Raw genomic sequence first — 99,695 nt, forward strand, 5'->3', positions numbered from 1 at the left:
CCTCACGTTCCTTGCTGACGAACCGCTGTGGACCGGCCGTGGCTCGGTGCAGCACGGTACTATCGCCAATCGCCGCGATGAAGCCAGTCGCGCACAGCACTCGGCGATCCGTTATTCACTGCGTAACCTGGTGCCCAACGTTGATGTCACTGTGCCGCTGCTGAAGCAAGGCATGATGGGGCAAGCGCTGGATGATGCGATTCGCGACCGCGCCTCGCGCATCATGAACATCAGTACCATGAGTGAAACGCTGCCCAGTCCCACCAACCGCGTGACGCCAAATTACGATCGCAAAGATTCAATTGGCCTGCCGATGCTCAACGTCAATTACCATCTTGATGATTACGTGCGCGGTATGCGCCCGCAGGCGTACAAGGATTTCGCTAACTTCCTGCAGGCCTTTAACGGTGAAGTGATTGAAGCCCCGACCGGCTGGCGTAATCAGTATCACATCATGGGCACCACCATCATGGGGGATAACCCGCGTGATTCGGTGGTCGATGCGCATTGTCGTAGCTGGGACCATCCCAATTTGTTCCTCGCCACCACCGGCGTGATGCCGACCTCTGCCACGGTGAACCCTACGTTGACGGGGATCGCGCTGGCGTTGCGTATGGCCGATACCATCGCGAGGGAGATCTGATCATGCGCAAACATATCAGACATCTGGCTGCGGCAAGCCTGTTGCTGGCCGGTGCCGTGCAGGCACAGGATGCTTCGCCGGATCTGGTCAAGCGAGGGGAATATCTGGCCACCGCCGGTGACTGCTCGGCCTGCCATCGCGATCCGCACAGTGGCAAACCTTTCTCGGGCGGTTACGCGATTCAGTCACCGATGGGGATGATTTACGGCTCCAACATTACGCCGTCGAAAACCGCTGGGATTGGCAACTATAGCCTGGCGGATTTCACTGCGGTGATGCGCAAAGGCAAAGCACCGGGCAATCATTACCTCTATCCGGCGATGCCTTATACCTCATTTGCCGGACTTTCAGATGAGGATATCCACGCACTTTATTCCTATCTGATGCTCGGTGTGCCAGCCGACGATCATCCGGCGCCTGAAACCGATCTGCCGTTCCCGTTCTCTTTCCGACCGGTGATGGCGATGTGGAATCTACTGTTCCTGGATAGCAAGGCCGTGCCGGGTAGCGATGCGGCCGCAGGCAGTGCAGAACGCGGCGAGTATTTGGTGCGCACGCTGGTGCACTGCTCCACCTGCCATACCCCACGTAACGGCATGATGGCGGAACAAGGCGATCGCTTCCTGTCGGGCGGTAAGGTTGGCAGCTGGACAGCACCGAATATCACGCCAGATGCACAGGCAGGTATCGGTGACTGGAGCGAAGCGGAGATTGTCACTTACCTGCGCACAGGTGCGCTGCATGGTAAAGCGATTGCCGCGGGTGAGATGGGCACAGCGGTGCAGAACTCGTTCTCGAAAATGCAGCAGAGCGATCTGGAGGCAATGGCGCACTACCTGAAACAGGTGCCTGCGATTGGCGGTGCGGATCGTAAAGTCCCGTCAGTAGCGCCGCAGCCTACACCGCTGTCGGCCATTGAAACCGGCATGAAAAATGAGATCACCGATTATGTCTCCGGCGATGCGATGAGCGGGGCGCAACTTTACAACGGCGCCTGTGCCACCTGCCACGCCAGTGACGGGCGCGGAACCCACGATGCTCAGCGTTTCTATCCCTCGCTGGTGGGATCTTCAGCGGTGCTGTCGGACGATCCCGCCAACCTGATCATGACGATTGCGGAAGGGGTCGATCGCCAGACTGGCAACGAACACGCCTTTATGCCGGAATTTCGCACCCAGTTTAGTCAGGCCGAACTGGCCAAAGTGGCGGATTACGTCTCCACCAACTTCGGCAATCCGCAGCATGCGATTACGCCAGCTGATGTTGAGCAAACGCTGAAAGGCGAAAGCGGCAGCTGGCTGGTGCGATACGCGCATGCGTTAAGCATCATCGGTGGCGTCGTTGCGCTGCTGGTGATCCTGGGGGCGTTGATCCTTCTTCTGCGCCGCCGGAAATAACTTTTACGGGCGGCGTTGACGTCGCCCGTATTCATAACGGTATGACCCTTTAAGGAGTAACTTCAATGAAAAAGGCTTTATCCCTTGCGCTATTGAGCGCCGCGCTGTTCGGTTCTGCTGCCGCGCATGCCACCCTGACGCAAACCATTCTTTCCCAGGGCGATGCGCAGAAGCTGATCGCGGCCGCGCAGGAAAAAGCGCACGCGCTGAACGCCAACGTCTGTATTGCCGTGTTGGATCAGTCAGGCCAGCTGCTGGCGTTTAACCGTATGGACAATGCCCCCGTTGGCTGCATCGATTCCTCCATTCTGAAAGGCCGTGCGGCTGCGTTGTATCGCACGCCAACAGATAAATATATGGATCGCGCCAACGGTAAAGAACCGGCGATTGCGACCTTACCGGGCGTCATTCCGCTCGGCGGCGGCTCACCGGTGGTGTGGCAGAACAACACCATTGGTGCGGTGGGCGTCAGCGGTTCTGCTAACCCGAATGAAATCGCCATCGCCAAAGCAGCAAGCGACAGCTTTAAATAACGACGCCGGTCGTTGCTCAAATATTCATGATGCAAAGGTGCACCTTGATGCACCAGCGGGCGGCCTGAGGGGCGCCCGTGCAACATCACACCTCATTCAATTCTCCTCCGACCTGCTTATCCATCAAGTTCCTGCGCCGCGCGCCGATAGTCTCTACAGAGGGATGTAGGTGCACAGGGAGTGGTTCATTTTTAAACCGAAAAAGTGTCAACTCCAGGAGCGCCATAATGGCCAAACACGCATCAAAGAAAACAATGAGCACCCGCACGCAGATGCTGCTGACGGGCGCCTTAACCATCACCCTCGGCTTTGCCGTCACCATCGGCGTGTTGAGCTGGCAGTCCAGCAACGAGCAAAAGTCACTGGCCGAGAACTATCTGCAGCAGATTGCACAAACCCAGGCACTGCAAATCCAGCAGGAGCTGAGCTATGCGCGAGACGTGGCGCATAACCTCGGCCACAGCCTGATAGCACTGCCAGCCGCAGGGATTCAGGATCGTAAAGTCGCCGATAAAGTCATGGAGTCGGCACTGCGCGATAACCCTGACTACCTGTCGATTTCAGTGGTCTTTGAAGAAAACGCCTTCGATGGCCGCGACGCCGAGTTCGCCACCCAGCCGGGTGCTGCACCGAAGGGGCGTTATGCCTTCTTCGTCGATCGCGATCAGTCGGGCAATTTCAAGATGCACCCGCTAACCTCGATCTTTACACCGGGCCAGGGTGACTACTACCTGCTACCGCAGAAAAGTCAAAAAGACACATTAATTGAACCCTACAGCTATGCCTACAACGGCGTTCCCACACTGCTGACGTCCGTGGCGGCGCCGATTCTCAGCCAGGGCAAATTGTGGGGGGTTGTGACTTCAGATATTTCGCTGGCCTCGCTGCAGGAGAAGGTGAATAAAATCAAACCCTGGGAAGGCGTGGGCTACGCCATGCTGCTGTCCAGCGCGGGGAATGTGGTGTCTTACCCGGATAAAAACCAAACCAGCAAAGCGTGGAAAGGCGATACCCATCACTACAGTTCAGACGTCATGGAACAGCATGACGCGTTACTGGGTGAAGATGCATTGGTCACCTGGCAGCCGGTGGTGATCGGCAACAGCGATCAGAAATGGTATCTCGGGGTGGTCGCGCCGGTGAGCAAAGTGATGGCGGCGGCGCATCGTCAACTGGTCAACGCCGTGATCCTGATGATCATTAGCATTCTGGTGGTCTGCGCCCTGCTGGGGCTGTTATTCAGCCGTAAAGTACTGAAGCCGATCGGTGGCGAGCCACTGGAAGCCGCGGCCATTGCGCTGGCGGTGGCTGATGGCAAACTGGATAACGTCATCACCCTGAAAGGGCGCGATAACAGCAGCCTGTTCTACGCACTGCATACCATGCAAAACCAGTTGCGTGAGATTGTCGGGCAAATTCAGGATGCCAGTTCCTCCGTTCGTCAGGGCGCAGGCGAAATTGCCAGCGGTAACCTCAATCTGGCCTCGCGCACGGAAGAACAGGCAGCAGCTCTGGAGCAAACCGCCGCCAGCATGGAGCAGATCACCGCCACGGTGAAACACAACGCCACCAACGCGCATCAGGCAACCGAGTTGACCGAAAACGCCACGCAGATCGCAAGTCGTGGCGAATCGCTGGTGGGTGAGGTGGTACAAACCATGGCGCAGATCGATGACAGTGCGAAGAAGATTGGCGATATCACTGCCATCATCAACAGCATCGCTTTCCAGACTAACATCCTTGCATTGAATGCGGCGGTGGAAGCGGCGCGTGCCGGTGAGCAGGGGCGTGGTTTCGCGGTGGTGGCTTCTGAAGTGCGTAATCTGGCGCAGCGTAGTGCTAACGCCGTGAAAGAGATTGCGGCGCTGATTGAGGAGTCGAGCCAGCGTGTCGGCAGCGGTGTTCAGCTGGTGCAGGACGCCGGTAAGACGATGCAGGAGATGACCCAGGCAGTGAATTCAGTGCGGACTATCATCGGTGAGATCGTGGTGGCATCCGATGAGCAGGCGCGCGGTATCAGCCAGGTCACCATCGCGGTGAATGAAATGGACGGCACCACCCAGCAGAACGCCGCGCTGGTGCAACAGATGTCGGCGGCGGCCAGTTCGCTGGAAGATCAGGCGGCACAACTGGCACAAACGGTGGGACGTTTTCAGTTGAGTTGAGCCAGCCGTCTGCGTTGCAGACCTTGTCACAACGGGCCGCGCCTTATAACGTAAGGCGCGGCCTTGTGCTATTTGCTCATGGCCGACAATGACTTCCACACATCGGGAACCCTCATGAATCGCCAGCAACTGTTCGAACACATCAGCCAAACCTACCAAATTGAACCCGACTATCCGTGGAAAAAACACAGTGAATACGCGGTACTGCGGCACCCTCGCCATCGTAAATGGTTTGCGCTGGTGTTCCCGCTGGAGAGCCACAAACTCGGATTGGACGCAGGCCCGGTGGTTCAGGTGATGAATATCAAAACCCGTCCCGAACTCACCGGCTCCCTGCGACAGCAGCACGGCGTTTATCCGGCTTATCACATGAACAAAGAGCACTGGATCAGCCTGACACTGGAAAACGGCTTGCCGGATAGCGAGATCATTGCGCTGCTGGATGAGAGCTTTAGCTTAACGTTTTAGGCTTTCGCGCCACGATGACATTGAGCGGCGACATTGGAAACGGTTGCATCCGCTGGACGCGCTCAATATCAAATCCTGCCTGCTGTAATTCCTCGCACAAAACACCCTCATTCGTGACGTTGTAACCTCGCATCATTAACGGGGTAAAGAATGGCAGCACCTGCCGTGCTTCCTCTGGCTGCTCAGGGACTTCTGCATGGGCGCTGAGCAGCAATCCGCCTGGCTTTAAGCGTGTGAACCACTCGCGCAGCATCGCCTGTCTGTCCGCCATAAAATAAAGAAACGATGAACTCCAGATAATGTCCACCTGACGCCCTTCAGGCAATTTCGCCAGCGCGCAACAGCGATCGCTCAGGCCGGCTTTTTCGATATTGCGCTGTGCGACGGTGGCGGTTTGAGGCAGGTCGAGCACGATCACCGAAAGCTGCGGAAAGCGTTGTGCTAACGCAATGCTGATCAACCCTGGACCGCCGCCCATATCCAGCAATAGCGCCGGACATTGAAAATCAGCCAGGGTATCAGCGATTGCGCAGGCGGTGTCCGCGCTCAGCGCACGCTGTTCCTGGGCGATTTGATGCAAGGCGGCATCCGCCCACGCGGTATCGATTTGCAAAGGATCCTGCCAGCCGGGTTCCGCCTGCGTCAGCAGTTGTGGCAACCGCTGAGCGAACTGCTGTAACACCTGATGACGATAGCGCCAGGCGTCACCGATATAGCGGCGACTGTCGTGACACAGATAAGTATGCACATTGGGTGCCAGCACAAAGCAGTCAGCTTCATGCGTGAGCAGTTCGGTGCTCCATAACAGGCGTAACAGATGATAGGTCTGATGCGGCTGCCAGTCATAATGTTGAGCGACTTGCGAAGCGGTGGCGGGTAGCGCCATGAAATCAAACAAGCGATGTTCAAATGCCAATGCCACAGCGCCGTTAAGGGCGTGCTGAGCCAGCAGGTGATCGAGGGTAGGAAGCGGTGAATGCATGGCAATCTCCTGAACAGGTAACGTGAACATCAGACTAGCCTTTGGCGTAAATGCAATTTATTCTCATTTGTCTGCGAGACGGTGATTTAACTCTGCGAAAGGAGAAAGGATGCAAAAGCCTGGTGAAATGCGTGTGCGCCAGCATCAACTGTCGCGAGAGATGCGCATGGTGCAATCGGATTACTGGCCCGTGCAGGCACTCTGTGAGTCTTCAAAACCGTCTAACGAGCAGCCACAACTGGTGCTGACTTTTGGTCTGCAGGGAGAATCCCGTTTTCGGGAAAGCAACGGACGTGAGATCGCTTTCAGTGCCGGGCATCTTACCGTGACCAGTTTTCAGGCCAGCCAGGGCGAGCGATTGTATCGCGCGGGTGAGCGGGTGCAGCAGGTGCGCCTGATTCTCAGTGCGGCGAATGTGCGCCATTATTTTGGTGAACAGGCTGCAGAAGGATTGTTACAGCCTCAGCTTAAACGCCATCTTTTTAGCCGTTTCGGCCACGCCACCGCGGCGCAACTCAGCCAGGTGCATGAGGATCCGTTGTTGCTGGAAATTCAGGCGCTCAGCCTGTTGGCGTTGCATCGCCATCAGCTTCAACCCACGAATATTCAGCACAAGCTACATCCTCAAATGGTTGAACGGCTGGAACAGGCACGCGACTGGATGCGCGATCATCTGGCTGAGTTTTTTTCACTGAACGCGCTGGCGCTGGCGGCAGGATTGAGTGACTACCAGTTGAAAAGGGGATTTCAGCAGCATTTTCGCTGCACGCCGGGCGCGATGCTGTTACAGATGCGCATGGAGCACGCGTATCGCTTGCTGGAGGAGGGATTTCAGGTGGCTCAGGCGGCATGGCAAGTGGGATATCAACATCCGCGCAATTTCAGCGTCGCGTTTCAACGCTATTTTGGACGCCCGGCCAGTGCGATTAACGGGCTCAAAAGCAATCTATGAAACGACAATATCTATTGATATACCATGCTCGGCTGGTTTTGGAAGGACTAAAATATAGTGTTTAATTTATGGATTGATATGATTAGAACGTAATAGAAAGAAACAAAGAGCATAATGCATCACATTGTTCTCAAACTTCTCAGAGAAGTTGACCGACTTATGATTGTAAGTGTTAGTTATAACATTAAGGTAGCAAAATGAACTTTTCTTTTGATTCAATATTTAGTTATATTTCTGATTTGTTTGAAAACAAACCATTGTTTATATTGATTGTGACTATTGGATTGATTCTGTCACTTTATTATTTCAAACAGAAGGCAGGTTCAGGTTTTTCATTAGCCTATAGGTTTCATAAATTTTTATTTGGCGCTGCAATTCAGAACAAAAAAGACCTCATACATGAAATAAATAGCATTGAGCAGTTTAATTTTCTTTTTAATACTCGAGCGAAATCCATTTCTCAAAAAAAATCATTTGAAAAGTGGATAAAAAAATATGAGCTTGATTTTAAAATTATTGGCAAGCTTAAAAATAACTTGAATATGGATAATTTGAAAATCACTAAGTATTCTTGGCGATATCTGACAATTTTGCTTGCCATTATATTGCTCGTTTTCACTTCTTCATTTGGAAGTGCAATTGTAGCAATAAAACCTGCGGGCCTGATCAACGTAAATAATACTGGGTGGTTTTGGTTCAATGAGCAAGGAGCTGAAGCATATGATTTTTTTGGTAAAGGGGATTGGGTTTTTACTCCAAAAGATTGTGAAAATCAAAAATCTATTCGAAGCACACTACCATCCAAAACAGTTGAGGTTATCTGTAATTCAATTAATAAAGAAAAGGATAAGATATACATAAATAAACTTATAAAACAACAAAGATGGTTCTTTGGTGGCCTGACATTTTTTCTCGGAGTTATTTTATGTTCTATGTTTAGGCATGCAGTTGTCATATTAGTGACTTATGATGTTAGAAGGATGGTTTTTGCCAAAATTCGTAGGTATAGAAATCAGAGATCATGGCGGAATTTGAGACGAGAAAATACTAAAAAAACGAATAATCCTAATGAATCATTAAAGCATTAATAATTCGAAGAACAACGTTTTTTGGACGCCCGGCCAGTGCCATAACCGGGCGCAAAAGAGAGGACTAACGTGAGCGGCGCGAGGGCATCATGCGCAGTAAGGTGTTGTCTTTGAATAAATAATGATGCGTCAGTGCCGCAACGGCATGAATACCAATCAGCCAGTAGCCGTAAGGGGCGAGTGTTTCATGCCAGTCTGCAATGCTGTCAGCAAAATCAGGATCGGGATCGCTGCTTACCGGCATCGGAATACCAAAAATCCACCAGGTGCGGCCCATATAGAAGCGCGACAAAATGCCGAGGATCGGCAACACAATAAAGAACAGGTAGATCGCCAGGTGCATGAGGTGCGCGAGGCCGGTTTGCCAGTGTGGCGGTTTAGGGACTATCGCCGGGCTGCGATGACGAAAGCGCAGAATGACGCGTGACAGCATCAGCACCAGCACACAACTCCCTGCGCTGAAATGACCAATGATCATGGCAAAGCCCTGCCAGGATCCGCGCGTCGCTAATCCGCGAAATTCCATGGTGCAATAGGCCGTGACGACCAGCAAGAAGGTCAGCCAGTGGAGAAAAATCTGCGAAGGGGCGTATTTGGTGCTCATCATTTATTCCATCAAAAGGCGTAGCAGAAGCGCTAACATAGCGGAAAGCGTACTGAATTAATTCATATTTTGACACATCCTCCGACGAAATGCTTACCGCTGGGCTTCCGATGCCTGCATCAGTTGGCTGAGTAAAGACTGCAGTTGCTGTTGCTGATCAGCACTTAACGTTGCCAGTTGATCACGCTGCGTCTCAGTATGAACCAGCAGGGCTTGCTCAATCTTTTCACGTCCGGCATCGGTTAAGGCGACCAGCATGCTGCGTTTATCCTCAGGGTCGGCCACGCGCTGTATGGATCCCACTTCCTCAAGACGATTGAGCCGATTGGTCATTGCGCCAGAAGTAATCAGCAGCGATTTGTACAACTGCGTGGGAGAAAGGCAATAGGGAGGGCCCGCACGACGCAACGTAGCGAGCACATCAAACTCCCCATCGCGAAAATGGAAAGGAGCCAGTGCCTCCGCGCGCCGGGTGGCGAGGTGCTTCATGATGCGCAACATGCGGCCAAATATCGCCATTGAGGAGGCATCCAACTCCGGCATGGCGGTGGCCCACTGCTCGATAACAAAATCAACGTGGTCGGTCATATTTCCCCTCGAATGTGTTGCTTTGTGCGCATCCCTCTATCGAAATGCCGCAAAGTATCTTAACGTTAAGATACTTTCGACGCACATGGAGATGCAAAGTGACTCGTACCTTACCTGCTTTAGGCATGTTTGCTTTACTGGTTTTCATCATCGCACTGAATTTACGACCGATCATGGCCGCCATCGGACCGTTGTTTCCGCTACTGCAACGCGAATCCCACCTCAACGCCACGCAACTCAGTTTACTTACCACCTTGCCGGTGGTGATGATGGGGTTGTCTGCCCTGGCGGGGCCGTGGTTGCTGCGTTGCGTTGGTGAGGTTCGCGGCATCGCCGCCGGTTTGATTCTTTTGGCGTTAGCTTGCCTTGTGCGCGGTGCTGTCCCAACAGCTGAGATGCTGATTGCCAGTGCGCTGGTGGCGGGCATTGGCATAGGCTTAATTCAGGCCTTGATGCCTGCGCTGATTAAACGGCACTTTGCTGCACAGGCCGGCACGCTAATGGCACTGTTTACTACCGGAATTATGGCGGGTGCAGTGCTGGCAGCCGCAACGGCCGCCCCGTTGGCGGATGCGCAGGGGTTGGGCATGGCGCTTGCCATACCCGTTGTGCCCGCGATTGTTGCGGTACTGCTGTGGTTAATCACGTTGCGCCACAGAGTTTCTGCTGCGAATACTCAGCGCGTTAAACCCGTACGAACACGCCGTAGTGGGTTGCTTATGGTGTTCTTCGGAATTGGTACAGGGGCTTACACGCTGGTGCTGGCCTGGTTGCCGCCGTTTTATATGCAGCATGGTTGGACGCCGCAGCACAGCGGCTATGTGCTCGGTGCACTGACGCTAACGGAAGTGGTGGCGGGCTTTATCGTGTCGGGCTTAATCCATCGCTTCCGTGACCGCCGTTTTCCGTTGCTGCTGGTGCTGACCTCCCTGCTGCTGGGATTAATCAGCCTGATGTGGCTGGGCGGTGCACTGGCCTGGTTGCCCACTGTGCTGCTCGGATTGGGGATTGGTGCGCTATTTCCGCTGTCACTGATTGTGACGCTTGATCATGCGCATTCCCCTGAAGAGGCGGCGGGATTGTTATCCTTTGTGCAAGGCGGCGGCTATTTGCTGGCAGCATTGATGCCACTGATTGCCGGACTCGTCCGCGATCGTGCAGACTCACTGGATAGCGCATGGGCCATCATGAGCGTCGGAGTGGTGGTTTTGATGGTGATGGCATTGCGTTTTAAACCTCACCTCAAGCAGGGATAATGACGGTATGAAACGGTTGAATCGATATATATCTTGTTTTATAACGCCTGCCTGACTCTTCTATGTCCATCAAAAGGAAATGACCACGTGAACCTGTTTATCTTTTACGTAGGCGGTAATGCCGGAAAATCTAACATTGAAGTGCATGATATCCAGTTCGTTGCTGCAGAAAAGCCCGAGGATGCCTGGCCTGCATTGCGTGAAGCCTGGTTTGGTGATGCGGATAAAATCCACGTCGATGGCTATGCGCGCGTGACCTGGGCTGATGGCTATCGCGTGTCTCTGTCTGATAAGCCCACCACCGGCAGTGAAAAGCTGTTTTTTGTTAACGCCGGTGCGTACCATCCTTCCACTTTGGCTGAGTTGCATGCCTTCGATCTTTTCGTTGCCAAAGACGTTAAGGAAGCGAAAGCCAAAGGACTTGCTAACCTGTTGCCTGGAACAGACCATCAGCACAAAGATAATCTGAAAGATGTGGATGATTGTTTGCTGCTGGAAAAGATCGGTGACCTCTATATTCATTTAACGCCGGATAGCGATGGCGAACCCTTCCGCCCGGAGTGGCAGGGTTATCAGCCGATCGGTATCGCGTGATTGTCGGGGCGCCGATGGCGGCGCCCGCAAAACCCCGGAGGTTTTATGTCACCACAAGTGGGTGTAGGCGTTTTGATTTTCCGTGAAGGAAAACTGCTGCTGGGCCGCCGCAAGGGCAGCCACGGTGCAGGGGATTGGTCAGCACCGGGCGGACATCTTGAATTTGGTGAATCTCCAGATGAGTGCGCACGACGTGAAGTGCTCGAAGAAACCGGATTAACTCTGACCGAATTGCAAAACGGCGCTTTCACCAGTGATGTGTTCCCTGAGGCCAATAAGCACTACATCACCTTGCTGCTGGTGGCACATCACCCGCAGGGGGAACCGCAGTTGATGGAGCCGGAAAAGTGCGAAGGCTGGCAGTGGTTTGCACCTGAAGCCTTGCCGCAGCCGCTGTTCGCGCCGCTGCGCACATGGATTGCTCGTGATGGCTTAGCCGCGCTGCAACAGCTTGCACAGGTTACAGCGCGATAATCGCCTCAATCTCGACTTTCAGATCCGGTGAGAACAGCTGGCTAATTTGCACCAGCGAACTGGCGGGTAGATGCTCGCCATAATGTTTAAAGAGTACGGCCCGCAGATCATTAATCTGGGCAAAGGAGGTGATGAAAATGGTCACTTTAATCAGATGGCTCAGCGAGGTATTTTCGGAAGCCGCAATCAGGTGCAGCTGCTGAAAGATAGCCTCAGCCTGTGAGGCAATATCGCCTTGCTGCGCGGGTGTGGCAAAGGCTGTTAAACCTGAAACATATAAGGTGTCGCCATGCTTCACCGCGTGCACATAGGGCGCTTTCACTTCGCCCAGTTCCGGGTAATTTTTTCGTATCAACATCGATTGCTCCTTAATCCAGTTTTAACACCATCACCGTGACGTCCTCATCGGCGATATTTCGCTGTTCCACGTCCTGCCAGCCAAAGCGGCGATACAAGGCCTGTTGGTCAGGTGTATACAGCCAAAGTGCAGGGATCGATTTTGCTCGCGCTTCGGCAATCAGGCGGGTCACTAATGCACTGGCCAACCCTTTACCGCGATGTTCGCGGGCGGTGATCACTTCACCCAGCCAAAATTCACGCTCGGGGATGTCACTCAATTCGTAATGGATGATGCTGGCGGTCGCCATTAACTCGCTTTCGTGCGTGGTGGCAAACAGCGTCATCGTTTGGGCACCAGCGGCATTGCGTGATTGCAGCCGCTGGCGGATCACATCGCGGTCATGCCAGTTAGGTAGCTCGGACCATTCGCGGTGTAGCATGTAAGCAATTTCATCATAGAAATGTGGCATCTGGGCCAGACAGTGTATCTGCATCCATCATTCTTCAAGGCTAACAAAGGAGTCAAACAACATAACCGTTAACCTCGAAAGGAACCAGGCTATTCGCCTGGTTCTTATGCTTAGGTTGTCTGGTTGGCCACCGCCACCGCATCTTCCCCGGCGGGAATGCGCATCGGTCCGTTGGGATCGGTTGCTGCTTGCCATATCGCGGCGGCGACATCTTCGGCTTTGGTGGTAGGCTGCGGTTGGTGCATGCTTGCCATAATACCATCCAGCATCGGTTGATAAGCCTCGAGGAAGGTCTCTTCCATGCGCGGCATGGCGTTCTTGCTGAAATCGGTGGTGGGCGCCAGGCCTGGCAACACCAGCCGCACATTAACATTAAACGGCTGCAACTCCAGCGCCAGTGATTCAGTGAACGCATTGACGGCGGCTTTGCTGCCGGTATACACCGCCAGCAACGGCAGAGATTTCAGCGTCACGGTGGACGTCACGTTGATCACCGTACCGCCGCGTTTGGCGCGGAACTGAGGCAGCACCGCCTGCGTCATGGCGATAGTGCCCAGCGTGTTAGTCTCAAACACTTCGCGTACCGTGGACATCGGCGTGCCTTCCAGTGAGGTCAGCACGCCTATTCCGGCGTTGTTCACCAGCACGTCGATCTCGCCTGCGTCAGCGATTGCCCGTTTGATGCTTTCTGCATTAGAGACGTCCAGCGGCAATAAACGTAAATTTTCCGAAGTCGGGAATAGCTCGGGGCGAGGATGACGCATAGTGGCAATCACCTTCCAGCCGCGTTCCAGGAAATAGATCGCGGTGGCGTGTCCGAAGCCAGAAGAACAGCCGGTGATAAGGATCGTTTTCATCTTTCACTCCTGCATTGCATTGGGTAGATGCTCACTATAGAGTCAGTGAGATGGACTCACTACAATGCAAAGTCCACATTTCATTCGCAAGAGTCCATAATGATCGATCCCCTTGCTGAGATAGTGTCGCTGCTGCAACCTCAGGCGGCCTTTTCCAAACGTGCACGCGCCAATGGTCGCTGGCGCGTCAATCGCAGTGAAACCGGACAGCCGTTTTACTGCCTGGTACTGGCTGGACGCAGTCAATTGAAGATGAAAGGGCATGAACCCATCTCACTTGAGCAGGGCGATTTTGTCCTGATCCCAGCGGCGTGGGAGTTCTGCATGAGCAGTGCCGAGCCACCCGATGACGATGCGCCTGAAACATTGCCGGAAATGCTCAGCCCCGGTGAATTCTGGATTGGCGATCAGCAGCAGCCTGCTGAAGTGCAAACGCTGATTGGCTATTGCCAGTTTGGTGCGCCTGACGCGGGATTGATCGTCTCGCTGTTACCCCAATTTATACATATTCGCGGGGAGTCACGGCTGACCACGCTGGTACAACTGGTGATGGATGAGTGTCGTGCGCAGCGTCCTGCTCGCCATGTGGTACTGGAACGCCTGCTGGAACTGCTGCTGATTGAGGCACTGCGTTCGATGCCAATCTGTGATGCTTACCCTGGCGTGATGAGTGGTTTAGCCGACGAACGTCTGGCGGCGGCCATCCGCGACATTCACGCCAACCCGGCGCATCCCTGGACCGTGGCGCAATTAGCCAAAGTTTCCGCGCTATCCCGTTCGGCATTCTTTGTGCGTTTCCGCGCAGCAGTGGGCGTAGCGCCGATGGTTTATCTGCTCACCTGGCGCATGGCGTTGGCCAAAAATTTACTGCGCGGCAAAAATATGGCGGTAGCGGATGTCGCAGAACGCGTCGGCTATCGTTCCGCCAGCGCGTTTAGTGTGGCCTTCACCCGATATGTGGGGCAACCACCCGCATGGTTTGCCGCTCAACAGGAAATTTAGCGGAACAGCTTAAGATTGCCCGTCAAACCCGTAATTTTCTTTTTAGGGCCAATCAGACCAATCGCAACCAGCTCTATATGGTCACTGTGGGCGCTGGCAATCCGCTCGCCGTACTCCTCGTAAGTTTTGCAGGACTGCGCCAGTGCACTAAACGGCATCGCGAAGATCTCTGGGTCCGCGTTGCTTGCCTTTTGCAGTTCACGGAGATAGCCACCTTCCGCCAGCAGCACAGGCAGGGGAGCATAAATCACACCGGGATAGTTGAACCCATCTTCACTCTGCAAATCCGGGCCGACGATATGATCAATCAGCTTGCCAAAGCTGATGCCGATGACGCTGGCTGCGTTCAGCGCCAGCCCGGTGGGTAACTGGTTGTCGATGATGAGTGTGCAGCGATGTTGGTGAGGATCGAATTGCATGGGTAACTCCGTAAGCAACTGAGATAAAGCGCCATGGTGGCTGAGGTGAAAATTATGCGGCAGGCAGTGAGAAAAGTGCTTGCGGAGTTCATTGAAAAAAGCATTCATTAAGGATGAATATTCCTGTTTAACGCTATCAATGGAAAGGATTAACCTGAAATGAGTTTGAGCAAGACAGATATCCAAATACTGGAACATTTGCAGCGGGACGCACGTGTGACGAATCAGGATCTCGCGGATGCCATCGGCCTCTCTGCATCACCGACATGGCGCAAAGTGCGCAAACTGGAAGAGGATGAGGTGATTCAGGGCTATCGCGCCGTGCTCAATCGTAGAAAGATTGGCCTGAATGTGATGGTGTTTGTGCGTGTCACCATCGACAGCCATAGCGAAACCGAAGCGCGTAAATTTGAAGCAGAAGTGACCGCGCTGGAAAATGTGGTCTCCTGCTACAGTATTGGCGGCGATGCAGACTTCCTATTGCAGGTGGTATCGGCAGATATGGATGCCTATGCGGACTTTGCGATGTCGGTGATTCGGCGATTGCCGGGTATTAAAGAGATGCAGAGTATGTTCGTGTTGAAGGAAGTGAAAGGGATGACGGGTCTGCCCATGACGGGGAACGTAAACCCATAAGGTTGAACTCGAGATTTCAACAACGTTGTCAAAACAACAAAAAAACACTGTATGTAATGCCAGTTACATTGCTTTCAAAACGAAAATAAATTAGCATAAATTCCGTTTAACGCAACTAAGGTGGCTAAATGGAAAGCGCGCAGATTTTCAGTAGTATCAATAAATTGCTTACAACGCACTTTAATCGAGAGTTTTGGTTAAGCTTAGAAGATGAACTCACCACAAGTTATGCGAATGCAAACGCATAGATTGAAGGCCCCCTTGCAAAATTAGAGCAGCCGCAAAAAAGGCGATTACTACCGCAAACGCGGCATTATTATTTAAATTCTGCGTTTTACCGAGCGGCTAAAAGTTGTGGATTATCCTGCGATGACGCGTTTACTGAACCTAGAGGTGAAAACTATTACATCGTTCAATCTGGTCAGATAAAAGTCAGCCGTATTGGCTTAAGGTATGATGAAAACCTCATAAGAAAAGCGAATCACAGATTGTTGATCGCCGAACTGAATAGCGAATACGAAGGATTTACTCCCGATTTCTTTCAGGAACAGACGCAACAATCGTTCCCAGATGGTACTCTCGGCGTGCTCATCGTTAATGTAAACCCTCCATTTTCTCGCTCTCAGGGAGAGATGCTCGATTTACGTGTCACCGTCCCTTTCACCAATCTGAAGAACTATCATTACAACCAGTCGTTACGCGATGTCTTAGCGTTATACAATGAAATCGAATTCGCGCCAGAGGTGCCGGATTTGGCTATTCCACTATTAAAGAAGCGCTTGAAACAGCAAGAAGGTTAGTGTGGTGAACCAATGAGAGTAGGTGTTGCGGGCTTTGAACCAAACCGGTTGACGCAGATGCGTGAAGCGAGAGGTTTGTCAAAAATCAATCTTGGGCGTTTGGTTGAGCGATCCCCCTCGACAATTACTAAGTGGGAGCAGGGCTTTCATTCGCCAGATGCAGAAGCCCTGTTGGCGCTTTCAAACGTGTTGGAATGCCCAATGACTTGGTTTACCAAGCCGATGCCGCGTCACGAAAACAATCCAGTGTTTTTCCGCACGCTGGCAACAACAGCCAAAGATTTGTGCGCCGCGTCTGACCGCTACATGGAGTGGTTACAGGAAATCACATTACATTTGCAGCACGATCTCGATTTTCCTTCGGTGAATATTCCCTTCCTGGAGGTCACCGATCATCGCCAGATTGACGATCAAATGATTGAAATTATGGCGAGTCGATGCCGCAAACTATGGGGGTTAGGCTTAGCCCCTCTGAGCGATTTGCTGCTGGTCATTGAGAACGCCGGGATTATTTGTTCGCGCTTTGAACAAGGCAGCGTTGTCATGGATGGCTATTCACAATGGAATGAGTGTGAACAGCGTCCTTATATCATCCTCGCAGCCGATAAGAATAATTTTTATCGCAGCCGTTTCGATGCCGCCCATGAGCTTGGGCATCTTGTATTGCACCGTTACATTCGGCGTTTGGATTCGGTGAATTTCAAGCCAATTGAAGCCCAGGCACATAAATTTGCAGCCAGCTTTATGCTGCCAGAAGAAGCCTTTGCCGTTGAATTACCACCCAATCCTACGTTAGAAAATTTTGTCGCGTTAAAGCAGCGATGGGGGATGTCAGCCCAGGCAATGATGGTTCGTGCAAAAGAATTGCAATTGATTACGGATGTTGAGTACCAACGACTCTATAAGCAGGTGTCGGCACGTGGTTGGCGCAAAGGGGAACCTCTTGACGATCAGCGTGAACCGGAATCGGTGAGATTGCTGCCGCGCAGCTTACACCTGCTGCTGGACGAGGGAATTTATACTAAGCAGAGTTTTGTCGCTTCACTGAACATGGCTCATAGGGATATCGAGAAGCTGTTATCTTTGCCAGGAAATGCATTGGCCGACACGGCCATATTGAAGCTAACACCTAAATTAAAAGTGAAAAGCGACAGCCTTAGCAGCGATCAACCGGTAGATAACGTGATCAGTATCTTTGGCCATAAATCCCCGACTTAAAGTTGAGTCCACGTTTATCTGAATCTCAATTCTTGAACAGCAGACCCAAATAATATGTCCATAACTAAAGGGCGCACCATAAAAGGGTGCGCCTTTTTAATGCCGGAGGAGGATTACGCCTCTAACCCCGCATTATGCATCCCACGGCGCAGCGTGAAGTTCACGCCCATGGTCAGGAGGGGATCTGGCGGATTCCACTCTGGCTTCGGCAGTGACAGCAGGTAATCAATGGTATCGTTGCGTTTAACCGCCAGCCAGTCGGCCAGCATGGTGCCCATGGCAGTACAGCGTACCGTGCCGAGACCATTACAGCCCAGCGCGCCATACACATTCTTGCGCAGTTCGCCAAACAGGCTGGAACCGTTGCGCGTCATCCCTAGTCCACCACCCCAGGTGTGTTCGAAAGGCACATCTTTCAACGTTGGATAGCGACGTTCAAATGACTGGCGATGGGTTTGGCGATACTTCTCGGTGTAGCCCGGCTTGTGGCGTCCATCTTCGTTGAAGCTGAAGCTGTTACGAATCAGGATGCGATTGTCATGGGTACGACGCGAAGTGGTGCCAAACGGATCTGCTGGAATAATGCCCCAGAAATCCTCACCGCCAATGCTGTCCTGTTCAGACTTGGTCAGCGGACGGGTCAGGCTGCCGTAGGTGAAAATCGGGAAAATGGTGCGTGGGCCAAAGCCAAAGTGGGTACCAAAGGCGTTATTGCCCAGAATCAGCTTATCGGCAATGATGCGGCCGGTCGCATGATGCAACACGATCTGCGGTTCATACTCAATCGCGGTGATGGCAGTATCTTCATACAGGGTGACGTTTTCCGGCAAACTGTCTGCCAGACCTTTCACCAAGCCTGAAGGCTGAACCAGAATCGTACCCGGCGTATACAGCGCTTTGCGATAGAAGCTGGTGCCGAAGATATCTTTCAGCGCACTGCCTTCAATGATTTTGCACTTCTCACCTAAAGCTTCAAGGCCACCGCGATAGGCATCCAGCACCGCCATGCCGCTGTCTTCAACGGCTGCCTGATATTTACCAGAGTGGCGCATGTGCGCGTCGGTAATATTATGCTCTTCCACCAGATCCTTCAGAATGCGCTGGCCGGTCTGGTTCAGATTGAGGATATTTCGGGCAACGGTTTTATCGCCAATGTAATCCGGTGCGCTGATGTCGTGCGGCACGTCGATCAGGAAGCCCGCGTTGCGTCCAGAAGTGCCAAAACCGACCTGTTGAGCTTCGACCAGAATCACCTGATCGTTAGGGAAGTTCAGCGCCAGACGACGCGCGGCTGCCAGGCCAGCAAAACCACCGCCGATCACCACCCATGGCGCTTTGGCATCACCGACCAGCGCGGGCTTAGGAATACGCTTCTGGCTGGTGTGGAACCAACCCGGCGTGGGATCATCGGAAGGCAGCGCATCAATACGCAGTAACGATTCAGGATCGTTTGGCAGATTGTCTGTCAACAGCGTTGCGCCACCGCCCGCGGCAATGACTCCGGCACCGATGCCTGTGCCCACCAACAATTTCCTTCTGGAAATACCCATGTAAAAAAAACTCCTCGATGCAGATAAGTTGTTCTGAAAATTGCCTGCGCTGCCTGAATTCGGGTCAGATAGCGACGTTACGCATTGCTAAAAATGTGTGACTTATGTTTCTAGGTATATTTCATGTATACATGATGTATTCAGATTATTTCGATTTGTAAAATCCGTGTCAACCCTGTTTTGTGTAAGCCGATGGCGAGTGGGCAGGTCAGTACCTGGAATAACTCTTGCATCTTCACCAGCGATCAATGCCGTGACTTGCTGGAGAAAGCTGTGAACCTCAATACTTATAAATATTTCAATGAAGTCGCTGCGACGGGATCGATACGCCGTGCCGCAGATCGCCTGCACGTTGCGCCATCCGCCATCAGTCGGCAGATTGCACTACTGGAGCACACGCTCGGTGTGATGTTGCTGGAACGCACCAATACAGGGATTCGATTAACTCCGGCGGGGACACTGCTGGAAGGTTTCACGCGTAAGATGTGTCGCGATCTCGACCGTATTCATGAGTCGATAAAGAATTTAAAAGGCTTGCGCGAAGGTGAAGTCAAAATATGGGTGATAGAAGCGGTGGTGCAGGCAATTTTACCGCGCATCATGACGGACTTTAATGAAAATTACCCGGCGATACAGTTTTCAATAAATAGTGAATCGTCCGACCGCACGATAGAAGCGATTATTCGCGATGAAATCGATATTGGTATTGTGTTTAACATGGGTGACCGCCCTGGAATAGAAGTAATTAAACGCTGCGCTGCACCCATTCAGTGCTTAGTTTCCCCCAATCATCCGCTGGCACAACATCAATCCCTGAGTCTGGAAGATATTTGTTTTTATCCGATTGCGCTACCGGTCTCCAGTTTTGGCATGCGACAAACCTTCGATAAAGTCACGCGCAGCCTGCATCTTCATCCGCACTCGATCGTGAATACCAACAACCTGGAACTCACCAAAGCTATGGCGATCGCCGGGCGTACTCTGACCATCGGTCCGAAGCAGATTGCTGCCCGCGAAATTGAACAGAATATGCTGCGTGCGATCCCCATTGATAATGAAGCGATGGAGTCCGCCAACATTGAAATATGTGTTCATCGCGACCGTACACTCTCATTTGCTGCTCACCAATTCCTTAAACATGTGTGCCGGGAATTCAATTAATCATGAATTCATCCGTTATCGTCATAATTTTCCCTTATCCATAAATTAAAAATCGAGGAAATTGACCGGGTTAATGCGTTGGTTTTTGGTGTTCTAAAAGCGGCAACACAGCGTGCTGCAATCGATATTACGGATAGCCCGAAATTGCGTGGTATTTATTTCCCATCGCAGAGTTTACACACCAGAAGTGAATGCTTGTCGCCAACCAGGGGAAAAACATGCCGGACATCATGACTAACGGAATTCGAACGCATTACGACATCGAGGGAACAGGTCCGGCGCTTATTTTTGTGTCAGGACTCGGCGGTACGGCGGCCTACTGGCAGCCGCAACTGGCGGCCTTTGCGCAGCACTACACCGTGGTGACTTACGATCAACGCGGTGCCGGCAGCTCAGATCATCCCGCTGGGCCATACAGTATCGACACGTTGGTCGAGGATTTGCTGGCGCTGATTACTGCACTGAAACTGGAGCGACCGGCATTGATTGGTCATTCCACCGGTGGCGCGATAGGTCAGCTGCTGGCCGCGCGCCATCCTGAGTTGCTTTCCGGCATGGTGCAATATGCCAGCTGGGCAAAATCGGACAGTCATTTTAACTGGTGTTTCCGCATGCGCCGTGCGCTGCTGCTCGGCAGCACCATGGAAGAGTATGTGCACGGCAGTGCGCTGTTCCTGTATCCGCCTGAGCATATCAAAACCCATGCGGAAACCCTGTCGCCGGGACTGCTGGCCTCAGCAACCCGCTTTCCCGCTCGTGATGTGGTGCTCAGCCGTATCGACGCCATCATGGCGCATGACGCCACCGCGCAACTGGCAGCCATTCAAACGCCAACGCTGGTGTTGTGTGCACAGGATGACATCCTGACGCCGCCTTATCAGTCGCGTTTTCTGGCGCAACACATCCCCGGCGCAGAACTGAAAATTGTGCCACAGGGGGGCCACAGTTTTTCCGAAAGCGAAACGTCATTGTTCAACCAAATTACGCTCGAGTTTCTCGCGGGCATTCACGCGTCAGCGTAATGAATGAAGGAGTGTCACATGAGCCAATCTGATCAACGCAACGTGGAATTCGGCGTGTTTCTGCCGGTGGGCAACGGCGGTTGGATCACCTCGACCACCAGCCCGCAGCTGCCTGCCACTTACGACTACAACAAACAAGTGACGATTCTGGCGGAACAGCTGGGGTTTGATTTCGCGCTGTCGATGGCCAAATGGCGCGGCTACGGCGGTCCATCCCAACACTGGGACGTCACGCTGGAAAGTTTAACCACCATGGCGGGCCTGGCCGAAGCCACCAGCCGAATTGGTGTCTGGGGCACGGTGCACACCATGGTGTTTCATCCTGCGGTGGTGGCAAAAATGACCGCCGTATTGGATCAAATCTCCAAAGGACGTTTTGGCCTCAACATCGTATCGGGTTCGAACCCAACCGATCAGGGACAGATGGGCTTATGGATGGATCTCGACCACGCCGAGCGTTATGAACTGGCGGCTGAGTGGCTGACGGTGCTGAAGCGCTTGTGGACTGAGGATCGTGTCGATCATCAGGGCAAGCATTATCAGCTGACCGACTGCATGTCGAATCCTAAACCGGTTTCGCCGCCGCCGATTATCTGCGCAGGCGCGTCGGATCGCGGTTTTCTGTTCACCATGGAGCACTGCACCGGCAGTTTTATGCTGGGTTCCGATCATGATGATTTCATCAAAACCGGATTGCGTGCCAAAGAGCTGGCGATGCAGCAGGGCAAGCCGGATTTCAAAACCTACGGCTTGTTTACCATCGTACCGGGCGCCACCGATGCAGAAGCACGTGAACGTGTGGCGCTGTATGACGCCGGTGTCGACACCATCGCGCTTGATAACCAGACGCGCGAGTACTCCGGTGATAAGAGCTTTAAACAGAACACCATGGCGCAGCGCTTTGTTTCGCAGGGGGAACAGCGTAACTCCATGACGCGTGCCGCGCTGGTGGGGTCAGCAGAAACCATCGGCAACAAGCTGGCTGCGATTGTGAAGGGCGCACAGCTGGATGGCGTGACGGTGATCGTGCCCGACTTTATCGATGACCTGCGCGTTGTCGGCACCGACGTGCTGGAAGTGCTGGAGCACCACGGCGTGAGTACGCATGCCCGCGCTTATCAGAAATCCATGACCGCTTCGTAGAGGAATTCCCTCTGCCAAAAACTTAAATCACTTTACCGGGAGTCAAACGATGAGAATAAAGATGATGGTGGCTGTTGCTGTGGCTGCGGTATTGGCGAGCAGTACGATTCAGGCGGATGAGAGCAAACCACGCGTGGCAGGTCTGTTCACGCAAACGGTGACACAGGGTTCCTGGGATATGGCGGGCTATGCCGCGTTTAAATCCATGGCGGATAAACAGGGCTTTGCGCCCAGCTATCTTGAGCACACCACTTATGAAGCGGCACCGTCGGTATTACGTCAACTGGCTTCCGATGGCGTGAAGTTAATTATCGCGCACTCTTCGGGCTATTCGGCGGCCATCAAAGAAGTCGCGCCATCGTTCCCGAACACCCAGTTCGTGTTGTATTCCTACGAGGGGTCTACCGCCAACTTGCCAAACTACTCGGCGTGGTCCGTGGATTGGGATGAATACGGCTTTGTGCTCGGCGCATTAGCCGCCAGCGCCAGCAAAAACGGGCACATTGCGGTGATCAGCGGTGAACCTATTCCGTCTGCGGAACGCACGGTGCAGTTCATCAAGAAAGGTGCCGCTTATGTGAACCCGAAAGTGCAGGTGGATTCTGCTTATGTCGGCTCGTTTACCGACGTGGCGCGCGCCAAAGAGATCGCCACTGGCGCCATCGCACGCGGTGCAGACTTTGTGATTCCCTCTGCCGATACCGCCGACGCGGGTATCCAGCAGGCGGCGGATGAAGAGGGCGTGCTGACCATTGGTTCCTACACCGATCAATCGAAATCCTTCCCGAACTCAATCATGACCTCAACGGTGATGAACTTTGAAAAATCCTATGCGGATATTGGCAAACACTATGCCGATCACCAATTAGGTAACCGCATCATCACCGAGAACCTCTCCACCAATGGCTGGACGCTTTCGACGCCGTTTGCGCACGTCGACAAATCGGTGCAGGACAAGGTGTTTCAGGTTATCGCTGACCTGAAGTCCGGCAAAGTGAAGATTGAGGAGTAGTGCATGAGCAGCCCGCTTATCGAACTCGATCATGTTTCGAAGCGCTATCCCAACGGCTTCGTCGCACTGGAGAACGTGTCACTGTCGCTGTTTCCCGGTGAGATTCACGCGCTGCTGGGTGAGAACGGAGCGGGCAAATCCACGCTGATGAACATTCTGTATGGCGTGCACGAACCTAGCGCCGGCGGGGTACTGATGGGCGGACGGCAGGTGATTCATCGGCGGCCTGCTGACGCCATCGCCAACGGTATTGGCATGGTGCATCAGCATTTCAAGCTGGTGGCGCCGTTTAGCGTGGCCGAGAATCTGGCGCTGGTGGCGCGAGGCGCGCAGCGAAAAACGTTACGGCGTCACGCAGAGATTCGCGCCTTTATGCAGCGTTATGGCGTGGATCTCGACCCTAACGCGATTGTGGGGCATTTACCGCTGGCATTACAGCAGCGTGTGGAAATCCTCAAGGCGCTGGTGAATGACACGCGCGTGCTTTTGCTGGATGAACCCTCCACCATTCTTACGCCGGTTGAAATCCGCGCACTTTACGCCACGTTGCGCCGCATCACCGATAGAGGCACGGCGGTGGCGGTGGTGACGCACAACGTCGATGAAGTGCTGGCCCACGCCGATCGCTATACCGTGCTGCGTCGCGGTAAAACCAACGGCAGCGGGCTGACGGCGGCGTGCAGTGCAGAACAGCTGGTCGAGAAAATTGTAGGACGCACTGTCAGCAGCGGCACACGGTTGGGCGCGCAGCGTCTTGCGGGCGGAGAACAGCTGAACATTCAAGGGGTGAATGTACGCCCGGGCAGCGGCTCGCCGGGTTTGCATGACATTAACCTCAGCTTAGCGGCGCGCGAGGTGGTGGGCGTAGCGGGTGTGGAAGGTAATGGTCAAAGCGAACTGTTTGCGCTACTGGCCGGGGAGTCTGTTCCGGACAGCGGTGAAATTCAACGCAGTGATACACAGGTAACGCTGGCGCTGGTGCCACAAGATCGTCATCACGAAGGGTTATCCCTCGATCTGCCGGTGTCTCACAATCTGCTCTATCCCGACATTATGCAGGGACACTATCGCCGCTTCGGGCTGCTCGACCACTCAGCGATTGCTCAGCGCGCCTGCGAGATGATCACCCAGTCCGACATTCGTACGCATTCACACGCCAGCCCGGCCCGTTCGTTATCGGGCGGTAATCAGCAAAAAATCGTCGTGGCGCGCGCCATGGCACAAGATGCCTCGATCATCGTGGTGTATCAGCCGACGCGCGGTCTGGATTTGGCCGCCGCTGAAGCAGTGTTGATGCGTCTGGCCGATGCTGCGGATGCGGGCACCACGGTGCTGATTATCTCCTCCAACATCGAAGAACTGATTCGCGTGTCGGATCGCATTGTGGTGATGAATGGCGGGCGGATAACAGGCGAAGTCACGGGCGAAGCGATGAATATTGAACGCATCGGCACGCTGATGACATCGGGCCGTAGTCTCTCTTTACAAGGTGCAGGAGAAGTTCATGTCTGAATCATTAAGCGCCTTAACCGAGACCCGCGCGGGATTGCGTCGGGCATTAGCGCAGCTGAGCGCTTCGCGATCGCTGTGGGTCACGCTGAGTGCTTTTGTCGGATCGCTAATTATCGGGCTGGCGCTCATCACCGCGCTCGGCGTGCCGATGCAACGTGCGATGAGCACCGCCTTTGACGGCGCGTTTGGTTCAGTACGCGCGCTCTCCGACACGCTGGTGTTTATGACGCCGCGCCTGCTGGTCGCGCTGGGCGCATTAATCGCCATTCGGGGAGGCATGTTCAACCTCGGCGGTGAAGGGCAACTGCAGATGGGGGCGATTGGCGCCATGCTGCCATTCCTCGCCTTCGGTGACCTGGGGCCCGCGCTGCTTCCCTTCGCCATCCTGAGCGGTGCACTGTGTGGAGCCCTTTGGGGCGCAATTCCGGCGCTGCTGAAAGTGTGGCGCGGCGTGGATGAAATCATCGTCACTCTGATGATGAATTTCATCGCCATCTACACGCTGAAATATCTGGTGCAGGGGCCGATGCGTCCGCTGGGCTCCAACTTCAATATGTCCGCGCAAATTCCCGCCGATGGGGTGTTTCAGCCGCTGATTGAGGGGGCGCGATTGCACGCCGGCGTCTTCCTCGCACTGCTGATCGCGCTGGCGGTGTGGGTAATGCTCAATCACACCGCGTTTGGTCTCAAGCTGCGGGCCAGTGGACAGAGCCCGCGCTTTGTGAAATTGCAGGGGCAGTCAGCCGCCAAAACCGTGCTCTCCAGCATGGCGATTTCGGGTGCGGTGAGTGGGCTGGCGGGCACTTTTGAAGTCCTTGGCGTGCAGTATCGCCTGATTGATGGCTTCTCTTCCGGGCTGGGCTTCGAAGGACTGGCGGTGTCATTTCTTGCCGGATTACAGCCGATTGGGGCGGTGATCGTCTCCCTCTATTTCGGGGCGATTAACAGTGCGGCGCTGGCGCTGCAAAGCACCTTCTCGATTCCGGCCGCGCTGGCGGATGTGCTCGGCGGCATGCCGATTCTGATTCTGGCGGTGTTAAGTGGCGTGATGTTAGTTAAAGGGAGGCCGGTATGGAATTCAACACTGTAACGCTGGCGCTGTTTCTGGCTGGCGGCTTGCGACTGTGTGTCCCGGTGCTGCTGGCGGCATTAGGGGAAACGATCTCTGAGCGCGCCGGTGTGTTCACCATCGGGCTAGAAGGATTGATGCTGTTTGGCGCGGCGAGTTCCGCGCTAGGGCTGATGTGGAGCGGTTCGCCCGTGCTTGCGCTAGTCGTGGGCATGCTCGGCGGATGCGTGGCGGCGCTGCTGCTGGCATTGGGCACGGTGATCGCGCGGGCTAATCAAATCGTGATGGGTATTGGCTTTAACCTGTTTGCCATTGGGGCGACTTCGCTGATGCGTCAGCTGTGGCTCAGCGGTGCACCGCCAGCAGGTTCAATGCGTGCGGTATCCATGCTGAAACTGCCGGGGTTGTCCGATCTTCCGGTGGTGGGACGCGCGCTGTTTTCCCAAAGCCCGGTGTTTTATCTGGCGGTGCTGGTGGCGCTGGTGCTATGGGGCGTGTTGCGCTTCAGCCGTGCTGGCTTGCTGCTGCGTGCCGTCGGGGAAAATGCGCTGGCCGCCGATGCGGCCGGGCACTCGGTGTTGCGTATTCGTTTTAGCGCCACCCTGTTTACCGGTCTGATGGCCGGGCTGGGCGGCGCGTATCTGTGTATCGTCGCCTCTGGGGGCACCTTCGTTGACAACATGACCGCCGGTCGCGGCTATCTGGCCATCGCCATTACCCTCTTTGCGCGCTGGATGCCACTGCGCGTGCTGCTGGTCGCGATGGTGCTGGGCCTGCTCGAAGCCCTGCAGTTCCAGGGGCAATATTTGGGCGTCAACATTGCGCCCTCGCTACTGATGGCGATGCCCTTTGCTGTTGCACTGATCGCCTGGATCATGATGGGCAAGGCAGGTGCGGCACCGGGTGATTTAGGGCGTCCGTTCCTGCGCGGCAACGGGCGCTAGTGCATTTTCAACTAACAGGAGTGACAGATGAATCAGGCAATCAATCCAGAAGGCTGGATTATCGGCAAAACCGCAACGGGTCTTAATCACCTGAACTGGGGTATTAAAGCAGGCAATCACGTGTATGTGGCCGGCATGTTGTCCACCGACCCCATTGATGGTGGCCTGGTGGGGGTGGGCGATATTGAGGTGCAAACACGCCGCGTGCTTGACAGTATCAAAGTGGTGCTGGAATCGGCAGGCAGCAGTATGGATCACGTGGTGATGAACCAGATCTTTCTGCGCAATCTGGAGGATTACCACAAGTTCAATGAGATCTACGTCAGCTATTTCCCGGCGATTTTACCCGCACGGTTCTGCGTCAAGTTGGAGATGGTACGACCGGAGTTTCTGGTTGAGATCGCCACCACGGCAGTGATCCCCGCATAAATGGGCGGCTCCAGGGCCGCACTTCACTGAACACCACTCACTATTGAGGATGTTTGCATGCAATACCGTTATCTCGGGCGCAGCGGGCTAAAAGTGTCCGAAATTTGCCTCGGTTCCATGATGTTTGGTGGAGCCACCGATGAAGCCACAGCCCAGCGCATCATCGCCGATGCCAGCGCCAGCGGGGTCAACTTCATCGATACCGCTGATATGTACAACAAAGGCGAATCAGAACGCGTGGTGGGACGTGCCATCGCTGCCGATCGCCATCGTTGGGTGCTGGCGACGAAAGTGGGCAACCCGATGGGGGATGGCCCGAATCAACGCGGTATGTCACGTAAATGGATTCGCGAGGCGGTGCACGGTTCTCTGACGCGTCTGGGCACCGATTACATTGACGTGCTCTACATGCACAAAGCAGATTTCGCTGCGCCGCTGGAAGAGATGGTACTGGCCTTTGCCGACCTGATCCGTGAAGGGAAGATCGGCTACTTTGCCGTGTCGAATTTCAAAGCCTGGCGTCTGGTGGAAACCGTGCGTCTGGCACGTGAAGCGGGGATTGCCGGGCCAGTTGCCACTCAGCCGCTGTATAACCTCGCGAACCGTGAAGCCGAAGTGGAGATTCTGCCTTCAGCCGCCTATTTTGGCGTTGGAATTGTGTGTTACAGCCCGCTGGCACGCGGCATTCTCACCGGCAAATACCGCGTTGGTGAAGCCCCGGACAGCACAAGTCGCGCCGGGCGCGCCGATCCGCGCATGCTGGAAGCCGAATGGCGTCCGGAGTCGTTGCAGATGGCCACTGAGTTAGCGACTTATGCCGAACGCACCGGACGCCAACCCGCGCACTTCGCGCAACAGTGGGTAATGCGCAATCAGTTGGTGACCAGCACGCTGGTGGGACCGCGCACTTTTGAACAGTGGCGTGAGGGCATTGCCGCGCTGGATTGTCCGTGGTCCGAAGAAGATGAAATGTTCTGCGACCGTCTGGTATCACCGGGTAAAGGCACCAGCCTCGGACCGGTCGATCCCCATCATCCGATTGAAGGCCGCATCGTCGGTCGATTTGCAGCAGGTGTAGAATGACAGATTCACTTCTGATGCCGGACATCGCCGAAGCCTATCGCGGCGGTATGCGCCAACTGGCGGCGGGCGTCTGCCTGATTACCAGCGCTGATCAACAACAGCCGGGCGGGATGATCGCCACGGCGGTGACGTCGGTCAGCGCTGCCCCCCCCACGCTGTTGGTGTGTGTCAATCGCAATGCTTCGATGTTTGAACTGATTCAGCGTAGCGGCCATTTTTGCGTCAACGTATTGGCGGCTGATGCGCTGGGATTAGTGGATATTTTCAGTACCGCAGCGCGTCGTGCGGAACGCTTTGCAACAGGTGAATGGCATCAGGATGCTGAAGGTTCGCCAGTGGCGGCGGATGCGCTGGTGGCGTTTAGCTGCAAATTAGTTAATACCGTTGACTTGCATACGCACGCGATATTTCTTGGCGAGGTGACCCACGTGGCGCACCCCAATAGTGATGGGCAACCGCTGTTGTATCACGACCGGGGGTTCCATCAACTCTCAGCGCTGTAACTTAAAGAACGGGAGGGCAAGTGCCTCCCGTTATGTTCAGGGCAACATAATTACCACATCAATTTCCAACAGCAATTCCGGTTCGGCGAGCGCAGAGATCTGAAACAGCGTGCTGGCAGGTAACTCAAGTCCTTCAAAGAAGCGCTGGCGCACCGGATGAATATGCGGCACCAGCGCCAGGTCGGTGACATAAGTGGTGGTGCGCACAATCCAGTCACGCTGTGCACCCAGCCCCTCCAGCAAACGATCGATATTGGCATACACCTGTTCGACCTGCTGCTGCATATCTCCAATGCCGACCACGTTTCCTTCTTCATCCCACGCGACTTGCCCGGTAGGGAACACCGGCGTTCCGGGACGAATTTTTACGTGATTGTAATAGCTGCGCGCCTTCAAACCGGCGGGATTGATAATGCTCATAACGCTCCTTAACCCTGTTTCGTTCGCGAATGTTCTCGCTTCAAGGCTATCACCCGTGCGCGTTGCCGGGTAAAGGTATCCTGGCAACGCCGCATTGCCGCTAAAGCAACACGGCGGCGGTTACAAACGCTTTTGTGACGCGGCATCGAACAGCATCGCACGCGCATAATCCACTTCAACGGCAATCATATCGCCTGCTGCGGCACCGGAACGTTGGGTGGTAAACAGCATCACCTCATGCCCGAATAAGTTGCCGTGGATGAGCTCGGATAAACCGGTGGGTTCGACGAGAGAAACCTCCAGTGGCAGCGCGTGTGGAGAACCTGATGAAGCCAGTGCGATGTTTTCAGGTCTGATGCCATAAATGACTTCACGACCTTCAGGCTGATTGACCCATGCCGGGTTTGCCGGCAGTAGCGCGCTGTCGCCGATGCGCACGCCATTCGGGGTGACAACGCCGTTGATAAAGTTCATCGACGGTGATCCGATAAAGCTGGCGACAAACTTGTTGGCTGGCGTGTCATACAGTTCCAGTGGTGTGCCGACTTGTTGGATAACTCCGTGGTTCAGCACCACAATCCGGTCGGCCAGCGTCATCGCCTCAACCTGATCATGCGTGACATACACGATAGTGTTGTTCATCTGCTGATGCAGGCGTTTAATCTCGACGCGCATCTTGCCGCGCAGTTGTGCATCCAGATTGGAGAGCGGTTCATCAAACAGAAAGACCTGCGGCTGGCGCACGATCGCGCGTCCCATCGCCACACGCTGGCGCTGGCCGCCGGACAGTTCTTTGGGACGACGATCCAGAAGATGTGAAAGATTAAGGATATCCGCCGCTCGCTTCACTTTCTCCTCAATCTCCGCACGCGGGCGTTTCTGGATTTCGAGGCTAAAGCCCATGTTGCGTGCCACCGTCAGGTGCGGGTAGAGCGCATAACTCTGAAACACCATTGAGATATCACGATCTTTCGGGGCGACATCATTCATCAGTCGTTTTCCGATGCGGAGATCGCCGCTACTCGCCAGTTCCAGACCCGCAATGGTGCGCAGTAAGGTGGATTTGCCACAGCCGGACGGCCCGACCAACACCACGAACTCACCATCGTTAATCGTGAGGTTGATATCGCGCAGGACTTCAACATTGCCGTAGCGTTTGTCGATCTGCGCCAGTGTAATTTCTGCCATGTTTACCCCTTAACCGCGCCAGCGGTCAGACCCTGAACCAGATATCGTTGAATAAAGGCGAAGAACAGACAGGCAGGAATCAGCGCCATTACGGCGGCTGCCATCATTTCACCCCATGAAACGGCAAATTTGGAGACGAAGCTGAGTAAACCCACCGGGAAGGTCATCACTTCGTTTTTGTTGATCAGCATCAGCGAGAACAGCAGTTCGCTCCATGCCGCGGTAAACACGAAGCCGAGCGTTGCCGCCATGCCCGGTAACGTCAGCGGAACCAGTACCCGATACAGCGCCTGAAAACGTGTGCAGCCCTCGAGCATCGCAGACTCTTCCAGATCTTTGGGGATGGCATCAAAGAATGACTGCATCAAAAAGGTGGCAAACGGGACGTTAAAGGCGGTGTAAATCAGCACCAGACCCAGCAGACTGTTGGTCAGGCCGAGCGGGGCCATCACGCGATAAATTGGGGCGATGATCATCACCAACGGGAACATCTGCGTGAACAACAGCAGCGCCGCCATCACCATCTTGCCGCGAAAGTGAAAACGCGAAAATGCATAGCCGGCACCAGCAGCAATCAGCGTGGTCAGGAATGCGGTGCTGAAAGAGACGATCAGACTATTGCTGAAGAAGGTGGGGAAATCACTGTCGGTGAGCACTTTTTGAAAGTGGCCTAAAGTGAAGCCGCCCGGCAACAGTGTCACGCCCTGGCTGAACAGCAGCTGATCCGGTGTGACTGAAATCTTAATGATCCAGTAGAGCGGAAACAGGGCAAACAGCAGGTAGAGGCCAATACTCAGGCGATGGCCAATCATGGGTAACAGTTTCATTTCGCCTCCTTATTTCAACAGTTGATGACGAATGCGCAGCAAAACCAGCGCGTAGCAGGTCATCAGCAGTAACAGAAACACCGCCATTGCCGAGGCATAGCCAAAATCGAGTTTGCGATAGGCGGTGGTGAAGATGTAGCTGGAGAGAATCGAGGTGGATCCGGCGGGGCCACCGTCGGTCATCACCACGATCAGATCGGCGAAGTTGGCGATCCAGATGGTACGTAGCATCACGGTGATGGCGATCATCGGTGCCAGGAAGGGCAGCGTGACGCGACAGAATTGTTGCCAGCCGCTGGCACCGTCAATCGAAGCCGCTTCATACAGATCTTTCGGGATGGATTGCAAAGCGGCCAGCAGGGTAATGGCAAAAAACGGAATACCAAACCAGACGTTAGCAATGATCGGTCCCCACATGGCCAACTGAGGATCGGACAAGATATTGTATGGCTCGCTCAGTAACCCGAGATCGCTCAGCCACTGTGGTAACGGGCCAACCACCGGGTTAAGCAGCCAGGACCAGGTCAGGCCGGAGAGAAAGGCGGGCACCGCCCAGGGCAGAAACACCAGCGCCTGCACCCAGCGACGAAAACGAAATTCGCGGTTAAGCAGCAGCGCTAACGCCATACCGAAGATAAACTGCAACAGCAGTGAGCTGAGCGTCCAGTTCAGCGTGTGACCGAGTGCTTTAAAAAAGCGCCGATCGTCAAACATTTCGGCAAAGTTTTCCCAGCCCACCCACCCGCTATCCATCGGATTGAGCAGATTCATGCTCTGAAACGCGTAGGAAATGCCGATCGCCATCGGCACAAAAATAAACAAGGCGATCAGCAACAGTCCCGGCGAAAGATAAAACCACGGCTCAGCCAGCCGCATCCAGCGCGTGTAGCGCGGGCGCGGTGAGCGGGCATCAAGTGAGGTTTCTAACATCATCATTGTTCTCCGCGCGATCGGTGATTACTGCGTGGCGAGCCAGCTTTTCTGCTCTTTGGTCAAATATTTAGCCCAGTCTTTCACCATGTCTTCGGTGTCGTTTTCACCCAGCAGGGTTTCCTGGCTGCTCTCTTTCACAATCACCGAGTTAAAGTAACCCCAGCCTTTCAGGTGTGTCGGCATGGTCAACGGCACATAGTTCGGATCGTTTAACTCTTTAAACCAGCCGGCAAACTGCGGTGTTTGATAGAAAGGATCCTGCTCTGCGCCTTTATAAATCGGCAGGGTGCCAACAAATTTTGCCCACGCGAGGTTGTTGGTCTTATTACTCAGGAAGGTGATGAGTGGCCAGGCGAGATCTTTTTGTTTGCCCTGTTTAAACATCGCCCAGCCGGTATAACCAATAGTAGGGAAAGCTTTACCCGACGGCCCGACAGGCATCGGTGCAACGGCAAAATCATCGGCGGCCATGCTGTTTTTAATCGCAATCAGCGCATCGGGGTCCTGATCGAGCATGGCGCACTTGCCGGAATAGAAACCGGAGACGATTTCGTTAAAGCCCCAGTTCACACTGTCTTTTGGCGCGCCGCCTTGTTTGTACATGTCGACCAGCAACTGCGCCCCTTTGATCGCCCCTGGCTGAGTCAGAGTACTGTTGCCGGATTTATCGAAGAAATCCGGTGAGCCGTTCATTGCCGCCATAAACATCATCCAGGCGTTGGTGCCGCCGACGCCGCCGCGCATACAATAGCCGCTGATGCCGTTACCCAACTGGCTGATGCGTTTAGCATCGCTGGCAAACTCATCCATGGTTTTTGGCGGCTCGCTCAATCCGGCCTGCTGGAAGAGTTTCTTATTCCAGAACAGGGCGCGCAGGTAGAAGCCGTAAGGGATCATGGTGGCTTTGCCATTGGCGGCACGCGCCATCGCCAGCGTTTTATCGGTTAACTGGGCGGTGCCATCCCAATTTTTCAGGCGCGGTTCTAAATCTTCCAGCATATTGTTGCTGGCATACAGCCCTTGCCAGGTGTCGGGCATTTCCACCACATCGGGTACTTGCCCGCTTTGCAGCATGGTGCCTAATTTCTCAAACGCCTGACCCCACGGCAGCGAGATCAGCTCAATTTCCGTGCCGGGATGCTGGGTTTTGTATTCGGTCAGCATCTTCTGCAGCAGTTCAGTGCGGGGCGGGCTGGTAATCACTTCCACCACCGTTAATTTTGCCGCCATACTGCTGAGTGCTGAACCCAATCCAATGGCTAAAACCAGTGCGTTAATCGCAAAACGAGTCGTCATTGCAGCTTCTCCTGGGAGTGAGTGATTATGCGCGGGTTGCGGTAGCCAGCGCCTGTTGCAGGTCGTTCCAGAGGTCTTCGGTCTCTTCCAGACCAATCGAGATGCGGATCAAACGTGGCGAGACGCCGAAATCAACGGCTGAGTTAAATTCGCTGGCTTGATTGATGACTGAGATGGCGGGCATCACCAGACTTTCGAATCCACCCCAACTCACCCCCATATGGAAATAGTGCAAGGCGTTGCAGAAGGCGGGGATATCGATTTGTTCGGTCACTTCAAACGCAAACAGGCCACTGTAGCCGCGCAGCGATGACCAGGATTTGGGGGACAAACCGGGATGGCACACTGCCGTAACCTGTGGATGGGCACTCAACTTTTGCGCCAGTTCCATACCGCTTTGGTGATGCTGCTTCATGCGCAGGGGGAGCGTGCGCAGACCACGTATCAGCAATGAGGCTTCATGCGCCGATAGCTTGCCGCCGAGGAAGGGGCTGATGTGGCGTGCGATATTGCCGATGTGCTGTTGACTGGCAATGACCAGGCCGGCCACCACATCACTGTGCCCGCTGATGTATTTCGATGCCGAGTGCACCACGATGTCGATCCCACACAGTAACGGCTGCTGGAAAATCGGCGACGCCCAGCTGTTATCGATAATGGTGACCGCACCAGCATCACGCGCCAGCGTGGCCAGTTTATTCAGGTCCAACTCGCTCATCACCCAACTCACCGGACTTTCCAGGTAGAGCAGGCTGGCACCCGGCAGCGCGGCACGAATTGCCTCTTCATCATCACCATCGACGAACTCGGTGGTGATACCAAAACGCTGGCAGAAGCCACGCAGGAAGCGATACGTATCGGGATAGACGTGATTGACACACACCACTTTTGCGCCGGGTTGTAGCACGCTGAGAATGGCATTGCTGATGGCGGCCATGCCGCTGCCGAACGCCAGGCAAGCCTCGCCCCCTTCCAGTGCGGCAACTTTCTCCTGCAGCGCTCGGACCGTGGGATTATCGACGCGCGAATAGAGCGGTTGATCGCTTTCGCCACGGAAGCGGGCAATCATGCTGTCGTAATCGCTGAAGGTGAACAGTGACGATTGGTAGATCGGCGGGGTGACCGCGCCTTTTTCATGGCGTAAATCATGGGACAAAAGTGTTTGTTGCGAGACCGGTTTATCGTTTGGCATTGATGACATCCTTCATGTCGCGTTCAGTGATATCGAGAATTTGATGGCAAATGGCGCGCGCGGCTTCACCATCCCGCTGGCAAATGGCATTGAAGAGATCGCGGTGTAACGGGAAGGAGTCGGCAAACAGTGCCTGCTCCGGTGGCGATTCAAAAAAGGCGTGCATGCTGTCGTAAATGCCGTTGAGCATTTGCAGCAGTAAAGGATTGCCGGAAGCGCGATAAATGCTGGTATGAAAGGCCCAGTCTTCGGCACCGGCTGAGCCTACCGCCAGATGCACGCGCTCCATTTCTATCAATCGCTGTTCGATTTCCAGCAGGTCTTCGGCGCTTGCACGCTGTGCAGCGAGCACACAGGATTCTGATTCGATAATGCGACGGACCTCCAGCGCGTGCAGCATATTGGCGGAGTCATTTTTGAATCGCAGCGAGAGGAAGCTGTCGTTGATGCCGACATCTGCCTGCAAAAACGTGCCGCTGCCTTTCTTACGCAGAATGATGCCCAGTGCTTCCCAGCGTTTTAACGCCTCACGCACGGTGTTGCGGCTCACCCCGAGTTTCTCCGCCAGTTCGCGTTCAGGCGGTAAGCGACTCCCCGGCTGCGCGCCGGATTGCGCCATAAAACGCGTGAGTGCATCAAGAATCAGCGTGTCACTGCGCGGTGTGGTTATCGGTTGAAGCTCAAAAGGGGATTGCATAGCGCTGCCTTAATTGGTCCAACATCTCTACCAATTTCATAGCAAGGCGCGTGCCATTATTTTTATGCCTGATTTAATTGACGTTTCTGGGCAGTAATAAGCAGGAGATCTGAGTTTTACTGGTGCAAGGCGAAAAAATATGCACCGGGATGTCACAGCAAGGATATAAAAAAGGCGCGAATTAACGCGCCATTTATAAATGCGGAAATAAACTAGCTGGCATCAAAAATCACATACAGTTTACGCATCGTGTTTTCAATTACCCAGGTCCCTTCAGTATTGGCTTCGAAGAAAAACGAATCGCCCGGTTTAAAATTTAGGGTTGCTTCGCCATCAGGAGTAAATGAACCTGTGCCGTTAAGAAAATGCATAATTTCAGCCTGTTTCACTGAGCGACGATAAGAACCTGCTGCGCATTCAAATATACCCGTATCGATATCTTCTTTGCCGGGAATCACTTTCTGGATACCGGAAAGGGCAATAGTGCCGCTGCCCGGTAAGCCTTCCACGCTGCCCCAGGGTTCCATTGTTTCAATTAACGCCGGCTGTTCAATTTTTTGCACTTTCATCAGTTCTTTTTCCTGTAAGCAGTGACAAATAGCACTCACCACAATGGCAAAGTGCATTGGAGAATAAACTCAATACAGATTAAGCGATTGCAGTAAAACCTGAGGGGACTTATTGCCGTGCGAATAACATATTTGAATGATTATTCGCACGGCTTTGGCAGAAACTTTTGTTTCCTCACCATGCTTCACGCTGCAAGTGGGAGGCGGCGTCCATTCACCCCCGATCAGCCATCTGAGCCGGTTCCAGGCGACGCCTGCCTGCACTTTGAAAGGGGGGAGAGCGCCGCCTAACTCAGCGTTTGGCAGCATGAGCAGGGTTGCGCAACGGTGTTACCCAGAACACGGCGCAGGAAATCTTGCGTGCGCGCTTCTTGTGGCCGCAGTAACAGGTTGTCAGCGGGACCTTGTTCTACAATCTGTCCACTGTGCAGGAAGCAGACGCGATCGGCCACTTCTCGGGCGAACTGCATCTCATGGGTGACCACGATCATGGTCATCCCTTCACGGGCGAGATTGCGCATGACCTGCAGCACTTCACCCACTAATTCGGGATCAAGCGCGGAGGTGGGCTCATCAAATAAGATCGCTTTGGGCTGAAGGGCCAGCGTGCGGGCAATCGCCACGCGCTGTTGCTGTCCGCCAGATAACTGGGCTGGCCATGCGTTGATTTTCTCAGCCAGACCTACCATTGCCAGTAAGTCTTTGGCGCGCTTTTCCGCCACGTTGCGAGATTCACCGTTGACGTGAATCGGACCCTCCATCACGTTTTCCAGCACGCTGCGATGCGGGAAAAGGTTGAAACGCTGAAACACCATGCCAATCTGACGCCGCAGGTCGTTAATGCTCTTGTGCTTGTTGTTGACGCGCTGGCCCAGTACGGTGATATCGCCGCCTTCATAGGTTTCAAGGCCGTTGATGCAGCGCAGTATGGTTGATTTACCTGAACCCGAAGGGCCAATCAGGCAAACCACTTCGCCTTCGCTGACCTTGAAACTCACGCCTTTCAGCACCTCAATGGGGCCGAATTTTTTGTGTACCTCATGAATTTCAATCATCTTAAGCCCCTTTCATCTGACGTTTTTCCAGCTTCTTGGTGAGTGCCAGCAGCGGCAAGCAAAGCACCAGATACAGCAGTGCCACCAGCGTGTACACCGTGGTGTTATCGAAGGTTGAGGCAGCAATCAGCTGGCCCTGACGTGTCATTTCCGTCACCGCAATGGTCGAGGCAAGCGCAGAGTCCTTGAGCATCATCACGAGCGTATTGCTGAACGGGGGTAAGGCAACATGGAAAGCCTGAGGCAGCACCACGCGGCGCATGGCTTTGCCATAACTCATGCCCATTGATCGCGCGGCTTCAAGCTGCCCGCGATCAACCGATTCAATGCCGGAACGAAATATTTCTGCGATGTAAGTGGAAAAGCAAAAGGCGATACCAATGACACTGGCCTGAAACGAGGTGAGGGTGATGCCAATATCCGGGAAGACAAAGTAGATATAAAACAGCACCACAATCATCGGCAGACCGCGCGTGATATTAATGATGGTGGCGATCGGCCATGAAATGATTTTCCACGGACACATTTTGGCTGCGGCAAAAATCAACCCCAATGGCGTACTGATTATCAGAGACAAAAGGGTGATATAGATCGTCATTTCAGCCCCTTTCAATAAAAAGGGTAGATACTGGTGGATGCTGCTCCAGTCCATTTTGTTCTCCTGGCTTGTAGTGTCACCCTAAAATCAGGTGATAAATTCATTATAATGAATATCGTTGATAGCAAATCGCTGTCAATCTTTACTCTCATGACAGAGATAGCATTTACTTATTACGCTCATACGAACAAGCTATAGGTGTGATATTTAGTGAAATCAAAGGCTTTATTGTTAATTTGTGAGTTGGCGCATTTTCATTAAATAAATCGTTGACAGCAGGTGTGCAATTTTCATTATAGTGAAAAAGAGCATTATCCCTTTCATTGCACCCAGGAGTGAGCCATGTCTGCCATTCGTTCCCCGTTGATGATCCTCGGCCTTACGGCTGCGTTGAGTTTCAATGCCAGTGCAGCGGTGTTAACCGCGGGTTCACCGCCATCGAGTGCACCCACTACCTTTCTCAATACCCAAACGGGCAAGATTGAGGGTTTTATGCCGGATGTGGCCGCAGAAGTGGCTAAACGTGAGCATTTGGACATCCAATACAGCGCAATCCCTTTTTCCACGCTGATACAATCTGTTATTGCCGGAAAGATTGACATGATAGTGGCGGGAATGACACCGACTGAAGAGCGCGCGAAACGTATTACGTTCTCTCAGCCGGTGACGGCTTTTGGCGCGGGATTGATCGTGCGGGATGACAATAAAAAAGCGTATAACTCGTGGCAGGACCTTAAGGGTGAAGTGGTAGGCACCATGGCCGGTACCGATTATACCCAAAGCCTGATGGCCAGTGGTATTGCGAAAGAAGTGAAGGTCTACGACAGCCCTGCGGATATGACGCGAGATTTGTCACTGGGTCGCGTGGCGGCCGGATTAAATGACTATCCGATATTAAAAGCGCAGGAAAAAGCCGGTGGACTAAAAGGCATGCACGTGGTGGACGGCTATAAACCGGAGCATGTTTCCCCCATGGCGTTTGGCGTGAAGAAAGGCAACGATGCCTTAATGGCGCAGATTAATAGCGCGTTAACCAGCATGAAAGAGGATGGCACGTTGCAGACGATTAAAACCAAATGGGGCATGCCCTGATTGATGACACCCTTAAGCTCAGCTGACAGGGATGCGAATGGAATTCAGCCGATGAAAAAAGAACCGATCATCAAAGGGGAGTCAGGCGCGCAGGAAGCGGATATCGGCTCCCGCGTAAAACGTGTGCGCAAGGCGCGGAATATGACCATTACTGAACTGGCGCTGCTGGCGAATGTCTCCGCTGGCGCGATCAGTCAGATCGAACGCAATCTGACGAATCCGACAGTGCGTGTGCTGGAACAACTGCGTCTGGTCTTAAAAGTCCCCCTTTCGGCCTTTCTGGAAGAGGCCGAAGCTCACACTCGTGGTGCTGAGCATTATGTCCGGCGCGCAGCGGAACGCCCGCACTTTAACGTGGGTAAACAGGGCATTTCTAAACAGATGCTTTCCCCCTCGGGCGACCATGATTTGCAGTTCATGTTCATCAATATCCCGGCAGGCGTGCAGTCCGCTGAGATGTTAATGGGGAAGGGGGAAAAAGCAGGCTTAGTGATGGCGGGTGAACTGACGCTGGAGATTGACGGTGACACCGTGCTTTTGACACCCGGTGACAGTTTTCAATTTCAGAGCCATCTACCGCACAACATTTTTAACCCGACGTCCAGTGACGCCACTGTGTTGTGGATCATGCATATTTCCTCTGAGCAACATTTATAAAGATCAGGATTGAACATCATGCGCATCAACGTGAATACCGTAGCAGACAGTGAAACTTTCCCCAGCGCGGTGGATGTCATCGTCATTGGCGGCGGGATTATTGGTACTTCCGTCAGTTATGAACTGGCAAAGCAGGGCGTTTCCGTGGCGCTGTTTGAAAAAGGCGTGATTGGCGGTGAGCAGTCGGGACGCAACTGGGGCTGGGTCCGCCAGCAGAATCGCGATCTGTATGAGCTGCCGATGGCGATACGCAGTTTGCAGCGTTGGGAGGCGTTGAGCGGTGAAATCGGACTCGACCTTGGCTTTAGCCGCCAGGGAATCACCTACGGCACGCTGAGTGAAGCGGATGTGGCGCGCTGGGAAGCCTGGGGCAAGCAGGCGAAACAAATCGGCTTTGTTAGCCACTTATTGACGGGCAAAGAGACGCGCGAGCGCATTGGTGAACAGGCCCAATGGGTGGGCGGCGTGTGGTCACCGAGCGATGCGCGTGCCGAACCCTCCATGGCCGCACCGGCCATCGCCACGGGTGCTAAAAATTTGGGTGCTTCAGTACATCAAAACTGCGCGGTGCGTGGATTGGATATCAGTGGCGGGCGCGTCACCGGTGTGTGGACCGAGCGCGGCTTAGTGAAAGCGAACCGGGTAATCTGCTGTGGCGGTGCCTGGAGTTCACGTTTCTGCAAACAGTATGGTGTTGAACTGCCGAGCGCCAATATTTTGGGTACAGCGTTTAAAACCACGGTGGCGCCGGAAGTGATTAAAGGGTGTCTGAGCATCGGCGGATTATGCATTCGCCGTCGTCAGGATGGCAGTTACACCGTGGCACTCTCCGGTCGTGGGCAGATCGACCTGGCTCCGCAAAATATCCGCTATGCCACCAAATTTTATCCGATGTATCGCAGCAAAATTGCCAAAAAACTCAAAGTGCGCATCAACGGCTCTTTCTTCAATGGCCCGGAGGCCGCAGGTTCCTGGTCAAATCAGGGCGTATCGCCGTTTGAAAAGATTCGTGTACTCGATCCCGCCGGCGATCCGTCGATTGTGCAGGAAGCGATGCAACTGCTGGTACAGTTTTACCCTGAGCTTAGCGGGATCAAAGTCGATCATGCATGGGGGGGTTGGATCGATACCACACCTGACCTGGTGCCGGTGATTGATGAGATGGATACGGTGCCGGGCCTGTTTATCGCCTCTGGCTTCAGCGGGCACGGTTTCGGCATCGGTCCTGGAGCCGGCTTATTGTGTGCGCAGATGGTGAATAACCAGCCGTTGTTCACCGATGCTGAACCTTACAGTCTGGCGCGTTTCGCCAAAGGTAATGCGATTCGCGAACCGCAGATGATGTAAAAGCCTGCCAGGTACTGACCGATCGTGGCATCGTTAAAAGTGAAAGGCGGCCTTCAGGCCGCCTGAGCATCGCTGATGGGTGATCACTTAAACATCCAGTCGATGAATCACATTCACAAACTCATGTACGCCACTGTTTATTTCTCGCAGGCTGCGTGACAGCACGCTGATTTTATCCTGCTCGGTCACCACGAACTGTTTCACTTCACCTAACTGCTGCTCCATCTGATGAATCAGCATGGCGTTGTGCTCCACGACTTGAGTGATCTTTTTGGTTGCGCTGGAGGTGGAAGCCGCCAGACGCCGCACTTCATCCGCTACCACACTAAATCCACGCCCCGCTTCACCTGCGCGCGCGGCTTCAATCGCGGCATTTAACGCCAGGATATTGGTTTGTGAAGCTATCAGGTTGATGGTTTCCACCACTTCGTTGATGCTTTTCGCCGAGGCATTTAACTGGGTGCCAATATCGGTGGCGGCATTGACCTGCACTGCCACCAGACCGGAGTTGCGGATGGTTTCATCCAGCACTTCGTTGGCGTTATCCGTTATTTGCGAAGTTTGTTCTGAGGTGGTGAGGGCAATATCAGCGACCCGTTTTGCCGCTTCAACCCGCGTGGTGATATCGGAAGCAATTTTGATCACCTTGTACACTTTGCCGTCGGCATCAAACACCGGATTGTAGCTCGCCTCCAGCCAGATACGTTCGCCTGCGGCGGTCTTACGCTCAAAGCGCCCGACAAAGTGTTGCCCCTTAGCGATTTTGCGCCAGAACTCGGGATTTTCCCGATAAAAGTTATCGAAACAGAACAAGCGATGATGTTGACCGACAATCGTTTTGAGCTCGTAACCCATGTGTGTCAGGAAATTCGCGTTGGCTGTCAGAATATGACCATCGGGCGTGAATTCAATGACGGCCATGGAGCGGTCGAGGGCGGTGATCACTGCCTCTTTATGCTCGAGTTCTTCATGTCGGGCAGTGATATCACTGGCGACTTTAATCACCTTATAGACTTTGCCCTTATCATCGCTCACCGGGAAGTACGTTGCGCTCAGGTAGAAACGTTGGCGTTGTTTATTAAAGCGCTCAAAAATTCCGGTGACGGATTCACCTGAGGCCAGCGTCTGCCAGAAAGCAAAGTACTCCGATGACTGGCTGTAGGCCGGGCTGCAGAAAATGCGATGATGCTGTCCCTGAATCTCATGCAGGCTGTAGCCGGTCACCTCAAGGAATTGCGGATTGGCGCTGAGGATTTCACCGCTGGGCGAAAACTCAATCCATGCCACATGTTGTTTGATTGCATTGATATCTTTGAGTACATCGCCACTTTTATAAAATGGCAGAGAAAGGCTGGATTTCTTCACCCCAAACATGTGTGACCTCAGGCGATATTATGTCATTGAACATAATGCGTGCAGCTTTTGCCGCTCCGCTGAATTTCCTCAGCTGAACACTTTTCTTGCAATGTGCTTCTCTGCGCGTACGCAGGCTGGGTATATTGAGTTTTGGTTGCCTGATGTTGTAGTAAACGGACCGGTTACGGTCCGCTTTGATAAAGGTAGCTTAATTATCGGCGCGGTTTCCAGAACATTTAACTAAAATGCATGAAAAAGCGTTTCACTTGCCAGACTGCGGATAAGCAAGGGTTTTCAACCGATCATTTGGTGGTCGCGAGACGATAATGCCAATCACGCCACCCGCGATCAGTGCCACCGCCACCACCAGTAAACCTGAATGATAACTGTGGGTCATATCCTTGAGTTTTCCCAGTACGGGTGGCAATCCCAAACCGACAAATGAGAGGAAAAGTAAACTAATACCCACAAGCAATTTTTCGCGCCACACCCCTGTATGGCGCGAATAAATGCGGCTTAATGCAACTGTTGTGCAATCGCGCTGTACATCAGAGCCGCTTCGAGTGGCTGCGCGCTGAAGGAGGGTTCAGCCTGAGGCCAGGTTGACCATTGTACGATGACCAGGTTTTCTGCACGGTTAACCATAATGATTTGCCCATAAATGCCCAGAGCCCAGAGTGAGTGCTTCAGCCCCTCTGCTGCAGTGGGCACGACATGTTGTGCATTGGCGGGGATAGCATTATTCCACCATTGATAACCGTAAATACCCTCCGGATGGGCCGCACTGACAGAGTCTTTTGCCTGTGTCCATGTTGCTGCGTCATTCACCCAATTGTCAGGCAAGATTTGCTTACCATCGTGCAGGCGACCTTCGTTGAGGATAAATTCACCAAAGCGACCCCAATCTTCCAGCGTGGCGTTGAAACCATGAGCACCCACGTCATGCTTTCCTGATTGGTAAGCATGCCAGACGCCATCACTGGCCATGCCATTGGGTTGCCATACGGTTTGCTGCAGGTAAGCCGCCAATGACATGCCTGTTGCCCGTTCCAGCACATCCCCCAACAACCATGCGCCACCGGAAGAGTAAGACCACTGTTCACCCGCAGGATGCGCGCGTTTCAGATGAGAGACGATATTACGCACACAGGCATAGGCGCCAGCTTGCGCTTCGCACTGGGTCAACTGCGCAAAGTCAGAGTTCGGATTGGTGTAATCCTCATTCCATGCCACGCCGGAAGTGTGCTGGATGAGCTGTTTAAGGGTTACGCCATCCCATGCGGTTCCCTTCAGTTCGGGTTCATATGCAGTGATGTTGTCATCCAGTGAATGAATTTTTCCCTGCTTGATGGCGATGCCCACCAGTGTAGACACCACCGATTTACCCACTGAGCGCGAGGTCCACAGGGTGGTGTCGGTATTACCTTCGGCAAAATATTTGTAGGCGACTTTGCCGTTTTTCAGCACCAGCATGCCCGCGACATTTTCACGTTTTAAGTAATCAGCGAGGCGATAGGTGTGGCCATTAACCTGATACTGCGCATCGACTAACAGGTTATTGGCACGCGCCAGTGGCTTCGCTTGCCCATGATGAAACACATCTCCCGCATAATTTCGGTAATCATTACGGAAACCGACTACTCGATCTTTTTGACTCCAGCTCAGCATCTGGTGAGGGTCAGGTAACTGATGATCAAAGGGTGCAGGACAGGGCGTGAGCGCCACGCCATCGCACTCTGTCGCAGCAGTTGCATAGCTACTCACAGCTAGTGAGAGAGAAAACAGCAGGGGTTTAATCACGGTGTGACGTTGCATGAAAAGTGCCTTTGTAGTGCAGTTAAGAGTGCGGCGAGTATAGAAATCTATGGGGCGAGGTTAAAATCACCCCATGGGGGAAATTCCCCCCAAATGTTAGACATAGGATTTCAGATGAATGCGCTGCGCTATTCCTTTTCACAAATTGAAGCCTTTGCGGCGATTGCAGAGTTCGGCACGGTTTCCCGTGCAGCAGAGAAACTGAGGAAAGATCGTACCACCGTGCGCGATCTCATCGATTACCTGGAGGATGCCCTTGGCTACTCGTTGTTTGAGCGTGAAGGGCGCAAATTGGTGCTGACATCCAGGGGGGAGCAGTTACATCGTCAGGCGCATTTGCTGGTACGTCAGGCACATGCATTTGAAGCTTTCGCGCAGACCTTGCCGGAGTCGCGCATGCAGCAAATCACGCTGGTGTATGACCCTTTTGTCCCGCAGTTATTTTTGCAGGCATTCATCAGTGAGTGCAGCAGGGCGCAGGTGCAATTAAGTCTCTGGTGTGCCTCGCGTTTCGAAGCTGAGAGTGCCCTAAAATCGGGCAAGGCCGACCTGGCAATTTGTCAGGCAGTGAATCGTTCGTTAGGTAATGAGATGGAGTGGAGCGCGTTAGGTGCCATTGAACTGAACTTTTATGCAGCGACAGCATTGTTCACTCATCAAGCTTCACCTCTGACGTTGCTAAACCTCGCCCTGGAACCGCAATTGGTGATGCATGCGCATGCTGATGAACAAATCACGCACCGTCTGCAAATTTCGGGACAGTCACTGTTTGTGAACGAGCGAACCATGTTGCAGTCTCTGATGGAGCAGGGGCAAGGTTGGGGATTTCTACCGACGCATTTTCAGGCGCAGGAATGGCATCAGGTGCAAGTTTTGCCAACTGAGGTGGGCCATCAGGGACTCAATATTACTCTGGTGGCATTGTGGGCGCCGGGAGCGAGAAGGCACCAGGTCGTCAATGATGTGGTGGTTAAATTGCAACGGCTGTGGCTGCAGTACGGAGCATGCTCTTCCTGATGAGAGCCGTGAGTGGCGCACCACGGCTCTGAGGATAGCATCAGGGCAGCGACTTAGCGGATTCTACAATCTTAACCGGCCCATGGTTATCGCAATGATCACCGTGTGGATGATGCAGATGCCCATCAACCAGGTAGTCCACATGGTCGCCATGCGGTACGGCTTCATGCCCACATCCCGGCCCATGAACATGTCCCGGTTCATGACCACTGCAATGGTGGTCTGGCGTGCATTGATCGGGATTGTGCGCATTCACCGGTAATACATGTTCATCAACATGATCTCCGTGTGGATGAAGAAGATGGCCGTCGTGCAAGTAATCGATATGTCCTTCATGGCGAATCGCGGTATGACCACAGTGCGCACCATGTTGATGGTCATGATGTTGGTGATGCTGCTCTTTACAATCACTCATTTACTGACTCCATATCCAGAGATGTGGCGCAAATTGCGGTTGCCGGATCCTTGCCCGGCAACCCCATAACTATAGATCAGTCCTTCCTTCATGAGAGACGTGCGGTAGTGTGAGCGAGGTTAAATTCCTAAAAATACTTGCAGTAATCTTATGTATGCAAACTGGTATTACCTTCCCTGACTGACTACACCTTAAACGTCCTTGTTATCTCCTTAACGTCCTTTTCGCATCCTTGATGCGACCTTATTGACTTGTGTTGCTGCGGTGTCATGCGCAAGTCACATCTTTTACGCGTCAGGCACAAAGCGTCTGACTCATCACGGAGTGGATGATGAAAAAACGCAAATCCGCACTTTCCCTTGTCGCGATAGCGACCATAAGTACCCTGCTGGCAACACCTGACGCTGAGGCGTGGGACAGCTTAACGGTTTTTGGTGATAGCCTGAGCGACGGTGGCAATGTTGGGCGTTTTACCGCCGACGGCGCGCAGCATCCGCTGTACGATGAAATTTTGGCTGCGCATCTGGGTGAAAATCTACTGCCTTCCGATTTAGGCGGCAGTAACTATGCCCAAGGTGGTGCTGTTGCGGTATCTGCTTTGGATCCTGATTTGAACACCCAGGACCAGCTGGCGACCTATCTGCAATCCACCGGTGGAAGCGCTGACAGCAACGGCTTGTACATTCATTGGGTCGGTGCAAATGATATTGCCGCCGCCGTCACCAATCCGCTCACCGCACGTGAAACTATTAGCAACAGCGCAATTTCTGCGGCTTCCCAGGTCAAAACGCTACTGGATGCGGGCGCGGGAGCGGTCATCGTGCCCAATGTTCCGCAATTGGGGCTGACGCCTTATATGGTGCAGATCGTCTTGAGTACGTTTGGAACATCAGCCATGGTCGCGGCTTTTCAGTCGCTCGATAACGCTGAAACACCGGATGTTGCCGCCCGTCAACAGGCGGTGAAAGAGGCCTTTACAGCCGCCGCCGGGCAAATTTCGGGTATCCCTGCGGTACGCGATGTGTTGGCACAACAACTGTACGACGCCTGGCAAACACTTAGTACGCAGGTCACCGCACTTTCTGATGGCTACAACCAGCAGGAAGAAGCCCAGCTAGCAGCGCTGAAGGGCAATATCGTTCGGGTAGATATTGCAGGACTGTTTAGTGAGGTGGTGGCGAACCCCGTACGTTATGGTTTGACTAACACCATCGGCATTGCCTGTCCGGTGGGTACCTCAGCAGATGAATGCCACTCCTCTGATGCCGGTTTTAGCAGCGCACAAGATTATCTGTTTGCCGATCGCCTGCATCCCAGCCCGGCAGTGCACGCTATGCTGGCAGATTATATTCAATCGATTCTTGATGCCCCTGCGCAGGTCGCGGCACTGTCGCAATCCACGCTGCTGATGGCGCGCGACATGCACAATACGCTGGATGGTCATTTGCAACAGCAGCGCCAGCAACCGGCCAGCGCGGGACAGTTCACGGTGATTGGTGGCTATGCCGGGCAGCACGTCGATTATCAAGGTGATGACTGGAGCGACGGTGATGCAAACACCACTAATCTGACGTTGGGGATCGGCTATCAATTGACCGATAACTGGCAAACGGGTTTGTTGTTCTCAAACAGCAATCAGCGCATGGATCCCTCATCAAACTATGACTACAAGCTGCGCGGTAATCTGGTGGCGCTTTACAGTCAGCTCACCTTGTTCGATCAAGGCTGGATCAATGCCGATCTCCATTATGCCGATCTCGATTTCGACAGTATCGAGCGTAACATCAACATCGGCCCTGCCACCCGGACTGAACAAGGCAACAGCAGCGGTAAATTACTGGGCATGCGGGTACAAACCGGCTGGGATTTACCCTTGGGGAACCATATCACGACCGGCCCGGTAGTCAGCTATGCGTTGGATTATGGTCGCGTGGGTGGCTATCAGGAAAATGGCAACACCAGTACTTCAATGCGTTATTCGGACCAAACACTTCATTCGCAGATAGGTTCAGTCGGCTGGCGTATTGATAGCCGGGAGTGGGTGATCAATCCCTGGGCGCAGGTGAGTTATAACCATCAGTTTGGTGACACGGATGCCACCGTACGCGCGGGTTTGAAATCCACCCAAACCTCGTTTGAACGCACGGTTGAAGCGGGTGATAAAAACTGGCTGGATGTGGCGGTCGGCGCTAACGTGCCATTAGGCGATACGGTCAATGCCTTTGCTGGCGTGTCCACCGTCGCCAGTCACAGCGATGACCATCAGGTGACCTGGAACGTCGGGGTAAACGCGACGTTTTGATCTGCTGCGCCAGCAAGAAAGCCTTTGCTGGCGCAAGGATTTCTTTACTGTTGTTGCACTGATAAGCGAATGAATCAGTAAGTGGCTTAAGGTATCAACTTAGAATCTGTCCCAGAAAATAATGTTTTTGCTACCGATTCAAGCCAGAAATGGACTGCGATTATTCTGTAAAATTCGGCGTTGCCGTTACGCTTTATTCCATCAATCATCATCTTGATTCGTCACCTGTTCTTGTCTGCTATTGAATTCCTCTGATTAAGCTGGTCCGCATCAACATATTAACTATCAGCTACTTATACTCCATGGGTGCAGTTATTTTCTCTTAATATTTAAGGGGTCCACCATGGTAAGTACGTCCAATAACACCTCGCCGCAAAATGCCGTCAACGCCGCAACGGGTACCGTTGTGCAGTTAAAAACCATTGATGAATTACGTGCTACTGAACCGACATCCGCCGGGGAAATCGCTTCGGTGCTGGAGTACACCAAAGGCAGCAAAATGGGCGGAGGGGTGTTTGTTTATGACTCTACCGACACCACCAGTGAAGACGATGGTGGGATTGTTTTTATCACTGCCGGCAAAAAGCGCTGGAAGCGTGTCATACAGGACTACAGCACTGTCACGGTGCTGGATTTTGGTGCGATTGCCGATGGCAAGACCGATTGTATTACGGCCGTAAGACGCATGTTTACCTGGTCGCAGCGCGTGCTGCCTGCAGCGGGCATCCGCTTTACGGCCGGGGTGTTTAGCATGTCAACTTTCGACATCTCAGATAAAGAGATCAACCGTTTTAAAGTCTCGGGTGCCAATGTCAATTTTGGCTACTTTCCGACAACCACGTTGGTTTTCAATTGGGAGACCCAGCCACGAGGGCTCCATTTTTTTAAAGTGAATGCGCGCTATGCAGAGATTTCGGGCATTGTAGTGAAAGGCATGAGTTCAAATAACGGCGGAGACGGCGGTACCGCATTTAATAAAGTCGGTTTTTACGCCAACATTATTACTGGCGGGCAGTTTCTGCGCGTGAGCAGTATGGAGTTTCGCTATCTGGGCGGACGAGCACTGGATCTGATCGATACGCTGGATTGTAAGATTGATCAGTTTTATTCAAGAGGCTGTCAGGACAGCATTGTGTATGCGCGCTGGTCCGATCGTGCAGCCGGTGCCTGGGACCACAGCACGGCCATTGAATTATCCAACTTCAATTTGCAAGAAAATACCCTAAAGCCGGTGTTGGATTTACCGCGCTGCACCCAATCCTTTATTCGTAATGGCTGGATTGAACATTCAGAATTCGCCGGGGATTTAACCAATGGCCAGTGGGTGATTGAGGGGCTGGCGATTGAATCAACGACTAATCCGTTAAAATTGGGCTATTGCCGCGCGTTGATCATTCAGAAAAGTATTCATAACCAAAGCGCCGGGTTTGATTACAGCACCGAAGGTATCGAACCCTGGTCACTGCTGGCGGAAGGTGATCGTGGGCTGATGGAAATATCGGATTGGGGTGCCATCATTCAGGGCTCGCTAAACTATGATTATATTACCTCGCAACACCATATGGATAACCGTAGCGATAAAGAGAAATGGTTCTACATTGGCGAATTTAATTTCTCCGATGAAGGGACTCAGATACACGTGCGTGTGGTGGGGACATCGCAAATATTATCGCAAAGCGCCACGCAAACTCAGTACTCTGGACGAACGCCAGAAGGAGTCGCCAATATTTACCTCCAGGCGCGCAACAATGCCAATACCATTGGCAGCTGGTATGGCGAAGGCTCATGCCCGGTGACGAAAGTGCACATTGAAGGCGGTGCCACCCGCACGAAGCTCTACGTTAAATTGGCGCAATTCACTGGATTTGCCACCGCGCTGGTGGAAACCAATGGTAAAGATCGCTACAAGGCGGGATTATGTTTTATCTTCCGCAAAAGCTATACCGCCTGCTCTGAAGCCGATGCGCAAAAGTTCGATGCAGCCCCTGTTGTGGCTTTCGAACAGCACTGGATTGGCAATGAAAAAGTGGGGATCGGCTACAACAACGACCAGGAATTGCTGTTAAATGGAACGGTTATTACTGGTCAGCCTGAAGAGTACGAACCGGGAAAATGGCGTACCCGGCGTTATTTGAAAGTCCGGGTGAATGGCAACGAATGGAGTATTCCTTTAAATAGTGCAACAGAGCCGTATATCTAAAGAGCAGCCAGCAACGTCTGTTGCTGGCGTAGTTTTCAGCTTCGTGATATACCGGAAAAATCGGTTGTAAGTTGCTGTAGAAATTAACTTCCCCAACGGCTGCGTAAATAATTCACCGCCTGCTGAGTTTGCGGTTGATTAAGGTAGTTTTCGCGGAACAGAATAGTGCCGTTAATTTGTGGCACAGAGTCATTAAGGTCGAGCTGTTTTTTCAGTTCCGGCACGCCACCATTAATGGTCCAATCTGGCTCCATTTTGGAGGTTTCACCGACTTTATACAGCGCTACACCTATATAGAGCCTGGTGTGCGTGGGTTTGACTACATTGGCCCACCAGTTCGCGAGCACATCATAACGTGCAGCCTGGCGTGAAAATGGCCAGTAGATCTGTGGCGCGATGTAATCTAACAGGCCCATCTGCACCCATTTGCGTGTATCGGCGTAAGCTTCGTCGTAGGCCGCCGCGCCGCGCGTGTCTGAGCCTGCGGGATCGTGGGATACGTTGCGCCACACACCAGCGGGGCTGACGCCGAATTCGACATGCGGTTTTAACTGCTTAATGGTGCGGGACACTTGTTCAATCAGCTGCTGAGTATTGTGACGTCGCCAGTCCGCTTTTGAGGCATATCCCTGACCATACTGGCGGAAGGTGGCGCTGTCATTCAGCGTTGAGCCGGGTGATTCCGCATAGAAATAGTCATCAAACTGCACGCCATCGATATCATAATTTGCAACCACCTCCGCCACGATGCTGGTAATCCAGTCGCGGGCATCAGGAATGCCTGGGTCCAGCACAAAGCGATCACCTGCGGTGCGGATCCAGTCACGATGGAGCACAAAAACGCTGGCTGGATGCAGGGAGAGTGTGTTGTTGAGTTCTGCCACCGTCGAGGGTTTCACATTGGTAGAAACGCGATAAGGGTTAAACCACGCATGCACTTTGATACCGCGATTGTGTGCTTCATCCAGCATAAACTGCAGCGGATCGTAACCGGGATCTTCCCCAATCTTCCCGGTCATCATATCTGACCAGGGTAAGATTTTAGAACGCCACAGTGCCGTGCCGTCAGGTTTCACCTGGAAGAAGACGGTATTAATACCGAGACTTTTAAGTTTATCCAGCTTATCGGTCAGCGCCTTTTGTTGCTGGCTGATGCGATTTGCCGGGCTGGCATTCACCGAGGCAATGGGCGGCCAGTCAAGGCGCGACACCGTGGTGAGCCACACACCACGCACCGGTTCTGCGCTGGCAACGGGCTGAACAGGATGCGGTTTCGGTGTCACTGTCGGGAACGGGGTGACCAGTGATTTAGGCGGCTCGGAACTGCAGCTGGCTAAAAGCAGTGCAGCCAATAGCGTGGCCATTTTATTCACGGTAGTTATACGGGGAAAACGCGCGGAACAGGCTATGATAAACTCCATTTCTTTCAATTTACTGTTCGAAGAGCCTCATTCTCTTCTCATCAGCCTTAAAGTCAATAAGAGCCCTCGGTAACGTTGTTATGCCATCCATGACGAACGCTGCCCACGGGAACTCACCAAAAACAGGAATACACTGCTATGACCTATGAAGACCTTTACCGCCGCATCGCGATGATTGTTTTCAGCTGTGGACCGCAAGGTGCACGTGAATTAATCGTAAAAGCTGAACTGTTTGCCGATGACGAGGGCGGTAAATACCAGTTCGATTATCTGGATGAAAACGGCGAGCCAGACTGGTTTGAACCAGATGCACAGGCAATTGGTGATTTAACTGAAGCATTGAAAGATTTCCAACACTACTTCGTTGAGCACGATATGACCGAAGGGAAGCCGGTGTGGAATAAATGCGTTGTGGTGATTAACGTGCCGGAAGAGTCGATCAGTATCGACGTGCAATATGAGTAAGGCTTCCGGGCCTCCCAGCCCGGAAATTTCTGGCATTATGATCGCACTGCCACTAACGCCTCGCGCTCGCGCAAAGCGCGCTTACGATGCACGATGCGGCTGGTGATCAACACCGCCAACGTGAGTAGACCGGTGGCAATGATCTCAGAGCGATGCGCCGGCATAAACAGCATTGAGACCAACACTCCCACGATGAACACCATGGTTGCCCAGGTTAAGCCTGGGAACAGCCACATGCGATAACTTAAGATCTCACCCCGTGCCTCGCGCTTTTTGCGCAACACCAGATGCGAGGCCGCTATCACCAGGTAAACCAGTAACGCAATCGCGCCGGAACTGGCTAGCAGGAACTCAAATACCGCTGCGGGTGCCAGATAATTGGCGATCACCGCGAGAAATGCAGCGGCAGTTGAGGCGATGACTGCAACCCAGGGCGTACCGCTGCGCGTGGTTTTTGATGCAGCGGCAGGGGCATCCTGACGTCGAGAAAGCGAATACAGCATGCGTGAAGCCGTATAGAGCGCAGAGTTAAGACAGCTGCACACCGCGATCAACACCACTACATCGACGATTTGCCGTGCATAAGGAATATTCATCATCTCCATCGCCGTTTGATACGAACCGGCTTTCATCAGCGATGGGGTATTCCACGGCACCAGCGCGATAACAATGAAGATCGACAGCAAATAAAACAGCGCAATACGCCAGATCACGGAGTTGGTGGCCTGCGTTATCTGCTTTTTCGGTTCACGTGATTCCGCTGCCGCGATGGTGACGATTTCCGTTCCCATAAAGGAGAACATGGTGGTCAGAATGGCAGCCAGTACGGCACCGATGCCGTTTGGCATAAAGCCGTGCGTGTCATAGAGGTGAGAAATGCCTTGCGTGCTACTACCCGGCATCAGGCCAAAGATAGCCAGACTGCCAACAATCAGGAAGGCGACTATGGCGACCACTTTCAACAAAGCAAACCAGAATTCGAACTCACCGTAATTCTTGACGCTGAACAGGTTGCTGACCGTCAGAAACGTGGTGATCGCCAGGGTATATTCCCACACGGCAATCTGCGGGAACCAACTGTGCAATATCGTGCCTGCGGCATTGGCTTCAAGCGGAATGACCAGCACCCAAAACCACCAGTAGAGCCAGCCAATGGTAAATCCAGCCCAGCGTCCCAGTGATTTATCTGCATAGGTGGAGAAAGAGCCGGAGTCCGGTGAGGCGACGGCCATTTCCGCTAACATTCGCATAATCAGCACCACCAGCGCACCGGCTGCGATGTAGGCCAGTAACACGGCGGGGCCTGCTTCGGCGATAGCATGACCGGAACCGACAAACAGTCCGGCACCTATCACACCGGCAATGGATAACATGCGGACATGACGCGGCTTTAAGCCTTGCGCAAGCGCATCGGCATTCTGTGAACTCATTGTTTTCTCCAGATTGTCTCTCGGGCTGTGATTTGACACAGCCTGGCTGCAGCAGGTGGATGACCAGCCCGCATACGGGCTGGCTAAGCTGGGGGCCTACGAATCCTGGTGCGCGCTCAGCACATGGCTGAGAATCTCCAGCGCCTGGCTGAATTGCGCATCCGGAATAGTGAGCGGATAGAGGAAGCGAATCACGTTGCCCTGCGGACCACAGGTCAACAACAGTAAACCGCGCGCCATGGCGTGTTGCTGGATGGCCTGAGCGGTTTGCGCCTCGGCAAACTCCACCGCGACCATTGAACCCAATGCACGAATGTCGGTGATCGCGGAGCAGTGGCGACGTGCTTCATTGAGGAATTCGACCAGTTGTGCGCCCAGCTTTACTGAGCGGTCACACAGTTGTTCTTCGGCAATAATGTCCAGCACCGCATGCGCGGCGGCAATCGCCAGCGGGTTTCCGGCGTAAGTGCCACCCAATCCACCAGGTCCAGGCGCATCCATGATCTCTGCGCGACCACTCACCGCAGACAACGGCATGCCACCCGCCAGGCTTTTCGCCATGGTGATGAGGTCTGGTTTAACGGTGTAATGGTCCATGGCAAACAGCTTGCCAGTACGACCAAAGCCGGTTTGCACTTCGTCGGCAATCAGCAGAATGCCGTGTTGATCGGCCAGCTGGCGCAGGCGAACGAAGAACTCAGCAGGGGCGATGTGGAAACCGCCTTCGCCTTGTACTGGCTCCAGCACAATGGCCGCGACGTCTTGCGGCGCGATGTCCTGAGTGAAGATGTCTTGCAGGCTCGCCATCGCATCATCAATGCTAATACCGGCCACGCTGTTGGGATAACGAGCGTGCCACACGGAAGCGGGCATCGGGCCGAAGTCACGCTTATAGGGGGCCACTTTGCCGGTCATCGCCATCGTCATAAACGTACGACCATGGAACGCGTTACCGAAGGTGATAATGCCGTGACGGCGTGTGGCGGCGCGCGCAACTTTAACGGCATTCTCAACCGCTTCAGCACCGGTTGAGAAAAAGGCGGTTTTGGCTTTACCGGCTATGGGCACCACGCTGTTGATGCGCTCTGCCAGGCTGACATAGCTCTCGTAAGGCGTCACCTGGAACGCGGTATGGGTGAATTTTTCTAACTGTTCCGCGATGGCTTTCACGATGCGCGGATGACGGTGGCCGGTGTTGAGCACCGCGATACCACCAGCGAAATCAATCCAGCTGTTGCCTTCAACGTCACGCAACGTCGCATTCTCTGCCTGATCGACATACCACTGGCAAAGATTACCGGTGCCACGTGGGAGTGCGTCATCTTTGCGTTGCTGCAGCTGGCTGTTTTTACCTTCCATAACCTTTCCTAGCGATAAGCGTCTTTACAAATCACGACAAACACGCTTATTTATCCCTGCGCTAAGGTTTGTTGCCAGAGCCACTTTTACAGAAAAGGATGGAGCCAATTGCGGAGTTTGTACGCCGATCATGTATTAGAACGTTTGCAGTTTATGCCGGAAGGAACGTTGCAGCAGCGTCTGTTGGCGTGTATGCAGGCGGCGATTGTTGAGGGGATTTTTCCACGCGCCACGCGATTACCGGCCACGCGCGACATGGCACGGGAATTATCGGTGTCACGTAATACCGTACTTAACGTTTATGAAAATTTGATGTCACAGGGCTATGTTACCGCGCGCACTGGCAGCGGAACCTGGATCGCCGAAACGCTGCCTGAAGGGTGTTTAAACAGCCCGCGCGGCGATGACCTGACGCTGCCGCTGAGCGCGAAAACGGCGGCGATTTCTAAACGCGGTGCATCGCTGTTAGGCCATGCCAACGCCTCGCCTTATCAATGGGGCGCGTTTGTACCAGGCGCACCGGACGTGACGCAGTTTCCGCATAAACTTTTTAGCCAGATTCAGGCGCGATTAAATCGCGAACCTGATATTGAACGGCTGATTTACAGCAACAATGGCGGCTGTCCGCAATTACGACAGGCGCTGGCGGAGTATCTCAGCGTGGCCCGATCGGTGCGTGCGGATGCGGATCAAATCATCATCACCGAAGGCATCCATCAGGCGGTTGATCTAGTCACGCGCGTACTTTGCGATCCCGGTGATACCGCGTGGATTGAAGAGCCAGGCTATTGGGGCACGAGAAACCTGTTACGCATTAACGGTCTGAAAATCCAGGCCATGCCGGTCGATGATCAGGGCATTATTCCTGATTTACCTTCGCGAGCGCGGGCACCCAAAGTGATATTTGTGACACCGTCACACCAATATCCATTGGGCGTTCATCTCAGCCTTGAAAGACGTAAGCAGTTGCTGGATTTAGCCAGCAAACATAAAACCTGGTTGATAGAGGATGACTACGACAGTGAGTTTCGCTTCGCGGGGCAGCCATTTCCCTCGCTGCAAGGTTTTGAGCCCGATGCACCGGTGATTTACATGGGCACGTTCAGCAAAACGCTCTATCCAGCACTGCGACTGGGTTATCTGGTGGTGCCAAAAGCGCTGGCTCAACCTTTGCGCGTTGCGGCGGCGGAACTCTATCGTGGCGGGCATCTGCTGGTGCAGCGGGCGCTGGCGGAATTTATCCAGAAAGGGCATTACATGGCGCATATCCGCCGTATGCGCAAACTCTACAGCCAGCGTCGTCGCTTTTTAGCGGGTCTGATTGAGCGTTATCTTGGCGCTGATTTTATGCCGCGCGTCAATCATGAAGCGGGCTTGCATCTGGTGGTGAATTTACCGGCTGGATGTGATGATGTGGCGATTGCTGCACTGGCGCTGCGGCGCGGTGTGAAGGTTAGACCGTTGTCGCAATATTACATGCACCAGCAAGAGCGACGGGGCTTGCTGCTGGGTTATGCCTGCGTGGATGAGCGTCAGTGTCAGGATGCATTTGGCGTACTAAAGGCATGTCTGGTGGAGAGCGAGATTTTATCGCGTTCATAGGCGTGTGTGCCTGCAATCATAATGATGGGCGGCCCGAGGGCCGCGTCATTCAGGACTGAGCGATACCGTTTAAACGTTGCACGACATCAGCACTCAACACCAGATCGCCACTGGCGAGATTCTGCTGGAGATGTTCTGGTGATGATGTGCCAGGAATCAACAGAATGTTTGGCGAACGCTGAAGTAACCAGGCCAGGGCAACCTGCAATGTAGTGGCATTCAACTCTTCGGCCACGGCGGTAAGCTGCTCGGATTGCAGCGGTGAGAAACCACCCAGTGGGAAGAACGGCACATAAGGAATACCCTGCGCAGCCAGTTGATCGACCAACGCTTCATCCTGGCGATTTGCCAGATTGTAGAGATTCTGCACACAGGCGATGGGCGTCATTTTCTGCGCATCTTCCACTTGTTTGGCCGTTACGTTGCTCAGACCAATATGCTTAACCAGTCCGCGCTCTTTAAGCTTGATCATCGCTTCGACCTGCGGTTCCAGTGAGCCTTCTGCGGGTGCGTGCACGTCGAGCATCGAACGCAGATTCACGATTTCCATCACCTCCAGACCAAGATGACGCAGATTGTCTTCTACCGCCTGGGTCAATTCATCGGGCGAGAAAGCGGGCAACCAGCCTCCTTTCGCATCACGACGTGCACCGACTTTAGTGACGATCACCAGATCGTCGGAATAGGGATGCAGGGCTTTTTTAATCAGTTGATTAGTAATGTGCGGACCGTAAAAGTCGCTGGTATCGATATGATTCACGCCAGCAGCCACCGCATCACGTAGCACCTGTAATGCCCGATTCTCATCAGCTGGCGGGCCAAACACGCCTTTGCCTGCGAGTTGCATGGCACCATAACCGAGGCGTTTAACCTGACGATCACCCAAAGTATAAGTCTTTACGTTGTGAGACATGGAAACCTCCTTCGTCGATGTGTGTACAGATTGTAATCGACAGACTGCTGTGCAACTATCCGCATAAATCGGGACACAGTGTACGGAAGGGCGAACAATGGCATTGGATATTGCACTGCTCCATGCGGTGGTGGCCGTGGCAAAAGCGGGCGGATTTCGTGAAGCGGCTCGGATGACCGGCAGTAATCCTTCTCGTTTAAGTGACGCCGTAAGACGAGCGGAAGAACAACTAGGCGTTCGGTTATTTAACCGCACCACACGCACCGTGGTGCTCACCGAAGCGGGCAGAGCGTTAATGTCGCGCTTGATGCCAGCGATGAACGAAGTTGATGCTGCTCTGGATGCACTGAATAATTTTCGTAATACGCCGGGAGGGACACTGCGTTTGAATGTCCCCGTTAGCGCTGCCCGGTTGGTGCTGCCCTCCATCGTGCCCGGCTTCCTTGAGCGCTATCCCGACATTCAGTTGGAGGTCGTGGCGGAGAGCAACGTGCAGGATATTTTCCGCGATGGCTGTGATGCCGGCATTCGTTACGATGACCACCTTGAACAGGATATGGTGGCATTGCCAATTGGTCCGCGCAGCCAACGTTTTGCTGCCGCCGCTGCGCCTGGCTATCTGGCAAAGCATGGCATGCCGCAACACCCCCGCGATTTAATGCAGCACCGCTGCTTGTATGGTCGCTACGCGACGGGTGTCATTGCCGATTGGGAGTTCGAAAATGGGGATGAGGTCGTGCGCTTACAGCCGAAAGGTCCATTGATTTGCAGTATTGGTGCGGCAATGGATCTCACGGTTTCTGCTGCTGTTGCAGGCGTGGGAGTGGTTTATTTGTTCGAAGACTGGATCAAACCCGCCTTGAATGACGGTAGTTTGCAGCCGATTTTACCTGAGTGGTGGCAGAGATTTTCCGGTCTGTGGCTCTACTATAACGATCGCCGGCTGATCCCGGCACCGTTACAAGCCTTCCTCGACTATGTGCGCGAACTCAATGCGCAGCAGCAGGCGGGTTAACCAGCAGTCCGGACATCAATACGCGAAACGCATCAACCGCGCGCGGAAGCGCAGCTACCGGTTCGCTGGAGGCGGCAATCCACAGCGCGGCATTTAATGCGGCGCCATTGACTAAATGTGCGGCCGCTTCAGTATCCATCGGCTTCACCGTGCCCTCTGCAATCAGCGCAGAGAGCCTGTCTGCAGTGGTGCGCAGACAGGCAGTCTGATTGGGCCACTGTGAAGGATCGCCGAGCACAGCGGGACCATCAAGCAGCATGATGCGTTGCACCTCTGGCTCCAGTGACATCTCAATGTAGGTTATCGCTTCTGCCAGAAAGGCATGCCACTTTGATTCAAACTGCTGCCCAGCGGCATGCATCTGCACCAAAATCTCTGCGTCGATCTGGTCGATAACGGCTTGTAATAGGCCCTTTTTATCGCCGAAATTGTGATAAAGCGCTCCCCGCGTCAGCCCTGCTTCAGCGGTCAAATCATCCATTGATGCGGCGTTATATCCTTTCTCTGCGAAGGCCCTTCGAGCAGCCTCAATCAATTTTGCCCGCGTTTCTTCTACCTGTTCTGTTCGCCGTTTGGCTGCCATAGCAACTCCAAAAATTTGCATTGACATACGCTGCGTATGTTATCCATATTAATACATACGCGGCGTATGTAAAAGCGATAACCGGCTTAGCTACCCGGTTTCACCCTTTTTTCCATCAGGAGTGCGATTATGAACAAACGTAATGCCATTTTTCCAGCGGGACGTCAGGCGCTGTATGAAATTAACCAATATTCTGCCGCAATACGTTCCGGAGACCTGTTATTTGTTTCGGGGCAGGTAGGAAGTCGGGAGGACGGCTCTGCGGAACCTGACTTTGCAGGTCAGGTCAATCTGGCGTTTGAAAACCTGCAGGCTGTGCTGAAAGCAGCGGGATGTACGCTGGGTGATGTGGTGGATGTCACCAGTTTTCATACCGATCCTGAAAACCAATTTGCCATCGTGAATGAGGTACGTTTACGGCATTTTGGTGAAGCGCCGTACCCAAACTGGACGGCAGTGGGGGTAAACTGGTTGGCGGGGTTTGATTTTGAAATCAAGGTGATCGCGCGAATTCCTCAATAGTTCAGCGTGCCGCACAGGGAGGTGTGTCTGTTGAATCAGCGCACCCGGCGAACAATCTGCAATACTGCCAGGGCAATGAGTGCAGAAATGGCTGCCTTAATCAGCAGTAGGGTGAAATCGTATTGATCCATCGCGGCTTCACCATCTCCGTGTGCGCTCACTGATTGGCCGACCAGACTATCGGGTATAAGCAATAGGCCAGCGATTAACATCGTCAGAAAAATCACAATTTTCATTCTATTTCACACTCTTCCCAATTTGTGAAAATACAACGTTAGCGTTTTTCAAATGCTAGTGCTTTAAGCAGATTTAGCCAGGATGTTTTGTTGTTCAAAAATTCGCAGCTGAGATTCTCAATCGTCATATGCTGCGCCATGGCCGCAAGACGTAGCAGGTTGTAAGCATCATCTTCCCCTAACTGAAACGCTTGCATCACCTGTATTTGCGCGGAGAACAGGTACCTGCGCGCGCGCAGACGTTCCTCCTGACGCTTAAGTTGTTGTTCCAGTTGGGCAAAACGCGCTGCACTCTCAAGCGCCAGCGTGAAGGCAGTCATCACGCCGTCGAAGCGCACCGGTTTACGCATATAGCTGTCAATTTTCTGCTCAGTGATCCACTGCAGTCGCGAAGGTGTTTCCATCGCGGTGAGCGCAATTTTAGGTAAGGGCGGCCAGGGCAATTTGTTGGTGGGATGAAACAGCGCTGGGTTGTCGCCATCGAACACCAGTAACTGTTGCCCGACGAGCTGCTCTTCATCTGGGAAGGCCGGGAAAAATTCTCCCCGAATGCCCATACGGGAAAATTGTTGCTCCAGGTGATGATTATCACGATCCGCACAGCCCATCACGCACACTTTGAGTCCGCGCATTTGCACGTTTTTTCGGCTCATGTGCGCTCTCCATCCTGATTCAGATTATCGAAATCGGTCCAGGCTAACCAGGGGTCAGGCTTTACCGGTTGTGGTGCCTGCCAAAAACTTTCTAGCTTGCCATCATGACAGCGCGCCAGATGCGGCGTCAGCCAGCTGTGATTATTATCGGCATCAATTCGGATCGGTCCGGCGGGGGAATCCATCTCATCTTTAAGCACGGCAGCACGCACGGCCTCAACGTCATCATCACCTTGACGGTTGATAGCGCGCGCCAGCAGGTGTCCCGCCAACCAGGCACTTTGGCTGTCAACGGAGGGGGACACGTCTTCGCCAAAACGCTGGCGGTAGCAGCGTAAAAAATCGTGGTTGGCGGCACTGTCGATGGACTGAAACCAACTCGCTGAGACCAGATATCCTTCAAGAGCTTCTGCGCCAATCATGTTCACTTCCGGCTCGCACAGCGTCAGGCTTAACTTTAAGACGTCGTTGAGCCAGGGCTGCTGTTGGCTGGCCCGATGCCAGGCACGGTAGAAACTGTACGCACTTTTTCCCACCATGGTGTTGAGTAGCACCCTGGGCCGCTGCGCGATAATATCGGTAATCAGCTCATCGACATTCTCTTCACCGAGCGGCAGTAACTTGCTGGCTAATACTTCGCCACCAGCCGGGATGACCGCTTCACGCGTGATGCGATCCATCTCCCATGACCAGACGTAATTCGACCCCACGTGATACATCGCGACATCCTGCTGCTGCAACAGCCACTTCAGAAGCGGCAACACATGCTGATTGGGCGTCGCCCCCAGATAAATTACGCTGTTACTGCTTTCAAAACCTTCATAGCGTGCGGAGTGCCACAGCAGAGCGTTGGCAGATTCGATGAGCGGGAGAATGGTTTTGCGGGCCGCTGACGTGTAGCAACCAATCACATGACGTACACCGTGGCGATAAAGTAAGTCGTGGCAGTCGTCATAATATTTATCCAGCGAACCGCCAGGGTCACGCACCACTGGCGCGAGGGTGAAGTGATAATCAGGGTTGGCGTTGATCTCTTCAATCGCCAGCAGGATGCCGTTGAGCATTTCGCGGCCGATCACGGCATAATCGCCGGATACGGAGTAAAGGATGCCAATCGGAATGACACTCTTTGGCGGGGGTGTGGCAGACATAGAGTCTCCTGGTGATTAAACGTCTTTCCTGTTCTGGCGGCAGGGTGGCCGCCAGAACATAACGACATACATCAGCTTTAATAAGAGCGACTGTTGCACCGTTGAAGACCACGACAGTCATAACAGGCCGCTCCTTGTGTTTACTGACTGGACGGCATGACCAGTGGGGTGTAATAGTGCGGCTGGCGCATCAATACCAGATCCTTTCGCCTCACTACATGATTAGGATATGCGGTTTCCGCTGACCCGGTAGTCACATCCAGCACCGCCAAGCCATCCGTGCCCGGCACTTTGATTTCGGTACGTGGAAACGCAAACGTATCCGGGCCGAACACACCGCTCAGCCCAAAACTCATGCCGGTCGCTGGCGTCCAGTTGGCAAAGGCCAGCCAGACATTGTTCTCGCCCGCGCGTACGCGAGGTAATAGCCAGTGATACGGGTCGGCACCGCGCGGAATCGGCCAGGCGTGCGGGATCTCCGTCCCCGTATGCGCCAGCGGGATCGGCGTGTTGAGCAGGGCGGGACAGGCGATGATGTCGCACCCTTCCAGTGCCAGAATGCGTGCTGCCTCTGGTACCAGCAAATCTTCACCCAGCAGAATTCCCACGCGTCCACAGGGTAGATCGCAGGTCACCCATTGATTGCCTGCACTGGCCCATTGCTTATCGTTTTCGCTGAGGTGAATTTGTCGATAGTGCGCGTTCAACCCCGCGCTGCTTACCAGCAGCGCACTGTTATAAAATTGCTGACCTTCGCACTCGGCAAATCCAGTTAACAACGCGATATCCAGCTCAATCGCCAGTTTTAACAGGCACTGAATCGGCTCATCGTTAATCGCAAGCGCATTGTTTCTGCCTTCACCGCCCGTCAACGCTCGCTCTGGCAAAATCAGCAGTTCAGCACCGCGTGCTTTGGCCTGCTCCGCCCAATGACGAATCATCAGCAGATTTTCGGAGATGTCACTGGCCGGATGAAACTGCGCTACAGCGATACGTGAATCTTTGGCGACAGGCAGGGGATCGCCGCCGTACAAGCCGAAGAAATCCTGTGGATTCCACACAAAGGTGTTGGTCATCAGGCGCTGATACAGCTCAGGACGTCGTTTGCGCAGTGAAGGATTCTCAACAGACAGCGTTAACTCGGCCGCTATCACCCCATCGCCACCATCACAGCTGGCCAGAATGATGCCGTTCTGGTCAACGATGCAACTGCCGCCACTAAACTGTACGCCACGCTCCCAGCCCCAACGGTTACTCTCAATCAGGGCGCAGCCATTTTCCCAGCCGCGATTTAACCAGTAGGGTGCGGGTGTCCGTTCGGCCAGCCAGTTACTGATATGACAGATAATTTGCGCACCACCCAACGCCGCCAGGCGAGCCGTTTCGATAAAGTGGATGTCCATACAAATCAGGAGGGCGATGTTGCCGATTTCAGTAGCAAAGACCTGATGCCCGGCATCACCGTTGGCGGCCCACTTGGGTTCAGAAATATATGGGTGGGTTTTGCGATGAACGCCAATCACACCTTGCGGGCCGACTAAAACAGCACTGTTGTAATAGATGTCTGTGACAGAGTCGCGCTCTGGCATGCCAAACACCAAATAACAATGGTACTCACGCGCGATAGCGGCAAAAGCCTGACTGGTCGCGCCATCAGCCGTTTCTACAAAGGGCGCAACTTCCGCACGATCCTGCCAGCAATAGCCGGTGGTGGCCATTTCTGGCATGACAATCAAACGGGCGCCATCACGGGCCGCCTGGCTGGCAAGTTGCAGCAGACGCGCGACGTTTTCTTCTTTACGAAACTGCGTGGGTTCAAACTGAATTGTGGCAACGTTAACGTTCATTATTCGGCCTCCTTGCTCAGCATTGGATTGAGAACGGGCTTTGGCCCCTGATAAACGTCAGACGGTTTCCACTCGGTCTGCATGTCTTGCGGGAACGTCTTGAAGTAATAGCGACCGCGTGTGGCGACGCTGATTGCAACGTGCAGCACCGGACCTACCAGCATGGCGATAAACGACGCGTAAACCATAGGATAAACACCGAGTACGCCCGCAGCACCGATGGCTACCGCAACGCAAAGGGCGATGACGCCGCTGGGGTTCCACATCCGCAGATACTCTTTGCGGAACTCGACAAAATCTGACGGCGCAAGGTGCAGCACTCTGCGGCACACATAGTAGTCAGCGAGGATAATGAACACCCAGGTATTGGTCAGAATGCCGGTAATCGACAGGAAAGTGCCGGTGTACTGCAGAATGTTGCAGACGTAGAACAACACGCCGAGCAGCCAGACCAGCAGCATCCACCATTGACGGCCTGGACGATAGTTAAACGCCATATCCATGGTATTCGACAATGCGATGGATCCGGAGTAGAGGTTCAGCACGTTAATACGAATCTGTGTAATCACAGCAAACAGCACGCCGGTCAGCCCAATAATCAGCGGGAAGACGAAGCCTGGATCTAATGCCAGTGACCAGACATCCTCTCCCTGAATGTGTGGCATCAGGGTATAGGCCATAAAGGCGCCGAACAGCATCACCACCACAATCGGAATCAGCATCCCCAGCATAATGGTCGCCGTGCCTTTATGGCTGATACCAGGACGAGCGAAGCGGCCATAATCGGTGGCCATCAGGCCCTGAAACACAATCTGTCCATTGGCCATGTTCATCACCAGCCACAGCGCATTGCTGTCGACTTCCGCTTTAGGCTGCCAGCCACTGAAGCCCACAGACGGATAATGGTGCGTGAGTTGCCAGATGCAGAAACCGAACAGCAAGATGAAGATCGGCACGCCCCAGGTTTGCAGGAACTGCATTGACGACATGCCTTTCCACACAAACCAGATTGCCGCCAATCCCATTAATGCAAAAATCGCAATGCCCGTGAAGGAGTTAACCGGGACGCCCGCGTAGTTCGCAATGGCATGCGACACGATGGTGCCTTCGAACAAGAAGTAAAAGATGAAGTTGATGGCATAGATTAGCGAGGTAAAAGCCGACCCCATATATCCGAAGCCCAGGCCTCGCGTCATCAGATTGAGCGACAGGCCCTCTTTACTGGCCATTTTCATAATGCAGGAACCGATTATGGTGGCAAACACCACCATATAGGCGATAGGTAACAGCAGCAGCGGCCAGCCGACCTGATAGCTCATATCCGCGCCGAGGCTGAACCAAAACATGGCGGTCGAGTTTCCCAGTAACACTAAAATGATGGCCGGGATCGGCCAGCGATAGTGGGAGGGAACACGCCCAACGGCATAATCTTCCACGGCTTCCGCTTCGGTGATGTCTTGAGGTCCCTGAAACCACGCTTTTAACTTGCTCATAATTTTACTCCAATAAAAAAAGCCCCGCCGACAGCATTGCCGGTGGGGCTTCTTCGCCTGAATTCGATGTATTGGAGTGGCAGAGTGCCACAAACCGCTTACCAGACTTCGGCGCCTGTTCCTGACATGCAGGATGCGGTAGACAGTAATAAGCAATTACCGTGCCAGAGGGTAAATGAGAGTGTTTCAACACCTGATAGGCAGTTTTCCACGTGAACGAGCCTTATGACGGTGCAACTTGCACCGTCATTGATCGTGCTAACGTTATCTGCCAATCAACCAAATGGGTTGTTATTCGAGAGGGATGAGTGAGCAAAAATGAACGGGCTGGGCAATCGGCAGGCAATAAAAAAGCCGATGACTGTTTCCAGTCACCGGCTTTATCGAACATAGCGAAATTACGCGTTCAGCAACTGATTCGCGGTTTTCTCCACCAGCGCCAGCAAGACTTTGATGTCTTCCAGCGTCACGGTTGGGTTCAGCAGCGTCAGTTTCAGGCAGGTAACGCCCTGGTTTTCAGTCACGCCAACGTTAGCACGGCCTGAATCCAGTAAGGCGTCGCCGATGCGCTGGTTGAACAGAGCAATCTGCGCGATATCGGTCAGTTGCTCTGGACGATAGCGGAACAGCACGCTTGCCAGTTGTGGCTGCATCACCAGCTCAAGGCGTGGTTCTGTCGCAACAAACTTCGCCACTTCCTGTGCCAGCGTCACACCGTGGTCGATGATCGCGGCATACTGTTTCTGGCCCAGCGCTTCAAGACCCATCCACAGTTTCAATGCATCGAAACGACGCGTGGTCTGCAGAGATTTTGAAACCAGGTTAGGAACACCGGCTTCTTCATCGAACTCAGAGTTCAGGTAAGCCGCCTGATAACGCATCAGCTCGTAGTGACGCTCGTCTTTCAACAGGAATGCGCCACAGCTGATGGTCTGGAAATACTGTTTGTGGAAGTCGAGAGTCACCGAATCCACTAACTCCAGGCCGTCCAGGTAGTCACGATATTTTTCAGACAGCAGCAGTGCACCGCCCCAGGCTGCATCGACATGCATCCAAATGTTGTGCTCAGCCGCGATGCCCGCGATTTCGCGAAGTGGATCAATCGCACCCGCATCGGTAGTACCAGCCGTCGCGACAATCGCCAGAATCTGCTCGCCATTGGCTTCGGCCTGTGCCAGTTTGGCTTTCAGGTCATTAACGTCCATGCGTGCGAACTGATCAGACTTCACCTGCACCACAGAATTGTAGCCGTGGCCAAGCAGCGCCATGTTTTTCTGTACCGAGAAGTGCGCGTTCTCAGAACACAACACTTTGATCTTACGCAGATCGCCAGTGATGCCGTCCAACTGCACTGAATGACCTTGACGCTGATAGAACGCATCACGCGCCAGCATCAGACCCATCAGGTTGCTTTGGGTGCCACCACTGGTGAACACGCCAGCATCGCCTGCTGGATAACCCACCTGTGCACGCAACCATTCGATCAGTTTGAGCTCAATGATGGTGGCAGAAGGGCTCTGATCCCATGAGTCCATACTCTGGTTGGTGGCGTTGATCAACACTTCGGCAGCCTGGCTAACGACCAGGCTAGGGCAGTGCAAGTGCGCCACACATTGTGGGTGGTGCACTGACAGGCTGTCTTTCAGGAAATACTCAATCGCGCGTTCAATCGCGGCCTGGTTACCCAGGCCGTTTGGATTGAAGTCGAGCGTGATACGCTCGCGCAGTTCGGCAACGCTTTTGCCTTGATACATCTCAGGCTGTTGCAGCCACTGCACAACCGCGGCGCTGCTTTGGGCAATCGCCTGCTGGTACGCCTCAATGCTCTGTGCAGAGGCGGCCAGAATCGGGTTTACTTCAGACATTTACTCTTCCAATCAAACAGGTTTGACGCCAGCGCCAATCAGCGCCTGCTCAAATTTATCCAGGAAAATCGCCAGCTCTTCGTTGGTGATCAGCAGTGACGGCAACAGACGCAGTACTGCACCGTGACGACCGCCACGCTCCAGAATCAGACCTGCTTCGAAGCATTTCTTCTGCAGCAGTGCTGAGAGTTCACCATCAGCCGGCAGGCTACCCATATGGTCAGCCGCTTCGTTTGGTTTAACGATCTCGATACCGATCATCATGCCCAGACCGCGGATGTGGCCGATAACCGGGAAGCGTTTCTGCATCTCAGCCAGCTGTGCTTTCAGCCATTCACCTTGTTCAGCCACTTTACCGGCGATGTTCTGCTCGGTCAGGACTTTCAGGGTGGCCAGACCGGTTGCCATCGCCAGCTGGTTGCCGCGGAAGGTGCCGGTGTGGTGGCCAGGAGACCAGGCGTCGAACTGCTTTTTGATACCCAGAACAGCCAGTGGCAGACCACCGCCCACAGCTTTAGACATCACGATGATGTCTGGCTCAATGCCAGCGTGTTCGAAGGCAAAGAATTTGCCGGTACGGGCAAAGCCTGCCTGAACTTCATCAAGAATCAGCAGAATACCGTGTTCCTGAGTGACTTTACGGATGCGCTGCAGCCACTCGACCGGAGCAGGGTTCACACCGCCTTCACCCTGAACAGCTTCCAGGATAACGGCTGCAGGCTTGCGCACGCCGCTTTCCACGTCGTTGATCAGGTTTTCGAAGTAGTAAGTCAGGGCTTTCACACCCGCTTCACCGCCGAGACCCAGTGGGCAACGGTACAGATGCGGGTAAGGCATAAACTGCACTTCTGGCATCATGCCGTTAACGGCTTCTTTCGGTGACAGGTTGCCAGTCACAGCCAGCGCACCATGAGTCATACCATGGTAACCACCAGAGAAGCTGATCACGCCGCTACGGCCAGTGACTTTCTTCGCCAGCTTCAGTGCTGCTTCAACCGCATCCGCACCGGAAGGACCGGTGAACTGCAGGCAATATTCTTTACCCTGGCCAGGCAGCAGCGAGAGCAGAGATTCTGAGAATTGATCTTTCAGAGGTGTCGTCAGATCAAGAGTATGTAACGGCAAGCCGCTGGTAATGACATTTTGGATGCTCTGCAGAACATCAGGATGGTTATGACCAAGTGCCAGCGTCCCTGCGCCAGCCAGGCAGTCAAGATATTGTTTATTCTCGACATCTGTGATCCACACGCCGTTGGCTTTGGCAATCGCTAAAGGCAACTTGCGCGGGTAGCTCCTGACGTTTGATTCAAACTCAGCCTGACGGGCTAAGAAAGCGTCGTTGTTTCCATTGAATGCGTTGGCACCAAAATTATCAATACGGACTTTATCCGTCATCATATCTCTCCTTCAACCGGGGCTCGTGATGGCTGGCCGATTGACTAGTTGAACAAAAAAGTATCAGTGGTTTAAAAAACGCGGCCAATATAGAGCCTTTTGACGTACATCACAATGATTTATTTTGTTTAGATTTGTTTATTCTTTTCATATAGGAATCAGGGCGTTGGCCACTAATTGGCCGGCTATTTTAGCGCCAGCAGATGAAGTGGTTATTAAATAATCGTGTTAATAAAAAGACTTATGCCCGCCAGAGCAATCCAGGGACCAAAAGCAAGGGGTTGATTAAGGTCACGTTGCCAGCCCATTTTGGCGATAAACAGCGCACAAATTGCCCCGCTACAAGCCAGTAACAGTACATAGGGTAAGATTGCCCAACCCAACCACGCGCCTAATGCTGCCACTAACTTTGCGTCTCCCAAACCCAATGCCAGTCTCCCGCTAAAATATTGATACATATAGCGGATTAGCCAAAGCGCGCCGTAACCCCCCACCGCACCAAAGACGGCATCATGGAGTGAGCCTGGTAGCCATTCGCCTGCTTTTAATAATAGCCCAAGCCATAGCAATGGCAGGGTGATTACATCTGGCAACAAATAATGCTCGTAATCGATGATCGCGACGGTCAGCAGTAGCCAAAACAGCATAAGTAAGGCGAGCAATGATTTATCAACCGGGAGGATCGCGACAAATACCAGGCTGATTGTTGCACAGGCAGTTTCTGTTAACGGATAGCGCAGGCTGATAGCACAACGGCAAAAATGACACCGACCGCGTAGTAACAGCCAACTCACTAACGGGATATTGTCTCGCCAGCGCAAACATTTTTTGCAAACCGGACAGTGTGAAGCCGGTTGCCGTAAATCCACGCTATTGCCGGGCTGTAAAAGCTGCAGAGGTACGCGATAAATAACGACATTAATAAAGCTACCGATGCTCAAGGCTATCACCGTTGCCAGCAACCACAATATCCACTCCATGTTGACCTCTTGTTCCTTTCCGGTTATATCGAAAAGAAACCTACGCCTGAAGCGCGAAGGAGGCGAGTATCAAAGGGGAATTACGGTGTTTTACATCGCATTTCACGATCGGTGTTCAGGCGATGAGGAGCATATGCCGATCGTGACTGACCCGTTACCGCTTCCCCGTTGGGAGGAGGTGTGCCAAAAACTTTTCAGCAGATAAACAGGTGGTGCAGAGCAGTGGAAATGGGACGGCGTCCGTGGCGATGAGGGATGCGTTTAGCGCAAGGCGCACAGCTTACCATGCTAACAGCAACCCATGCATCATGACTGCTGTTTGAACATCTGGATAGCTTCCTGCACATTGCTGGTCGCCAGGGACATCACACGGTCATTATTGAGGAACACGTCATAGTGACCCGCATTGTAGCGGAAGACATAGAGGTCTCCGCGGAAACGTAACCCTTTTGTTTTCACCCCAATATGATGGCGACGCAGGGCGGCCTGCGCCAGTCTGTCAGCTCCGGTGTTCATCTTCATCCCCTCCAATCGTTTCAACGCCAATATCCCGACATAGAGTATGGTTTGAAGCTTAGCTTAACCTTAAGAACAGCGCTGCGACTTTGCTAACACACTGTTTAATTGTCATTTTTCCTTCATCTTCAGATTTCAATTTTTGGTGTTCAGAAAAGCAGCAAATGAAATGTTTCACGTATTTAGTCATCTTGATGAAACTTTGGTGACGACTAAATAGCGGGACACAACGGTTGAGCGTACATCTTCTACCAATCCTCAACATTTAAGAAAAAAGCCAGCTTGCGCGTTACCCATTTAATGTTCAGTTAAGTTTTCATCCGTATTTTGTTCTACGAGCAATAAGACAGGTGTGCTTAAGTTTTTTGCTGTAGATTAAAAAATTAACACTTAGTGCTATCTAATTTTTTCTGTGTAATCTAAGTTTAAACAGCAAGTTACTGAATGTTGTTATGAATCTGAATCACTGCACACTGCAATTGGTCCTATTGCAGGCAATTTTAGGTGTCAAACGTTAAGGTAAACTTATGACTTTTCTTCCATTCTCGCGCCCCGCTTTGGGCGAGGAAGAGTTAGCGGCAGTAAAAGAGGTTTTTGAATCAGGCTGGATCACCACCGGCCCGAAAAATGCGGCGTTGGAACAAGCCTTTTGCCAGTTAACCGGCAATCAACATGCGATTGCTGTCAGTTCCGCCACGGCAGGCATGCACGTCACCCTCCTCGCGTTAAACATCCAGCCGGGTGATGAGGTGATCACACCTTCACTGACGTGGGTATCCACCATCAACATCATTACGCTGCTGGGTGCAACGCCAGTGATGATTGATGTTGACCGCGATACGCTGATGGTCACGCCTGAGCAAATTGAAGCGGCCATCACGCCTCAGACGCGTGCCATCATTCCGGTGCATTATGCCGGTGCTCCTGCGGACATTGACGCCATTCGCGCCATTGGTGAACGCCATGGCATCACAGTGATCGAAGATGCGGCACACTCTGCAGGTTGTTATTACAAAGGTCAGCATGTCGGAAATAAGGGCACGGCTATTTTTTCTTTCCATGCCATTAAAAATATGACGTGCGCGGAAGGTGGCTTAATTGTTACCGATGACGCTGAGTTGGCCGATCGCATGCGCAGCCTGAAATTTCACGGCTTGGGTGTTGATGCTTATGACCGTCACACGCATGGCCGTAAACCGCAGGCTGAAGTGATTATGCCTGGGTTTAAATATAACTTGCCGGACATTAGCGCTGCGATTGCTCTGGTTCAGTTGGACAAACTGCCCGCCATCAATGCTCGCCGTGCAGAGATTGCCCAACGCTATCTAAAAGAACTGGCTGATACGCCATTCCTGCCATTGTCTCAACCCACCTGGGCGCATCAACACGCCTGGCATTTGTTCATCATTCGCGTTGATGAAGCGCAGTGTGGACTCAGCCGCGATGCGTTGATGGAAACGCTGAAAGCACAAGACATCGGCACTGGTTTGCATTTCCGCGCGGCACATACCCACAAATATTATCGCGAACGCTACCCACAACTTTCCTTGCCAAACACGGAATGGAATAGCGACCGCATTTGCTCAATACCGCTGTTCCCAGATATGAGCGATGACGACGTTAGCCGCGTGATCGGCGCATTACGTCATATCGCTGGAGTTTGATTGACATGCTCGAAGAAAAAGATATTCGTAAAGTCTCCGTGGTGATCCCGGTTTACAACGAAGAGGAGAGCCTGCCAGAGTTGGTGCGTCGCACCGATGCGGCATGTGCTGTGCTGAATCTCGATTATGAGATTTTGTTGGTGGATGACGGCAGTAGCGACCGCTCAGGTGAGATGATCGCCGATGCCGCTGACATGCCCGGAAGCCATGTGGTCGGCGTATTGCTGAACCGCAACTATGGACAACACTCGGCAATCATGGCCGGTTTTAGCCATGTATCAGGCGACCTGATTATCACACTGGATGCGGATTTGCAGAATCCACCTGAAGAGATCCCCAATCTGGTGCAAGCCGCTCAGCAGGGGTATGACGTGGTCGGTACTGTGCGTCAAAATCGTCAGGACAGTTGGTTTCGTCGCCGCGCTTCCCGCACCATCAACCAGCTGATTCAACGCGTCACCGGTAAAGCGATGGGTGACTATGGTTGCATGTTACGTGCTTATCGCCGTCACATTGTCGATGCCATGCTCAACTGTCACGAGCGCAGCACTTTTATTCCTATCCTGGCCAACACCTTTGCGCGCCGCACGATTGAGCTGCCTGTCGCCCACGCCGAGCGCGAATTTGGTGATTCGAAATACAGCTTTATGAAGCTGATCAATTTGATGTACGACCTGGTGACTTGCCTGACCACCACGCCACTGCGCCTGCTGAGTATTGTTGGCAGTCTGATTGCATTGGCCGGTTTCGCCTTCTCACTGGTACTGATCGTATTGCGTCTGTTCCTCGGTGCCGACTGGGCCGGAGACGGGGTGTTCATGCTGTTTGCGGTGCTGTTTATTTTTGTCGGCGCGCAATTTATCGGTATGGGCCTACTCGGCGAATACATCGGCCGAATTTACAACGACGTCCGCGCTCGTCCGCGCTACTTCATTCAACGTGTTATTAACTCGCAGAAAGATGTCTCCTCTGTACAGGAAATTGAGCAATGAAAACTATCGTCTTCGCCTATCACGATATGGGCTGTGCAGGTATTACTGCGCTGTTAAATGCGGGTTTCGAAATCAGCGCGATCTTCACCCATGCTGATTCTGCTAATGAGAACCACTTCTTTGGTTCTGTCGCCCGTTTGGCGGCAGAGCAGGGTATCGCGGTGTATGCGCCGGAAGATGCTAACCATCCGCTGTGGGTCGACCGCATTAAATCCATGGCACCGGATTACATTTTCTCCTTCTACTATCGCAATCTGCTCAATGACAGCATCCTCAGCAGCGCGCGCCTGGGCGCTTTTAACCTGCATGGTTCACTGCTGCCTAAATATCGTGGGCGCGCGCCACTTAACTGGGCGTTAGTGAATGGCGAGACTGAAACCGGCGTGACCCTGCATCGCATGGTAAAACGCGCGGATGCAGGCGATATCGTGGCACAGCAGCGTGTCGCCATTGATGAACAAGACAACGCCTTAACTCTGCATCGCAAACTGACAGCCTGTGCTACACAACTGCTGGAGCAGGCACTGCCAGCGATGAAACGTGGTGAAATTGCGGCAATTCCTCAGGATCACAGCCAGGCGACGGTGGTGGGACGTCGCACACCAGAAGACGGTCGCATTATGTGGGAACAGTCTGCACAGTCAATCAACAACCTGGTTCGTGCGGTCACCGATCCATGGCCGGGCGCATTTGCTTTCGCGGGAACCGTGAAGTTTGTCGTGTGGAAAGGGCGCGTACATGCTGATGCGCCAAAAGCGAAGCCAGGCACAGTGATTTCCGTTGAGCCTTTCCTGATTGCTTGCGGGGAAGGTGCACTGGAAGTGGTGACCGGACAAAGTGAAAATGGCGTCTATATGAACGGCAGCCAGTTGGCGCAGAGTCTGGGGATGGTGCCGGGCGCACTGTTGTACTCTCAGCCGGTTGCAGCCGTTAAACGTCGTACGCGTGTACTGATCCTGGGTGTAAACGGATTTATCGGTAACCACTTGACCGAACGTTTGCTGCAGGATGACAACTTTGAAGTTTACGGTCTTGATATCGGCTCTGATGCTATCAGCCGTTTCCTCGATCAGCCGCGCTTCCACTTTGTTGAAGGTGATATCAGCATTCACTCAGAGTGGATCGAATATCACATCAAAAAATGTGACGTGGTGTTGCCGCTGGTTGCGATTGCTACGCCAATTGAATACACCCGCAACCCGCTGCGCGTGTTCGAACTCGATTTTGAAGAGAACCTCAAGATCATCCGCGATTGCGTCAAATACAAAAAGCGCATCATCTTCCCTTCCACGTCAGAAGTGTACGGCATGTGCACCGATAAACACTTCGATGAAGATCACTCCAACCTGGTGGTGGGGCCGATCAACAAACAGCGCTGGATCTATTCGGTTTCCAAACAGCTGCTGGACCGCGTGATTTGGGCTTATGGCGAAAAAGAAGGGCTGCGTTTCACGCTGTTCCGTCCTTTCAACTGGATGGGCCCGCGTCTTGATAACCTCAACGCTGCGCGTATTGGTAGCTCCCGTGCGATCACCCAATTGATCCTCAACCTGGTAGAAGGTTCGCCGATCAAGTTAATCGACGGTGGTGCACAGAAGCGCTGCTTCACTGACATTCGTGATGGTATTGAAGCTTTGTTCCGCATCATTGAGAACAAGAACAACAACTGCGACGGTCAGATCGTCAACATCGGTAACCCGGAAAATGAGGCGAGCATCAAAGAGCTGGCGGAACGTCTGCTGGCAAGCTTCGAACGTCATCCGCTGCGCAACCAATTCCCACCGTTCGCCGGTTTCCGCGAAGTAGAGAGCAGCAGCTACTACGGTAAAGGTTATCAGGACGTCGAGCATCGTAAGCCGTCAATCAAAAATGCGCGTCGCTTGCTGGACTGGACGCCGACCATTGAGATGGATACCACGATCGATAACACGCTGGATTTCTTCCTGCGCACCGTTGAGTTGCAGGATAAGCCATGAAGAAAATTGGTTTGCGCGTAGATGTTGATACCTGGCGTGGAACCAAACTCGGCGTTCCGGCGCTGCTAGAGCAGTTTAGCCTGCATCAGTTGCAGGCCAGTTTCTTCTTTAGCGTTGGGCCGGATAACATGGGGCGCCACTTGTGGCGCCTGATGAAACCGCGCTTCTTATGGAAAATGCTGCGCTCGCGCGCAGCTTCACTCTACGGCTGGGATATTTTATTGGCTGGTACGGCCTGGCCAGGACGTGAGATTGGCCGCGGTCTGGAGGAGATCATCAGCGCCGCAGCCGATCATCATGAAGTCGGTCTGCACGCCTGGGATCACTTTGCCTGGCAAACCTGGGCAGGCGTGTGGTCAGAAGAGAAGTTGCTGGAACAGATTTCGCGTGGGAAAGCCGCACTGGAAGCGATTATCGGTGACGCTGTCACTTGCTCTGCCGTGGCCGGATGGCGGGCGGATGGCCGCGTTATCGCCGCTAAGCAGACCTTCGGTTTCAGCTACAACAGTGATTGTCGTGGTACTGGACCCTTCTTGCCGCGTCTGCGTGATGGCAGCTTAGGCACGGTGCAAATCCCCGTGACATTGCCTACATGGGATGAAGTCGTCGGACAGTCGGTTAGCGCCGCTGACTATAACGATTTCATTCTTGAGCAGATGCTCGCAGCCGAAGGATCGCCGGTGTACACCATTCATGCTGAAGTTGAGGGCATTATCGGTTCTAAGGCGTTTGGCGAGTTATTAACCCGCGCGGAGCAACAAGGCATTCACTTCTGTCCTCTGAGCGAGTTGTTACCTGACGATCTCAGCACACTCCCGCAGGGCAATCTGGTACGTGGGCATATACCCGGACGCGAAGGCTGGCTGGGCTGCCAGCGCTAAACGTTAACAGGAAACTTTATAGGAACCACGGATGCGTACAGGCACCAAAACGGCGCTGCTGCTGGCGCTTTTCGCGCTTTATTATCTTATCCCGGTCGAATTCCGCGCCTTGTGGCAGCCGGATGAAACCCGCTACGCTGAAATCAGCCGTGAAATGCTGGTCAATGGCAATTGGGTGGTACCGCACTTCTTTGATTTGCGTTATTTCGAAAAGCCCATAGCGGGTTATTGGGTCAACAATATCGGCCAGCTCTTGTTTGGCCATACCAACTTCGGTGTACGCGCCGGTTCGATTTTTTGCACCACGCTCAGTGCAGTGCTGATTTATTGGCTGGGTCATCAGATGTTTGCCAGCCGGAAAATCGCTCTGACCGGCAGCATCATTTTTCTCACTTCGCTTCTGGTGTATGGCATTGGCACTTACGCGGTGCTGGATCCTATTCTGCTGTTGTGGATGGTTGCCGCGATGTGCAGCTATTGGCTGGTGGCGCAAGCTTCTACTACGCAACAGCGTCTCTGCGGTTATGTGCTGCTGGGCGCAGCCTGCGCGATGGGCTTTATGACTAAGGGCTTCCTTGCGCTGGCGGTGCCGGTATTGGCGATAGTGCCCTGGGCGATTTGGCAAAAAAGCTTCGGCGAGCTATTACGCTGGGGACCTTTGACGATCATCGTTGCCGCACTGCTCAGTGCGCCGTGGGCGCTGGCCATTTATCGCCAGGAAGGGGATTTCTGGCATTACTTCTTCTGGGTTGAGCATATTCAGCGCTTTGCAGAGAAAGATGCACAGCACAAAGCCCCCTTCTGGTATTACCTGCCGGTGTTGCTGGCGGGATGCCTGCCGTGGCTGGCGCTGCTGCCGGGCTCACTGATGGGCGCATGGCGCCAGCGTCGTCAACATGCGGGAGCCATTTACCTGTTAAGTTGGGTGATCTTGCCACTACTGTTCTTTAGCATCGCTAAAGGGAAACTGCCGACCTACATTCTGCCGTGCTTTGCACCTTTAGCACTGTTGATGGCGCATTACGCCCACAGTGGTTCTGCACAGTTAGTGAAGGTGTTTAAAGTTAATGGCTGGATAAACCTGCTGTTTGGCGCCATAACCACCTTAGTCCTGTTGGTGGTGGTTGCGCCATGGGGATTGGCGCACAAGCCCGTTTATACCCATGATGAAATACTGCCGTTAATCTGTGGCGTACTGGCCTTTGCCGGCTGGGGCATTATGGGGTGGTTCAGTCTCAAACCGGGTGCCTGCCGTTGGCAACTGGCGGCGCTTTGTCCGTTAACGCTGGCGCTACTGATCGGCTTCGCAATACCGCAGAAGGTTCGTGATTCCAAACAGCCGCAGAGTTTTGTACAGGCTGTGCATCATCAACTGGCAGACAGCCGTTATCTGCTGGCTGACAATCCTGGCATCGCGGCTGCAGTGGCATGGGAAACTGAGCGCAGTGATATCACTTTCTATGATGCCAAAGGCGAACTGCAATACGGTCTTAGCTATCCCGATGCGAAAACGCGCTATGTTGATGGCGCAGCATTTGCTGACTGGCTGCGTGAACATCGTCGCCATGGCAAAGTGTCCGTAGTGATGATGCTCAACTCGGGCGAGAACGGGCCTGACCCTGCAATGCCAACGCCGGATGACGTTTATCGTCAAGGTCGACTGGTCTATTACGGTTATAACGCGACACCATGAACCTGTTGCTTATTCTTCTGGTCAGTTTGTTGAGCTGCGCCGCCCAGCTTTGTCAAAAGCAGGCGGCGTATCTGGGGATGCGCCACGGCAAGAAGCAGCTCATCTTGTGGATTGCGCTGAGCCTCTTTTTGCTCGGCGTGGCGATGTTGCTGTGGCTACTGGTATTGCGTGTGGTGCCGGTCAGCGTGGCCTATCCGATGCTGAGTCTCAACTTCGTATTGGTGGCCATCGCAGCTAAGTTGATCTGGCGTGAGACATACAGCTTGCAACAATGGTTCGGTACGCTGGCGATTGTTGCCGGGGTCGCGCTGATGGGGAGCCACCTATGAAAGGGGTGATCCTCGCGCTGTGCAGCGTGCTGCTGGTGTCGCTGGCGCAATTGGTCCTGCGTGCCGCGATGCTACATTTCCCGCCATTGACTGCAATCCTTAGCCCGCAATTCTGGCAGCATCTGCAGCCGCTGCTCCTGCTGTGCCTTGGACTGGGAGCCTATGCGTTGTCGATGCTGTGCTGGATGCTGGCGCTGCGCCATTTGCCGCTTAACCGGCTCTATCCGCTGCTGAGCCTGAGTTATGTGTTGGTGTGGCTGGCAGCTATTTCGTTGCCAATGTTTGGTGAAGCCTTCCGCTGGAGCAGTTTTGCCGGTGTTATATTGATTGTGCTCGGATTGTTGTGTGTGTCGCTGCCGCGTAAACCTTAGCCGCAGAACGTTAGAAGTGACAGGCGATCCCCATGGAACCAAAGCGGGGACCACACCTCGTCGATGAGTTGCATGGCGTGACGCTGTCACCTTATCAGTCGTAAATGCTTTTCACTGAGGTCTGCGAGCGAGGGTGCACCCAGCATGCCCAGATCGCGACTGACTTCATTAGTGATGAGGTCAATGGCCCACTCAACGCCCGATGTTCCGCCTACCGCACTTGCATAGTTAAAAGGCCTGCCAACAAAGCAGGCCCTTGCCCCCAGCGCCAATGCTTTGATGACGTCGGTGCCACGTCGGATGCCGCTGTCCATCATCACCGTCATATTTCCCGCAGCGGTGACAATCTCGGGCAGGACACAAATCGGCGGGATCACCGTATCCAACTGACGACCGCCGTGATTCGAGACCACAATGCCGTCGATGCCAATGGATCTACAGCGCAATGCATCATTTCGACTCAGAATTCCTTTAATCACCATCGCGCCCGTCCAGCGCTGACGAATATGTTCGATATGCTGCCAGGTGAGATGGCTGCGCCCACTGAAGTCACGCACGGCATTTTTGGAAAACAGCGGTGCGCCACGCACTGCGTTGTTGTTCTCGAAATAAGGTATGCCCGAGGTCAGTAAGGTTTTCAACAGTGTGCCGTAAAGCCAGCGGGGATGGGTGACGCCTTGCCACGCCAAGGCCAGACTGGGGCGGAATGGCGTGGAAAATCCGGCGCGCACGTTGTTTTCCCGGTTAGCTTTGACCGGCGTATCCACCGTCACGACCAGTACGGATATGCGCGCACGTTTGACGCGATCCACCAACGCATCAATCTCTTCCAGCGTCTTTGGCAAATAGGCCTGGAACCACATCGCCGGATTAGCCGCGGCCACGTCTTCCAGTGGAATCAACGAGGAACCGCTCATAATAAAGGGGACGTTCTTGCTCGCCGCTGCCCGCGCTAAAGCAATATCGCCCTGAAAACCGGTGATGGCAGAGATGCCCATCGGCGCAATACCCACAGGCGCCGCATAGCGATGCCCAAACAGATCTACCTCAGTATTACGTTGCGACACATCGACCATGTTTTCCGGTATCAGGCCGTAATGAGCATAGGATTGCTGAGTGTGATGGAGCGCAATGTTGTCCTCAACACCACCGGACACATAAGCGAACAGCGGATGGGGCAGACGCTTTTGGGCATATTTCTCGAAATCATTTAACGAGAGGCAACGTTGATACAGTTTGCGCATGGGCTAGCGATTCAGCTGTGAGGATAAAGAAGAGAAAAGTCATGCTATTGCAAGAAGGGGATCTGGCAAATGCTTTAAATGGCATTGCATATCTGAATAAAGCATATGGGCGCACCTTAGTGCGCCCATCGTTAATTAATGTTGTTCCCAGGTATGATATTCGCCATCACGTCGGCCTGGAGCCGTTTCAGGCAATCGCAGCAGGCCTACAACGGAAATCACCCCCAGTACCGCAACATACAGCGCCAGGCCATACCAGTGCCCATTGGTGGCCTGCAGGATTTTCACCGCGACTAAGCCAAGCACGCCACTGCCAATTAACGATCCCACCTGCCAAATCACTGCAATGCCGCTGCAGCGAATATGCGTCGGGAACAGTTCCGGGAACCAGGAAGCCTGTGGGGCGTAGCACATACTGTGGCCCAGCGTCAGCGCGACAATCATCGCAATTTGCGTTAGCCAGTAGCTGTTTTGGGACAGGGCATAAAAGAACGGCACGATGGAAATCACAATCAGCAGTGCACCCATCATGTATACCGGTTTGCGACCGATCTTATCGGATAACGCCCCCATCAGCGGAATGGCAAATACCTCGAGAATCACCGCTACAATCATGCTGTTCATCAGTATGCCGGCGTCGAGATTGTTGGCTTTGCCCCACGCCAGGATAATCACCGTGAAGAGGGCAAAGGCGCAAGCTTCAATTAATTTAGCCGCCACACCATTGATGACTAATTTCGGATTACCGCGAATCACTTCTTTTAACGGACGCGATTCGGCGGCCTTGGTTTCGCGAATGGCGGCGAACACTGGCGATTCATCGATGCGTAAACGAATAAACAAACCCACGATGACCAGCACTGCGCTCAGTAAGAAGGGTACGCGCCAGCCCCAATCCATCATTTGTTCCGCGCTCAGGGAGGCATTAAGAATTGCGAACAGTGCCAGCGGCAGCAGGAACCCAACCGGCGCACCGATTTGTACCCAGCTGGCAAAAAAACCACGACGTGATGCTTGCGAATATTCTGCGGTCATCAGGACCGCGCCAGCTTGTTCGCCGCCCACGCCAAAACCTTGCAGCAGGCGAATAGCGATCAACAACACCGGTGCCCAGATGCCGATCTTTTCATAGGTTGGCAGCAAGCCAATACAAAAAGTACCGAGACCCACTATCAGGATGGTGGCCACCAGCGCTTTTTTACGTCCCACTTTGTCACCAATATGGCCAAAAACGATGCCGCCAATCGGCCGGGCGAGGAAGCCAACGGCATAAGTTGCAAACGCGGCGAGGGTGCTGATCAAAGGGTCGTGGCTGGGGAAGAACAGGTGGCCAAAAAACAGCACTGCAGCCGTGCCATAGGCAAAGAAATCATAATATTCCGCCGCGGTGCCAATCGCAGAAGCACTGGCGACACGACGAATGAGTGAGGTGTGATTTCCCTGTGCCGTTTGGGTCTGAGTAAAAGTGGAAGATGCCATAGTCAAAATCCTGCAGGTTTATAATTTTAGACTACCATACAAGGATGTTTGTTGGTTTGTTGCGCGAACGATCACAAATTTACGATGGCGCGAATTTACATCCTCGCTTTGATTCCTGCCTTCGATAATCGACAGCATATCAATTTTGAGTCAATTATTTCCGACCCGCTACAGCGCTGCGCTTATTAATCTTCATAACATTAACATTCAAAATAGAATGGATCTATTTCACTGGGAAATTGTTTTTTCTGTTATCTGCGAATATCGATAATGAGAAGATATAAACCTCAATAAACCCAGTAATGAATGGACTTTAAATTTAGACTAATACATTGATATAAATGAAGATGAAGTCATTAAGTTATTCCGTGTTACCTGCTGATTTTCAAGGGTTAATTCTTAATTTGACTTAAACCTCCCTGTTCACCTTAACTCCAGCTAGACGTTTTCTTTACGAAATGGTGAGATAACTCGACATAATAGGCTCTCCATTCTTGTTCTCACGTTTATTAAACCAACCGTCATGCACGGTATTAGTTTTTGCCGCGCGAAAAATATTATTTTCTCTCTGGAGGAAAGGATGTTGTTTAAATTAAAACCGCTGGTTATCAGCTTGCTGGCTGCACAAGGCATTATAATTCCTGCGATGCAAACCAATGCCGCCGTTATTCAGCCCTTTGACCCTGCGAAAAATGACAACAAAGTGGGGGTGTTTTGCGTGTGCAACGGCAGCACACAATCGCTAACGGGGTTGCCGCAATTTACGCCGGGTAAAAGTGGCGAATTGCAGGTCTCCATTGGCGAGTTACAGGATCAAGGCCGGTTGGTGACAGATAACAACTTATTAGGAAAAGAGAGGTTGAGTCTGGGGGCGCAGGATTTCACGATCTCTGTGCCTAATGAGGATCACCGCTCTTACAGCAATTTCCAGACTTACAACACTGCCGCGTTAAGCAATCTCGCGCCGGTCGATAGCAGCACCCTGGTCACCGATTTCGAAGAGGTGAAGAATCAGCAGTACATTGATGCGCGTGTTGCCTCAGTGAGTAATGGCACTATCAACGTGCAACTAGGCACTGAGGGAGCCAGCACGGTGGCAAATGGTTGGGAGATGGCGGCAAAGCAGAGCCGCTTATTCACTGCCAGCAACAAAGGCAACATGAACTGGGATTCGGATAACCGCATCACTTTCACCGCCACGCAGATTCCTGCCGTGTCGCGGTGGGGTCTGAATGTGGACAATCTGGTGGCGTATAATGGCGCATTCAGTGTGACCAGCCTGTATGGCGACACCACCGACTTTAACGTGACGTCGTTGAGCGACCTGCAAAATTACAACGACTGGCTGATTGAGCAACTGCAGAATGGCCAAATTAGTTCCGCTGACTACAACAACGAATTTAATAAAGCAGTGACGCTCAGCAGCGGGCAGGTGGTGTGGGGAGTGAATACCCCGGATGACGATGAAGCTTTCTTGCCAATAGGCGAGCGCGTGGTACTCAGCGCTGACGGTGCCAATGCGCGTGCCACTATTGAGGCAGGAAAAACACTTGAGGTCGCGAATGCCAATGGCGGGGCCATGCGTGCAGACAATGGCGCTACCGCAACCATAAACGGCAAGCTCGCCAGTACCGGCAGCGGAATCACCGATAATGATGCTCTGGTATTAACCAATGGCAGCAGCGGCATCAACAACGGTGTGATTAATAGCGGTTTCTTTAATAACGCCGATGGGAGTGGCATTGATACCAGCACGCTCGGCATTAACGGATTAGCGGTAAATGCCAGTGATAGTCACTTTATCAGCAACGGCATTATCAACAGCACGGGTTCAGCCGTCCTGCTGGATAACAGCGAAGGGGTGAATAACGGCACCATCAATCTGGTCGGCGACAACGGCAGTGCGACAGCGGTGACGCTGAGCGGCAATGCGAGCACCTTTACTAATAACGGCACAATCTATCTTGGCCGTACGCCGCAAAATCATCCCGGTGATGCAACGTCTGACGTTATGCTGGATAGCGCCACCGGTATCCTTCAGTTGGGTCGCAACAGCGCAGTCAACAACGGCCACATCATCATGGATTCGGGCGTACAAAGCGGCGCGGCGATGAGCGTGTCTGGCGGCGCGGATGCCGTCACCCTGAATAATGGCGTCATTGATGTCAATGGTCGCGGCACTGGACTGGCGGTGATGGACTCTGGCAGCGGCGGTCAGGTGGGCAATGCCGGAGTGATTAACCTGAATGGTGATAACGGTACCGGCCTGTTGGTGACGGCGAATGACGGTGGTTTTGCGCACGCCTGGTCTGATGGACAAATCAATATTGTTGGCAATGCAAATGTCACGGAAGGAACACGTAACACCGCAGTATGGGTGAAGGGTATCGATAGCGGGGTCGCTTCGGCGGAGATCAGCGGACCGATCACCTTAAACGGAGTTGGCGCGATTGGGATACGCGCGGAAGGCAATGCCACGGTGAATGTGTCGCAGGCGGCTCTACCCACGGGTAATAGCGGTGCCGATCAAATCACCTTTCTCGCTATGGGGCCGAACGCAAAAATTTTACTGCCCGAGAATGGCCACTACGGCGTAACGGGAGATAACGCATCCATCTTTCGTGTGCAGGATGGCGCGAGCTTTGATGGCAGTGGCATGACGTTAACTTCAAACGGCAACCTTTCCACCGCCGTCCTGGGCAGTGGTGATAACACCACGGTCAGCACTGGCAATGCCATCTTTAATCTCGGCGAAAATGGCATCGGGTTGCGTATTGAGGGTGCTGCGCAGGGCACGATTGACGCTGCAACCACCGTCAATATGAATGGCATACATAGCATCGTGGCACAGGTACAAGGCAATCGTACCGACCTCAATGGCAATATTACCAACTCCACAACGCTGCCTTACACCAACACGCTGCTGACTAACAATGCCAATATCTATGGCTCGCAGGATCGGCAGATTGGTTTTATTGCCAGTAGCTCTGGGCAGCTGATCAATAACGGTGATATCGCGCTGGAAGGCAGCAACACGGTGGGGATTGGCTCGCTCGGCGGGAATGCCACCAACAATGGCACTGTGTCGATCACGAATGGCAGTAGCGGGCTTTACTCCGAGGGTTATACCTATTCGGTTGGCGCTCGTGCGACCAACAACGGCACGATCAATGTCTCCGCCGGCAATGCCAGCGCGACACAGCCTTCCGTGGGCGGCGTAGCTTTTGGGGACGCAGCTTATTTCTACCAAAATGGCACCATCAATCTGTACGGTGAACATGCGGTGGGCGCGCAGGCGGGCAATGGCGGAACGGTAGTGATTGGTGAAGGCAGTCAAATTGCATTCCATGCTGCCAATCAAATCGGTTATCAGGCGCTTGAAGGCTTTAGCAGCATCAGCAACAGCTCTAATCTGACGACGGATGCGGAGAACATCTCGTTACTGAGTGCAGGCGACGGCGGCTATATCAATAACCAGGGTACCGTCACCGTCAATGGCAACAACAGCCGCGCGGTTGCACTGACGGATGGCGGCCTTCTGGTCAACAGTGGTTCGATTTCCGCTTATAAAGGTGTGGCTTTGGATGCCTCATCAGGAGCGTCAACTTATCGGCAAAACAGTGGACAGATCTATTCCGAAGGGACCGCTGCCATTCGTGTTGGCAATGGCGGTTCGCTTAACATTATTGGTGATGGGCAAGGCGAACAGTACAACAGTTATAGCAGCAATATCTGGTCCAGCGGTGACGCAGACACGGTGTTGATTGATAACGGTGCCGCAGGATTTATCGCCGATCATGTGGAATTGAGTGGTGCCCGCAATCTTATTAATAACCGCGCTGAAACCAGCAATATTGCACTGAATTATGTGCGACTGGACGTCAATGGCGGTAATGGCATTCGCTCGGCAACGTCGTTCGGCTATGACGACCATGTTTATATCAACGTCAGCAGCAACAGCCTGACCAACGCGCCCGGCATCGGCTATCTGTTTGCTAATGAAGATGGTTCTGTCACCCACAACGATTTGACCCTCGGTCCTAATTACACCATTTTCCTTTCGGGTGCCAATACTACCGGCGTACGCGCTAATACGACCGGCAGAGTGATCAACGAAGGCTTTATCGGTGTGTATGACTTTAGTGGCGGATCGGCGATTGTCACTGACACCGCCAGTGAAGTGATTAACCGGGGCAGTATCGTCTCAAACAGTAAAGTCTCACCGGTGATTGATCTGCGCGGAGGGCAAACACTGTTTATCAACCAGGGGCAAATCAGCGCCACCTTCCCGGATATTGAGGTGGTGGCGGGCGGCGCGACCAGCGACCGCATTGCACTGATGTCAGGCAGCGTGGTGGGGGATGTGAATACGGGGGCCGGTAACGACATCGTGCAGGTGTCCGGCGGCACGCTTAATGGCAGCGTGACAATGGGGAGCGGCACTAACCAGGCGCTGGTGGAGAAGGTTGATTTGGCCAATACCCGGCACATCACCACGCAGAATGGCGCAGGCAGCACGCTCTATTTTAATGACATCAATGCGCGCGGCGGGTCATTTAGCGCCGATGACCTGAGCAAAGGCACCAACCTTGGCGGTGGCTGGAGCACCATCAACTTCGATAACACTCAATGGACGTTGACCGATAATCTGAAACTGGCGCACAGCACCATTAATATCGGCGAAGGCTCAACGTTGTATGCGGGCAACGGCGTCAATCCACTGCTGAGTGGCGCCACCGACGGTTCGCTGGTGGTGAATAATGCCGGTACGCTGGATCTGACTAATGGCAATGGTGTTCCGGGCAACACGCTAACCATCGATGGCGATCTCAATTCAGCTGGCGGACGCGTGAAGCTCAATACGCAAATTGATACAGGCGTCAGTGACAGTGTGCGTGTGAATGGCAATACCAGCGGCACCACTCTGCTGGATGTTAACCCGACGGGGAACCGTCTGGCGGTGATGACGCCTGAACAGGGCATTGCACTGGCGCAGGTAACCGGCAATGCCAGTGCTAACAGCTTCGCGCTGGCAAAGGGCTATGTCGCCGCGGGTCCTTATCAATATGGCCTTTACAGCAGTTCAAACGGAACCGGTCAGGATTTTCGTCTCGCGAGTAACTTTGTCAGCGATGCAGCAGATAATGCGGTGCGTCCACAACTTACGCCTCAGATGCCATCTTATATTTCTGCGCCGGTCGGGCTGGCCTACTACAACATGGCGGTGATGGATGATCTGCATAAGCGACTGGGAGAGCTACGTCAGGATTCAGGCAGCAGCGCGGGCAATGGCGGTGAGATGTTTATCCGTTATCTGGGTTCCAATCTCACTTACAAGACGGATCGCAGCCTGAGTCAAAACGGCTACGATTTCGATCTTGATTACAGCGCAGTGCAACTGGGCGGCAATCTGATTCATCTGCAAGGCGCCAGCGACAGTTTGCGAGCCGGGGTGGCCTATACGCGCGGTAATGCCCGTATTCGTCCCGATGCAGCGGACGGTTACAGCTCGACCACTTTCGATAGCGATACCTTGTCGCTGTACGGCACCTGGCTGCGTGACAGTGGCTTCTATGTTGATGGGGCACTGTCATTCGACTGGCATCGTGGCGATACCGATATTGCGCGGCAAAAAGAGGTGGGCAAACTGAAAGGCAATGGCTGGGGCGCCTCACTGGAAACCGGCTATCCGTGGCAGTTGGGCAATGGCGTACGTCTCGAACCGCAGGCGCAGTTAATGTACTTGCAACTTAACATGGATGATCTGGTTGATCGCGATAACACACGCGTCAGTTGGGGCGATTATGATCAAACCATTGGCCGCGTGGGCGCGCGTCTGGATCGCACCTGGCAAGATACAGCCGGCCAGCAATATACGCCTTATCTGCGCACCAGCTATACGCGTGGTTGGGGAGGGGCGGCCACTACGCGAGCGGGCATTAACGGCGGCGCGGACAGTGTCAGTTTCGACAGCGGGAAGTTCGGACAGATGTGGGATGTGGGCATCGGTGGTACGGCCGTGCTAAAAGGGAATCTCTCATTGTATGCCGAGGCCGACTATCGTCAGGAAATTGACGGTAACGGTACGAAAGGCTGGCGCTATAACGGCGGGGTTCGCTGGCAATTCTGATCGCGTTTACCTTACGCCAATATCCATTGGCGTAAGGTTTTTCTTATTTCCTCTCTCAAATGTTTAAATACATACACGCCGCTATTAATCAATATCGTCCACCTCAATCCAGGGTTATTCGAATCCATCTTCGCCTCTCACTCTTTAAATTAACGCTCCCTTTTGATGTTTAACCATCAAAATAAATCAGCCAGAATGCTTGATATCACATTTCGGAAAATGAATTTCAAATAAAAATTAACATGAAATAAAAATACCGATAGCGTCATTTTCTGTTTTGTTCTGCTGTATTTCCAAATGCGTTTTTACCAGGAGAGGTTATGGAAAAAGAACTGTATATCTCGACCAATACCGCGTCAGGCCCGAATAGCGTGACGCGAACTGAGCCTTTTGTGAAGATTATTGCGCTGGTGGCAACGCTCGGCGGATTATTATTTGGCTACGATACTGGGGTGGTATCGGGTGCGCTGTTATTTATGCGCAGTGACCTGCAATTAACGCCCTTCACCACGGGCCTGGTGACCAGCTCGTTACTGTTTGGAGCCGCATTCGGCGCTTTACTGGCCGGACATTTCGCCGATGCCATGGGCCGGCGCAAAATCATCATCACTCTGGCGTTTATTTTTGCCCTTGGCGCAGTCGGTTCAGCCTTTGCGCCGGATGTTGTGTCGATGATTATGTCACGACTTTTCCTCGGCATTGCCGTGGGCGGTGCTGCGGCGACTGTGCCGGTGTATATCGCTGAAATCGCGCCAGCCAATAAACGCGGCCAACTGGTGACCTTACAGGAGTTGATGATTGTATCGGGTCAACTGCTGGCGTATGTCTCGAATGCAACCTTCAATGAAATCTGGGGCGGTGAACATACCTGGCGCTGGATGCTGGCACTCTCGACTGTTCCCGCCGTGCTGTTGTGGCTGGGCATGATTTTTATGCCAGAAAGCCCGCGCTGGCTTGTGATGCAAGGCAATGCCCGCGAAGCCAGGCATGTGTTGGAGAAGACCCGTGCAGCAGAGGATGTTGAGTGGGAGTTAGAAGAGATTGAAGAGACCATTGAAGAAAACCGGCAGAAAGGTAAAGGTCGGCTGCGCGATCTGCGTACGCCCTGGCTACGTAAGGTGTTTCTGTTAGGTATTGGTATCGCTGCCATCCAGCAGTTGACCGGCGTGAACACCATTATGTACTACGCGCCGACCATGCTGACAGCAACGGGGCTGAGCAATGATGCCGCGCTGTTTGCCACCATTGCCAACGGCGTCATTTCCGTGTTGATGACCCTGGTCGGGATTTGGATGATAGGCAAAATCGGTCGTCGACCGCTGGTGCTGGTGGGACAGATGGGCTGTACGGCTTGCCTGTTCTTTATTGCCGCCGTGTGCTTCTTCATGCCGGAATATCTGGCAGGCGGAGAGGTCAATCTGCTGCGTGCCTATCTGGTATTGACTGGCATGCTGATGTTCCTGTGTTTCCAGCAAGGCGCACTTTCCCCGGTGACCTGGCTGCTGCTTTCGGAGATCTTCCCGGCGCGCATGCGTGGGATCTGCATGGGCGGCGCGGTGTTCGCACTGTGGATGGCCAACTTTGCTATTTCAATGGCATTTCCGATATTGCTGGCTGCTTTTGGTCTTGCAGGCGCATTCCTCACCTTCGCGATCATCGGTATTGGTGGCTCGATGTTTGTGCTGCGCACCATTCCGGAAACGCGAGGGCGTAGTCTGGAACAGGTCGAGCATTACTTCTTCGCGCTGTATGACGGCAAGCCTTAGGATGGATTCGCGAGCTTGATGTAAATCACTCAACGATGACGCAGTATAAATCCAGAAGATAAATTACTATCAAATACGCTAAACACTGCAGCAAAACAGAATAACCAAAACACAATGCGCTGATAATTATTTCAGGAAATAACATGAGCCAGAAAATAAGCCGTGACCGTTTTTGTATTAATCGAAAAATTGCGCCGAACTTAACCGTTAATCAGTTTTTCACCCTGGTGAAAGATTTAGGGATAAATAAGGTCGAGATTCGTAATGATATGAAGGGCGGAAGTGTGACGGATGGTTTAGGGGGCGAGAAAATTCGTGAATTGGCAAATCAACATGCGCTGACCATCGAAACAATCAATGCGGTGTATCCCTTTAACCAGTTATCTGCTGAGGTATTGGAAAAAACACGGGGTTTATTAAAGGACGCACGTGAAACCGGGGCGAAAGCGCTGGTGCTGTGCCCACTCAATGACGGAACGGTGGTCTCCAGTGAACAAACGGTTGCCGCTTTAAAAACGCTTGCGCCGCTGTTCGCCGAATACGGCATTGAAGGGCTGGTGGAACCCCTGGGCTTTCCACAGAGTTCGCTGCGTTCGGCGGCACTGGCACAACAGTTGATCAAACAGGCAGATGTGCCATTCAAGATCGTGCTCGATACCTTCCATCATCATTTATATGAAGGCGCAGAACAGGATTTCGCCGGTGGCGTTGATGTTAACCGCATCGGATTGGTTCACCTGTCTGGTGTGACGGATACACGTCCAACTGCAGAATTGACTGATGAAGAACGCATCATGCTCAGCGCTGATGACATGTTGCAATCGAAACGACAAGTCCAGCGCCTGGAGGAGAGAGGTTACACCGGTACTTACGCGTTTGAACCTTTCTCGTCAGTGATGGAAGCGTGGAGCGAAGCGGATATCGCGCGTGAGATTCGTACCAGCATTGACTATCTGAACCATTAATTTTACTCGTACAGAAGAACGAAGGAACAAACCATGACGCTGAATATTGGTGTAATTGGCACTGGCGCAATCGGGCGCGAACACATTCGTCGTTGCAGTCAGGTGCTGCAAAATGCTCGCGTGGTTGCACTGAATGACATCAACCGTGCTAACTGCGAGCAGATCCTGACCGATCTAGCGCTCAAAGCCGAGATCTATGACAATGCACATGACCTGATTAATGCTCCCGATGTACAGGCGGTTCTGGTGACATCATGGGGCCCGACACATGAAGAATTTGTGCTGGCAGCGATTAAAGCCGGGAAAGCGGTATTTTGTGAAAAGCCGCTGGCGGTGACGGCGCAGGGTTGTATGAACATTGTGGAGGCGGAGATCGCGAGTGGTAAAAAGCGCGTGCAGGTTGGCTTCATGCGCCCGTACGATAGCGGCTATCGTGCATTGAAAAGCGTTATTGATAGCGGAGACATTGGCGAACCCTTGATGCTGCACTGCGCACACCGTAACCCGGAAGTCGGCGATGCCTACACCACGGACATGGCAATTACCGATACGCTGATCCATGAACTGGATGTTCTGCGCTGGTTGCTGAAAGACGATTACGTCAGTGCTCAGGTGATTTACCCGCGTAAAACCCGTAAAGCCTCATCCCATCTAAAAGACCCGCAGATAGTGCTGCTGGAAACGGCGAAAGGTGTGCGTATTGACGTCGAAATTTTCGTCAACTGTGCCTATGGCTATGATATCCAGTGTGAAGTGGTGGGTGAGACCGGGATTGCGAGCTTACCTGAGCCGATGTCCGTTCAGACGCGCAGCGCGGCTAAACTCTCCACGGGAATTCTGACCGACTGGAAAAAGCGCTTCATCGATGCCTATGATGTGGAATTGCAGGATTTCATTAACAATGTGTTGTCTGACAACATGACGGGCCCATCGGCCTGGGATGGCTATGCTGCGGCGGTTGCTGCCGATGCTTGTGTTGCCGCGCAGAACAACGGTGAGATTGTGCCGATTACTATGCCTCCACGCCCCGCGTTTTATCAATGACGGAAACACGGGCGCACCAGGTGCGCCCGTGTCAGTAGCCAGCGTCAGCAAGTGTGCTTGATTTATCGTTGGAGATTTACCGCTAAGTGCTGTATAAATATTCAGTTCATTTAAAGCGAGATGGCTTGTTTCGCCTTCTAAAAGGGCTACTTTTTCAGACTTGAATTGAATGTTGCCCACATTTAAATGTCGAAATTTCAGGAAAGGTTGAGTTTTTACTTTGAGGAGGCATCATGTTGAAACGGTTGATGCCCGTTGACGGTTTAAACTTCGTGAAGTCAGGAGATCATATGCCAAAATTTCTGGAGCGTTTTCTCAGCATGCCGGGGCGATTGATGCAATCAATCAACCAGCAGGATATTGAGCAGTCAAATGACAGCAAAATTATCACTGATGCGAACGGTAATGCCTGGTTAAATATGAGTAATCCTCAGGTCCGCGATTCCATGCAGGCTCGCATGAAGGAATTGGCCGCGAAACGTTAAGGATTAACGATGGGTCCCTTGGTGATTATGGTGGTATTGGTCTGTGGCTTTTGGTTTACAGAAAATCATTATCAATCACGCATACGCCAGGCCAGAACTAATGGCTGGACATCGTACTTTTATGTTGCCATGCATGGTTGCAAGTTTGTCATTCAGGGATTTTGCCTGGTTCTGTTCATCTACCTGTTTTTACTCATTGTTAGTCTCATTATTTCAATCCCCCATCTGTTTGTGTCCACCTATGGCATCAAAGACTTCTATTCGTGGTTAACGAACAAAACGGCTCTCTCATATCCACTGTTTTTCATTCTCTCTTTGTGTGCAGGGTGTTTTATCGCCTGGAGGGCAGGTGATGCCGCACAAAAATCATTGCGTGACGAACGCGTCCGTCAGGCCGCCTATCGTGAAATGGCAGCCCTGGATGCGATTGAATCCCTGCTGGTTCAGGCTATTGATGAGGACATGTTGATTTTCGTTACGCTTAAATCACGCAAGGTCTACATTGGTTATGTCGCCGCACCTCGTATAGAGCACAGTCTCACCCAGCACCTGTCTATCATCCCTTGTATCAGTGGCTACCGGGATAAGGACACGTTGTATTATCACGAACAACATCGTTATTACGAACTCTATCTGAAGAAGGGGATTACGGCGGACTCAAAGGGATTGAACCTGCAACATTTCCGGCATGTGATACCAATGCATGAAGTAGAGGCCATTTCGTTATTTGATACCAGCACTTACCAATGTTTCGATGAATTCATCAACAACAAGTCTGAACACCTCTCTGACGAGTGACGCTGTCACCCTACGCTGACACTCAGCGCGTCACGACCTGCTGCCGTTGCCTCTCCCTCACGCCGCTTTCCGTGTAATATCGCCGCCTTTGATGTTTGCAGGGATTTTACAAAATGACGGATTTAACCTTGAGCCGTCGCCAACCTTCCGTTTGGTGGGGCGCGATGATTATCTGCGGCACGGTGGTGGGTGCGGGTATGTTCACCTTGCCAATTGTGATGGCCGGTGCATGGTTTGGTTGGGCGCTGCTGCTGTTATTGGTGACGTGGGGCGCGATGTTGCTATCAGGTTTTCTGTTTATGCGCACCAGCCTGCATTATCCGCAGGGATCCGGTTACGATACCTTAACCAAAGATCTGCTGGGTAGAAGTTGGGCAACGCTCAACGGTCTGAGCATTCTGTTTGTGCTGGGCATCCTGACTTATGCCTACATCTCCGCCAGCGGTCCGGTGTATCAGCACTCGCTCAACCTGGCGGGGTTGCCGCTCTCCACCGCCGGTGCGAAAATCACGCTAACGCTCTGCGTTGCCGCCGTGGTGTGGCTCGGTACCACTGGCGTGAGTCGTTTAATGACCTTCTGCGTACTGGCGAAAATTCTGCTGCTTATCCTGTTATTTGGCGGTTTGATGACGCAGGTCAGTTTGCCTTCGTTGATCAGCGCGGCGCCAGTTGGAGAAAGCTATTGGCCTTATGCTCTCGGTGTCTTGCCGTTTTGTCTGGCGTCTTTTGGTTATCACGGCAATATCACCGGGCTGGTGAGTTATTACGATGGTAACAAACGGCATATCACTCAAGCACTGGTGCTTGGTACCCTAATGTCGCTGGCACTCTATCTGTTCTGGGTTACCAGCACCATGGGCAATTTGCCACGCGCGGCATTTCCTGCAATCGTGCAGCAGGGTGGCGATATCGCCGCGCTGATGGCGGCCCTGAGCAATCATCTGCACGTCAGCGCCCTGGCATTGATGATGTCCATCTTTTCGCATTTCGCAGTGATTGCGTCCTTTCTCGGGGTTACAGCCGGTCTGTTTGACTTCATCGCCGATCGTTTAGGCTGGGGCAATTCTCCTGCTGCACGGCTGAAAACCGCCTGCCTGACCTTTCTGCCACCGTTGATGGCGTCATTATTCTGGCCACATGGCTTTGTCGCCGCGATTGGCTTCGCAGGACTGTTTGCAACGCTTTGGGCCGTGTTTATCCCGGCAATGCTGGCATGGAAAGCACAACAGCGTTTTGCCGGGATGCCGCGTTCCACGCTTCCGATTGTGCTGGTGATGATTTTCGGTGTGCTGAATATCGTCGCCTGGTTACTGAGCTGGGTGGGCTGGCTGCCCACCTTCGGTGGCGCTTGATTTAAAGCAATTCAATCTCACCTGCTGAGTGAAGGGGTTGTTTATTGGGTCATTCAAAGCCATAAGAAACACCGATTAAAACGCCATTGAACGCCAGCCTCGTGGCGTGTCATTGCCGGTTCGTGCGGCCAGTGATTGTGCCGCACGTTGTGAACGCGCCATTACGGCTTGCTGGTTGATCTGAGTAAATTCGCCATTTCGCAGCAAATGCGCACCGTCAACAAATACATCACTGACTTCATGACCTAATGCGGAATATACCAGCGATGAGACTGGGTGGTGGATGGGTGTCATCGCCGGATGCGAAGTATCAACAATAACCACATCCGCGCGCTTACCGACTTCTAATGAACCGACCAGATGATCAAGACCAATGGCTCGGGCACCATCAATGGTGGCCATCTCCAGCACCTTCTCCGCGGTCATAATGGTGGGGTCGCGGTGTACCCCTTTTTGCAGGAGTGCGGCAACCTTCATCGCCTGGAAGAGGCTGTGATTATTGCTACTGGCAGGGCCGTCAGAGCCGAGTCCTACCGTCAATCCTGCCGCCAGCATTTCAGGTATGGGAGGCACGCCGGACGCGAGATATAAGTTACTGCATGGATTGTGCGAGACGCGTGTGTCGTGATGTTTTAGCGCGCGGATATCACGAGAACTGCACTGCACACAGTGCACGGCCAATACATCAGCACCGAGGAAACCGATATCACTCAGGAATTCGGTATCTGTTCCCTGAAAACGCAGTTTGGCTTGTTCAATTTCAAAATCAGTTTCCGCCACATGCGTAGTGATGAGTACGCCAGTTTCATTGGCTAGCTCACGGTTACCGCGCAGCACTTTCTCATCCAGAGCCCAAATCATACTGGGTGCCAGGCCCACTTTGACGCGGCCGTCGGCTTTATGAAATTGATGAATAACCTGACGTGCGTCTGCCAGCGCGGCTTCCGGCGTTTCGATAAGTGCTTCAGGGATGCCATGTTCAGCGCCAGTGGTCAGGAATCCACGGCATACATGACCGCGAATACCACTGACCTCAAAAGCTTCAATGACTTTTGCTGTCAAACCCGGCCGGGGATGGGCATACATAAAATCGACCAGCGAAGTGACGCCTGAGCGCAGAGACTCCATGCAGCCGTGCAGGGCTGCGGCATAAACATCCTCTTCCGTTAACGCGACAGCACTCGGTCCGGTCATACAGGTAAACCATTTTTTCAGCACCATGTCGTCGCCCAACCCTTTTAAGAGCGTCTGAAATAGGTGCGTGTGCGTATTGACCATACCCGGGATAATAATGCGTTGACGGCAATCGATAACCTCTGCCTCAGGATATTGCAGGCAATTTCTCTGGCAATGCTCCGTTTGTTTATTACGGGATTAAGTTACAACATCCAATAAAATCACTGAAAGATGCGCATCAGTAAGCCACTGCGTCGATTGAAGCTAAACAGCAGTTTATCGCGCGCATCTAAAGTTCTGTCATCGGGGGGCAGTTAAAGATTACAAAGGTATTGATAAACTTCAGCATCGCGTTTATCTGGCGTGAATCGAGAGCACTGCCGGCATTGGTGAGAGATAACCCGATATTGCTTCAACAACCCAAGTTCGTTCAGGATGCGCAGCCAACCCCTTGAGCCATAACACTTCTGCTCATAGATTTTTTCGCGAATGCTTTTCACGTCCACACGTAGTAGGGAGGCTTCAAGATTGCTGTAATCCGGATGCAGCTTGTTCTTCCCTACCTTTTTGAACAAGAAATTACGCACATAAAATGAGGCCACATTTGCCTTAACCTGAATGAATATATCATCCACTTTTTCAACAAATATGGTGTAAATCATGATCTTGAGATAAAGCATAAACACCAAATTGTCGCTATCTGATTGGTGTTTTACTGAGAGGGTGCCTAACTCAACCACTTTGCGTTGTTCCAGGCGCAACGCGTCAAGTTCTTCACGAAACAACGTGGCGCAGGGGATGTTGTTTTCATGGCGGCCTATCACGCTGATGGTGCCCAAAATATCTTGTTCTTTTCTCGCGAGGAATAGGGTGCTGTTAGGATTAAGAAGACCTTCGTTGTAGAGGAAAATAGAGCGGCTGTCTTTAACTATGCCAGTGCGGCGATACTCGCCGTTGGTCATTTCCATTCCTTTGAGAAACTCTATAAAACCGGTGGCAGGTGCAATGCTGATCCTGTCATCATTATCATTAAGTATTTTGCAGATTCTATGCGTTCTCTTATTAAGTACGCCATCAGATATCGCACTGCTAATAACTGATTTCCTTGATAAATACACGGTATACCTCAACCTATCCACGTTAAAGTATCGCTAATATAATAAACAAAAATGAACAATGGAATTACTTTGAGATGAAAATTTAGATCCACTTATGTGTTTTGCTAGTTGGATATGGCTTAAACGAATAATTGTACTGATTCGCGAGATAAATGTGATGAAGCCCTACATTTTCGCAGGTTTACAGATTAGTAGAGTTTATTGATTGGTGATGGCGAGCGCAGAGCATGAGATTGCCCGGCCAAAAAAAGTGCCGGGCACAACAGGGCTAGTCTTCAATACTGCTTAACAGCGCATTTTGAATGATTTTCTGGGCTTTGAGTGGATTTTGTTCACTTTGCGCCGCTTGCAATGCGGCAATATCCAGCTTATCCAGTGCACGGTAAATATGCTTCAGGAATCGAATCGACAGATTGGCGGCTTCAACATGGTCTTCACGGAAGGGGAATTGGTCTAGCTGCCATACGCCATCCCAATTATTGATTTTGAGCACATAGAAGAACTCAAAAATTTCTGTCATGTGCACTGTGCCGACAACGAGATCGTCATCCCAACCACGTAAGTTATCGTTCACGTCCATCCCAAACAGTCTTCCACGATCAATAATCAGCTGGGCTGAGTCCGCTGGTGATTCACCGGCAAATAGCGCGTGGCCAAAGTCCAGCAACACGCCGACGTTATCGAGTCCAATATCTTCAATCCCTAGTAAGGTGCGTGCAGCGGAATCCCAGGTCATTTTAACGCGTGGTTCACGCGGTTTATACTCGATGGCAAATTTGACATCAGGATTGGCACTCGCCAGTTCGCGCATGCCATCAACCGCCAGTTTCCAAAGATTTTTATGATCAACCTGGAAGGGATAATCCCATCCATCTTGTCCCGGCCAGATTTTCACATAATTGGCACCCAATTCCCGCACGACTGTGGCCGCTTCATGCATCAGGTCGAAGGCCTGTTTGCGCAGTGCGGGATCAGGATTAGTAAAGGCACCGCGAGAAAAGCGGCGCAGATAGATTTCAGGCGTCACGCCAATCGCTTTCAGCCCAGCCTGGTCTAAGGCTTCTTTAACCTGGGCAACGGTAACACCTTCAGTAAAGGGATAGGGCACATCAACATACGATAAGTCTTCAACACTGCCAGCCAGTTTGATCTGGTCTAGCGTGCTGAGCGCCGGACCGTATCCGTCGACGGCATAACGATCTATGTAGTTAGCAAAATGCCACAAACCGGCACCAAATTTCGGGTAGGTGTAACCACTCATAAGACATTCTCCTTAGGTATTAGGGTAATCCGAGGCGCTACAATGTTGGGTTGAATATATATTCACTAACGGTTATATATTCCATTCTGCGCCTTGAGCTTCTTGCTTAACCAGCATTGAGTGAAGAAATTGAGGGTGGCCTCACACAAAATTTGTGTGTCTGAAGTGAGAAAGGAATCGGTAAAGACATTATCCGTGCACAATTAAAATCAACAGGTGCTACCTTGCTTAATCCTGCGGCAATCAGTTTTCGCCACTCCAGCCTTAAACACGTTAACCTGAGGTCATTCATCATGATGTCTCCCCCAATTCAGCTTGGCCCGACTAAAGCACCGATAAAATTTACCCAGGTTGAACCCGTTTTCCTCTCCGACAAGACTATGCTGGAGCGAAAAAATAAGGTTATGCAAAGGATGGTCGACGGCGGTTTTGATGCGCTGGTCATTTATGCAGACAAAGAACACGGCGGGAATTTTGAATACTTAACAGGGTTCATCCCGCGTTTTGAAGAGGGGCTGTTAATCGTTGATGCCAGTGGAGAATGTACCGCTATTCTCGGGAATGAGAATCTCAAACTGGCTCGCTTTTCACGCGTACCTGTCACGTTGCTTCACTGCCCGTTGTTTTCGCTGCCTAACCAGCCAATGGATCATGAAACACCGCTTGAAAACCTTCTGGCATCTGCTGGCTTGAGTAACAAAAGTAAAGTAGGCCTGGTGGGATGGAAAATGTTCACCCCAGCCGCAGGCAATGGTTCTGCCTATTTCGATGTACCTTATTTTATTGTTGATGCGTTGCAACGCACGTTGAAAAAAGAGGCTGAACTGCTAAATGCAGCGCACTTATTTATTAGCGGCGCTGGAGGGGCAAGAGTGACCAACAACGCCAATGAAATCGCGCATTATGAGTATGGGGCCAATCTGGCATCTAACTGTATTCTTAATGCGATGGACGCGGTGGAAGTAGGAGTGCGGGAAATTGATTTGGGCGCGCTTCTGACGGCGGAAGGCCAATACAATACGGTGGTCTCCATCGCTGCCACCGGCGTCCGCTTCGATCATGCTAACCTTTATCCAACATACAAAAGGGTGCAGCACGGCGATCCTTTGTCGCTGACCACAGGTTTTAAAGGTGGCTTGTCCAGCAGAGCTGCTTTCGTTATCGCCAGTCCTGCTGAACTGCCTGACGCTCAGAAAGATTGGTTAGACCGAATCGCTAAACCCTACTTCTCTGCACAGGTAGCCTGGCTGGAAAATATCCGCGTGGGTATGTCTGGCGGTGAGCTTTATGACGTGATCGAAGATGTACTGCCCAAAACCCGATATGGCTGGCATCTCAATCCTGGCCATCTGGTTGCTGATGAAGAGTGGATGTCATCGCCGGTTTACCCAAATTCCGGCGAACTGTTGAGAAGTGGCATGATATTGCAGCTCGATATCATTCCATCGGTACCGGGCTATAACGGTGTCAGCGCAGAAGAGTGTGTTGCGTTGGCCGATTCATCACTTCAGGCTAAGATCGCTGAAGCGTATCCGAAACTTTGGCAGCGAATGACATGTCGACGTGATTACCTGCGCGATGAAATCGGCATTAAACTCAATGCCGATGTATTGCCGCTATCCAATGCTGTTGGCTATTTAAGGCCGTTTTTGCTCGCTAAACACCTGTCTCTCAGCGTGAAGAAATAGAGCGCACTGATAGCGAACATCAGGGCTTAATTTGATTACGCCCGCTGCGTTTTGCCAGATAAAGGGCTTTGTCGGCGTCCTGTTTCAGCTGGTCTGCTTCGCCGGTTTTACCGGTTGACGTCAGCGTGCTGTAGCCAGCGCTGATGGTCACTACGCCAGCTGGAACATCTGAGCTTTCATGTGCAATGCCGGTTTCTGCAACAAATCTGACCGCGCGCTCCGCCACTTTTTTTGCATCAAACGCTGAGGTGCTGGGCAGAATGATCGCAAACTCTTCACCGCCATAACGTGCCACGATATCGCCTTGATAATGCACGCTATCCTTTAGCGCCAGGCCTACATCCTGCAAGCACTCGTCGCCAGCAACGTGCCCATAGGTATCGTTATAGCGTTTGAAATAATCGATATCGATCATCACCAGCGAGAGCGGCTCAGCGTGCTTTTCTGAACGAAGCAGGGCTTGCTCCAGCAGAGCATCGAACTGACGGCGATTCGCCAGCCCGGTCAAACCATCGACCAACGCCAGGGATTGCAGCGTATGGTTGATGGTGGTCAGTTCATCACGAACATGGGTCAGCTCAATTTGATTACGCACATTGGTACCCACCTGACGCAATACAAAGACGCCCATGCCGGTAATGGTTATTAACAGCACGATGTTGAGCAAGACATTGGTCAAATTAGCCGCCATCCACTCCATGCGAATCCGATCGCGGTCATATCCTGCCGTCACGATCAGTGGATAACGCTCCAGTCGAGCGTAACCAAATACACGTTCTACACCGTCAAGAGTCGAACGCCAGGTCGCGCTGCCGCTCGACGCCGATTTAAGCTCGGTTTGAAACAGCGGGCTGCCGGAAAGGGTCCGGCCAATATAAGAGTCAGGAAAAGGGCGAATATAAAGGGCAGTGGCATCCGCCAGGATCAATCCCAACGCATCTTTATCGCCAAGCGTGTAGTAGCTGTAGTACTGCCGGAAATAATCCACTTTGACCGTCGCAAGGGCGACACCAGCAAAATTCCCCGCATTATCATTGAGACGAACCGAAACAGGTATCACCAGATCACCGGTGGAGCGACTGCGGATGACATGGCTGATATGGATATCCAGACTGGGATGCGTCCGATGCCAGACAAAGTAATCGCGATCGGCGTTACTGGCATTGGTCGGCGTGAAGTTGCCAGATGAAGCCACCCAATGTCCCTCGGTATCGTAAACAAACAATCCGTGCAGCTGAGGGAGCTTGCTTTGCTGGTCTTTGATTTGATGCAGGAACTGCGGTGTTGCAGCAAAGCTGTTGCCGTTTTGACGTAACTGGCGCACAGCATCCGCGAGGGTAATATCAACCTGTAAAAAGGCATCTTCAGCTTGTTTGGCTAATGAGAGCGAGAGATTGCGTGCATCCTCTTCTTTTTCTGTCAGGTGTTGCTGCCAGGAGTGCCAAAGAGACCAGGCATTAATAGCCACCACCAGTAAACTGATGGAAAGCAGAAATACGGCCATACTTCTTCCAAGAGAAGTCTTTAGCAGACGAGGGGTGCTATCTGAGAGGACACTTTTACGCATTGATACTCTTTGTGCATGCTAAAAAGGTGGGCAGAGTGGATAGGGATATTACAGGATTCATGTAACTGTCATAAGCTGAGTAAAGAAAATTTTATGCATTTGTGGAATAAATCTGATGAGCGAGAATTGGCGCCGTAAGGAAGTGAGCATCAGAAAGCCCAGCATGATGTGTGGTGTGCATCAAAACATCAAATTTAACATAATCATGATTATGCGCACTTTGATTGAGAGTCCAATTTGATAATGTCACTTTTGGGGGTGCGGACGATTTCTTGGACTGATTGATTATATTAACCCCAGTTTTTGCCGGTACATATCTGGGCTCACTCCACCCAGCGACAGCTTGATCCGATGACTATTGTACCAGCGGATGTAACCATC

91 protein-coding genes and 1 pseudogene (1 of these 92 running past the window's edge) are annotated in these 99,695 nt (G+C 52.9%); 49 read left to right on the forward strand and 43 right to left on the reverse strand.

Annotation, left to right across the window (positions count from 1 at the left end; genetic code table 11):
• The 5 genes from F3J37_RS15730 to F3J37_RS15750 form a co-directional block, all read left to right on the forward strand.
• Nucleotides 1-643: the 3' end of a GMC family oxidoreductase gene (locus tag F3J37_RS15730; protein ID WP_166934297.1), read on the forward strand. The gene continues 950 nt to the left of window position 1, outside the view; only the last 643 of its 1,593 coding nucleotides appear in the window; its start codon lies off the left edge, out of view; its stop codon occupies nucleotides 641-643.
• A gap of 2 nt (nucleotides 644-645) precedes the next feature.
• Nucleotides 646-2,040, forward strand: a complete 1,395-nt coding sequence (locus F3J37_RS15735; RefSeq protein WP_166934299.1) for a cytochrome c — start codon at nucleotides 646-648, stop codon at nucleotides 2,038-2,040.
• A 65-nt stretch (nucleotides 2,041-2,105) separates the two neighbouring features.
• Nucleotides 2,106-2,573 (forward strand): GlcG/HbpS family heme-binding protein, encoded by a 468-nt coding sequence (locus tag F3J37_RS15740; RefSeq protein ID WP_034829794.1) that lies wholly within the window; start codon nucleotides 2,106-2,108, stop codon nucleotides 2,571-2,573.
• 227 nt (nucleotides 2,574-2,800) lie between these two features.
• Nucleotides 2,801-4,738 (forward strand): methyl-accepting chemotaxis protein, encoded by a 1,938-nt coding sequence (locus F3J37_RS15745; RefSeq protein WP_166934301.1) that lies wholly within the window; start codon nucleotides 2,801-2,803, stop codon nucleotides 4,736-4,738.
• A 114-nt stretch (nucleotides 4,739-4,852) separates the two neighbouring features.
• Entirely contained in the window at nucleotides 4,853-5,206 is a 354-nt protein-coding gene (locus F3J37_RS15750) for an MmcQ/YjbR family DNA-binding protein (RefSeq protein ID WP_166934302.1), read from the forward strand.
• On the opposite strand, the gene F3J37_RS15755 is transcribed toward F3J37_RS15750, so the two are convergent.
• Nucleotides 5,190-6,188 (reverse strand): class I SAM-dependent methyltransferase, encoded by a 999-nt coding sequence (locus F3J37_RS15755; RefSeq protein ID WP_166934304.1) that lies wholly within the window; start codon nucleotides 6,186-6,188, stop codon nucleotides 5,190-5,192. The genes F3J37_RS15750 and F3J37_RS15755 overlap by 17 nt on opposite strands.
• A 109-nt stretch (nucleotides 6,189-6,297) precedes the next feature.
• Here F3J37_RS15755 and F3J37_RS15760 point away from each other — a divergent pair, with 109 nt between their 5' ends.
• A complete protein-coding gene (locus tag F3J37_RS15760) occupies nucleotides 6,298-7,140 on the forward strand; it encodes a helix-turn-helix domain-containing protein (protein WP_166934306.1) in 843 nt (280 codons plus the stop codon).
• A 197-nt stretch (nucleotides 7,141-7,337) separates the two neighbouring features.
• On the forward strand, nucleotides 7,338-8,228 hold the full coding sequence (locus F3J37_RS15765; RefSeq protein WP_166934308.1) for a DUF6216 family protein: 891 nt from the start codon (nucleotides 7,338-7,340) through the stop codon (nucleotides 8,226-8,228).
• 64 nt (nucleotides 8,229-8,292) lie between these two features.
• On the opposite strand, the gene cybB is transcribed toward F3J37_RS15765, so the two are convergent.
• The gene (cybB, locus tag F3J37_RS15770; protein WP_166934310.1) at nucleotides 8,293-8,832 is read right to left on the reverse strand and encodes a cytochrome b561; all 540 of its coding nucleotides are present in this window, start codon (nucleotides 8,830-8,832) and stop codon (nucleotides 8,293-8,295) included.
• A 93-nt stretch (nucleotides 8,833-8,925) separates the two neighbouring features.
• Nucleotides 8,926-9,420 (reverse strand): MarR family winged helix-turn-helix transcriptional regulator, encoded by a 495-nt coding sequence (locus F3J37_RS15775; protein WP_166934312.1) that lies wholly within the window; start codon nucleotides 9,418-9,420, stop codon nucleotides 8,926-8,928.
• Between the two features lie 98 nt (nucleotides 9,421-9,518).
• On the opposite strand from F3J37_RS15775, the gene F3J37_RS15780 reads away from it, so the two are divergent.
• From F3J37_RS15780 to F3J37_RS15790, 3 genes are all read left to right on the forward strand, one after another.
• Nucleotides 9,519-10,676, forward strand: coding sequence for an MFS transporter (locus F3J37_RS15780; RefSeq protein ID WP_369410673.1), 1,158 nt, complete (start codon nucleotides 9,519-9,521; stop codon nucleotides 10,674-10,676).
• 87 nt (nucleotides 10,677-10,763) lie between these two features.
• The gene (locus F3J37_RS15785; RefSeq protein ID WP_034829802.1) at nucleotides 10,764-11,270 is read left to right on the forward strand and encodes a DUF1543 domain-containing protein; all 507 of its coding nucleotides are present in this window, start codon (nucleotides 10,764-10,766) and stop codon (nucleotides 11,268-11,270) included.
• 45 nt (nucleotides 11,271-11,315) lie between these two features.
• The gene (locus F3J37_RS15790) at nucleotides 11,316-11,744 is read left to right on the forward strand and encodes a nucleotide triphosphate diphosphatase NUDT15 (protein WP_166934314.1); all 429 of its coding nucleotides are present in this window, start codon (nucleotides 11,316-11,318) and stop codon (nucleotides 11,742-11,744) included.
• Here F3J37_RS15790 and F3J37_RS15795 read toward each other — a convergent pair.
• The 3 genes from F3J37_RS15795 to F3J37_RS15805 all read right to left on the reverse strand — a co-directional run bounded on the left by F3J37_RS15795 (nucleotide 11,731) and on the right by F3J37_RS15805 (nucleotide 13,410).
• The gene (locus tag F3J37_RS15795) at nucleotides 11,731-12,102 is read right to left on the reverse strand and encodes a RidA family protein (RefSeq protein WP_160834509.1); all 372 of its coding nucleotides are present in this window, start codon (nucleotides 12,100-12,102) and stop codon (nucleotides 11,731-11,733) included. The genes F3J37_RS15790 and F3J37_RS15795 overlap by 14 nt on opposite strands.
• A gap of 10 nt (nucleotides 12,103-12,112) precedes the next feature.
• Nucleotides 12,113-12,577 (reverse strand): GNAT family N-acetyltransferase, encoded by a 465-nt coding sequence (locus tag F3J37_RS15800; RefSeq protein ID WP_166934316.1) that lies wholly within the window; start codon nucleotides 12,575-12,577, stop codon nucleotides 12,113-12,115.
• A gap of 86 nt (nucleotides 12,578-12,663) precedes the next feature.
• Nucleotides 12,664-13,410, reverse strand: a complete 747-nt coding sequence (locus F3J37_RS15805) for an SDR family oxidoreductase (RefSeq protein ID WP_166934318.1) — start codon at nucleotides 13,408-13,410, stop codon at nucleotides 12,664-12,666.
• Between the two features lie 99 nt (nucleotides 13,411-13,509).
• Between F3J37_RS15805 and F3J37_RS15810 the strand changes: the two genes are divergently transcribed.
• Entirely contained in the window at nucleotides 13,510-14,412 is a 903-nt protein-coding gene (locus F3J37_RS15810) for an AraC family transcriptional regulator (protein ID WP_166934320.1), read from the forward strand.
• Here the strand turns inward: F3J37_RS15810 and F3J37_RS15815 are convergent.
• Nucleotides 14,409-14,831 carry a DUF2000 domain-containing protein gene (locus F3J37_RS15815; protein ID WP_034829808.1) on the reverse strand — a complete coding sequence of 141 codons (423 nt, stop codon included), beginning with the start codon at nucleotides 14,829-14,831 and terminating at the stop codon, nucleotides 14,409-14,411. The genes F3J37_RS15810 and F3J37_RS15815 overlap by 4 nt on opposite strands.
• A gap of 159 nt (nucleotides 14,832-14,990) precedes the next feature.
• On the opposite strand from F3J37_RS15815, the gene F3J37_RS15820 reads away from it, so the two are divergent.
• From F3J37_RS15820 to F3J37_RS15830, 3 genes are all read left to right on the forward strand, one after another.
• Complete coding sequence (locus F3J37_RS15820) at nucleotides 14,991-15,467, forward strand: Lrp/AsnC family transcriptional regulator (protein WP_166934322.1); 477 nt, start codon at nucleotides 14,991-14,993, stop codon at nucleotides 15,465-15,467.
• A gap of 488 nt (nucleotides 15,468-15,955) precedes the next feature.
• On the forward strand, nucleotides 15,956-16,267 hold the full coding sequence (locus tag F3J37_RS15825; RefSeq protein ID WP_166934324.1) for a hypothetical protein: 312 nt from the start codon (nucleotides 15,956-15,958) through the stop codon (nucleotides 16,265-16,267).
• 12 nt (nucleotides 16,268-16,279) lie between these two features.
• Nucleotides 16,280-17,485 (forward strand): helix-turn-helix domain-containing protein, encoded by a 1,206-nt coding sequence (locus F3J37_RS15830; protein WP_166934326.1) that lies wholly within the window; start codon nucleotides 16,280-16,282, stop codon nucleotides 17,483-17,485.
• A 113-nt stretch (nucleotides 17,486-17,598) separates the two neighbouring features.
• Here F3J37_RS15830 and F3J37_RS15835 read toward each other — a convergent pair whose 3' ends face one another.
• Entirely contained in the window at nucleotides 17,599-19,035 is a 1,437-nt protein-coding gene (locus tag F3J37_RS15835) for an NAD(P)/FAD-dependent oxidoreductase (RefSeq protein WP_205298961.1), read from the reverse strand.
• A gap of 273 nt (nucleotides 19,036-19,308) precedes the next feature.
• On the opposite strand from F3J37_RS15835, the gene F3J37_RS15840 reads away from it, so the two are divergent.
• The 10 genes from F3J37_RS15840 (at nucleotide 19,309) to F3J37_RS15885 (ending at nucleotide 28,913) form a co-directional block, all read left to right on the forward strand.
• A complete protein-coding gene (locus tag F3J37_RS15840) occupies nucleotides 19,309-20,196 on the forward strand; it encodes a LysR family transcriptional regulator (RefSeq protein WP_166934328.1) in 888 nt (295 codons plus the stop codon).
• Between the two features lie 218 nt (nucleotides 20,197-20,414).
• On the forward strand, nucleotides 20,415-21,218 hold the full coding sequence (locus F3J37_RS15845) for an alpha/beta fold hydrolase (protein WP_166934330.1): 804 nt from the start codon (nucleotides 20,415-20,417) through the stop codon (nucleotides 21,216-21,218).
• An 18-nt stretch (nucleotides 21,219-21,236) separates the two neighbouring features.
• Nucleotides 21,237-22,361 carry an LLM class flavin-dependent oxidoreductase gene (locus F3J37_RS15850; protein WP_166934332.1) on the forward strand — a complete coding sequence of 375 codons (1,125 nt, stop codon included), beginning with the start codon at nucleotides 21,237-21,239 and terminating at the stop codon, nucleotides 22,359-22,361.
• Between the two features lie 49 nt (nucleotides 22,362-22,410).
• Nucleotides 22,411-23,373 (forward strand): BMP family protein, encoded by a 963-nt coding sequence (locus F3J37_RS15855; protein WP_166934334.1) that lies wholly within the window; start codon nucleotides 22,411-22,413, stop codon nucleotides 23,371-23,373.
• Nucleotides 23,374-23,376: 3 nt separating this feature from the next.
• On the forward strand, nucleotides 23,377-24,885 hold the full coding sequence (locus F3J37_RS15860; RefSeq protein ID WP_166934336.1) for an ABC transporter ATP-binding protein: 1,509 nt from the start codon (nucleotides 23,377-23,379) through the stop codon (nucleotides 24,883-24,885).
• A complete protein-coding gene (locus F3J37_RS15865) occupies nucleotides 24,878-25,975 on the forward strand; it encodes an ABC transporter permease (RefSeq protein ID WP_166934338.1) in 1,098 nt (365 codons plus the stop codon). The genes F3J37_RS15860 and F3J37_RS15865 overlap by 8 nt, the downstream gene beginning before the upstream one ends.
• Nucleotides 25,957-26,898, forward strand: a complete 942-nt coding sequence (locus tag F3J37_RS15870; protein ID WP_166934340.1) for an ABC transporter permease — start codon at nucleotides 25,957-25,959, stop codon at nucleotides 26,896-26,898. Before F3J37_RS15865 ends, F3J37_RS15870 begins: the two co-directional genes overlap by 19 nt.
• A gap of 27 nt (nucleotides 26,899-26,925) precedes the next feature.
• On the forward strand, nucleotides 26,926-27,327 hold the full coding sequence (locus F3J37_RS15875) for a RidA family protein (protein WP_160867666.1): 402 nt from the start codon (nucleotides 26,926-26,928) through the stop codon (nucleotides 27,325-27,327).
• A 57-nt stretch (nucleotides 27,328-27,384) separates the two neighbouring features.
• Nucleotides 27,385-28,410, forward strand: coding sequence for an aldo/keto reductase (locus F3J37_RS15880; protein ID WP_166934341.1), 1,026 nt, complete (start codon nucleotides 27,385-27,387; stop codon nucleotides 28,408-28,410).
• Nucleotides 28,407-28,913, forward strand: a complete 507-nt coding sequence (locus tag F3J37_RS15885; RefSeq protein WP_166934343.1) for a flavin reductase family protein — start codon at nucleotides 28,407-28,409, stop codon at nucleotides 28,911-28,913. The genes F3J37_RS15880 and F3J37_RS15885 overlap by 4 nt, the downstream gene beginning before the upstream one ends.
• Before the next feature lie 36 nt (nucleotides 28,914-28,949).
• Here the strand turns inward: F3J37_RS15885 and F3J37_RS15890 are convergent, their stop codons facing one another.
• The 10 genes from F3J37_RS15890 to F3J37_RS15935 form a co-directional block, all read right to left on the reverse strand.
• Nucleotides 28,950-29,333 (reverse strand): RidA family protein, encoded by a 384-nt coding sequence (locus tag F3J37_RS15890; RefSeq protein ID WP_160867663.1) that lies wholly within the window; start codon nucleotides 29,331-29,333, stop codon nucleotides 28,950-28,952.
• Nucleotides 29,334-29,453: 120 nt separating this feature from the next.
• Nucleotides 29,454-30,521, reverse strand: coding sequence for an ABC transporter ATP-binding protein (locus F3J37_RS15895; protein WP_166934345.1), 1,068 nt, complete (start codon nucleotides 30,519-30,521; stop codon nucleotides 29,454-29,456).
• A gap of 2 nt (nucleotides 30,522-30,523) precedes the next feature.
• The gene (locus F3J37_RS15900) at nucleotides 30,524-31,348 is read right to left on the reverse strand and encodes a carbohydrate ABC transporter permease (RefSeq protein ID WP_166934347.1); all 825 of its coding nucleotides are present in this window, start codon (nucleotides 31,346-31,348) and stop codon (nucleotides 30,524-30,526) included.
• A 9-nt stretch (nucleotides 31,349-31,357) separates the two neighbouring features.
• Nucleotides 31,358-32,281 (reverse strand): carbohydrate ABC transporter permease, encoded by a 924-nt coding sequence (locus tag F3J37_RS15905; protein WP_166934349.1) that lies wholly within the window; start codon nucleotides 32,279-32,281, stop codon nucleotides 31,358-31,360.
• A 24-nt stretch (nucleotides 32,282-32,305) separates the two neighbouring features.
• Complete coding sequence (locus F3J37_RS15910) at nucleotides 32,306-33,577, reverse strand: ABC transporter substrate-binding protein (protein WP_166934351.1); 1,272 nt, start codon at nucleotides 33,575-33,577, stop codon at nucleotides 32,306-32,308.
• A gap of 25 nt (nucleotides 33,578-33,602) precedes the next feature.
• Nucleotides 33,603-34,769, reverse strand: coding sequence for a PLP-dependent transferase (locus F3J37_RS15915; protein WP_160867659.1), 1,167 nt, complete (start codon nucleotides 34,767-34,769; stop codon nucleotides 33,603-33,605).
• Nucleotides 34,756-35,466 carry a FadR/GntR family transcriptional regulator gene (locus tag F3J37_RS15920; RefSeq protein ID WP_058961058.1) on the reverse strand — a complete coding sequence of 237 codons (711 nt, stop codon included), beginning with the start codon at nucleotides 35,464-35,466 and terminating at the stop codon, nucleotides 34,756-34,758. The genes F3J37_RS15915 and F3J37_RS15920 overlap by 14 nt, the downstream gene beginning before the upstream one ends.
• Before the next feature lie 212 nt (nucleotides 35,467-35,678).
• Nucleotides 35,679-36,035 (reverse strand): cupin domain-containing protein, encoded by a 357-nt coding sequence (locus tag F3J37_RS15925; RefSeq protein WP_045815471.1) that lies wholly within the window; start codon nucleotides 36,033-36,035, stop codon nucleotides 35,679-35,681.
• A gap of 287 nt (nucleotides 36,036-36,322) precedes the next feature.
• Entirely contained in the window at nucleotides 36,323-37,090 is a 768-nt protein-coding gene (locus tag F3J37_RS15930) for an amino acid ABC transporter ATP-binding protein (RefSeq protein WP_034829813.1), read from the reverse strand.
• A gap of 1 nt (nucleotide 37,091) precedes the next feature.
• The gene (locus tag F3J37_RS15935) at nucleotides 37,092-37,742 is read right to left on the reverse strand and encodes an amino acid ABC transporter permease (protein ID WP_058961056.1); all 651 of its coding nucleotides are present in this window, start codon (nucleotides 37,740-37,742) and stop codon (nucleotides 37,092-37,094) included.
• Nucleotides 37,743-38,030: 288 nt separating this feature from the next.
• On the opposite strand from F3J37_RS15935, the gene F3J37_RS15940 reads away from it, so the two are divergent.
• Genes F3J37_RS15940 through F3J37_RS15950 form a run of 3 tightly spaced genes read left to right on the forward strand, consistent with a single transcriptional unit; the run spans nucleotide 38,031 to nucleotide 40,784 of the window.
• Nucleotides 38,031-38,780: an ABC transporter substrate-binding protein gene (locus F3J37_RS15940; protein WP_045833160.1), complete on the forward strand. Its 750-nt coding sequence runs from the start codon at nucleotides 38,031-38,033 to the stop codon at nucleotides 38,778-38,780.
• A 51-nt stretch (nucleotides 38,781-38,831) separates the two neighbouring features.
• Nucleotides 38,832-39,437, forward strand: coding sequence for a cupin domain-containing protein (locus tag F3J37_RS15945; RefSeq protein WP_160867656.1), 606 nt, complete (start codon nucleotides 38,832-38,834; stop codon nucleotides 39,435-39,437).
• 18 nt (nucleotides 39,438-39,455) lie between these two features.
• The gene (locus F3J37_RS15950; RefSeq protein WP_166934355.1) at nucleotides 39,456-40,784 is read left to right on the forward strand and encodes an NAD(P)/FAD-dependent oxidoreductase; all 1,329 of its coding nucleotides are present in this window, start codon (nucleotides 39,456-39,458) and stop codon (nucleotides 40,782-40,784) included.
• Between the two features lie 87 nt (nucleotides 40,785-40,871).
• On the opposite strand, the gene F3J37_RS28450 is transcribed toward F3J37_RS15950, so the two are convergent.
• From F3J37_RS28450 to F3J37_RS15965, 3 genes and pseudogenes are all read right to left on the reverse strand, one after another.
• Complete coding sequence (locus F3J37_RS28450; RefSeq protein WP_058961052.1) at nucleotides 40,872-42,158, reverse strand: methyl-accepting chemotaxis protein; 1,287 nt, start codon at nucleotides 42,156-42,158, stop codon at nucleotides 40,872-40,874.
• A 244-nt stretch (nucleotides 42,159-42,402) separates the two neighbouring features.
• Nucleotides 42,403-42,585 (reverse strand): annotated as a pseudogene (locus F3J37_RS15960) (MFS transporter); the annotation flags it as partial.
• A gap of 71 nt (nucleotides 42,586-42,656) precedes the next feature.
• The gene (locus tag F3J37_RS15965) at nucleotides 42,657-43,955 is read right to left on the reverse strand and encodes a serine hydrolase domain-containing protein (protein WP_166934357.1); all 1,299 of its coding nucleotides are present in this window, start codon (nucleotides 43,953-43,955) and stop codon (nucleotides 42,657-42,659) included.
• 114 nt (nucleotides 43,956-44,069) lie between these two features.
• Here F3J37_RS15965 and F3J37_RS15970 point away from each other — a divergent pair, with 114 nt between their 5' ends.
• The gene (locus F3J37_RS15970; protein ID WP_166934359.1) at nucleotides 44,070-44,972 is read left to right on the forward strand and encodes a LysR family transcriptional regulator; all 903 of its coding nucleotides are present in this window, start codon (nucleotides 44,070-44,072) and stop codon (nucleotides 44,970-44,972) included.
• A 40-nt stretch (nucleotides 44,973-45,012) separates the two neighbouring features.
• Here F3J37_RS15970 and F3J37_RS15975 read toward each other — a convergent pair whose 3' ends face one another.
• Nucleotides 45,013-45,387, reverse strand: coding sequence for a hypothetical protein (locus F3J37_RS15975; protein WP_166934361.1), 375 nt, complete (start codon nucleotides 45,385-45,387; stop codon nucleotides 45,013-45,015).
• A 331-nt stretch (nucleotides 45,388-45,718) separates the two neighbouring features.
• Here F3J37_RS15975 and F3J37_RS15980 point away from each other — a divergent pair, with 331 nt between their 5' ends.
• The gene (locus F3J37_RS15980) at nucleotides 45,719-47,689 is read left to right on the forward strand and encodes an autotransporter outer membrane beta-barrel domain-containing protein (protein ID WP_166934363.1); all 1,971 of its coding nucleotides are present in this window, start codon (nucleotides 45,719-45,721) and stop codon (nucleotides 47,687-47,689) included.
• A 343-nt stretch (nucleotides 47,690-48,032) separates the two neighbouring features.
• Entirely contained in the window at nucleotides 48,033-49,889 is a 1,857-nt protein-coding gene (locus F3J37_RS15985) for a putative phage tail protein (protein ID WP_166934365.1), read from the forward strand.
• A gap of 83 nt (nucleotides 49,890-49,972) precedes the next feature.
• On the opposite strand, the gene F3J37_RS15990 is transcribed toward F3J37_RS15985, so the two are convergent.
• The gene (locus F3J37_RS15990) at nucleotides 49,973-51,310 is read right to left on the reverse strand and encodes a glycoside hydrolase family 10-like protein (protein WP_166934367.1); all 1,338 of its coding nucleotides are present in this window, start codon (nucleotides 51,308-51,310) and stop codon (nucleotides 49,973-49,975) included.
• A 138-nt stretch (nucleotides 51,311-51,448) separates the two neighbouring features.
• On the opposite strand from F3J37_RS15990, the gene F3J37_RS15995 reads away from it, so the two are divergent.
• Complete coding sequence (locus F3J37_RS15995) at nucleotides 51,449-51,775, forward strand: hypothetical protein (RefSeq protein ID WP_166934369.1); 327 nt, start codon at nucleotides 51,449-51,451, stop codon at nucleotides 51,773-51,775.
• A gap of 35 nt (nucleotides 51,776-51,810) precedes the next feature.
• On the opposite strand, the gene gabP is transcribed toward F3J37_RS15995, so the two are convergent.
• Both gabP and gabT read right to left on the reverse strand, forming a co-directional pair.
• Complete coding sequence (gene gabP / locus F3J37_RS16000; protein ID WP_034829828.1) at nucleotides 51,811-53,205, reverse strand: GABA permease; 1,395 nt, start codon at nucleotides 53,203-53,205, stop codon at nucleotides 51,811-51,813.
• Between the two features lie 96 nt (nucleotides 53,206-53,301).
• Complete coding sequence (gabT, locus tag F3J37_RS16005) at nucleotides 53,302-54,564, reverse strand: 4-aminobutyrate--2-oxoglutarate transaminase (RefSeq protein WP_166934371.1); 1,263 nt, start codon at nucleotides 54,562-54,564, stop codon at nucleotides 53,302-53,304.
• 108 nt (nucleotides 54,565-54,672) lie between these two features.
• Here gabT and pdxR point away from each other — a divergent pair, with 108 nt between their 5' ends.
• Nucleotides 54,673-56,166 carry a MocR-like pyridoxine biosynthesis transcription factor PdxR gene (pdxR, locus tag F3J37_RS16010; protein WP_205298962.1) on the forward strand — a complete coding sequence of 498 codons (1,494 nt, stop codon included), beginning with the start codon at nucleotides 54,673-54,675 and terminating at the stop codon, nucleotides 56,164-56,166.
• A 49-nt stretch (nucleotides 56,167-56,215) separates the two neighbouring features.
• On the opposite strand, the gene F3J37_RS16015 is transcribed toward pdxR, so the two are convergent.
• The gene (locus F3J37_RS16015; RefSeq protein WP_166934373.1) at nucleotides 56,216-57,079 is read right to left on the reverse strand and encodes an aldo/keto reductase family oxidoreductase; all 864 of its coding nucleotides are present in this window, start codon (nucleotides 57,077-57,079) and stop codon (nucleotides 56,216-56,218) included.
• 97 nt (nucleotides 57,080-57,176) lie between these two features.
• Between F3J37_RS16015 and F3J37_RS16020 the strand changes: the two genes are divergently transcribed.
• Entirely contained in the window at nucleotides 57,177-58,094 is a 918-nt protein-coding gene (locus tag F3J37_RS16020) for a LysR substrate-binding domain-containing protein (RefSeq protein WP_166934375.1), read from the forward strand.
• Here the strand turns inward: F3J37_RS16020 and F3J37_RS16025 are convergent.
• Nucleotides 58,069-58,677, reverse strand: coding sequence for a TetR/AcrR family transcriptional regulator (locus F3J37_RS16025; RefSeq protein WP_166934377.1), 609 nt, complete (start codon nucleotides 58,675-58,677; stop codon nucleotides 58,069-58,071). The genes F3J37_RS16020 and F3J37_RS16025 overlap by 26 nt on opposite strands.
• Before the next feature lie 129 nt (nucleotides 58,678-58,806).
• On the opposite strand from F3J37_RS16025, the gene F3J37_RS16030 reads away from it, so the two are divergent.
• Nucleotides 58,807-59,199 carry a RidA family protein gene (locus F3J37_RS16030; protein ID WP_034829836.1) on the forward strand — a complete coding sequence of 131 codons (393 nt, stop codon included), beginning with the start codon at nucleotides 58,807-58,809 and terminating at the stop codon, nucleotides 59,197-59,199.
• 35 nt (nucleotides 59,200-59,234) lie between these two features.
• Here the strand turns inward: F3J37_RS16030 and F3J37_RS16035 are convergent, their stop codons facing one another.
• The 9 genes from F3J37_RS16035 to F3J37_RS16075 form a co-directional block, all read right to left on the reverse strand.
• A complete protein-coding gene (locus tag F3J37_RS16035) occupies nucleotides 59,235-59,435 on the reverse strand; it encodes a hypothetical protein (protein WP_166934379.1) in 201 nt (66 codons plus the stop codon).
• A gap of 38 nt (nucleotides 59,436-59,473) precedes the next feature.
• Nucleotides 59,474-60,088 (reverse strand): ANTAR domain-containing response regulator, encoded by a 615-nt coding sequence (locus tag F3J37_RS16040; protein ID WP_166934381.1) that lies wholly within the window; start codon nucleotides 60,086-60,088, stop codon nucleotides 59,474-59,476.
• Nucleotides 60,085-61,239: a transporter substrate-binding domain-containing protein gene (locus F3J37_RS16045; protein ID WP_166934383.1), complete on the reverse strand. Its 1,155-nt coding sequence runs from the start codon at nucleotides 61,237-61,239 to the stop codon at nucleotides 60,085-60,087. The genes F3J37_RS16040 and F3J37_RS16045 overlap by 4 nt, the downstream gene beginning before the upstream one ends.
• Before the next feature lie 140 nt (nucleotides 61,240-61,379).
• Nucleotides 61,380-63,086 (reverse strand): nitrilase-related carbon-nitrogen hydrolase, encoded by a 1,707-nt coding sequence (locus F3J37_RS16050; RefSeq protein ID WP_166934385.1) that lies wholly within the window; start codon nucleotides 63,084-63,086, stop codon nucleotides 61,380-61,382.
• Nucleotides 63,086-64,579, reverse strand: a complete 1,494-nt coding sequence (locus tag F3J37_RS16055; RefSeq protein WP_166934386.1) for a purine-cytosine permease family protein — start codon at nucleotides 64,577-64,579, stop codon at nucleotides 63,086-63,088. The genes F3J37_RS16050 and F3J37_RS16055 overlap by 1 nt, the downstream gene beginning before the upstream one ends.
• 398 nt (nucleotides 64,580-64,977) lie before the next feature.
• A complete protein-coding gene (locus tag F3J37_RS16060; protein ID WP_166934388.1) occupies nucleotides 64,978-66,444 on the reverse strand; it encodes a pyridoxal phosphate-dependent decarboxylase family protein in 1,467 nt (488 codons plus the stop codon).
• Nucleotides 66,445-66,456: 12 nt separating this feature from the next.
• Entirely contained in the window at nucleotides 66,457-67,839 is a 1,383-nt protein-coding gene (locus F3J37_RS16065) for a diaminobutyrate--2-oxoglutarate transaminase (protein ID WP_034829839.1), read from the reverse strand.
• Nucleotides 67,840-68,054: 215 nt separating this feature from the next.
• On the reverse strand, nucleotides 68,055-68,819 hold the full coding sequence (locus F3J37_RS16070; RefSeq protein WP_166934390.1) for a prepilin peptidase: 765 nt from the start codon (nucleotides 68,817-68,819) through the stop codon (nucleotides 68,055-68,057).
• Nucleotides 68,820-69,125: 306 nt separating this feature from the next.
• On the reverse strand, nucleotides 69,126-69,335 hold the full coding sequence (locus F3J37_RS16075; protein ID WP_034829841.1) for a hypothetical protein: 210 nt from the start codon (nucleotides 69,333-69,335) through the stop codon (nucleotides 69,126-69,128).
• A gap of 527 nt (nucleotides 69,336-69,862) precedes the next feature.
• Between F3J37_RS16075 and arnB the strand changes: the two genes are divergently transcribed.
• Genes arnB through arnF form a run of 7 tightly spaced genes read left to right on the forward strand, consistent with a single transcriptional unit; the run spans nucleotide 69,863 to nucleotide 77,241 of the window.
• A complete protein-coding gene (arnB, locus tag F3J37_RS16080; protein ID WP_166934392.1) occupies nucleotides 69,863-70,999 on the forward strand; it encodes a UDP-4-amino-4-deoxy-L-arabinose aminotransferase in 1,137 nt (378 codons plus the stop codon).
• Between the two features lie 5 nt (nucleotides 71,000-71,004).
• A complete protein-coding gene (gene arnC / locus F3J37_RS16085) occupies nucleotides 71,005-71,991 on the forward strand; it encodes an undecaprenyl-phosphate 4-deoxy-4-formamido-L-arabinose transferase (RefSeq protein ID WP_034829843.1) in 987 nt (328 codons plus the stop codon).
• Nucleotides 71,988-73,967: a bifunctional UDP-4-amino-4-deoxy-L-arabinose formyltransferase/UDP-glucuronic acid oxidase ArnA gene (gene arnA / locus F3J37_RS16090; protein WP_166934393.1), complete on the forward strand. Its 1,980-nt coding sequence runs from the start codon at nucleotides 71,988-71,990 to the stop codon at nucleotides 73,965-73,967. The genes arnC and arnA overlap by 4 nt, the downstream gene beginning before the upstream one ends.
• Nucleotides 73,964-74,848: a 4-deoxy-4-formamido-L-arabinose-phosphoundecaprenol deformylase gene (arnD, locus tag F3J37_RS16095; protein ID WP_166934395.1), complete on the forward strand. Its 885-nt coding sequence runs from the start codon at nucleotides 73,964-73,966 to the stop codon at nucleotides 74,846-74,848. The genes arnA and arnD overlap by 4 nt, the downstream gene beginning before the upstream one ends.
• 31 nt (nucleotides 74,849-74,879) lie before the next feature.
• Nucleotides 74,880-76,541, forward strand: a complete 1,662-nt coding sequence (gene arnT, locus F3J37_RS16100) for a lipid IV(A) 4-amino-4-deoxy-L-arabinosyltransferase (RefSeq protein WP_166934397.1) — start codon at nucleotides 74,880-74,882, stop codon at nucleotides 76,539-76,541.
• Nucleotides 76,538-76,870: a 4-amino-4-deoxy-L-arabinose-phosphoundecaprenol flippase subunit ArnE gene (gene arnE / locus F3J37_RS16105; RefSeq protein WP_166934399.1), complete on the forward strand. Its 333-nt coding sequence runs from the start codon at nucleotides 76,538-76,540 to the stop codon at nucleotides 76,868-76,870. Before arnT ends, arnE begins: the two co-directional genes overlap by 4 nt.
• The gene (arnF, locus tag F3J37_RS16110) at nucleotides 76,867-77,241 is read left to right on the forward strand and encodes a 4-amino-4-deoxy-L-arabinose-phosphoundecaprenol flippase subunit ArnF (protein WP_166934401.1); all 375 of its coding nucleotides are present in this window, start codon (nucleotides 76,867-76,869) and stop codon (nucleotides 77,239-77,241) included. The genes arnE and arnF overlap by 4 nt, the downstream gene beginning before the upstream one ends.
• Before the next feature lie 86 nt (nucleotides 77,242-77,327).
• On the opposite strand, the gene F3J37_RS16115 is transcribed toward arnF, so the two are convergent.
• Together F3J37_RS16115 and F3J37_RS16120 are read right to left on the reverse strand one after the other, a co-directional pair.
• On the reverse strand, nucleotides 77,328-78,485 hold the full coding sequence (locus tag F3J37_RS16115) for an alpha-hydroxy acid oxidase (protein ID WP_166934402.1): 1,158 nt from the start codon (nucleotides 78,483-78,485) through the stop codon (nucleotides 77,328-77,330).
• Between the two features lie 135 nt (nucleotides 78,486-78,620).
• Nucleotides 78,621-79,964 (reverse strand): MFS transporter, encoded by a 1,344-nt coding sequence (locus F3J37_RS16120; protein WP_166934404.1) that lies wholly within the window; start codon nucleotides 79,962-79,964, stop codon nucleotides 78,621-78,623.
• A gap of 580 nt (nucleotides 79,965-80,544) precedes the next feature.
• Here F3J37_RS16120 and F3J37_RS16125 point away from each other — a divergent pair.
• The 7 genes from F3J37_RS16125 to F3J37_RS16155 all read left to right on the forward strand — a co-directional run bounded on the left by F3J37_RS16125 (nucleotide 80,545) and on the right by F3J37_RS16155 (nucleotide 92,504).
• Nucleotides 80,545-86,094 (forward strand): autotransporter outer membrane beta-barrel domain-containing protein, encoded by a 5,550-nt coding sequence (locus F3J37_RS16125; RefSeq protein WP_240154110.1) that lies wholly within the window; start codon nucleotides 80,545-80,547, stop codon nucleotides 86,092-86,094.
• Nucleotides 86,095-86,414: 320 nt separating this feature from the next.
• Nucleotides 86,415-87,860, forward strand: a complete 1,446-nt coding sequence (locus F3J37_RS16130; RefSeq protein ID WP_166934406.1) for a sugar porter family MFS transporter — start codon at nucleotides 86,415-86,417, stop codon at nucleotides 87,858-87,860.
• Between the two features lie 143 nt (nucleotides 87,861-88,003).
• The gene (locus F3J37_RS16135; protein ID WP_166934408.1) at nucleotides 88,004-88,825 is read left to right on the forward strand and encodes a TIM barrel protein; all 822 of its coding nucleotides are present in this window, start codon (nucleotides 88,004-88,006) and stop codon (nucleotides 88,823-88,825) included.
• A 33-nt stretch (nucleotides 88,826-88,858) separates the two neighbouring features.
• Complete coding sequence (gene iolG, locus F3J37_RS16140; RefSeq protein ID WP_160833845.1) at nucleotides 88,859-89,869, forward strand: bifunctional inositol 2-dehydrogenase/D-chiro-inositol 1-dehydrogenase; 1,011 nt, start codon at nucleotides 88,859-88,861, stop codon at nucleotides 89,867-89,869.
• 290 nt (nucleotides 89,870-90,159) lie between these two features.
• On the forward strand, nucleotides 90,160-90,354 hold the full coding sequence (locus tag F3J37_RS16145; RefSeq protein ID WP_034830156.1) for a hypothetical protein: 195 nt from the start codon (nucleotides 90,160-90,162) through the stop codon (nucleotides 90,352-90,354).
• 9 nt (nucleotides 90,355-90,363) lie between these two features.
• Complete coding sequence (locus F3J37_RS16150) at nucleotides 90,364-91,152, forward strand: hypothetical protein (protein WP_166934410.1); 789 nt, start codon at nucleotides 90,364-90,366, stop codon at nucleotides 91,150-91,152.
• Nucleotides 91,153-91,265: 113 nt separating this feature from the next.
• Nucleotides 91,266-92,504, forward strand: coding sequence for an aromatic amino acid transporter (locus tag F3J37_RS16155; RefSeq protein WP_166934412.1), 1,239 nt, complete (start codon nucleotides 91,266-91,268; stop codon nucleotides 92,502-92,504).
• A gap of 75 nt (nucleotides 92,505-92,579) precedes the next feature.
• On the opposite strand, the gene F3J37_RS16160 is transcribed toward F3J37_RS16155, so the two are convergent.
• The 3 genes from F3J37_RS16160 to F3J37_RS16170 all read right to left on the reverse strand — a co-directional run bounded on the left by F3J37_RS16160 (nucleotide 92,580) and on the right by F3J37_RS16170 (nucleotide 96,059).
• Complete coding sequence (locus F3J37_RS16160; protein WP_255464780.1) at nucleotides 92,580-93,839, reverse strand: amidohydrolase family protein; 1,260 nt, start codon at nucleotides 93,837-93,839, stop codon at nucleotides 92,580-92,582.
• 155 nt (nucleotides 93,840-93,994) lie between these two features.
• Nucleotides 93,995-94,642 carry an N-acyl amino acid synthase FeeM domain-containing protein gene (locus F3J37_RS16165; RefSeq protein ID WP_034830125.1) on the reverse strand — a complete coding sequence of 216 codons (648 nt, stop codon included), beginning with the start codon at nucleotides 94,640-94,642 and terminating at the stop codon, nucleotides 93,995-93,997.
• 424 nt (nucleotides 94,643-95,066) lie between these two features.
• Nucleotides 95,067-96,059 carry a sugar phosphate isomerase/epimerase family protein gene (locus tag F3J37_RS16170; protein WP_097117921.1) on the reverse strand — a complete coding sequence of 331 codons (993 nt, stop codon included), beginning with the start codon at nucleotides 96,057-96,059 and terminating at the stop codon, nucleotides 95,067-95,069.
• 293 nt (nucleotides 96,060-96,352) lie between these two features.
• Here F3J37_RS16170 and F3J37_RS16175 point away from each other — a divergent pair, with 293 nt between their 5' ends.
• A complete protein-coding gene (locus tag F3J37_RS16175) occupies nucleotides 96,353-97,747 on the forward strand; it encodes a M24 family metallopeptidase (protein WP_166934432.1) in 1,395 nt (464 codons plus the stop codon).
• 19 nt (nucleotides 97,748-97,766) lie between these two features.
• Here F3J37_RS16175 and F3J37_RS16180 read toward each other — a convergent pair whose 3' ends face one another.
• Both F3J37_RS16180 and F3J37_RS16185 read right to left on the reverse strand, forming a co-directional pair.
• Complete coding sequence (locus F3J37_RS16180) at nucleotides 97,767-99,251, reverse strand: sensor domain-containing diguanylate cyclase (protein WP_166934414.1); 1,485 nt, start codon at nucleotides 99,249-99,251, stop codon at nucleotides 97,767-97,769.
• A gap of 348 nt (nucleotides 99,252-99,599) precedes the next feature.
• On the reverse strand, nucleotides 99,600-99,695 hold a 96-nt coding region (locus F3J37_RS16185; RefSeq protein ID WP_166934416.1), incomplete at its 5' end, for an IS3 family transposase.

It is taken from the genome of Candidatus Pantoea communis (assembly GCF_011752685.1).
Classification (GTDB): domain Bacteria; phylum Pseudomonadota; class Gammaproteobacteria; order Enterobacterales; family Enterobacteriaceae; genus Pantoea; species Pantoea communis.

Excerpts from the sequence above, each read along its gene's own strand:
- F3J37_RS15735 (WP_166934299.1), top strand. The coding sequence starts at position 646 with ATGCGCAAACATATCAGACATCTGGCTGCGGCAAGCCTGTTGCTGGCC.
- F3J37_RS15740 (WP_034829794.1), top strand. The coding sequence starts at position 2,106 with ATGAAAAAGGCTTTATCCCTTGCGCTATTGAGCGCCGCGCTGTTCGGT.
- F3J37_RS15745 (WP_166934301.1), top strand. The coding sequence starts at position 2,801 with ATGGCCAAACACGCATCAAAGAAAACAATGAGCACCCGCACGCAGATG.
- F3J37_RS15750 (WP_166934302.1), top strand. The coding sequence starts at position 4,853 with ATGAATCGCCAGCAACTGTTCGAACACATCAGCCAAACCTACCAAATT.
- F3J37_RS15755 (WP_166934304.1), bottom strand. The coding sequence starts at position 6,188 with ATGCATTCACCGCTTCCTACCCTCGATCACCTGCTGGCTCAGCACGCC.
- F3J37_RS15760 (WP_166934306.1), top strand. The coding sequence starts at position 6,298 with ATGCAAAAGCCTGGTGAAATGCGTGTGCGCCAGCATCAACTGTCGCGA.
- F3J37_RS15765 (WP_166934308.1), top strand. The coding sequence starts at position 7,338 with ATGAACTTTTCTTTTGATTCAATATTTAGTTATATTTCTGATTTGTTT.
- cybB (WP_166934310.1), bottom strand. The coding sequence starts at position 8,832 with ATGAGCACCAAATACGCCCCTTCGCAGATTTTTCTCCACTGGCTGACC.
- F3J37_RS15775 (WP_166934312.1), bottom strand. The coding sequence starts at position 9,420 with ATGACCGACCACGTTGATTTTGTTATCGAGCAGTGGGCCACCGCCATG.
- F3J37_RS15790 (WP_166934314.1), top strand. The coding sequence starts at position 11,316 with ATGTCACCACAAGTGGGTGTAGGCGTTTTGATTTTCCGTGAAGGAAAA.
- F3J37_RS15795 (WP_160834509.1), bottom strand. The coding sequence starts at position 12,102 with ATGTTGATACGAAAAAATTACCCGGAACTGGGCGAAGTGAAAGCGCCC.
- F3J37_RS15800 (WP_166934316.1), bottom strand. The coding sequence starts at position 12,577 with ATGCAGATACACTGTCTGGCCCAGATGCCACATTTCTATGATGAAATT.
- F3J37_RS15805 (WP_166934318.1), bottom strand. The coding sequence starts at position 13,410 with ATGAAAACGATCCTTATCACCGGCTGTTCTTCTGGCTTCGGACACGCC.
- F3J37_RS15810 (WP_166934320.1), top strand. The coding sequence starts at position 13,510 with ATGATCGATCCCCTTGCTGAGATAGTGTCGCTGCTGCAACCTCAGGCG.
- F3J37_RS15815 (WP_034829808.1), bottom strand. The coding sequence starts at position 14,831 with ATGCAATTCGATCCTCACCAACATCGCTGCACACTCATCATCGACAAC.
- F3J37_RS15820 (WP_166934322.1), top strand. The coding sequence starts at position 14,991 with ATGAGTTTGAGCAAGACAGATATCCAAATACTGGAACATTTGCAGCGG.
- F3J37_RS15830 (WP_166934326.1), top strand. The coding sequence starts at position 16,280 with ATGAGAGTAGGTGTTGCGGGCTTTGAACCAAACCGGTTGACGCAGATG.
- F3J37_RS15835 (WP_205298961.1), bottom strand. The coding sequence starts at position 19,035 with ATGGGTATTTCCAGAAGGAAATTGTTGGTGGGCACAGGCATCGGTGCC.
- F3J37_RS15845 (WP_166934330.1), top strand. The coding sequence starts at position 20,415 with ATGCCGGACATCATGACTAACGGAATTCGAACGCATTACGACATCGAG.
- F3J37_RS15850 (WP_166934332.1), top strand. The coding sequence starts at position 21,237 with ATGAGCCAATCTGATCAACGCAACGTGGAATTCGGCGTGTTTCTGCCG.
- F3J37_RS15855 (WP_166934334.1), top strand. The coding sequence starts at position 22,411 with ATGAGAATAAAGATGATGGTGGCTGTTGCTGTGGCTGCGGTATTGGCG.
- F3J37_RS15860 (WP_166934336.1), top strand. The coding sequence starts at position 23,377 with ATGAGCAGCCCGCTTATCGAACTCGATCATGTTTCGAAGCGCTATCCC.
- F3J37_RS15865 (WP_166934338.1), top strand. The coding sequence starts at position 24,878 with ATGTCTGAATCATTAAGCGCCTTAACCGAGACCCGCGCGGGATTGCGT.
- F3J37_RS15870 (WP_166934340.1), top strand. The coding sequence starts at position 25,957 with ATGGAATTCAACACTGTAACGCTGGCGCTGTTTCTGGCTGGCGGCTTG.
- F3J37_RS15875 (WP_160867666.1), top strand. The coding sequence starts at position 26,926 with ATGAATCAGGCAATCAATCCAGAAGGCTGGATTATCGGCAAAACCGCA.
- F3J37_RS15880 (WP_166934341.1), top strand. The coding sequence starts at position 27,385 with ATGCAATACCGTTATCTCGGGCGCAGCGGGCTAAAAGTGTCCGAAATT.
- F3J37_RS15885 (WP_166934343.1), top strand. The coding sequence starts at position 28,407 with ATGACAGATTCACTTCTGATGCCGGACATCGCCGAAGCCTATCGCGGC.
- F3J37_RS15890 (WP_160867663.1), bottom strand. The coding sequence starts at position 29,333 with ATGAGCATTATCAATCCCGCCGGTTTGAAGGCGCGCAGCTATTACAAT.
- F3J37_RS15895 (WP_166934345.1), bottom strand. The coding sequence starts at position 30,521 with ATGGCAGAAATTACACTGGCGCAGATCGACAAACGCTACGGCAATGTT.
- F3J37_RS15900 (WP_166934347.1), bottom strand. The coding sequence starts at position 31,348 with ATGAAACTGTTACCCATGATTGGCCATCGCCTGAGTATTGGCCTCTAC.
- F3J37_RS15905 (WP_166934349.1), bottom strand. The coding sequence starts at position 32,281 with ATGATGTTAGAAACCTCACTTGATGCCCGCTCACCGCGCCCGCGCTAC.
- F3J37_RS15910 (WP_166934351.1), bottom strand. The coding sequence starts at position 33,577 with ATGACGACTCGTTTTGCGATTAACGCACTGGTTTTAGCCATTGGATTG.
- F3J37_RS15915 (WP_160867659.1), bottom strand. The coding sequence starts at position 34,769 with ATGCCAAACGATAAACCGGTCTCGCAACAAACACTTTTGTCCCATGAT.
- F3J37_RS15920 (WP_058961058.1), bottom strand. The coding sequence starts at position 35,466 with ATGCAATCCCCTTTTGAGCTTCAACCGATAACCACACCGCGCAGTGAC.
- F3J37_RS15925 (WP_045815471.1), bottom strand. The coding sequence starts at position 36,035 with ATGAAAGTGCAAAAAATTGAACAGCCGGCGTTAATTGAAACAATGGAA.
- F3J37_RS15930 (WP_034829813.1), bottom strand. The coding sequence starts at position 37,090 with ATGATTGAAATTCATGAGGTACACAAAAAATTCGGCCCCATTGAGGTG.
- F3J37_RS15935 (WP_058961056.1), bottom strand. The coding sequence starts at position 37,742 with ATGGACTGGAGCAGCATCCACCAGTATCTACCCTTTTTATTGAAAGGG.
- F3J37_RS15940 (WP_045833160.1), top strand. The coding sequence starts at position 38,031 with ATGTCTGCCATTCGTTCCCCGTTGATGATCCTCGGCCTTACGGCTGCG.
- F3J37_RS15945 (WP_160867656.1), top strand. The coding sequence starts at position 38,832 with ATGAAAAAAGAACCGATCATCAAAGGGGAGTCAGGCGCGCAGGAAGCG.
- F3J37_RS15950 (WP_166934355.1), top strand. The coding sequence starts at position 39,456 with ATGCGCATCAACGTGAATACCGTAGCAGACAGTGAAACTTTCCCCAGC.
- F3J37_RS28450 (WP_058961052.1), bottom strand. The coding sequence starts at position 42,158 with ATGTTTGGGGTGAAGAAATCCAGCCTTTCTCTGCCATTTTATAAAAGT.
- F3J37_RS15965 (WP_166934357.1), bottom strand. The coding sequence starts at position 43,955 with ATGCAACGTCACACCGTGATTAAACCCCTGCTGTTTTCTCTCTCACTA.
- F3J37_RS15970 (WP_166934359.1), top strand. The coding sequence starts at position 44,070 with ATGAATGCGCTGCGCTATTCCTTTTCACAAATTGAAGCCTTTGCGGCG.
- F3J37_RS15975 (WP_166934361.1), bottom strand. The coding sequence starts at position 45,387 with ATGAGTGATTGTAAAGAGCAGCATCACCAACATCATGACCATCAACAT.
- F3J37_RS15980 (WP_166934363.1), top strand. The coding sequence starts at position 45,719 with ATGAAAAAACGCAAATCCGCACTTTCCCTTGTCGCGATAGCGACCATA.
- F3J37_RS15985 (WP_166934365.1), top strand. The coding sequence starts at position 48,033 with ATGGTAAGTACGTCCAATAACACCTCGCCGCAAAATGCCGTCAACGCC.
- F3J37_RS15990 (WP_166934367.1), bottom strand. The coding sequence starts at position 51,310 with ATGGAGTTTATCATAGCCTGTTCCGCGCGTTTTCCCCGTATAACTACC.
- F3J37_RS15995 (WP_166934369.1), top strand. The coding sequence starts at position 51,449 with ATGACCTATGAAGACCTTTACCGCCGCATCGCGATGATTGTTTTCAGC.
- gabP (WP_034829828.1), bottom strand. The coding sequence starts at position 53,205 with ATGAGTTCACAGAATGCCGATGCGCTTGCGCAAGGCTTAAAGCCGCGT.
- gabT (WP_166934371.1), bottom strand. The coding sequence starts at position 54,564 with ATGGAAGGTAAAAACAGCCAGCTGCAGCAACGCAAAGATGACGCACTC.
- F3J37_RS16015 (WP_166934373.1), bottom strand. The coding sequence starts at position 57,079 with ATGTCTCACAACGTAAAGACTTATACTTTGGGTGATCGTCAGGTTAAA.
- F3J37_RS16020 (WP_166934375.1), top strand. The coding sequence starts at position 57,177 with ATGGCATTGGATATTGCACTGCTCCATGCGGTGGTGGCCGTGGCAAAA.
- F3J37_RS16025 (WP_166934377.1), bottom strand. The coding sequence starts at position 58,677 with ATGGCAGCCAAACGGCGAACAGAACAGGTAGAAGAAACGCGGGCAAAA.
- F3J37_RS16030 (WP_034829836.1), top strand. The coding sequence starts at position 58,807 with ATGAACAAACGTAATGCCATTTTTCCAGCGGGACGTCAGGCGCTGTAT.
- F3J37_RS16035 (WP_166934379.1), bottom strand. The coding sequence starts at position 59,435 with ATGAAAATTGTGATTTTTCTGACGATGTTAATCGCTGGCCTATTGCTT.
- F3J37_RS16040 (WP_166934381.1), bottom strand. The coding sequence starts at position 60,088 with ATGAGCCGAAAAAACGTGCAAATGCGCGGACTCAAAGTGTGCGTGATG.
- F3J37_RS16045 (WP_166934383.1), bottom strand. The coding sequence starts at position 61,239 with ATGTCTGCCACACCCCCGCCAAAGAGTGTCATTCCGATTGGCATCCTT.
- F3J37_RS16050 (WP_166934385.1), bottom strand. The coding sequence starts at position 63,086 with ATGAACGTTAACGTTGCCACAATTCAGTTTGAACCCACGCAGTTTCGT.
- F3J37_RS16055 (WP_166934386.1), bottom strand. The coding sequence starts at position 64,579 with ATGAGCAAGTTAAAAGCGTGGTTTCAGGGACCTCAAGACATCACCGAA.
- F3J37_RS16060 (WP_166934388.1), bottom strand. The coding sequence starts at position 66,444 with ATGTCTGAAGTAAACCCGATTCTGGCCGCCTCTGCACAGAGCATTGAG.
- F3J37_RS16065 (WP_034829839.1), bottom strand. The coding sequence starts at position 67,839 with ATGACGGATAAAGTCCGTATTGATAATTTTGGTGCCAACGCATTCAAT.
- F3J37_RS16070 (WP_166934390.1), bottom strand. The coding sequence starts at position 68,819 with ATGGAGTGGATATTGTGGTTGCTGGCAACGGTGATAGCCTTGAGCATC.
- F3J37_RS16075 (WP_034829841.1), bottom strand. The coding sequence starts at position 69,335 with ATGAACACCGGAGCTGACAGACTGGCGCAGGCCGCCCTGCGTCGCCAT.
- arnB (WP_166934392.1), top strand. The coding sequence starts at position 69,863 with ATGACTTTTCTTCCATTCTCGCGCCCCGCTTTGGGCGAGGAAGAGTTA.
- arnC (WP_034829843.1), top strand. The coding sequence starts at position 71,005 with ATGCTCGAAGAAAAAGATATTCGTAAAGTCTCCGTGGTGATCCCGGTT.
- arnA (WP_166934393.1), top strand. The coding sequence starts at position 71,988 with ATGAAAACTATCGTCTTCGCCTATCACGATATGGGCTGTGCAGGTATT.
- arnD (WP_166934395.1), top strand. The coding sequence starts at position 73,964 with ATGAAGAAAATTGGTTTGCGCGTAGATGTTGATACCTGGCGTGGAACC.
- arnT (WP_166934397.1), top strand. The coding sequence starts at position 74,880 with ATGCGTACAGGCACCAAAACGGCGCTGCTGCTGGCGCTTTTCGCGCTT.
- arnE (WP_166934399.1), top strand. The coding sequence starts at position 76,538 with ATGAACCTGTTGCTTATTCTTCTGGTCAGTTTGTTGAGCTGCGCCGCC.
- arnF (WP_166934401.1), top strand. The coding sequence starts at position 76,867 with ATGAAAGGGGTGATCCTCGCGCTGTGCAGCGTGCTGCTGGTGTCGCTG.
- F3J37_RS16115 (WP_166934402.1), bottom strand. The coding sequence starts at position 78,485 with ATGCGCAAACTGTATCAACGTTGCCTCTCGTTAAATGATTTCGAGAAA.
- F3J37_RS16120 (WP_166934404.1), bottom strand. The coding sequence starts at position 79,964 with ATGGCATCTTCCACTTTTACTCAGACCCAAACGGCACAGGGAAATCAC.
- F3J37_RS16125 (WP_240154110.1), top strand. The coding sequence starts at position 80,545 with ATGTTGTTTAAATTAAAACCGCTGGTTATCAGCTTGCTGGCTGCACAA.
- F3J37_RS16130 (WP_166934406.1), top strand. The coding sequence starts at position 86,415 with ATGGAAAAAGAACTGTATATCTCGACCAATACCGCGTCAGGCCCGAAT.
- F3J37_RS16135 (WP_166934408.1), top strand. The coding sequence starts at position 88,004 with ATGAGCCAGAAAATAAGCCGTGACCGTTTTTGTATTAATCGAAAAATT.
- iolG (WP_160833845.1), top strand. The coding sequence starts at position 88,859 with ATGACGCTGAATATTGGTGTAATTGGCACTGGCGCAATCGGGCGCGAA.
- F3J37_RS16145 (WP_034830156.1), top strand. The coding sequence starts at position 90,160 with ATGCCAAAATTTCTGGAGCGTTTTCTCAGCATGCCGGGGCGATTGATG.
- F3J37_RS16150 (WP_166934410.1), top strand. The coding sequence starts at position 90,364 with ATGGGTCCCTTGGTGATTATGGTGGTATTGGTCTGTGGCTTTTGGTTT.
- F3J37_RS16155 (WP_166934412.1), top strand. The coding sequence starts at position 91,266 with ATGACGGATTTAACCTTGAGCCGTCGCCAACCTTCCGTTTGGTGGGGC.
- F3J37_RS16165 (WP_034830125.1), bottom strand. The coding sequence starts at position 94,642 with ATGACCAACGGCGAGTATCGCCGCACTGGCATAGTTAAAGACAGCCGC.
- F3J37_RS16170 (WP_097117921.1), bottom strand. The coding sequence starts at position 96,059 with ATGAGTGGTTACACCTACCCGAAATTTGGTGCCGGTTTGTGGCATTTT.
- F3J37_RS16175 (WP_166934432.1), top strand. The coding sequence starts at position 96,353 with ATGATGTCTCCCCCAATTCAGCTTGGCCCGACTAAAGCACCGATAAAA.
- F3J37_RS16180 (WP_166934414.1), bottom strand. The coding sequence starts at position 99,251 with ATGGCCGTATTTCTGCTTTCCATCAGTTTACTGGTGGTGGCTATTAAT.